This window comes from Streptomyces sp. NPDC025638 (assembly GCF_055558775.1).
The window spans coordinates 1-111068 of record NZ_JBVHLX010000009.1 but is presented as its reverse complement, the minus strand read 5'-3'; the positions used below and the strand labels follow the sequence as shown (position 1 = coordinate 111068).

The 111068-nt window shown below is 70.2% G+C and carries 105 protein-coding genes and 11 pseudogenes (1 of these 116 running past the window's edge); 49 read left to right on the top strand and 67 right to left on the bottom strand.

Annotated features, from left to right (window positions below):
- Window positions 1-172 carry the end of a hypothetical protein gene (locus tag ACZ4EG_RS23670; RefSeq protein ID WP_467791969.1) on the top strand. It extends 857 nt beyond the left edge of the window, so 172 of the gene's 1029 nt are visible here — the last part of the coding sequence; its start codon lies beyond the left edge, outside the window; the stop codon is at window positions 170-172.
- A gap of 10 nt (window positions 173-182) precedes the next feature.
- On the opposite strand, the pseudogene ACZ4EG_RS23665 reads toward ACZ4EG_RS23670, so the two are convergent.
- Window positions 183-608: pseudogene (locus ACZ4EG_RS23665) on the bottom strand (HAD-IA family hydrolase); the annotation flags it as partial.
- Window positions 609-991: 383 nt separating this feature from the next.
- On the opposite strand from ACZ4EG_RS23665, the gene ACZ4EG_RS23660 reads away from it, so the two are divergent.
- From ACZ4EG_RS23660 to ACZ4EG_RS23580, 17 genes and pseudogenes are all read left to right on the top strand, one after another.
- Window positions 992-2404 (top strand): S28 family serine protease, encoded by a 1413-nt coding sequence (locus ACZ4EG_RS23660; RefSeq protein ID WP_467791968.1) that lies wholly within the window; start codon window positions 992-994, stop codon window positions 2402-2404.
- Window positions 2401-2952, top strand: a complete 552-nt coding sequence (locus ACZ4EG_RS23655; protein ID WP_467791967.1) for a DUF6434 domain-containing protein — start codon at window positions 2401-2403, stop codon at window positions 2950-2952. Before ACZ4EG_RS23660 ends, ACZ4EG_RS23655 begins: the two co-directional genes overlap by 4 nt.
- 183 nt (window positions 2953-3135) lie before the next feature.
- Window positions 3136-3588, top strand: a complete 453-nt coding sequence (locus ACZ4EG_RS23650; RefSeq protein ID WP_467791966.1) for a DUF3995 domain-containing protein — start codon at window positions 3136-3138, stop codon at window positions 3586-3588.
- Window positions 3569-4090 (top strand): RNA polymerase sigma factor, encoded by a 522-nt coding sequence (locus ACZ4EG_RS23645; protein ID WP_453549126.1) that lies wholly within the window; start codon window positions 3569-3571, stop codon window positions 4088-4090. Before ACZ4EG_RS23650 ends, ACZ4EG_RS23645 begins: the two co-directional genes overlap by 20 nt.
- Window positions 4087-4539, top strand: a complete 453-nt coding sequence (locus ACZ4EG_RS23640; RefSeq protein ID WP_467791965.1) for a hypothetical protein — start codon at window positions 4087-4089, stop codon at window positions 4537-4539. The genes ACZ4EG_RS23645 and ACZ4EG_RS23640 overlap by 4 nt, the downstream gene beginning before the upstream one ends.
- A 78-nt stretch (window positions 4540-4617) precedes the next feature.
- A complete protein-coding gene (locus ACZ4EG_RS23635) occupies window positions 4618-5142 on the top strand; it encodes an amidohydrolase family protein (protein WP_467791964.1) in 525 nt (174 codons plus the stop codon).
- Window positions 5139-5423, top strand: a pseudogene (locus ACZ4EG_RS23630) (amidohydrolase family protein); the annotation flags it as partial. The gene ACZ4EG_RS23635 and the pseudogene ACZ4EG_RS23630, both read left to right, overlap by 4 nt.
- 265 nt (window positions 5424-5688) lie before the next feature.
- On the top strand, window positions 5689-5970 hold the full coding sequence (locus tag ACZ4EG_RS23625) for an amidohydrolase family protein (protein WP_467791963.1): 282 nt from the start codon (window positions 5689-5691) through the stop codon (window positions 5968-5970).
- Window positions 5971-6152: 182 nt separating this feature from the next.
- Window positions 6153-6260: pseudogene (locus tag ACZ4EG_RS23620) on the top strand (phenazine biosynthesis protein PhzF); the annotation flags it as partial.
- A 17-nt stretch (window positions 6261-6277) separates the two neighbouring features.
- Window positions 6278-7000 (top strand): PhzF family phenazine biosynthesis protein, encoded by a 723-nt coding sequence (locus tag ACZ4EG_RS23615; RefSeq protein ID WP_467791962.1) that lies wholly within the window; start codon window positions 6278-6280, stop codon window positions 6998-7000.
- Window positions 6997-7209 carry a hypothetical protein gene (locus tag ACZ4EG_RS23610; RefSeq protein WP_467791961.1) on the top strand — a complete coding sequence of 71 codons (213 nt, stop codon included), beginning with the start codon at window positions 6997-6999 and terminating at the stop codon, window positions 7207-7209. The genes ACZ4EG_RS23615 and ACZ4EG_RS23610 overlap by 4 nt, the downstream gene beginning before the upstream one ends.
- Window positions 7210-7401: 192 nt before the next feature.
- Window positions 7402-8967, top strand: coding sequence for an alpha/beta fold hydrolase (locus tag ACZ4EG_RS23605; RefSeq protein WP_453549417.1), 1566 nt, complete (start codon window positions 7402-7404; stop codon window positions 8965-8967).
- Window positions 8968-9112: 145 nt separating this feature from the next.
- Window positions 9113-9958, top strand: a complete 846-nt coding sequence (locus ACZ4EG_RS23600) for an alpha/beta fold hydrolase (RefSeq protein WP_467791960.1) — start codon at window positions 9113-9115, stop codon at window positions 9956-9958.
- Between the two features lie 157 nt (window positions 9959-10115).
- On the top strand, window positions 10116-11228 hold the full coding sequence (locus ACZ4EG_RS23595; RefSeq protein WP_453549140.1) for a S8 family peptidase: 1113 nt from the start codon (window positions 10116-10118) through the stop codon (window positions 11226-11228).
- 257 nt (window positions 11229-11485) lie between these two features.
- Entirely contained in the window at window positions 11486-12466 is a 981-nt protein-coding gene (locus ACZ4EG_RS23590; RefSeq protein ID WP_467791959.1) for a LysR family transcriptional regulator, read from the top strand.
- Between the two features lie 145 nt (window positions 12467-12611).
- Window positions 12612-14213: a M4 family metallopeptidase gene (locus ACZ4EG_RS23585; protein ID WP_467791958.1), complete on the top strand. Its 1602-nt coding sequence runs from the start codon at window positions 12612-12614 to the stop codon at window positions 14211-14213.
- 268 nt (window positions 14214-14481) lie between these two features.
- A pseudogene (locus tag ACZ4EG_RS23580) lies at window positions 14482-14724 on the top strand (SRPBCC family protein); the annotation flags it as partial.
- Window positions 14725-14749: 25 nt separating this feature from the next.
- Here the strand turns inward: ACZ4EG_RS23580 and ACZ4EG_RS23575 are convergent.
- From ACZ4EG_RS23575 to ACZ4EG_RS23555, 5 genes are all read right to left on the bottom strand, one after another.
- Window positions 14750-17062, bottom strand: a complete 2313-nt coding sequence (locus ACZ4EG_RS23575) for a GH92 family glycosyl hydrolase (protein ID WP_467791957.1) — start codon at window positions 17060-17062, stop codon at window positions 14750-14752.
- Window positions 17063-17181: 119 nt separating this feature from the next.
- Entirely contained in the window at window positions 17182-17973 is a 792-nt protein-coding gene (locus tag ACZ4EG_RS23570) for a rhomboid-like protein (protein ID WP_467791956.1), read from the bottom strand.
- Window positions 17974-18081: 108 nt separating this feature from the next.
- Window positions 18082-18552: an SRPBCC family protein gene (locus ACZ4EG_RS23565; RefSeq protein ID WP_467791955.1), complete on the bottom strand. Its 471-nt coding sequence runs from the start codon at window positions 18550-18552 to the stop codon at window positions 18082-18084.
- An 89-nt stretch (window positions 18553-18641) separates the two neighbouring features.
- Window positions 18642-19985: a carotenoid oxygenase family protein gene (locus tag ACZ4EG_RS23560; RefSeq protein WP_467791954.1), complete on the bottom strand. Its 1344-nt coding sequence runs from the start codon at window positions 19983-19985 to the stop codon at window positions 18642-18644.
- Window positions 19982-21262, bottom strand: coding sequence for an MFS transporter (locus tag ACZ4EG_RS23555; protein ID WP_467791953.1), 1281 nt, complete (start codon window positions 21260-21262; stop codon window positions 19982-19984). Before ACZ4EG_RS23555 ends, ACZ4EG_RS23560 begins: the two co-directional genes overlap by 4 nt.
- 151 nt (window positions 21263-21413) lie before the next feature.
- On the opposite strand from ACZ4EG_RS23555, the gene ACZ4EG_RS23550 reads away from it, so the two are divergent.
- Window positions 21414-24077 (top strand): ATP-binding protein, encoded by a 2664-nt coding sequence (locus ACZ4EG_RS23550; protein WP_467791952.1) that lies wholly within the window; start codon window positions 21414-21416, stop codon window positions 24075-24077.
- A gap of 94 nt (window positions 24078-24171) precedes the next feature.
- Here the strand turns inward: ACZ4EG_RS23550 and ACZ4EG_RS23545 are convergent, their stop codons facing one another.
- Together ACZ4EG_RS23545 and ACZ4EG_RS23540 are read right to left on the bottom strand one after the other, a co-directional pair.
- Window positions 24172-25416, bottom strand: a complete 1245-nt coding sequence (locus ACZ4EG_RS23545; protein ID WP_467791951.1) for an LmeA family phospholipid-binding protein — start codon at window positions 25414-25416, stop codon at window positions 24172-24174.
- Window positions 25417-25602: 186 nt separating this feature from the next.
- Entirely contained in the window at window positions 25603-25788 is a 186-nt protein-coding gene (locus ACZ4EG_RS23540) for a hypothetical protein (protein WP_467791950.1), read from the bottom strand.
- Window positions 25789-26056: 268 nt separating this feature from the next.
- On the opposite strand from ACZ4EG_RS23540, the gene ACZ4EG_RS23535 reads away from it, so the two are divergent.
- A complete protein-coding gene (locus tag ACZ4EG_RS23535; RefSeq protein ID WP_467791949.1) occupies window positions 26057-27613 on the top strand; it encodes a M4 family metallopeptidase in 1557 nt (518 codons plus the stop codon).
- Between the two features lie 218 nt (window positions 27614-27831).
- On the opposite strand, the gene ACZ4EG_RS23530 is transcribed toward ACZ4EG_RS23535, so the two are convergent.
- The 8 genes and pseudogenes from ACZ4EG_RS23530 to ACZ4EG_RS23495 all read right to left on the bottom strand — a co-directional run.
- On the bottom strand, window positions 27832-29037 hold the full coding sequence (locus ACZ4EG_RS23530) for a hypothetical protein (RefSeq protein WP_467791948.1): 1206 nt from the start codon (window positions 29035-29037) through the stop codon (window positions 27832-27834).
- 244 nt (window positions 29038-29281) lie between these two features.
- Window positions 29282-30301, bottom strand: a complete 1020-nt coding sequence (locus tag ACZ4EG_RS23525) for a histidinol-phosphate transaminase (protein WP_467791947.1) — start codon at window positions 30299-30301, stop codon at window positions 29282-29284.
- 3 nt (window positions 30302-30304) lie between these two features.
- Window positions 30305-31324: a 3-oxoacyl-ACP synthase III family protein gene (locus tag ACZ4EG_RS23520; protein ID WP_453549173.1), complete on the bottom strand. Its 1020-nt coding sequence runs from the start codon at window positions 31322-31324 to the stop codon at window positions 30305-30307.
- Window positions 31321-31974 (bottom strand): SRPBCC family protein, encoded by a 654-nt coding sequence (locus ACZ4EG_RS23515; protein ID WP_467791946.1) that lies wholly within the window; start codon window positions 31972-31974, stop codon window positions 31321-31323. The genes ACZ4EG_RS23520 and ACZ4EG_RS23515 overlap by 4 nt, the downstream gene beginning before the upstream one ends.
- Entirely contained in the window at window positions 31946-33724 is a 1779-nt protein-coding gene (locus tag ACZ4EG_RS23510; RefSeq protein WP_467791945.1) for a thiamine pyrophosphate-binding protein, read from the bottom strand. The genes ACZ4EG_RS23515 and ACZ4EG_RS23510 overlap by 29 nt, the downstream gene beginning before the upstream one ends.
- A complete protein-coding gene (locus tag ACZ4EG_RS23505; RefSeq protein WP_453549180.1) occupies window positions 33721-34737 on the bottom strand; it encodes a GlxA family transcriptional regulator in 1017 nt (338 codons plus the stop codon). The genes ACZ4EG_RS23510 and ACZ4EG_RS23505 overlap by 4 nt, the downstream gene beginning before the upstream one ends.
- 200 nt (window positions 34738-34937) lie before the next feature.
- A pseudogene (locus ACZ4EG_RS23500) lies at window positions 34938-35400 on the bottom strand (LuxR C-terminal-related transcriptional regulator); the annotation flags it as partial.
- Window positions 35401-35446: 46 nt separating this feature from the next.
- Window positions 35447-35710, bottom strand: a pseudogene (locus tag ACZ4EG_RS23495) (sensor histidine kinase); the annotation flags it as partial.
- Window positions 35711-35973: 263 nt separating this feature from the next.
- Here ACZ4EG_RS23495 and ACZ4EG_RS23490 point away from each other — a divergent pair.
- Window positions 35974-36459: a hypothetical protein gene (locus tag ACZ4EG_RS23490; RefSeq protein WP_467791944.1), complete on the top strand. Its 486-nt coding sequence runs from the start codon at window positions 35974-35976 to the stop codon at window positions 36457-36459.
- Window positions 36460-36704: 245 nt separating this feature from the next.
- Here ACZ4EG_RS23490 and ACZ4EG_RS23485 read toward each other — a convergent pair whose 3' ends face one another.
- Window positions 36705-37163: an RICIN domain-containing protein gene (locus tag ACZ4EG_RS23485; RefSeq protein ID WP_467791943.1), complete on the bottom strand. Its 459-nt coding sequence runs from the start codon at window positions 37161-37163 to the stop codon at window positions 36705-36707.
- 162 nt (window positions 37164-37325) lie between these two features.
- Window positions 37326-38366: a vWA domain-containing protein gene (locus tag ACZ4EG_RS23480; protein ID WP_467792141.1), complete on the bottom strand. Its 1041-nt coding sequence runs from the start codon at window positions 38364-38366 to the stop codon at window positions 37326-37328.
- 473 nt (window positions 38367-38839) lie between these two features.
- Here ACZ4EG_RS23480 and ACZ4EG_RS23475 point away from each other — a divergent pair, with 473 nt between their 5' ends.
- Entirely contained in the window at window positions 38840-39568 is a 729-nt protein-coding gene (locus tag ACZ4EG_RS23475) for a hypothetical protein (RefSeq protein WP_467791942.1), read from the top strand.
- A 165-nt stretch (window positions 39569-39733) separates the two neighbouring features.
- On the opposite strand, the gene ACZ4EG_RS23470 is transcribed toward ACZ4EG_RS23475, so the two are convergent.
- Together ACZ4EG_RS23470 and ACZ4EG_RS23465 are read right to left on the bottom strand one after the other, a co-directional pair.
- Window positions 39734-40624, bottom strand: a complete 891-nt coding sequence (locus ACZ4EG_RS23470; RefSeq protein ID WP_467791941.1) for a glycoside hydrolase family 19 protein — start codon at window positions 40622-40624, stop codon at window positions 39734-39736.
- A 500-nt stretch (window positions 40625-41124) separates the two neighbouring features.
- Window positions 41125-41580, bottom strand: a complete 456-nt coding sequence (locus tag ACZ4EG_RS23465) for a MarR family winged helix-turn-helix transcriptional regulator (RefSeq protein WP_467791940.1) — start codon at window positions 41578-41580, stop codon at window positions 41125-41127.
- Window positions 41581-41653: 73 nt separating this feature from the next.
- Between ACZ4EG_RS23465 and ACZ4EG_RS23460 the strand changes: the two genes are divergently transcribed.
- Window positions 41654-42229, top strand: coding sequence for a TIGR03086 family metal-binding protein (locus tag ACZ4EG_RS23460; protein WP_467791939.1), 576 nt, complete (start codon window positions 41654-41656; stop codon window positions 42227-42229).
- 64 nt (window positions 42230-42293) lie between these two features.
- Here ACZ4EG_RS23460 and ACZ4EG_RS23455 read toward each other — a convergent pair whose 3' ends face one another.
- From ACZ4EG_RS23455 to ACZ4EG_RS23440, 4 genes are all read right to left on the bottom strand, one after another.
- Entirely contained in the window at window positions 42294-43094 is an 801-nt protein-coding gene (locus ACZ4EG_RS23455; RefSeq protein ID WP_467792140.1) for a hypothetical protein, read from the bottom strand.
- 404 nt (window positions 43095-43498) lie between these two features.
- The gene (locus ACZ4EG_RS23450) at window positions 43499-44050 is read right to left on the bottom strand and encodes a hypothetical protein (RefSeq protein WP_467791938.1); all 552 of its coding nucleotides are present in this window, start codon (window positions 44048-44050) and stop codon (window positions 43499-43501) included.
- A 117-nt stretch (window positions 44051-44167) separates the two neighbouring features.
- The gene (locus ACZ4EG_RS23445; RefSeq protein ID WP_467791937.1) at window positions 44168-45088 is read right to left on the bottom strand and encodes a hypothetical protein; all 921 of its coding nucleotides are present in this window, start codon (window positions 45086-45088) and stop codon (window positions 44168-44170) included.
- Between the two features lie 143 nt (window positions 45089-45231).
- Window positions 45232-46824 carry an oleate hydratase gene (locus ACZ4EG_RS23440; RefSeq protein WP_453549203.1) on the bottom strand — a complete coding sequence of 531 codons (1593 nt, stop codon included), beginning with the start codon at window positions 46822-46824 and terminating at the stop codon, window positions 45232-45234.
- A 437-nt stretch (window positions 46825-47261) separates the two neighbouring features.
- Here ACZ4EG_RS23440 and ACZ4EG_RS23435 point away from each other — a divergent pair, with 437 nt between their 5' ends.
- The 3 genes from ACZ4EG_RS23435 (at window position 47262) to ACZ4EG_RS23425 (ending at window position 49499) form a co-directional block, all read left to right on the top strand.
- Window positions 47262-47726, top strand: a complete 465-nt coding sequence (locus tag ACZ4EG_RS23435) for a hypothetical protein (protein ID WP_467791936.1) — start codon at window positions 47262-47264, stop codon at window positions 47724-47726.
- Window positions 47727-47879: 153 nt separating this feature from the next.
- Complete coding sequence (locus tag ACZ4EG_RS23430) at window positions 47880-48560, top strand: CBS domain-containing protein (protein ID WP_467791935.1); 681 nt, start codon at window positions 47880-47882, stop codon at window positions 48558-48560.
- A 264-nt stretch (window positions 48561-48824) separates the two neighbouring features.
- Window positions 48825-49499 carry a CBS domain-containing protein gene (locus tag ACZ4EG_RS23425; RefSeq protein ID WP_467791934.1) on the top strand — a complete coding sequence of 225 codons (675 nt, stop codon included), beginning with the start codon at window positions 48825-48827 and terminating at the stop codon, window positions 49497-49499.
- A 12-nt stretch (window positions 49500-49511) separates the two neighbouring features.
- Here ACZ4EG_RS23425 and ACZ4EG_RS23420 read toward each other — a convergent pair whose 3' ends face one another.
- Together ACZ4EG_RS23420 and ACZ4EG_RS23415 are read right to left on the bottom strand one after the other, a co-directional pair.
- On the bottom strand, window positions 49512-49799 hold the full coding sequence (locus tag ACZ4EG_RS23420) for a DUF1876 domain-containing protein (protein ID WP_453549213.1): 288 nt from the start codon (window positions 49797-49799) through the stop codon (window positions 49512-49514).
- A gap of 28 nt (window positions 49800-49827) precedes the next feature.
- A complete protein-coding gene (locus ACZ4EG_RS23415; RefSeq protein ID WP_467791933.1) occupies window positions 49828-50433 on the bottom strand; it encodes an Rv1733c family protein in 606 nt (201 codons plus the stop codon).
- A gap of 316 nt (window positions 50434-50749) precedes the next feature.
- On the opposite strand from ACZ4EG_RS23415, the gene ACZ4EG_RS23410 reads away from it, so the two are divergent.
- Window positions 50750-51619: a universal stress protein gene (locus ACZ4EG_RS23410; protein WP_467791932.1), complete on the top strand. Its 870-nt coding sequence runs from the start codon at window positions 50750-50752 to the stop codon at window positions 51617-51619.
- 88 nt (window positions 51620-51707) lie between these two features.
- Window positions 51708-53198 carry a bifunctional aminoglycoside phosphotransferase/ATP-binding protein gene (locus ACZ4EG_RS23405; RefSeq protein ID WP_467791931.1) on the top strand — a complete coding sequence of 497 codons (1491 nt, stop codon included), beginning with the start codon at window positions 51708-51710 and terminating at the stop codon, window positions 53196-53198.
- A 21-nt stretch (window positions 53199-53219) separates the two neighbouring features.
- Here ACZ4EG_RS23405 and ACZ4EG_RS23400 read toward each other — a convergent pair whose 3' ends face one another.
- Genes ACZ4EG_RS23400 through acsA form a run of 5 tightly spaced genes read right to left on the bottom strand, consistent with a single transcriptional unit; the run spans window position 53220 to window position 58806 of the window.
- Window positions 53220-53495 carry an acyl carrier protein gene (locus tag ACZ4EG_RS23400; protein WP_390707838.1) on the bottom strand — a complete coding sequence of 92 codons (276 nt, stop codon included), beginning with the start codon at window positions 53493-53495 and terminating at the stop codon, window positions 53220-53222.
- A 5-nt stretch (window positions 53496-53500) separates the two neighbouring features.
- Window positions 53501-54892: a 2-oxo acid dehydrogenase subunit E2 gene (locus ACZ4EG_RS23395; protein ID WP_467791930.1), complete on the bottom strand. Its 1392-nt coding sequence runs from the start codon at window positions 54890-54892 to the stop codon at window positions 53501-53503.
- 1 nt (window position 54893) lies between these two features.
- Window positions 54894-55964, bottom strand: coding sequence for an alpha-ketoacid dehydrogenase subunit beta (locus tag ACZ4EG_RS23390; RefSeq protein ID WP_467791929.1), 1071 nt, complete (start codon window positions 55962-55964; stop codon window positions 54894-54896).
- Window positions 55961-56986, bottom strand: coding sequence for a pyruvate dehydrogenase (acetyl-transferring) E1 component subunit alpha (gene pdhA / locus ACZ4EG_RS23385; protein WP_453549227.1), 1026 nt, complete (start codon window positions 56984-56986; stop codon window positions 55961-55963). The genes ACZ4EG_RS23390 and pdhA overlap by 4 nt, the downstream gene beginning before the upstream one ends.
- Window positions 56983-58806 carry an acetate--CoA ligase gene (gene acsA / locus ACZ4EG_RS23380; protein ID WP_467791928.1) on the bottom strand — a complete coding sequence of 608 codons (1824 nt, stop codon included), beginning with the start codon at window positions 58804-58806 and terminating at the stop codon, window positions 56983-56985. The genes pdhA and acsA overlap by 4 nt, the downstream gene beginning before the upstream one ends.
- A gap of 281 nt (window positions 58807-59087) precedes the next feature.
- Here acsA and ACZ4EG_RS23375 point away from each other — a divergent pair, with 281 nt between their 5' ends.
- Genes ACZ4EG_RS23375 through ACZ4EG_RS23350 form a run of 6 tightly spaced genes read left to right on the top strand, consistent with a single transcriptional unit; the run spans window position 59088 to window position 64298 of the window.
- Entirely contained in the window at window positions 59088-60263 is a 1176-nt protein-coding gene (locus ACZ4EG_RS23375; protein ID WP_467791927.1) for a 4Fe-4S dicluster domain-containing protein, read from the top strand.
- Window positions 60260-60718: a Crp/Fnr family transcriptional regulator gene (locus tag ACZ4EG_RS23370; RefSeq protein ID WP_453549234.1), complete on the top strand. Its 459-nt coding sequence runs from the start codon at window positions 60260-60262 to the stop codon at window positions 60716-60718. The genes ACZ4EG_RS23375 and ACZ4EG_RS23370 overlap by 4 nt, the downstream gene beginning before the upstream one ends.
- Entirely contained in the window at window positions 60715-61533 is an 819-nt protein-coding gene (locus tag ACZ4EG_RS23365; RefSeq protein ID WP_453549236.1) for an FAD/NAD(P)-binding protein, read from the top strand. Before ACZ4EG_RS23370 ends, ACZ4EG_RS23365 begins: the two co-directional genes overlap by 4 nt.
- A gap of 1 nt (window position 61534) precedes the next feature.
- Window positions 61535-62452: an NADH-quinone oxidoreductase subunit B family protein gene (locus ACZ4EG_RS23360; RefSeq protein WP_467791926.1), complete on the top strand. Its 918-nt coding sequence runs from the start codon at window positions 61535-61537 to the stop codon at window positions 62450-62452.
- Entirely contained in the window at window positions 62449-63795 is a 1347-nt protein-coding gene (locus ACZ4EG_RS23355; RefSeq protein ID WP_467791925.1) for a Ni/Fe hydrogenase subunit alpha, read from the top strand. The genes ACZ4EG_RS23360 and ACZ4EG_RS23355 overlap by 4 nt, the downstream gene beginning before the upstream one ends.
- Window positions 63792-64298, top strand: a complete 507-nt coding sequence (locus ACZ4EG_RS23350; protein WP_467791924.1) for a hydrogenase maturation protease — start codon at window positions 63792-63794, stop codon at window positions 64296-64298. Before ACZ4EG_RS23355 ends, ACZ4EG_RS23350 begins: the two co-directional genes overlap by 4 nt.
- A 15-nt stretch (window positions 64299-64313) precedes the next feature.
- Here the strand turns inward: ACZ4EG_RS23350 and ACZ4EG_RS23345 are convergent, their stop codons facing one another.
- Entirely contained in the window at window positions 64314-66770 is a 2457-nt protein-coding gene (locus ACZ4EG_RS23345; RefSeq protein WP_467791923.1) for a SpoIIE family protein phosphatase, read from the bottom strand.
- A gap of 236 nt (window positions 66771-67006) precedes the next feature.
- Between ACZ4EG_RS23345 and ACZ4EG_RS23340 the strand changes: the two genes are divergently transcribed.
- Window positions 67007-67450 carry a universal stress protein gene (locus ACZ4EG_RS23340; RefSeq protein ID WP_453549246.1) on the top strand — a complete coding sequence of 148 codons (444 nt, stop codon included), beginning with the start codon at window positions 67007-67009 and terminating at the stop codon, window positions 67448-67450.
- A 32-nt stretch (window positions 67451-67482) separates the two neighbouring features.
- Here the strand turns inward: ACZ4EG_RS23340 and ACZ4EG_RS23335 are convergent, their stop codons facing one another.
- From ACZ4EG_RS23335 to ACZ4EG_RS23310, 6 genes are read right to left on the bottom strand one after another with little or no spacing between them, the layout of a single operon-like run.
- Window positions 67483-68139 (bottom strand): potassium channel family protein, encoded by a 657-nt coding sequence (locus ACZ4EG_RS23335; RefSeq protein ID WP_467791922.1) that lies wholly within the window; start codon window positions 68137-68139, stop codon window positions 67483-67485.
- A complete protein-coding gene (locus ACZ4EG_RS23330) occupies window positions 68136-68795 on the bottom strand; it encodes a potassium channel family protein (RefSeq protein ID WP_467791921.1) in 660 nt (219 codons plus the stop codon). Before ACZ4EG_RS23330 ends, ACZ4EG_RS23335 begins: the two co-directional genes overlap by 4 nt.
- Entirely contained in the window at window positions 68792-71707 is a 2916-nt protein-coding gene (locus ACZ4EG_RS23325) for a cation-translocating P-type ATPase (protein WP_467791920.1), read from the bottom strand. The genes ACZ4EG_RS23330 and ACZ4EG_RS23325 overlap by 4 nt, the downstream gene beginning before the upstream one ends.
- Entirely contained in the window at window positions 71697-72155 is a 459-nt protein-coding gene (locus tag ACZ4EG_RS23320) for a CBS domain-containing protein (RefSeq protein WP_467791919.1), read from the bottom strand. Before ACZ4EG_RS23320 ends, ACZ4EG_RS23325 begins: the two co-directional genes overlap by 11 nt.
- A gap of 35 nt (window positions 72156-72190) precedes the next feature.
- Window positions 72191-73069 carry a universal stress protein gene (locus ACZ4EG_RS23315; protein ID WP_467791918.1) on the bottom strand — a complete coding sequence of 293 codons (879 nt, stop codon included), beginning with the start codon at window positions 73067-73069 and terminating at the stop codon, window positions 72191-72193.
- Window positions 73053-73400, bottom strand: a complete 348-nt coding sequence (locus ACZ4EG_RS23310) for a DUF1918 domain-containing protein (protein ID WP_467791917.1) — start codon at window positions 73398-73400, stop codon at window positions 73053-73055. Before ACZ4EG_RS23310 ends, ACZ4EG_RS23315 begins: the two co-directional genes overlap by 17 nt.
- A gap of 228 nt (window positions 73401-73628) precedes the next feature.
- Between ACZ4EG_RS23310 and ACZ4EG_RS23305 the strand changes: the two genes are divergently transcribed.
- Window positions 73629-74051 carry an Hsp20/alpha crystallin family protein gene (locus ACZ4EG_RS23305; protein ID WP_263204720.1) on the top strand — a complete coding sequence of 141 codons (423 nt, stop codon included), beginning with the start codon at window positions 73629-73631 and terminating at the stop codon, window positions 74049-74051.
- 69 nt (window positions 74052-74120) lie between these two features.
- Here ACZ4EG_RS23305 and ACZ4EG_RS23300 read toward each other — a convergent pair whose 3' ends face one another.
- The 9 genes from ACZ4EG_RS23300 to ACZ4EG_RS23260 are packed head-to-tail and all read right to left on the bottom strand — an operon-like array spanning window position 74121 to window position 81848.
- The gene (locus ACZ4EG_RS23300) at window positions 74121-74741 is read right to left on the bottom strand and encodes a V-type ATP synthase subunit D (RefSeq protein ID WP_467791916.1); all 621 of its coding nucleotides are present in this window, start codon (window positions 74739-74741) and stop codon (window positions 74121-74123) included.
- A complete protein-coding gene (locus ACZ4EG_RS23295; protein ID WP_467791915.1) occupies window positions 74738-76132 on the bottom strand; it encodes a V-type ATP synthase subunit B in 1395 nt (464 codons plus the stop codon). Before ACZ4EG_RS23295 ends, ACZ4EG_RS23300 begins: the two co-directional genes overlap by 4 nt.
- Window positions 76129-77916, bottom strand: coding sequence for a V-type ATP synthase subunit A (locus ACZ4EG_RS23290; protein ID WP_467791914.1), 1788 nt, complete (start codon window positions 77914-77916; stop codon window positions 76129-76131). Before ACZ4EG_RS23290 ends, ACZ4EG_RS23295 begins: the two co-directional genes overlap by 4 nt.
- Complete coding sequence (locus ACZ4EG_RS23285; RefSeq protein ID WP_467791913.1) at window positions 77913-78422, bottom strand: hypothetical protein; 510 nt, start codon at window positions 78420-78422, stop codon at window positions 77913-77915. The genes ACZ4EG_RS23290 and ACZ4EG_RS23285 overlap by 4 nt, the downstream gene beginning before the upstream one ends.
- Entirely contained in the window at window positions 78419-78652 is a 234-nt protein-coding gene (locus tag ACZ4EG_RS23280) for a V-type ATP synthase subunit F (protein ID WP_453549273.1), read from the bottom strand. The genes ACZ4EG_RS23285 and ACZ4EG_RS23280 overlap by 4 nt, the downstream gene beginning before the upstream one ends.
- Complete coding sequence (locus ACZ4EG_RS23275; protein ID WP_467791912.1) at window positions 78649-79062, bottom strand: ATP synthase subunit C; 414 nt, start codon at window positions 79060-79062, stop codon at window positions 78649-78651. Before ACZ4EG_RS23275 ends, ACZ4EG_RS23280 begins: the two co-directional genes overlap by 4 nt.
- Window positions 79047-80498, bottom strand: a complete 1452-nt coding sequence (locus tag ACZ4EG_RS23270; protein WP_467791911.1) for a V-type ATPase 116kDa subunit family protein — start codon at window positions 80496-80498, stop codon at window positions 79047-79049. The genes ACZ4EG_RS23275 and ACZ4EG_RS23270 overlap by 16 nt, the downstream gene beginning before the upstream one ends.
- The gene (locus ACZ4EG_RS23265; RefSeq protein WP_467791910.1) at window positions 80485-81414 is read right to left on the bottom strand and encodes a hypothetical protein; all 930 of its coding nucleotides are present in this window, start codon (window positions 81412-81414) and stop codon (window positions 80485-80487) included. Before ACZ4EG_RS23265 ends, ACZ4EG_RS23270 begins: the two co-directional genes overlap by 14 nt.
- A complete protein-coding gene (locus ACZ4EG_RS23260; RefSeq protein ID WP_467791909.1) occupies window positions 81411-81848 on the bottom strand; it encodes a hypothetical protein in 438 nt (145 codons plus the stop codon). Before ACZ4EG_RS23260 ends, ACZ4EG_RS23265 begins: the two co-directional genes overlap by 4 nt.
- A 167-nt stretch (window positions 81849-82015) precedes the next feature.
- On the opposite strand from ACZ4EG_RS23260, the gene ACZ4EG_RS23255 reads away from it, so the two are divergent.
- Entirely contained in the window at window positions 82016-82888 is an 873-nt protein-coding gene (locus tag ACZ4EG_RS23255; protein ID WP_467791908.1) for a CBS domain-containing protein, read from the top strand.
- A gap of 105 nt (window positions 82889-82993) precedes the next feature.
- Here ACZ4EG_RS23255 and ACZ4EG_RS23250 read toward each other — a convergent pair whose 3' ends face one another.
- From ACZ4EG_RS23250 to ACZ4EG_RS23215, 8 genes are all read right to left on the bottom strand, one after another.
- Window positions 82994-83650: a CBS domain-containing protein gene (locus ACZ4EG_RS23250; RefSeq protein ID WP_467791907.1), complete on the bottom strand. Its 657-nt coding sequence runs from the start codon at window positions 83648-83650 to the stop codon at window positions 82994-82996.
- A 40-nt stretch (window positions 83651-83690) separates the two neighbouring features.
- Complete coding sequence (locus ACZ4EG_RS23245) at window positions 83691-83939, bottom strand: ferredoxin (RefSeq protein WP_453549287.1); 249 nt, start codon at window positions 83937-83939, stop codon at window positions 83691-83693.
- Window positions 83936-85282 (bottom strand): NADH-ubiquinone oxidoreductase-F iron-sulfur binding region domain-containing protein, encoded by a 1347-nt coding sequence (locus ACZ4EG_RS23240; protein WP_467791906.1) that lies wholly within the window; start codon window positions 85280-85282, stop codon window positions 83936-83938. Before ACZ4EG_RS23240 ends, ACZ4EG_RS23245 begins: the two co-directional genes overlap by 4 nt.
- The gene (locus ACZ4EG_RS23235) at window positions 85279-85965 is read right to left on the bottom strand and encodes a ferric reductase-like transmembrane domain-containing protein (RefSeq protein WP_467791905.1); all 687 of its coding nucleotides are present in this window, start codon (window positions 85963-85965) and stop codon (window positions 85279-85281) included. Before ACZ4EG_RS23235 ends, ACZ4EG_RS23240 begins: the two co-directional genes overlap by 4 nt.
- Complete coding sequence (locus tag ACZ4EG_RS23230; protein ID WP_467791904.1) at window positions 85962-86951, bottom strand: FAD:protein FMN transferase; 990 nt, start codon at window positions 86949-86951, stop codon at window positions 85962-85964. The genes ACZ4EG_RS23235 and ACZ4EG_RS23230 overlap by 4 nt, the downstream gene beginning before the upstream one ends.
- The gene (locus ACZ4EG_RS23225; protein WP_467791903.1) at window positions 86948-87346 is read right to left on the bottom strand and encodes a hypothetical protein; all 399 of its coding nucleotides are present in this window, start codon (window positions 87344-87346) and stop codon (window positions 86948-86950) included. The genes ACZ4EG_RS23230 and ACZ4EG_RS23225 overlap by 4 nt, the downstream gene beginning before the upstream one ends.
- A gap of 81 nt (window positions 87347-87427) precedes the next feature.
- Window positions 87428-88828 (bottom strand): sensor histidine kinase, encoded by a 1401-nt coding sequence (locus ACZ4EG_RS23220; protein WP_467791902.1) that lies wholly within the window; start codon window positions 88826-88828, stop codon window positions 87428-87430.
- Window positions 88825-89529 (bottom strand): response regulator transcription factor, encoded by a 705-nt coding sequence (locus ACZ4EG_RS23215; protein WP_467791901.1) that lies wholly within the window; start codon window positions 89527-89529, stop codon window positions 88825-88827. The genes ACZ4EG_RS23220 and ACZ4EG_RS23215 overlap by 4 nt, the downstream gene beginning before the upstream one ends.
- Before the next feature lie 323 nt (window positions 89530-89852).
- Here ACZ4EG_RS23215 and ctaD point away from each other — a divergent pair, with 323 nt between their 5' ends.
- Both ctaD and ACZ4EG_RS23205 read left to right on the top strand, forming a co-directional pair.
- A complete protein-coding gene (gene ctaD / locus ACZ4EG_RS23210; protein WP_467791900.1) occupies window positions 89853-91586 on the top strand; it encodes an aa3-type cytochrome oxidase subunit I in 1734 nt (577 codons plus the stop codon).
- Window positions 91583-91933: a hypothetical protein gene (locus ACZ4EG_RS23205; protein WP_363297652.1), complete on the top strand. Its 351-nt coding sequence runs from the start codon at window positions 91583-91585 to the stop codon at window positions 91931-91933. The genes ctaD and ACZ4EG_RS23205 overlap by 4 nt, the downstream gene beginning before the upstream one ends.
- A 75-nt stretch (window positions 91934-92008) precedes the next feature.
- Here the strand turns inward: ACZ4EG_RS23205 and ACZ4EG_RS23200 are convergent, their stop codons facing one another.
- Together ACZ4EG_RS23200 and ACZ4EG_RS23195 are read right to left on the bottom strand one after the other, a co-directional pair.
- On the bottom strand, window positions 92009-92302 hold the full coding sequence (locus ACZ4EG_RS23200) for a hypothetical protein (protein WP_390707800.1): 294 nt from the start codon (window positions 92300-92302) through the stop codon (window positions 92009-92011).
- 425 nt (window positions 92303-92727) lie between these two features.
- Window positions 92728-93659, bottom strand: a pseudogene (locus ACZ4EG_RS23195) (acyl-ACP desaturase).
- Between the two features lie 376 nt (window positions 93660-94035).
- Here ACZ4EG_RS23195 and tal point away from each other — a divergent pair.
- The 3 genes from tal to ACZ4EG_RS23180 are packed head-to-tail and all read left to right on the top strand — an operon-like array spanning window position 94036 to window position 96870.
- On the top strand, window positions 94036-95160 hold the full coding sequence (tal, locus tag ACZ4EG_RS23190; protein WP_467791899.1) for a transaldolase: 1125 nt from the start codon (window positions 94036-94038) through the stop codon (window positions 95158-95160).
- A gap of 9 nt (window positions 95161-95169) precedes the next feature.
- Window positions 95170-96405, top strand: a complete 1236-nt coding sequence (locus ACZ4EG_RS23185; protein WP_467791898.1) for an NAD(P)/FAD-dependent oxidoreductase — start codon at window positions 95170-95172, stop codon at window positions 96403-96405.
- Window positions 96406-96450: 45 nt separating this feature from the next.
- Window positions 96451-96870 (top strand): STAS domain-containing protein, encoded by a 420-nt coding sequence (locus ACZ4EG_RS23180; RefSeq protein WP_467791897.1) that lies wholly within the window; start codon window positions 96451-96453, stop codon window positions 96868-96870.
- 166 nt (window positions 96871-97036) lie between these two features.
- Here ACZ4EG_RS23180 and ACZ4EG_RS23175 read toward each other — a convergent pair whose 3' ends face one another.
- Window positions 97037-97588, bottom strand: a complete 552-nt coding sequence (locus tag ACZ4EG_RS23175; protein WP_467791896.1) for a DUF2249 domain-containing protein — start codon at window positions 97586-97588, stop codon at window positions 97037-97039.
- 290 nt (window positions 97589-97878) lie between these two features.
- Between ACZ4EG_RS23175 and ACZ4EG_RS23170 the strand changes: the two genes are divergently transcribed.
- The gene (locus tag ACZ4EG_RS23170) at window positions 97879-98352 is read left to right on the top strand and encodes a hemerythrin domain-containing protein (RefSeq protein WP_467791895.1); all 474 of its coding nucleotides are present in this window, start codon (window positions 97879-97881) and stop codon (window positions 98350-98352) included.
- 93 nt (window positions 98353-98445) lie between these two features.
- Here ACZ4EG_RS23170 and ACZ4EG_RS23165 read toward each other — a convergent pair.
- Window positions 98446-98580: pseudogene (locus ACZ4EG_RS23165) on the bottom strand (uracil-DNA glycosylase); the annotation flags it as partial.
- A 121-nt stretch (window positions 98581-98701) separates the two neighbouring features.
- On the opposite strand from ACZ4EG_RS23165, the gene ACZ4EG_RS23160 reads away from it, so the two are divergent.
- Together ACZ4EG_RS23160 and ACZ4EG_RS23155 are read left to right on the top strand one after the other, a co-directional pair.
- Window positions 98702-99064, top strand: coding sequence for a DUF488 domain-containing protein (locus tag ACZ4EG_RS23160; RefSeq protein WP_467791894.1), 363 nt, complete (start codon window positions 98702-98704; stop codon window positions 99062-99064).
- 168 nt (window positions 99065-99232) lie between these two features.
- Window positions 99233-99781, top strand: a pseudogene (locus ACZ4EG_RS23155) (DUF488 domain-containing protein).
- 227 nt (window positions 99782-100008) lie between these two features.
- Here ACZ4EG_RS23155 and ACZ4EG_RS23150 read toward each other — a convergent pair.
- Window positions 100009-100623 carry a YitT family protein gene (locus ACZ4EG_RS23150; protein ID WP_467791893.1) on the bottom strand — a complete coding sequence of 205 codons (615 nt, stop codon included), beginning with the start codon at window positions 100621-100623 and terminating at the stop codon, window positions 100009-100011.
- Window positions 100624-100807: 184 nt separating this feature from the next.
- Between ACZ4EG_RS23150 and ACZ4EG_RS23145 the strand changes: the two genes are divergently transcribed.
- Complete coding sequence (locus ACZ4EG_RS23145) at window positions 100808-101293, top strand: Lrp/AsnC family transcriptional regulator (RefSeq protein ID WP_467791892.1); 486 nt, start codon at window positions 100808-100810, stop codon at window positions 101291-101293.
- 302 nt (window positions 101294-101595) lie between these two features.
- Here the strand turns inward: ACZ4EG_RS23145 and ACZ4EG_RS23140 are convergent, their stop codons facing one another.
- Both ACZ4EG_RS23140 and ACZ4EG_RS23135 read right to left on the bottom strand, forming a co-directional pair.
- Window positions 101596-102162: a hypothetical protein gene (locus ACZ4EG_RS23140; RefSeq protein WP_467791891.1), complete on the bottom strand. Its 567-nt coding sequence runs from the start codon at window positions 102160-102162 to the stop codon at window positions 101596-101598.
- A 159-nt stretch (window positions 102163-102321) separates the two neighbouring features.
- Window positions 102322-102921: a hypothetical protein gene (locus ACZ4EG_RS23135; RefSeq protein WP_467791890.1), complete on the bottom strand. Its 600-nt coding sequence runs from the start codon at window positions 102919-102921 to the stop codon at window positions 102322-102324.
- Between the two features lie 69 nt (window positions 102922-102990).
- Here ACZ4EG_RS23135 and ACZ4EG_RS23130 point away from each other — a divergent pair, with 69 nt between their 5' ends.
- Complete coding sequence (locus ACZ4EG_RS23130) at window positions 102991-105876, top strand: tetratricopeptide repeat protein (RefSeq protein ID WP_467791889.1); 2886 nt, start codon at window positions 102991-102993, stop codon at window positions 105874-105876.
- Between the two features lie 94 nt (window positions 105877-105970).
- Here ACZ4EG_RS23130 and ACZ4EG_RS23125 read toward each other — a convergent pair whose 3' ends face one another.
- The 3 genes and pseudogenes from ACZ4EG_RS23125 to ACZ4EG_RS23115 form a co-directional block, all read right to left on the bottom strand.
- On the bottom strand, window positions 105971-106435 hold the full coding sequence (locus tag ACZ4EG_RS23125) for a hypothetical protein (RefSeq protein WP_453549338.1): 465 nt from the start codon (window positions 106433-106435) through the stop codon (window positions 105971-105973).
- Window positions 106436-106623: 188 nt separating this feature from the next.
- The gene (gene map, locus ACZ4EG_RS23120; RefSeq protein WP_453549341.1) at window positions 106624-107391 is read right to left on the bottom strand and encodes a type I methionyl aminopeptidase; all 768 of its coding nucleotides are present in this window, start codon (window positions 107389-107391) and stop codon (window positions 106624-106626) included.
- 206 nt (window positions 107392-107597) lie between these two features.
- Window positions 107598-107795: pseudogene (locus ACZ4EG_RS23115) on the bottom strand (allene oxide cyclase barrel-like domain-containing protein); the annotation flags it as partial.
- Window positions 107796-107950: 155 nt separating this feature from the next.
- Here ACZ4EG_RS23115 and ACZ4EG_RS23110 point away from each other — a divergent pair.
- Together ACZ4EG_RS23110 and ACZ4EG_RS23105 are read left to right on the top strand one after the other, a co-directional pair.
- Window positions 107951-108661: a BBE domain-containing protein gene (locus ACZ4EG_RS23110; RefSeq protein WP_467791888.1), complete on the top strand. Its 711-nt coding sequence runs from the start codon at window positions 107951-107953 to the stop codon at window positions 108659-108661.
- 163 nt (window positions 108662-108824) lie between these two features.
- Window positions 108825-109301: a hypothetical protein gene (locus ACZ4EG_RS23105; protein WP_467791887.1), complete on the top strand. Its 477-nt coding sequence runs from the start codon at window positions 108825-108827 to the stop codon at window positions 109299-109301.
- 33 nt (window positions 109302-109334) lie between these two features.
- Here ACZ4EG_RS23105 and ACZ4EG_RS23100 read toward each other — a convergent pair.
- A pseudogene (locus ACZ4EG_RS23100) lies at window positions 109335-110209 on the bottom strand (IS5 family transposase).
- Between the two features lie 44 nt (window positions 110210-110253).
- A partial coding sequence (locus tag ACZ4EG_RS23095) for an IS630 family transposase (RefSeq protein WP_467791886.1) occupies window positions 110254-111068 on the bottom strand: 815 nt, incomplete at its 5' end.

The following is a 111068-nucleotide window of genomic DNA, read 5'->3' as shown; positions in this document are numbered from 1 at the left end:
GCCGCTCGACGAGCGGTACCCGCTCACGGCGCTCGACCACCGCTTCGTCAACGTCGACGCCTCCGACGTGTACGTCCGTGGTCGCCGCCTCAATCCGGCGGGGGCTCACTCCGACCATGTGCGCGCGGAGTCGGCCCACCTACTGCTCACCCTCGCGGACTACTCACGCTGACCGGCGCCGGTCAGGAACGCACGCTCCTCCGCGGCTCCAGAGCCCAGGGACCAGCATCCAGATGAGCTGCGATCCACGTGATGGTGTGGGCGTTTGTCTCGAACAGGTGCCCCTGCATGCCCGCTGCCTGGGCGGCCTCAACGTTGACTGCGGAGTCGTCGATGAAGAGACAGTGCTCCGGCCGCACCTCCAAGCCGGCGCAGACAGCGTCAAAGGCACGTAGATCTGGCTTCTCGATTCCGATCTCGTATGAGTACACGATCTGATCGGCCAGTTCGTCGAAGTGGTACAGGGTCGTCTCTCGCTCCCGGGCACCGACGAAGCTGTTGCTCAGGATGCCCAGCCGACAGCTGCCTTGCAGTCCTCGCACGTAGGCGATGAGTTCCTCGTTCGGCGTCCCCAGATGGTCCGCCCACAGAGCGTACATGAACGCCTCGGGCTCCTTCGGCTCGGCCGGCGACAGCGGCGTCGCTGAGGCTGCCGCACAGCCTGGCTGTGGTGCGGGGGCGTGGCGTTAGCCGCCGATGCCCGTCGGCTGGGCACGAGCACGGCCTCTGGGACTGGATTCCGGAGGTGTCCCATTCCATCAGTTCGGCGATCTTTTCGGGCTCACCGGCGCTTTTCCGGCCAGGCTGCGGGAGCGGACCGGGGAGGTGATCGCGGGGTCTCCCCCGTCCGGGGGAGACCGTCCCCCCGCGCGCGGGATCATGCCGCGGCTCCCGGCGGCTGTACTGGAACGGTCAGCCACTCAGGGAAGAGACCGCTGCGCCGCTCCGGGTCCGGTGCCGTCGCGGTGGTCGTTGCTCAGGAGGAATCACGATGCACATGTGGACGAGACGGCGTCTGCTGACCTCGGCGGCCATGACGGCGGGCCTCGCCGTCACGGCTGCCGCACCCGCAGCGGCCGTAGTGGGGCACCGGACCCACCTCGGCGACGACGACATCCTGGCGGTTCTGCAGGCCCTGCCCGGGCTGCGGGTGATCGAGGAACGGCAGGGCGCCGAGCCCGGGTACCGTTTCTTCGTCCTCGGCCTGCGCCAGCCGGCCGACCACATGAACCCCGCTGCCGGGACCTTCGAGCAGCGCCTGACCCTGCTGCACACCTCCGTCGACCGCCCCACCGTCCTGTTCAGCACGGGCTACGAGGCGGTACTCACGCCCCGGCGGGCCGAACCGACCGTGCTGCTGGGCGGCAACCAACTCCAGGTCGAGCACCGCTTCTTCGGCACCTCGCGCCCGGCGAACGCCGACCACTCCCTGCTGACCATCCGCCAGGCAGCCGACGACCACCACCGCGTCGTCCGCCTCTTCCGCCGGCTCTACCGCGGCGCGTGGATCTCCACCGGCAGCAGCAAGGGCGGCATGACCAGCGTCTACCACCGCCGCTTCCACCCCCACGACGTGGACGGCACCGTGGCCTATTCCGCCCCGAACAACGTCGACGACCGGGACAACACCGCGTACCTGCGGTTCCTGGAGAGCGTGGGTACCGCCGACTGCCGCGAGGCCCTGCGGACCGTGCAGCGACAGGCCCTGCTGCGCCGCACCGAGCTGGTCGCCCGCTATGAGGCCTGGGCCGCCGCCGGCAACACCGCGTTCCGCATCGTCGGCAGCGCCGACAAGGCCCTCGAAATCGCCGTCCTGCGCACCCCGTTCATGTTCTGGCAGCGCAACACCGCCGCGGACCTCGCCTCCATCCCCGGCCTGGACGCCCACACCGACGAGCTGTACGCGTGGCTGGACGACATCACGGGCCTGCCCCTCTATGCCGACGCTGCCCTGCAGCACTACGTCCCGTACTTCTACCAACTCGGCACCCAGCTCGGATACCTCGCCTTCCCCACCCGCCATCTGTTCGACCTCCTGCGGTACCCGAACGCCGTCGAGCCCCGTACATTCGTCCCGCGCGACATCCCGATGCGCTTCGACCGCGACGCCATGCCGGACATCGACCGCTGGGTCCGCCGTCACGGCAGCCGTCTGCTCTTCGTCAACGGCGCCCAGGACCCCTCCGTCGCCGAGCCCTTCCGGCCCGGCACCCGCGACTCCCGCATCCTGTGGGCTCCCGACGCCAACCACAGCACCGCGATCGCCGAGCTGTCCCCCGCCGACCGTGCAGAGGCCGTCGGCATGCTCACCCGCTGGGCAGAGAGCCCGCAACTGGCCCGGTCGATGCCAGGGGCGAGGGTGTCAGGCCGTCCTGGAGGGGGGCGTCGAGACGCGGCAGAATGACGGGCGCGAACGAGAAGGGGAACACCACTGCGGCGGCTGTCGAGTTCAGGCCGCTCCTGACGGCCCACCTCACCGGCGCCGAACTGCTGTGCTGGTACTGGACGTTGGACGAGCTCACCGGTTTCGCCCGCACGATGGGCGTCGCGCGGTACGGCGGCAAGGCAGCGCTCACCGCCCGGCTCGCCGCGGCCCTGGACGACCTGCCGCTGCCGGCCGCCCCGGCCCGCCGTCGCCCGGCGACCGCGCAGTTGGCCGAGCCCGTCAACGGCGACACCGTGCTCCCGCCCGGCCAGCGGTGCGGCCAGGTCCTGCGGAGGTACTTCGTCGAGGTGATCGGCCCCGGCTTTCACTTCGACGCCTTCATGCGCGAGTTCATCGCTCAGAATCCTGGCCGGACCCTGGCGGAGGCGGTTGCCCACTGGCACGCCACCCGCCCGGACGCGGCCCGGCCCCGCGAGATCGAGGAGCAGTTCGAGTTCAACCGCTTCACCAGCGCCTGGCACCGCCGGCACCCGGCCGGCACCCGCGTCCAGGCTCTCGAAGCCTGATACGCCCACCGCGCACTACCCAAACCCCCCAGCGACGGCTGAGTGCACTCAGCCGCAGAGTGGGGCAGGGGCCGAGTGGGTGGGGTCGCGGGCCTCGGAAGAATTCGCGTACACCATGGAACGTTTCGCGTGGCGGGCTCCTCTGGTGGGTGACGGATTCCCAGAGTCACCACAGGAGGACCCATGTCGTACCGGCCCGACACCCCCGCCCCCACCCGCGCCGCCGCGCTCGTCACCTCGGTGCTCACCGTGGACGCCCTGCTGCACCTGTACTGGACTACGGGCGCCACCTGGCCCGCGGCCGACGACGGGAGCCTGTCCCAAGCTGTTCTCGGTACGGACGTGCCATTCACACCGCCGATCCTGCTTCCTCTCGTCGCCCTCCTCCTCACCGCCGCCGCCTTGGTCCGCGCCCACTCCCGCCGCCCCCGCCACCTGATCCTCCGTCTCGGCACCCTGACCGTGGCCGCGGGCCTCTCGCTGCGCGCCCTCGCGGGGATCTACTGGCTCTTCGCCAAGGAGACCGGCACCGTCTTCTACTGGCTCAACCTCGCGCTCTACACCCCGCTGTGCGCGGTCCTGGCCGTGGCCGCACTGCGCGTGGCGCGGTGGAAGGATGAGGCCCGTGCCCGATGAGCGACCCGACGACCGAACCGTCCGGCTCGTGCGAGCCGCCCAGCGCGGCGACACCCTCGCCATGGCCGAACTCCTGGACCTGCTCGCCCCGTTCGTGGTCCGTGTCTGCACGCCCATCGCCCTGGACCAGGGGCCGGACGCGGCACAGGAGGCCCTGGTCGCGGTCTTCAAGTCGCTGCGCACCCTGAAGAAACCGGCCGCCCTGCACGGCTGGGTCCGTGCCATCGCCGTGCGCGAGGCGGTCCGCACCGCGCACCGCGCCGCCCGCACGGTACCGGCCGACCTCAGCGCGCTCCCCAGCCGCGGCGACCCCCAACTCGGCGCCGACATCAGGGACGTACTGGCGCGACTCTCACCCGAGCACCGTGCGGTGCTGATGCTGCGTGACATGGAGGGTCTGGACGAGCGCACCGCCGCCGCCCTGCTCGGTGTGCGCACGGGCACCGTCAAGTCGCGGCTGCACCGGGCCCGCGACACCTTCCGGAAGGCGTGGACGTCATGAACGAAGTCTGGCCCACCACCGACCTCGACCCCGTACGCCGTCTGCACGCCCTCGCCGCCGGCATCCGCGGCGCCCACGTGACCGAGGCGCACGTCGACGCACCCTTCGAGCAGGTCTGGTCCTTGCTGGGAGACCTTGAGGGTGGGTTCGGACAGGTCGTGACCAACATGGAGCGGCTGCGCGTGGTCCGCCGACAGGGCGAACGCGTCGAGGCGCTGGCACGCAGCAGGTACGGAATGCGGGCCCGGCTACGCGGAGTCCAGCGGCCGGGCTGGTGCTGGCTGCAGAGCCGGTTCCTGCTGATCGGCGTGGCGGCCACGCCCGACGGCCCTGGCACACGGGTCGCGTTCACCGGGGGCGTGCGGCTGCCGTCCCGCACCGCCCTGATCCCCCTGGGCGTACGGCGTGAGGGCCGCCGCAGTGTGGAGAAACTGACGACCTTGCTGTGAGCGGGCGTCCCGTGGAGGAACGCTCGGCGCTTGGCTCCGGAGATCCAGCCGCGCTCCGCCAGTCAAGGGGAGAAGACGATGACTGACCACGGAGCCGATGCGCTGATCCGGGCCGGCGCGGTGCACACGCTGGTGCCCTGCCGGATGCCGCAGTCCACCAGGCCCGCACCACACCGACTGGCAGGAGCTCAACCTGGCCGAGCGGCGCCTGCCCACCGCGGTCGAACTGGACCAGGCCACCGACCGGCACCCAAGCGCGGCGGCCACAACGACGTCGTCAACACCCACGCGCTGCGCCTGGCGGGCAACACCGAGGACACCCCCGTACCGCCGGGCGGAGTCATCGGTCGTGACGCCGACGGCCGCCTCGACGGACGACTGGTCGACAACGCCCTGCACCTGGTGGAGCGCCTGCTCCCCGCCCCGGACCGGGCCCGGCGCATCGACGGACTGCGCCTGGCCGGCAGCCAGTACGCCGCCACCGGCATCGGTGCCGTGCGCGACTGCATGGTCACCCCCGACGACTACGCCGTACTGCCGGCCCCGCGCGAGGCGGGGCGCTGCACACCCGGGTACGGGCCCTGGTCCCGGCGCTCGGCATGACCGGCAAGGCGCAGGTGGCGGACTTGCTCGCCGCGATGGAGGACTGGCGCTACGGCTCCGACCCGTGGCTGCGGGTGTGGGAAGTGAAGTTCGGCCTCGACGGCGGCCTGGAGGCCGGGGCCACCGAGGAGCCGTACGCCTGCGACCATGCCTTCTCCGGCACGCTGATCTGGGAACCCGACGCACTGGTCGAGGCGGTCGAGGCCGTGGTCCGGCGCGGCTGGCGGGTCGGCACCCACGCCTACGGCGACCGCGCGCTCCGCGTCCTCCTGGACGTCTACGAACACGTCCTTCGGCGCAACCCCGGCCTGCCCGCCGGCACGCTGGTGATGGAGCACGGCGGCCTGGCAGGCCCCAACAGCGCGCCCGCGCCGTCGCCCTGGGCATCCCCGTCACCATCCAGCAGCCACTGCCGCACGACACCGCCGAAGTGGAGGAAGGTTTCTGGGGCCCGGAACGCGTCGCCCGCCTCTTCCCCGCCCGCGGCTCGACCTGGGCGCCCAGGTCAGCGCCGGATCCGACTTCCCCGTCGGCCGGTTCGGCGCCATGCGCTCCGTCTGGGGCATGACCACCCGCCAGACCGTCATCGGCACCAAGGGCCCCGAACACGCCATCACCTACGACGAACCCCTCACCCTGCACACCATCCAGGCCGCCTGCCTGTGCGGCGAGGAGGACCTGCGCGGCACCCTCATCCCCGGCCGCCTCGCCGACCTCACCGTCTGGGACCAGGACCCCGCCCACTGTGCCGGTGAGGCCCTGCGCGACCTCAACCCGCCCCACACCTTTGTCGACAGCCTCCTGGTCACATCCACCGGCGCGCGGTAAGCGGGACGGTGGCGTTCATGGCTCTGCTCCCGGCCTCTTCCTCAAGCCCGGCCAATCAGTCCACTTTGTCGTGACCGGCCCTGTCCTGGCCGCACGGGCGCCCGTTGGGATGGACCTGCTACCGCCGACGTGTGGGACGCGCAGAATCCTCTGCAGTCGCTGCCGAAGGGGCCTCGACGACCATGCCGCGCACACGCTCGTTCATGCAGGTCGACGTGTTTTCCACGAGCCCTTGCACCGGCAACCCGGTCGCGGTCGTCCTTGATGGGACGGACCTGACCGATGAGGAGATGCAGCGCCTGGCGCGTTGGACGAATCTGTCCGAGACCACGTTCGTGCTGCCCCCCCCACCGCCCCGGAGGCCGACTACCGGCTGCGCATCTTCACACCCCAGGGGGAGCTGCCGTTCGCCGGGCACCCCACCCTCGGCTCCGCGCGCGCCTGGCTGGAGGGCGGCGGCATGCCGCGGCACGCCGACCGCATCGTGCAGGAGTGCGCCGCGGGCCTGGTCAGAGTGCGCCGTGGCGAGGGCGGCACTCTGTCTTCCGCCGCCCCGCCGCTGATCCGCGACGGCGCGCTCGACGACGAGCATCTCAACCAGATCGTCGCCGCATTCGGCATCACGCGTGACTGTGTCCTCGCCCACCAGTGGGTCGACAACGGACCCGGCTGGGCAGTGATCCAGTTGCCCACAGCGGTGGAGGTCCTTGCCCTCGAACCCGACCTCTCCCTCATCCCCACCGCGATGGTCGGCGCGATCGGGGCCTACCCCCACGGCTCCCAGCACGACTTCGAGATGCGCACCTTCGCCCCCGGCGCAGGCGCGCCCGAGGACCCCGTGTGCGGCAGCATGAACGCTTCCGTCGGGCAGTGGCTCACCGCCACCGGCGCCGCACCCTCCACCTACCGGGTGTCCCAGGGCGCACGTCTGGGACGGGCCGGGAGCATCGAGATCACCGCCGGTGAGGACGGCACCGTCTGGGTCAGCGGCGCCGCCATCGTCCACATCCGCGGCACCATCACGCTGTGACCGGCTCGCCGCCCACGCTCCGGCAGCGGTTGCCGGCGCGCGGACAGCTTCGCGGCGGTCACATCCCGTCGGCGGAGAGCGTCTTCATGATGACGTACGTGGATCTGGCGGCGCCCAGGACCCGACTGCTGGAGTCGCGCAACCGGCTCGCGGCGGCGGCCGGCATTCCGCTGGACGGCACGTGGCGCCCGCAGCGAGAGTCGGAGTAACCGCACGCGGCATCGGACGGTGCGGATGGCAATCAGTCCGTCTGGGTTCTCATCCGCACGTCTGTTTCTGAGTACGCCGGGAGTCGGAGCAAGACCGCCCTGCAGATGGATTCGCCCGCCACCGCCGACACGAAATCGTCGTACCGTCACGGAAGTTGATAGAAAGGTACGGCCATCGTGCGGATAGGACGCATGGCGCCCTTGCTCGCTGTGGGGGTCACGGCGACGCTCATCCCCGCCCTTGCCCCGGCGCAGGCATCCGCGGCGGAACCGCTGCAGAGATTCGAGAACCAGAAGCCCGCCTGGCACCGATGCGACGCATCAATGCCCGCTGCATTCCAGTGCGCGACGATCAAGGTCCCGCTCGACTACAGCCGCCCCGACTCCAAGACGATCGAACTGGCCATCTCCCGTATGAAGACCAGTGTCCCCGGCAAGCGGCACGGCGCGATCTTCTTCAACCCCGGCGGTCCGGGCGGCGAAGGCCTGGACATGCCGGCCATGATGAAGGACACGATGCCCAAGAAGGTCCGCGAGCAGTACGACCTGATCGGGTTCGACCCGCGCGGCGTCGGCCGCAGCAGCCCGCTCACGTGCGGTCTCACAGCCACGCAGCAGAACATCGAACACCCCTACAGGTCGGCAACGTTCAGCCGCGACGTCAAGTGGGCCCGGACCGTGGCCGACAAGTGCCGTGCCAAGAACGGCGACAGGCTGCCGTACTTCACCACCCGTAACACCGTCCGCGACATGGACGTCATTCGCGCCGTTCTGGGCGAGAAGAAGATCTCTTACCTCGGCTACTCCTACGGCACGTACCTGGGCGCCGTCTATGCGCAGATGTTCCCCGAGCGGACCGATCGTTTCGTGCTGGACAGCGCGGTGGACCCCGCACGGGTCTGGCGCGGCATGATCCAGGTCTGGGCGGAGGGCTCCGAGCCTGCCTTCACCCGCTGGACGAAGTGGACCGCACAGCGCCACCGCACCTACAAACTCGGCAACACCGCGGCCAAGGTGAAGAAGACGTTCTGGGACCTGATCGCCCGAGCCGACCGCACTCCCATCGACGTCGGTGGCGAAAAGCGCACCGGGGACGACATCCGTGCCGGCCTGCGCGCCGAGTTCTTCACCCCCAAGTCTGCCGCCGAAGCGGTCGTCGACCTCAAGAGGGCCGCCGACGGCCATGCCCCCTCCCACCGTTCCTCCGTGCCGGACGACCGGCAGGGACCGCGCCGGTCCCCGGCTCGCGCCGCCCAGCCGCCGGCCGACAACGGCTCCGCCGTCTTCTGGACCGTCGTCTGCGGCGACACCGCAGCCTGGCCGCGTGACCCCGAGCAGTACCGGCGCGACGCGATCCGGGGCAAGGCCAAGTACCCGCTCTACGGCGACTTCGGCTCCAACATCACGCCCTGCGCGTTCTGGGACAGGCCCGCCGAGCCGGTCACCGCGGTGGACAACAACGTCGGCCTGCTCACCGTCCAGAACCAGTGGGACTCCCAGACCCCCCTGACCAGCGGCCTCGGCATGCACCACGCCCTGAAGGGCTCGCGCATGGTGTACGTCAAGGGCGGCGAGGGCCACGGCGTCTACTCCGAAGACCCGCGCTCCTGCGCCAACCGCACCATCAACGCCTATCTGAGCAACGGAAAGCTCCCGGCACAGGACGTCACCTGCACGACGTCCGGACGCCAGAGCCCCGGCGTGAACCAGCGCATCGTCCCGACGCCACAGCACACACCGGAAGCCCCCCGCTTCTGAGACACGGATCTACTGCGTGGAACGCTCCAGTCAGACGAATCAGCGACGGCACGGACTCATCTGCTGGGGCTTCCGCCTGACCGCTGCCTCGGCACATGGGCACTATGGGACAGGGAGGGGAGGGGGAAAGAGAGGAGAAGAAGCGATGGCCGAGCGCGTCATCGAGGCGGATGGCATCGAGCTGTGCACCGAGTCCTTCGGTGACCCGTCGGATCCACCCATTCTGCTGATCATGGGCATCGGGGCTTCGATGCTCTGGTGGGAGGAGGGCTTTTGCCGGATGCTCGCCGAGGGCGGGCGCTTCGTGATCCGTTACGACCACCGCGACACCGGCCGATCGGTCACGTACGAGCCGGGCCGTCCCGGATACACCGGCGCCGACCTGGTCGGTGACGCCGCACGCGTGCTCGACGCCTATGAGATCCCGGCAGCGCACGTCGTGGGTGTCTCGGCCGGAGGGGCACTCGCGCAGCGGCTCGCGCTCGACTACACCGATTACGTCCTCTCACTCGTCCTGATCAGTACATCCTCCGCCGTGCCCGGCGACCCCGAGCTTCCTCCGCCGACCGAGGAGTTCACGCGGTTCGTCTCGGACGCGCACGTCGATTGGTCGGATACCGACTCGGTGATCGATTACCGGGTGGCCTACGCGCGCCTGCTCGCGGGCGGTCGGCGCACGTTCGATGAGACCGCCGCGCGCAGCCTTGTCCGTCGCGACGTCGAGCGCGCGCACGACTTCACCGCGGCCCGCAACCACGACTCGCTTGCGGACGGCGAGCTCTCGCAAGTGCCCTTGTCCTCGATCGCCGTGCCCACGCTGGTGATTCACGGGACCGCCGATCCGATGTTCCCGCTCCGGCACGGTGAGGCACTCGCGGAACAGATCCCCGAGGCAAGGCCATTGACTCTCAAGGACGCCGGTCACGGGGTCGAGCGAGTCGACTGGACGACGATCGTCTCCGCGATCCTGGAACACACGGCCGCAGAGTAGATGCAGGCTGCAGTCCGCCGAGGGCGTGAACCGACGGACCGACCGACCCTTCCGCCCACCCACTTGCACGCCTGGCTGGAACCGCCCGCCTCCTGCGGTCGTCTTGTGCGCTGACTGTGCACAAAACAGGAACGCGGGGGGCGTTGTGACACGGAAAGTGACGAAGGCCGGTCTCATGGTGGTGGCCATGGCGACGGTGCTCGGGGCCTCGGCCTGCGGCGGGGAAGCCGGCGCGGCGGCCGGAGGGAGCGGCAAGAAGCTCCCCGCGCACGGGAAGGGGGAGTCCGTGGCGCCCTCCGGGGACGGGGCGTCGTCCGGCTCGTCGCCGACATCTCCCGGCGCTGTGGGGAAGCTGTCCGGGATCGCGCAGGCCGGGGCGTCGTCCATCACCCGGCACGTACCCTGGAACCTGGACATCCTGGACCAGCGGTCGCGGCCGCTGAACGGGAAGTTCACCACCACCGCCACGGGCAAGGGCGTTCATGTCTACGTGATCGACACCGGGATGGACATCGCCCACAAGGAGTTCGGCGGACGCGCCCACCTCGGCGCCGACTTCGTGGGCCCGAAGGACTCCGGTGACTGCTTCAGCGAGGCGGGAACCGGCCACGGAACGTTCGTCGCGGGCATCATCGGCGGGGCGAAGTACGGGGTGGCGCCCAAGGCGGAACTCGTACGGGTCCAGGGCATCCTGTGCGAGAGCGAGGGCGGTGGCTCCCCGGCGGCGGCCGAGGCGGCCCTGGTGAAGTCGGTCAAGTGGGTCACCGCGCACGCGCAGAGGCCTGCGGTGGTGAACATGTCGCTCAACCTCGACCACCGGTCGGCGGCTCTGGAGTCCGCCGTGAAGAAGATGGTCGACGCGGGGATCCCGACGGTGGTGTCGGCCGGTAACTTCCATGACGACGCCTGCAAACACTCCCCGGCCGGCGTCCCCGGCACGATCGTCGTGGCGGCCTCCACCTCGAACGACCGCGTGTGGAGCGACGGCGGCTCCTACGGATCGGGGTACGGACGGTGCGTGGACCTGTACGCCCCCGGCCAGAAGGTGACCGCCGCACTCGCCGGCGGCGGTACGACCACGGAGAACGACGGCGCGACGTCATGGGCCGCGCCACATGCGACCGGCGTGATCGCGCTGTACCTGTCGGCACACCCGCACGCCACGGCCAACCAGGTCCACGTCTGGCTCGACCACACGGCCACCCGCGGTGTCGTGCGCGGCGTCCGCTCCGACACTCCCAACCGGCTGCTCAACACCGGCGGCCTCTGACCTGCGCCGGCCGTTCCGGACGAGGGCGACTGCGTTTACGCCGCTGCCGCTGACTGCTTGGGCCCCCATGTACCCCTGACGCCCGTACATCGCCTGTTGGTCAGCCACGCCACCGCCGCGTTCGCATGTAGGTTTTACCGTCCCGTGGTTGCCGCCCCCACGGGTCCGTCGGATTCTTGGTCACCATGCCGTCGGGCAACTGGTTCTGCTGGTCACGGGGGGTGGACGGGTCCCTCCGCGTTGAGCGGGGAATGTTCATGCACCTCGAGTTCCGGCACCTCCGTGTCCTGCTGACTGTCGCCGAGGCCGGCAGCATCCGCAAGGCCGCCGCACGACTGCAGCTCTCTCAGCCGGCCATGAGTGCTCAGCTGAAGCGGATCGAACACGAGTTGGGCGGCCCGCTCTTCATCCGCAGTGCCGATGGGGTGAAGCCGAACGAGAACGGACAGTACGTTCTGCGCTGCGCCCGTGACCTCGTCGTCGGCTTCGACCGGCTTCGCGAGCACGCGCGCTCGGCGGCCGAGGCGGACAGACAGGCCACCGCCCCGCTGAGGGCGGGCGGAACCGCCGGCGCTCTGGTGTCCCTGCTGGTCTCCGCCCTCTTCGAACTCGTCCCGGAACGAAGGCTCACCATCGATGCCCGCCGCTCCGTGCATACCCTGGTGAAATCGCTGAGCCTGTCGAAATGCGACATCGCGGTGTTCGGCGAGTTCCCGGGCTTCCCCCTTTCGGTCGGCGAGTCGGTGGCGACGCGCACACTGCTCCGTGAGCCGGTCTTCGTCCTGCTCGCCGAGGACCACCCGCTGGCGCGCCGCGAGTTGGTCGGTCTCCATGAGCTGGCAGGTGAGGACTGGGTCATGCCGGAGGCCGACGAGAGCGGTGTGTACGCGTATCTTCATCTCACCTGCCAGTCGGCGGGATTCACTCCGCGCATCGCCCATGTGACGTCGGACCTGTCCGTGGCGCAGATCCTGGTCGCCGGCCGGCGTGCCGTCTGCGGGGTGTGGCCGACCGCCGATGTGTCCGCGCGGGGTACCGTGCAGCGGCCGCTCGTGGACGTCCCGTTCCACCGGCGGCTGCTGCTGGCCTGGAATACGGAATCGGTTCCGCCCGAGCTCGCCGACGCGGCCTGCGAGCGTCTGCTGACCGCCTATCTGTCGCTGGTGCAGCAGCGGCCGCAGTATCTGGCCTGGTGGGAGGACGGGGGAGGGGAGTTCGCCCTCGGCGAGGGCAGGTGACCGGCTGGGTCACGGTCCCCAAGCCCTATAGCTCGGCAGCTATATCCCAGATGAAGTCACGTCAGGGACATGTCACCTGTTGAACACTTCGCGTCAACGTCCAAGGACGTCGTCACCCCACGACGAGCGAAGGAATCACCCCGTCATGTCCCGTCCTTATCTTGCCCTTTCCGCGATGGTCGCCGCCGGCGTCATCACCACGGGTGCGATGGCCATACCTGCGCACTCGCAGACCAACGCAGTGCAGCGCGGCTCCTCCGTCCGCGACGCGGCGATATCCCAGGCCAAGGCGAACGTGACCCGGCACGCCGACACCTTCGGGTTCGGCGCGGGCCAGTCGCTCCAGGTCAAGGACGTCGTGATCGACGCCGACGGCACCCAGCACGTCCGCTTCGCGCGGACCTACCGTGGCCTTCCCGTCGTCGGCGGCGACTTCGTCGTCCACCAGAACGCCGACGGCTCGTTCAAGGGATCTGCCCGCGCCAAGGCCCACAAAGTGGCGCTCAAGTCCGTCGCGCCCGCCGTCGACGCCAAGGGCACCGCGGCCGGCGCCCTGAAGCGCTCGCACGGGTTGGTGCGCAACGCCAAGTCCACCCCCGAGCTGATCGTATGGGCTGCTGACGGTTCCCCGCGCCTGGCCTGGCGCACCACCGTGCAGGGCGTGGGTGACAAGGGCCAGCCGCACGGCGAGGTCTTCGTCACCGACGCCACCACCGGCGCGGCGATCGAGAACTACGACGTCGAGCGCGAGGCGACCGGCACCGGCCACTCCGAGTACACCGGTGACGTCAGCATCGACACCACCCAGCAGGCCGACGGCACCTTCGCCCTGGTCGACCCCGTACGCGGCCACATCACCAAGGACGCGCACAATCTCTCGTCCTCGTCCCTGAAAAGCACCTCCGGCACCCTGTTCACCGACGCGGACAACATCTGGGGCGACGGCAGGAAGTTCTCCACCGACCGCGCCACCGCCGCCGTCGACGCACACGCCAACACCGCGGAGACGTTCGACTACTACAAGACGACCTTCGGTCGCAACGGCATCAAGAACGACGGCCGCGGCGCCACCGTCTTCGTCCACGTCGGCACCAACTGGGACAACGCCCAGTGGTCGGACTCCTGCTTCTGCATGATGACCGGCGACGGCAACGGCAGCACCGATCCGGAGCAGGTCGACCTCGACACCATGGGCCACGAGATGACACACGGTGTCACCTCGGCCACCGCCAACCTGCGCTACAGCGGTGAGTCCGGCGGCCTGAACGAGGCCACCAGCGACATCCTCGGCACCATGGTCGAGTGGTACGCCAACAACCCGGTCGACACACCCGACTACCTTTTCGGTGACCAGTCCACCCCGCCGTGGCTGCGCCGCTTCGACAAGCCGTCCCTGGACGGCCGCTCCGCCGACTGCTGGTCGAAGTCGGTCGGCCGCCTCGACGTGCACTACTCCTCGGGCGTCGGCAACCACTGGTTCTACCTTGCGAGCGAGGGCAGCGGCGCCAAGACCATCAACGGCGTCTCCTACAACAGCCCCACCTGCAACAGCTCCACCGTCACCGGCATCGGCAACCAGAAGGCCTCCGCCATCTGGTATCGGGCGCTGACCGTCTACATGACCTCCACCACGGACTACAAGGGCGCCCGCACCGCCACTCTGAACGCGGCGAAGGACCTCTACGGCGCCACCAGCCCCGAGTACGCCACCGTGGCCGCGGCCTGGAGCGCGGTCAAGGTTTCCTGACGCACCGACGCACCGCCTGATCCATGGGAGCCGGCCCGGATGACGACCCCACAGCCGTCGCCCGGGCCCCGGCGCCCCCAAGGTGATGCGGAGCTACCTCTGTCGGATCGGTCGGCGACCGGCTTGCGTTAACGGACGTACTCGTTCTGGCGCCGGAGACCTACGCTTTCGTAGCCCGGACGCTCAGTTCTTCGACTTCGCCCACAGTGGGGTCGTGGCGACGGAGTCCGAGTCCGAGTCCGGGCAAGGATCGGACCGGGACCGGCGCGCCGACGCGCCGCGGCGCATCGTCGAACGCAACGTCAGCGCGGCCGGCCGACGCCTGGCCCACGGCACTTACACCATCGAACCGCTGCGAACCGGAGGGAGTCACGTTGCGTTCACGTACGGCTGGGTGCGCGCTCCTCTCGCCGACCGGCTGCTCGCCCCGGTCGTACGGACCACGATGCGGCGCGCCAACCGCACGGTCATGCAACGCATGGCCACGGAGTTGGCTCGCCGAGGACAATGACACACGAACCGGATCACGCCTGGTTTCAGTGCAGCGGGGGCGGGCCGTCCTCGGCCCCCGTTCCCCAGCCGGACGGGTCGGTGCCCACCGTGAATGCCAGGGATCGCACGTGCCGCAGCGCGTCTGTCGTCAGATACGTTCGGCCGTACGGCGCGTTGTCGACCCACGCCGACTGGATGTAGCGGCGGGCGTCCGAGGTGCCGGGTGCCGTCACCGTGAGCGCCCCGCGGGGGTAGTAGTGGCGGTCCAGCCGGAGGTCGACTCGTTCGAAGGCGGGCGTGGACAGGCCCCAGGTGTCATGGCCGGGCTGCACCGGGAAGATGCCGATCGAGGACAGCACGTTCCAGGCGGACATGGTGCCGAGGTCGTCGTTGCCCGTCATGCCGGTCGGGGAGTCCGTGAAGAGGGTCAGTGCGGCGTGCACGACGTCGGTGGTCTTCCACGGCTGGCCGGTCGAGAGGTAGGTGTACGGGGCGATGAGGTCGGGCTCGTTCTGCGGGTTGTACTTGTCCGCGTTGTAGTAGTCGTACGGGCCGTTCACCCACACCTCGCGAGCAGTCTTCGCGGGGTCCTGCACCAGCCGGTCGTAGGCGAAGAAGGAGTCCAGCCGGTCGTTGGCCGCCTGCTTGCCGCCGATCAGACCGACCATCCCGGGCAGGTCCTGCGGTACGAGCCACTGGTACTGCCAGGCAGTGCCCTCATGGAATCCCTCGCTCCGCGCCGGGTCCGCCGGGCCGGTGAACGCGCCGGAGGTGTCGCGCGCGCGGAAGAAGCCGGTCGAGGTGTCAAAGATCTTCCGGTAGTTCTGGGACCGGGCGGCGTAGCGTGCCGCGTCGTCGGCGTGGCCGAGATCGCTCGCCATCTGGGCGAGCATGGCGTCCGACAGCGCATACTCCAGCGTCGCGGACGCCCCGTGGTCGTAGTCGGAGTCACCGGGCTTCACGTGCAGGCGCCCCTTGATGTAGGGCGCGAAGCCGTCCGCGATGTACTCCTTGTTGGCCTCGCGGCCCACGGCCGGCGAGTCGGCGGGCGGCACTCCGTCGGCGTTCTTCTTCAGCGCGCGGTAGGCCCGTTCCTCGTAGCCCTTGAGGAGGCCCTGCTGGTAGGCGTTGGTGAGGAACGGGGTGACCGGATCACCCGTCATGATGTTCGTCTCGACCGTGCCGTAGCCCCACTTCGGCAGCCAGCCGCTCTCCTCGTCGATCCTGATGACGGAGATCGCCATGTCCCGGGCCTCGTGCGGCGCGAGCAGGGACAGGAGTTGGGTCTGGGTGCGGTACGTGTCCCACAGCGACCAGTTCTGGTAGTACGTGAAGCCCCGGGCGCGGTGGATCCTTTGATCCCACCCAGTGTAACGGCCGTCGGCGTCGCCGCCGATGTTGGGCGCCAGGAAGGACCGGTACAGGGACGAGTAAAAGGTGCGACGCAGGGTGTCGCTGCCACCCTGTGCGCGTACGGTGTCGAGCCGGCTCTCCCAGGTGCGCCGCGCGGCGTCGCGGACCTGGTCGAAGGAACGGCCGCCCTCGGCGCGGAGGTTGACGGTCGCGCCGTGCGCGTCGACGTACGAGAGAGCCGTCGTCGCCTCGACGGTGCGGTCCTTGGTCGTGTCGAAGCGGACGTAGGCGCCGTCCCGGCCGGTCCTCGAACCGTCGGTGACCGTGGAGCCGTTCCACGTGCCGTGGGCGATGAACGGACGGTCGAAGCGGGTGATGGTGTAGACGGTGTACGGCTTGGTTTCCTGGCAGAAGCCGCTTCCGGTGATCGTGGTGCGCACGGTCCGGTTGTCGAGCACCTCGACCTTGCTGGAGACGCTTCGATGCAGTGACTGCCTGGCGTTCAGCAGGACGTTGGCCTTGTCGCCGGCGGGGAAGGTGTAGCGCTGGACGCCGGTGCGCGCGGTGGCGGTCAGTTCCGCGGCGATGCCGGTCTTCAACCCGACCTTGTAGTAGCCGGGGCTTGCCTTTTCCGTGTCGTGACTGAACTCGGCCCGGTACTTGGCGTAATCCGTCTCCGTGACGTCGCCGGTCGTCGGCAGCACCGGCAGGTCGCCGCCCAGGCCGCAGCCGACACCGGAGAGATGTACGAGGGAGAAGCCCCGGATGTGGTTCTGGGAGTAGTCGTAGCCGGTGTTGTGTCCGGTGTCCGGCGAGAACTGCACCATCCCGAAAGGCACCGCCGCGCCGGGGTAGGTGTTTCCCTCGTTCTCGGTACCGATGAACGGGTTGACGAGATCGGTGAGTTCGCCGTCCTCGGCCGCGGTTGCCGCAGGCCCGATGAAGGCAGCTCCGAGGACTGCGAATGCCGCGACCGCACTGCGTATGCGCTGAGTCCATCTCATGGGCGTCAGCTTCCTTGCTTGGACAACGTTGTCATGGCGGTCGCTCATCTTTCAGGCCGCATGAGTGGTCGTCAAGAGTGAGATTCCAGAGGAAAGTTGGAATTCCGGGTCACTGGGGCTCAGTCCGCTGAGGACGTCTCCGCTTCGACTGCCGGTGAAGTCGATGTCGGGGCGCGGTCTGGAACCGGCCCGCAGCCACGCGCAGGGGAGGGCACCGCGGCAGCCTGGCCCCGTCGCCGCCCGAATGCCGGGGCGGCCACCAGCCCGAAACCAAGGAGCGCCGCGAGCAGGTGGCCGACGGTGGTGAAGTCCGGCAGCGGCCCGGGCCACTCGGCACCGCCGAGGGGCCAGGCGAGCACGAAGACCGCCCAGGGGAGGCGGCCACGCCGGGGCAGGGCGAGTGTGCCGACCGCCATCACGGTCTGGGCACCGTAACTGACCCCGTAGTCCGAAGCCTGCCGGACGGCCGCCGGATACCAGGCGTGCCGAAGTGCGACAGTGACGACGACAGCGGTGAGCAGGGTGGCTGCGACATGCCCGCCGAGGAACACGGCCACGGCGGGCGGCTTCCCCCACCGGCGCTCCACCCAGGCCAGGAAGCAGCAGACACCGAGGCCCAGGGTGATGAAGGTCCCCACGAATTCAATTGAGGTGACATTCGTGAGCGAACCGTCGAAGAACAGCACGCTGCCAAGCAGGGCGGTCACCGGATGATCATGCAGATTGTTCAGGTTGGTGCTGAGGTGGCCCAACAGGGCGGTCGCCCGCTCGGCGGACAGCCCGTAGCCGACCCAGGCGTGGCTGACGAGGAGTAGGCAGACGTAGGTGACGGTCAGCGGCGCACGGCGCGGGTATGTCCCGACGGTGCGGAGCAGTCCGCCCAAGTGGCTCGACGGGGACTGAGAGTTCATGCTGGGAGATTGTCCCGGTTGATCGAGGCTGAGGCGCGTAGGAGCCGACAGACATTGTGGCCCGGCGCCCCGGCAGACTGCCGTTGATCGTCGGCCCGAAGGCCAGTGTCAGGTGGACGAGGAAGAGCCGCTCGGCCACTGCTCCGCCGCCTTCTTCAGGGCGTCGAGCCAGGTGCTGAGCGAGTCGTCCAGCGCGGCGGCGAGGCCGTCCCGGTCGGCGTTGACCGGCGCGCCCGCCCAGGATTCCCGGGTGCGGACCACGACGCCGTCGCCGTCCTCCGTGAAGGTCCACTTGTGCACGCCGGTGATGCCGTGCGCGGGACCGCCCCACAGGATGCGGTGCGGGGCGTCGACGGCGTAGTTGGTGGAGTCGATGGACAGGCCGGCGGTCACCCAGTGGAAGGTGGTGCCGGGGGCAATGGGGCCGTCGAGCCGGGCCTCGGTGATGGCGGGCTGCCAGCCGGGCCAGGAGCCGATCCCGGTGTGCAACTGCCACACCCGCTCGACAGGAGTGGCGATCCGGATGGTGTGGTCGGCGACGCCGGGGGCGTTTTCGTCGATGTTCGTGGGGTGGGTCATGGCGGTTCCTCGGTGCCGGGGGCGCGGGCCGCCGTGGGGGAGAGACGGCGGCCCAGGCACGCTGGGGTGGTTGGGGTGGCTGGGGCCGGTCAGGCGGGCAGTTCGGAGTCGGGGATCCAGTGGCCGTGGATGCCCGCGGGCACCCTGCGGGGGAGTTCGACGGCGGCCACGGTGCTCAGGTCGCTCGCGTCCAGGACGAGCAGCTCCGAGGCGTCGGCCTTGAGGTCGCTGATGATGGTGAGCAGATAGCCGTCGTCCTCGGCGGTTCCGCCCTTGGCGGGCGCGAAGACGGCCTCGCCGGGCATACGGCCCTCGCCGTGCGCGAGCAGCTTCTCCTGGCCGGTACAGGTGTCGAACTTGACGGTGTGGTAGCCGGACAGGCCCGCGCCGGGGAAGGCGATGGCGTAGCTGTAGCGGTGGGCCGAACCGGTGTGGGCGTCGTTGATCGACGGGAACTCGGTGACCAGGTCGTTGAGGGACTCGGTGGTGACCTTGCCCGTGGCCGGGTCGATGATCCACCGGTGGAGGGTCGATCCGGCGTCGGGGCTGGTGCCGTAACCGGGAGCGCCGACCCACCACTTCCACGAGTTCTCCCAGGCGGAACGGTCGAAGCGCGGTGCTTCGAGGACGACCCGGCCCTGTGCGTCGGTGTAGGCGTTGGCGACGTGCAACAGCGCCGCCTGGTCGGCCACCTCGAACCAGGTGGCCTTGCCCCCGGCGCGCGGCATCACGCCGATGCGCAACGGGACGTCGTCGTGCCAGCGGTAGGGGATGCCGGAGTGCTCGGCATGGTCGAAGACCACCGGCGAGTTGATGAAGACGACATGCTCGCCGGTGATGGCGAAGTCGTGCATGAGCGACGGGCCGGAGCCGTCGACGACCTCCGACGTGACGATGTCGCCGGAGGCGTCGGCCACGTAGTAGGTCAGGTACGGCGGGAAGGGGCTGTAGCTGAAGAAGTGCAGCTCGCCCGTCTCGGGGTCCTCCTTGGGGTGGGCGGTCATCGCGCTGGTGAGCTTGCCGCCGAAGTCGTGGACGCCGAGCGTGTCGAGGTCGGCGCTGACCTCCCACGGCAGGTTGGCCTCCTGCAGGGCCAGGTAGCGGCCCCCGTGGAAGATGATGTTGGTGGCGGCGGCGCTGACTTCGAGCTCGGTTCCGGTGAACGGCACGCCGTCCAGGAACGGCGTGCGCACCCAGCGGTTGCGGTACCACTCGGCCCGGCCGCCCGTGAGGCGGACGCCATGGATCATGCCCGCGCCGCGGAACCAGTGGCTGGGAGTGATGCCGGGCTTGGGATTGTGACCGTTGCGGAAGTAGCGGCCGTTCAGCTCGGGCGGAAGGGTGCCGCGCACCGTCAGCTCGTGCCCGGTGATCTCGTCGGTGACGGGGGTGAAGTGGCCGCTGATGTACGGCTTGTCCAGGGTCATGGTCATGCCTTTCGCGTCGAGAGAGCCGAGATGAGCAGGGTGAGGGCGGCGCAGGCCAGGAAGGCCGTGCCGGAGGAGGGGAGCAGGGTCAGGAAGGACAGGCCGATGGCTCCGCCGATCTGCCGGGTGGCGTTGACCAGCCCGCCGCCCAGGCCGTTGTCGGCGGCCGGGACGCCGGTGGAGGACATCGCGGTGAGCCGGACGAAGGCAACCCCCAGCCCGATGCCGATGAGGAGCGTCGGGCCGAGCAGGTCCACAAGGAAGGTGCCGTGGGCCGGGGTTCGGGACAGCCAGGCCAGTCCGGCCGCGAGGACCAGCAGGCCCACGGGGAGCACAGGGCGGCCGGAGACTCTGCCGGTGACCCACGACGAGAGGGTGATCATGACGGCGAGAGGAAGCTGGGTCAGCCCGGCTTCCAGGGGCGAGTAGCCGAGGGTGCGCTGCTGGTAGAGGGGCAGGAAGTAGAACAGGCCGAGCCAGACCGCGCCCAGCAGAGCCATCAGCACATTGGGCACCGCCACCACGCTCATGCGCGCAGGCAGCAGCGGGTCGGCCGCGCGGCGCTGGAGCACCACGAACAGGCCGAGCAGCGCCAGACCGATCACCGCGAGCGGCCAGGGCCCCGACAGGCCGAAGGTGAGCGCGACCAGCCCCGCCGTCACCGTCACCGTGCCCGATGCGTCCAGGCTTCCGCCACGTGGCCGGTCGGCCCCCACCAGCAGCCAGGTGGCCATCAGGACGGCCAGGGCGAGGGGCACCATCACGACGAACACCGCGCGCCAGCCATAGAGGCTGGTGAGCACCCCGCTCAGCAGCACGCCCGCCGCGCCGCCGGCACCGGAGACCGCGCCCCACACTCCGAGTGCGGTGCCACGCCGCTCCCTGTCGGGATAGAGCGTCAGCACGAGAGCCAGCGCCGTGGGCGCCAGCAGGGCGGCGCCGATTCCCTGCACCGCCCTGCAGGCGATCAGCACGATCGCCGTGGGCGCCAGTGCCGCGCCCAGCGAGGAGACGGTGAACAGACCGAGGCCCAGCAGAAACACGCGGCGCAGGCCGTATACGTCACCCGCGCGGCCGCCCGGCAGCAACAGCGCGCCGAAGATCAGTACGTAGGCGTTGACCGTCCATGCCTGGCCGGTGTCCGACAGGGCGAGCCCGACCCGGATCCGGGGCAGGGCGACGTTCACGATCGAAGTGCTCAGCACGACCAGGAACTGGGCCGTGGCCAATACCGCCAGCGGTATCCAGCCGGTGGTGGTCTGTTGTGGTGCGGCGCGGGTCATGGCTCGACGCTCGCAGCGGGCGCCCGTCGCTCGCGTCGGTAGTCATCGCCTATACGACTCCCTGGGCGGCCTATACGACGCCCTGTGCGACGGCCCTGGGCGACCGGGGTCCTTGATTCCCCCGCGGCGTATGACGGCATAGGTTCACGACATGCCCGAGACATACACGGATGCGCTGATCGGCCGTCAGGACGAGATAGGGCGGCTCGACGGCCTGCTCCAAGGGGCGCGGGAGAGCCGGGGCGGCGCCCTGGTACTGCGCGGTGAGCCGGGCATCGGCAAGAGCGCGCTGCTGCGGCACTCGGACGAGGCCGCGACCGGTTTCCTCGTCATGCGGGCGTCCGGCGCGGAGTTCGAGACGGAGCTGCCGTTCGCCGCGCTGCACCAACTGCTCGCGCCCGTCACCGACCGGCTCATGGCGTTGCCCGCGCCGCACCGCAAGGCGCTGGAGATTGCTTTCGGTCTCGACACCGGCACACCCGATCCGTTCCTGGTCGGCGTCGCGTCGCTGGGCCTTGTGGTGGAGGCCGTGCGGGAAGGCCCGCTCCTGTGCGTCGTCGACGACGCACAGTGGCTGGACCGGGCGTCGGCCAAGGCACTGGCCTTCCTGGCCCGCCGGATCTCGGCCGAGCCGATCGCCCTCTTGTTCGCGGCGCGCGAGCCGAGCAGCCTGCCCGAGCTGGACGAGCTGCCCGGCCATGCGCTTCGGGGTCTTGGCCAATCGGATGCACGCGCGCTGCTGGCCGCGGCGAACCGCGCCCCGTTGGACGAGCGGGTGCGCGACCGCATCCTGGCCGAGGCGCGGGGCAACCCCCTCGCGCTGGTGGAGCTTCCCAGGACGGCCGGACTCGCCGGGATGGCGGGTGGGTTCGCCCAGCCCGACTCCGTTCCCGGCGTGATCGAACAGAGCTTCCGGTCCCGGCTGGAGCTCCTGCCGCCCGCGGCCCGGCTGCTGGTGACCGTCGCCGCCGCCGACCCGATCGGCGATCCCGGCCTGCTGTGGAGTGCGGCCGAACGCCTGGACATCCACACGACCGCCGCCGCTCAGTGCGCCCCGTTGGTCGAGTTCGGCACCCGGATCCGATTCAGCCACCCCCTCGCCCGCTCGGCCGCCTACCGTGCCGCGGAGCCGGAGGAGCGACGCAGGGCGCACGAGGCGTTGGCCAGTGCGACCGACCCGGTCGCCGACCCCGACCGGCGGGCCTGGCACCGCGCCCACGCCGTCGCCGGCCCGGACGAGCAGGTCGCCGCCGAGCTCGAAGCCTCCGCCACCCGCGCCCGGGAACGCGGCGGTGTCGCGGCGGCCGCGGCCTTCCTCGAACGCTCGGCCGCACTCACGATCAGCCCCGTCCAACGCACCGAGCGGGTCCTCGCCGCGGTCCAGGCCAAGCTCTCGGTGGGCGACTTCGACGCGGCGGCCGAACTGCTCAGCACCGTCCGGACCGACGATCCGAGCCAGGCCGCCAGGGCCGACCTGCTCCGCGGCAAGCTGTCGTTCGCCCGCCGTCGGGGGGACGAAGGCCCAACGGCCTATCTCCTGCGTGCCGCCGCCCGGCCGGCGGCCACCGACCCCGCCTGGTCACGGGAGTGCTATTTGGACGCCATCGAGATGGGCCTTCTTCTCGGCGGCCTCGACCACGTGGTGGAGGCCGTCGGGAAGGCCCCGCCGCCGGACGAGCCGGTATCCGGCGCGGCGGCGGTGCTGACCGGCCTGATCAACCTGGTCGGCGACGGGCATGCGGCGGCGGGGGAGATCCTCGGGCCGGTCGTCGGCGACGCCGACGCCGAGGTGTGGGCCAGGCGGCCGTCACTGGGCTTCATGCTGGCCACCGAGTTGTGGAACTTCGACGCCATGCACGGCATCGCCACCCGTGCCGTCACGGCCGGCCGAGAGTCGGGTTCCTTCCACGCGCTGCCCATCGGCCTCGCCATGCAGGCCACCGCGACCGTGCACACCGGCGACTTCGGTACCGCGATGGAGCTCATCTCCGAGGAGGAGGCGATCGCCGACGCCACCGGCGCGGCACCGTTGGCCTATCCGCGCCTCCACCTGGCCGCGATGCGCGGGCGGCGCAACGCTGCCGTCGAACTGTTCGCCTCGGTGGATCACCGGATGAGCCTGAGCGTGCAGTGGGCGACGGCCGTACTCGGCAATGGCCTGGCCGACTACCGCGCCGCGCTCAAGGCGGCGAAGCAAGCGGTCGAATACGGCGCCGTCGGCACGGCGGGCCTTGCCCTGCCCGAACTGGTCGAGGCGGCCATGCGGTGCGGCGAGACGGAGGTCGCCGCCGCGGCCCTCGCGTCTCTCCAAGAGCGCACGCAGGCGGGCCGGCAGGCGTGGGGTCTCGGCGTCGAGGCATATGCGCGGGCCCTGGTGACCGAGGACGAGTCCGCCTACCAGGAGGCGATCGGCCTGCTCGGCGGCAGCGCACTGGTCGTCTACCGCGCCCGGGCACAGCTGCTGTACGGAGAGTGGCTGCGCCGCCAGGGCCGACGGCGTGACGCCCGGTCCGCGCTGCGCCTGGCGCACGAGCCGCTGTCCGACCTCGGCGTGGAGGCGTTCGCCGAGCGAGCCGCCGCCGAGTTGCGCGCCACGGGCGAGCAGGCCCGCAGCCGCACGTCGAAGGAATCGGACCGGCTGACGATGCAGGAGGTGCACATCGCACGCCTGGTCGCCGACGGCGCCACCTCCAAGGAGGTGGCGGCGAAGCTGTTCCTCAGCCCACGGACGGTCGACGCGCACCTGCGCAACATCTTCCGCAAGCTCGGCCTCACCTCACGCAGGCAACTGCGAGACCTGCCCGACATCCGTTAGCCGCCGGCCGCATGGTGCACCTCCGTGGATGTGTCCACCACCGGCACCCCGAGGCGCTCGACAACGACGGGGTGCCGCCTGCGCGGAGGCGCGGTCAGCGGCTCAGGAGCAGGCCCGTTCCCGACACATCGGCGCGGATGCCGTCCTTGGCCACTGTCACGCGCTGCAGGTGCAGGGAGCCCGCAGGCGGCTTCGGTAGCTGGAAGGCGAAGGAGAAACGGTCGGCGATCTGAGGGCGGGTGAGCTTGGTCAGTGCGCTGAACAGGGACAGGTCGAGACCGAGCCGTTCGAGCAGCCTTGGGTGGGCGAGTGCCGCGTCCACGAGGTTGACGCCGGTCAGTTTCCGCAGGAAGCGCGGCGCGCCGGTGAGCCGATGGAGCTCGTCCTCGTCGTGGAGCGCGGCACGCACCGCACTGTCGGGAACGCCCAGGCGGTGCACGATCTCCGGAACCGCCAACAGGGCTCGGATCTTCTCGGCCTCCCGGGTGAGACGGCGCGCTGAGGCGCGGGTCAGGTGGAGGCCATCGGCGGGCCCGGTTCCGGGCTGGTATGTGGCAAGACCGTCGATGTCCAGCCGTATGCCGTCGACAGAAGTCGCGACGCCGCGGTCCCCGTCACGCCGGACGTGCGCTTCGGCCCTGACGTGCAGCTCGCGGCCCGCGATGCGCAGGGCGCCGTCGGCTCGGACGCGGCCGGGCCCGTGGGCCGTGAAACCCACCTGCGAGGCGCCGAGTTCACGGTTCATGTCAGCGAAGGACAGCAGTACCCGGCCATGCATCTGCCGAATGAGTGCGCCGCGGATCGTGGTGGGACCGTCGCCGTCGATGCGTATGTCGTCCGCCGCTGCGGTGACCTGGGTGAGGGTGACCCGGTCGGCCGGGATGTCGGGAAGGGTGACCTGGACCGAGTCCAGGTGCCGTGCGGCCAGTTGTGTGAGGAAGGGAAAGCCGCCGATCCGTACCTCGGGGGCGGCGGCGAGACCCAGTTCGTCCTTGAGCCGTTCGGAGGCCTTGTGCTCGGCGTAGAGCACCGCCCAGCGGTCGGCCAGTGTGATGAGGCAGGCCAGGGTGAGCACCCAGGCCAGGACTCGCGCCACGGTGGGCAGGCCGGTGGCGCGGTTACGGCGCCGGCTGCCGCGCCTGTGGTTGGGCGGTGCCCAGGGTTCGTCGGCGTCCTCGTCCTGTTGGGGCGCCGTGCTGCCTTCGGCGAGCGAGTCGTCCCATGGATGATCCGCCAGCGAAGCCAGTTCGTCGTACGGATTGCGGCCGCGCGGAACCATCTCGGGAGGAGGTCCGTCCGAGCGGTCGGGATGATGCGTCTTTATGTGGGGGGTACGCATCAGTTCATTTGATCACATAGTGGCACCTGGTTCGCAAGTCGCCTCTGAAAACGAGTCAAAAGAGCAGGGTGGAGGATGCGGAGTTCGGTGTCCTGCCGGCCGAGGTCGGGAACCAGGTGCCGGAAGTCGTCCCGGTTCGAGGCGGCAGTTGACGCCGCTTGACATCCATAGGGACATCAAGCGTGACTACGACTTCTTCCCGCCGGCGAGCCGGCCCACCGTCATGACGATGAGGCCGGCCAGGAGAGTCGCGCCGCCGATCAGCGTTCCCGACGGCCGAGCATCCGCATCGCTGATCAACAACCCGAAGCCTGTCTGCCGGCACGGTGCGAAGGCCACGTCCAGCTGACCCCAGCCGTATCGCACGTCCATGGCTCCACACGTCCCGTGAGCGGCCGGACCCATATCCAAGGGTGTATGTGGAGCTGGAAAGACCCGGCTGAGTTCATGCCCGCAGATCTGAACTCCCCTGGGCTCGTCTGATGCCCAGTCTGGCTCGGCCGACTATCGAACACTCCATCGCCATAAGCGGACAGAAAACGTCGAGGAGTTGTGAGGTGTGTGTCCGTGTCCTGTCAACTTCTCCCACCGGGTGTCACGCTCTTCGCATCCCCCCACAGGAACGATCGATGGAGACCGCATGACCCTCCATGCAAACCCCCGGCCTACCGCCGCCCTTGTGGCCCTGGCTGCCGCAGCCGTGATCGCGGCACAGACCGGTGCGGCACAGGCCACCCCCGAACGAGCCGAGGCCACCACCCAGGGCCACGGGACGTTCGACCGCGTCGCGGCCGTCAACGCCGCACAGAACGAAGCGGCGTCGGCCGCGCGAACTCTCGGACTGGGCGCCGAGGAAAAGCTGATCGTGCGTGACGTCATCAAGGACGCCGACGGCACGGTGCACACCCGGTACGACCGCACCTACGCCGGACTGCCCGTGCTCGGCGGCGACCTCGTCACCCACACCGCCAAGGACGGCAGGCTCAAGGGCGTCACCAAGGCCAGCAACGCCCGCATATCGGTGGCGACCACCACCGCCACCCTCAAGGCGGCGGCCGGCGCCCGAAAGGTGATCTGGGCCGGAGGCAAGGGCAATCCCGTGCTCGCCTTCGAGACCGTCAAGACAGGGGTCCAGAAGGACGGCACCCCCAGCCGGCTGCACGTCGTCACCGACGCCACCACAGGCAAGAAGCTGTACCGCTACCAGGCCATCGAGACCGGCACCGGCACCAGTCAGTACAGCGGCGAGGTCCCGCTCTCCAGCACCAGGGCGGGTTCGGGCTTCGAGCTCACCGACGCCGACCGCGGCGGTCACAAGACCTACGACCTGCACCAGGGTGAGAGCGGTACCGGCGACATCGTCAAGGACGACGACGACAAGTGGGGCAACGGCAAGAGCGACGACCCGCAGACCGCTGCCGTGGACGCCGCCTACGGCGCCGCGATGACCTGGGACTTCTACAAGAAGGAGCTCGGCCGCGACGGCATCGGCGGCGACGGCAAGGCCGCGTACTCCCGGGTCCACTACAGCAATTCGTACGTCAACGCGTTCTGGGACGACGGCTGCTTCTGCATGACGTACGGCGACGGTGAGGGGAACAAGAAGCCCCTGACCTCTCTCGACGTGGCCGGTCACGAGATGAGCCACGGTCTGACCTCGCGCACCGCCAAGCTGGAGTACAGCGGTGAGTCGGGCGGGCTCAACGAGGCGACCAGCGACATCTTCGGTACCTCGGTCGAGTTCTTCGCCAACAACAAGGAGGACGTCGGCGACTACCTCATCGGCGAGAAGCTCGACATCAACGGCAACGGCACGCCGCTGCGCTACATGGACAAGCCCAGCAAGGACGGCAACTCGCTGGACGCCTGGAAGCAGGGCGCCGGTGACCTCGACGTCCACTACTCCTCCGGCATCGCGAACCACTTCTTCTACCTGCTGTCCGAGGGCAGCGGCAAGAAGACGATCAACGGTGTCGAGTACGACTCTCCGACGTCGAACGGCTCGACGGTCGCCGGGATCGGCCGGGACAAGGCGTACAAGATCTGGTACAAGGCACTCACCACCTACATGACCTCGACGACCGACTACAAGGCCGCCCGCGAGGCGACCCTGAAGGCGGCCGGCGACCTGTACGGCGCGGACGGCACCGAGGCGAAGGCCGTGGCGGCCGCCTGGAGCGCGGTCAACGTGGCCTAGCCGATCCGAGGGCTCTGCCTTCACTCAGGGGTTCCGAATCACTCCCGGTGATTCGGAACCCCATCGCCGACGCACGGAGCGCACTCCGGGTGGCGGCATCGGCGCACATGGGGAAGGCCATCGCCCAGGCAATAGCGCGCAGCAACAACGCTCCCGGGGAGACGCGACCGGCCACGAGTCCCATGGGACACCGTGGCCGGTCGTGTGCGCTCAGCGGGTCACAGCTGCGGCTGCGGCATCCGTTTCCAGCTGAACGGGCCGAAGGTTGTGTCGGTGACGGCGTAGTCGGCGTTGGGGTCTGCTGTCAGTTTCAGCCATTCCAGCGGGGTGGTGCTGCCGTGCACGACGATCCGGTGGAAGTTCGAGACGTTGTAGTACGGGTGCTCGTTCCACGCGTTGTCACCCGGGTCATGGGCGCAGACGCCGGCGCCCGTGGCCGGGTCTGTCTCGCCGGTGCAAGTCGCCGTCGGCGACAGCGGGTTGTCCGAGCGGTACAGGTGTGAGTCGCCGTTGAGCATCAGCACCGGGCGGCCGAACTCGGTCGTCTTCGCCGCGATCTCGCTGATGATCGGCTCGTAGTTCGTCAGGTGCTTGTTGGTCTTGCCGTCGAGGTCCCACATGTCGGCCTGTGCCGTGATCACCACCGCCTTGGCGTGCTTGGCGCGCGCGTCGGCGAAGGCGGCATCGAGCCAGCGGACGTCGGCCGCGGTCCGGCTGGTCCGCTCTTCGGTCTGTGCCTGAGTCGCGGTCGGCACCTTGTACCAGGGGTCGGTGTCGTTGTTCGAGCCACCCGGCACGTTGATGGTCACGAAGACGATGTCGTTCTGCGCCCACCTCACGTTCTCGACGTACTCCGCGTCGTCCGGGTGGCTCCGGTCGTAGGCGGTGGCCTGGGAGACCACGTTCAGCGTCCCGCTGCCGAGGGTGTGGCCCGGCTGGGCGAAGAAGTCCCGCCGGATGGTGGCGAGGTTGTCGAGCGGATTGCCACAGTGGTAGCTGACGCAGTCCGCCGTACTGGTCGACAGGCCGCTCGTGCCGACGTAGTTGATCGCGCCGGAGGCCGAGTCGTAGAAGCCTCCGCCTTGACCGGGTGAGGTGAGGCTCGACGCCTTGTGGCAGTCGGCCCACTCGTTGTCGCCCGGCGTGTAGACGAGCGGCTTGGTGAAGGAGCGCCAGGCTGACGCGATCGAGGCGTCGTAGCCCTCGGTGCAGAACTCCTTGCCCGAGTGGATGTCGCCCACGTGGATGACGTCGCTGATCGTCGGGTCACTGTTGACGGTGCCGATGAACGCCGGGGTCTTCTGGAACTGCGACGTGTCGGCACTCTGGCCCGCGGGCGCGTACGCCGACATGCCGTACGGCGAGTCGCCGTACACGGCCAGCGTCAGTGGGCTGCCGGCCGTCGAGGCCGTGGCGGTCGACATTACGGAAGAAGCAAGGCCGACGGCGACGAGCGTGACAAGCCCGCGCTTTGGCATGCGTCTCGACATGCGTCCCTCTTTCAGGTCCGGTTGAGGGGGGCGCTCCAGTGAACTGGACCCTCAGGAAGCGCGACATGGCATCAATGGCGGCCTGGAGATGACGAGCAAGCGAACTTTCAGCGCGTTCTACCGCCGTATCGCAGCCCGTTGTGGCGGCAAGCGTGCTGGGGCGCCGTCATGCACAAGCTCACGCCCGCGACGCACTCTGGAGTGCGCGCAGTCCCGCCAGCGCCGTCAGCACAGTGTTGTTGGCATTCAGGTTGCCGATGGTGAGCCGGAGTCCCTCGCCGGGGTAGTGGCGCGCCTGGACACCGGCGTCGGTGAGTGCTGCGGCGCCGTCATCGATCGGGTCGGGCGCGGCGAGCCAGAGGGAGTTGGCATGGCTCGGGTGTACCCGCCAGCCGAGGCCGAGGAGTTCGTGCCGGAGCCGTTCGCGTTCGGCGACGATCGTGTCCACGCGCAGGCGCAACTCGCTTTCGGCCCCTAGTGAGGCCTTCACCGCCGCTGTTGCCACCGCGTTGATCCCGAAGGGCAGTTGTTGTCGGCGGATCCGCTCCACCAGGTCGGGGGAGCCGAGTCCGTAGCCGACCCGCAGGGCGGCCAGGCCGTAGGCCTTGGAGAAGGTGCGCAGGACGAGCAGGTTGGGGTGTGCGGCCAAGAGCGCGGGCGTGTCCGGCAGGTCGGCGTGGCGGGCGAACTCCACGTACGCCTCGTCGAGGAGCACGGTGACGTGCCGGGGCACCTGCCGCAGGAACGCCGACAGCGCACCTGCGGTGACGAGACTTCCGGTGGGGTTGTGCGGACTGCACAGCACCACGACGCGGGTGCGGTGGTCGAACGCCGCGAGCATGGCATCCAGATCCTGGTGTCCGTCCGGCGACAGGGGTACGGCGACGGGGTGCGCGCCGGCCATCGTGGCCAGGAGGGGGTAGGCGTCGAATGTGCGCCAGCCGTAGACCACTGTGTCGCCGGGCTGGACGACCGCCTGGAGCAACTGCTGGGCCACGCCGACCGATCCGCTGCCGACCGCGACGCGGTCGGGGGTCACCCGGCACCATGCGGCGATCTGCTCGGTGAGCTCGTCGGGGTGGAACTGCGGGTAGCGGTGGGCCTGCGCGACGGCCCGTTGCATCGCCTCGCGTACCGAGGGCAACGGGGGATACGGGCTCTCGTTCAGGGCAAGCCGGTGCAGTACGGGGATGTCCATCGCTCAGTTCCGTCCCCCGTGCCAGCGGACGGCGACGGCACCGGCGAAGTCGCCCGCGTGGGCGAATCCTCCGAGCACCACCAGGTCGCCGTCCTCGACCTGCCGGGAGCGGATCGCGCGGTCCAGGGTGATCGGGATCGCCGCCCCGAACAGATTCCCGTACTGGTCGAAGGTGTTCAGGTGCCGTTCGGCCGGCAGTTGCAGCGCCTCTCGCCAGTTCCGCAGGAAAGTACGGTTGGGCTGGTTGGTGATGAGGACGTCGATGTCGGTGCTCGCCACGCCGAGCCGCCGGCACAGGTCCATGACCACCTCGGGGACGAGGCGGTTCCCGCGTGCCAGGACCTTGGCGACGCTTGCGTCGGTGAACCCGATCCGCAGCTGGGACTCTCCCGGCTCCCAGTACTTGCGGCCGTCCTCGACCGCCACGGTCATGTCACCGGCGTACTCGCCGATGTGCCGGGTCTCCACGTCGAGGACGGGCGAGTCTGCCGACGTCGTCACATACGCCACACCGCAGCCGTCGCCCGGGATCGCCGCCTGGGCGAGTTTGCGCACCTCGGACTGGGTGAACCATTGTCCCGCGGCGCTTTGCGCGTTGCAGATCAGCGCGGTCTTCGCGTCGGTGGCGGTGAGGATCTGCCGGGCCATCTTCAGCATGTACACGAAGGAGGCGCAGCCCGCGTTGGCCACGTCGACGAGCCACTCCGGGTTCAGGCCGAGCCGGCGTGCCACCTCGGTGCCGGCGCCCACGAACGGCAGGTCCGGCAGTTGGCTGTGCACCAGCAGCACGTCGACGCCTTGGATCTCTTCCCTGCCGTGCCGTTCGATCAGAGACTGTACGGCGCGTTCGATCATGTCCGCGTTGGTCTCGTCCGCGGCCACGTGGTGCCGTAACGGCGGGACCTTGAACATGGGGTGGTTGCGGAGCTTGTCCTCGGCTCCGGGGTACTCGGTGTAGAACTCCGCGGGGACCGGCTCGCCGGGGAGGTAGCAGGCCACGTCGGTGAGGCTGACCGTCGTCACTGCGCCACCGCCTTCGCCGGAGCCACGTTGACCGGCAGGCCGTTGCGGTGGCGGTGTTCCAGGATGGCCTTGAGGTTGTTCATCTCCACGGTGTGCCCTGCGTAGAAGAGGTCCCAGTAGTCGCCCACCCAGGGCCGGTCCGGGCGCGGCGCCTTCTCGGGGTGGGGGTTGGTGTCGTAGTGGGGGTGCCGGCAGTTGGTCCAGGTGATCACCGAACCCGGCTTGTCGAGTACCAGTCGGGCCGGGACGACACGCATCAGGTAGATCATCCACAGCTGCTCGCCCTGGTCCCACGAGCAGTGGTAGTCCACGGTCATGGCCTCGGGGTTGGCGACCACCTTGCAGTAGATGCTGGTGTCGTCCTCCAGCCGGTCGTGACCGACCCACAGCCCCGGTGTACCGGTGGGCGCGAAGCCCCGCAGGCTGAAGGTCCACTCCTCCAAGTGGTGTCCCTGGCGCAGGTAGTCGTAGGCCGCCTCCGGGGGGCAGTCGACGTACTCGTGGATGGTGCAGTACTGCCCGTAGACCTGCTGGTGGGGGTAGACCGCATGGGTGAGCTCCATGCAGTGGGCGGTCAGTTCCTCCTTGCCGGCGTTCTCGATCCGGACCAGGCCGGGGATGTCAGCCAACGTGGACGAAGCCTCGCTCATCCGAACTCTCCTTGCTCTCGGTGCCGTTGGTGCTCTCGGTGTTTTCGTTGATTTCGGTGAAGGACTGGAACGGAAGGAACGGAGGGATCTCCCGCGGGTCGCAGTCCACCGCGACGAACGCCGGGCCGCCGCTCGCATTGCTGCGCAGCAGCGCGGTGCGCAGTTGTGCCGCGTCGCCGGCTCCCGTGGCCTCCAGCGACGGGAAGGCGGCGGCCACTCCGGCGGCGAGGTCGGTCCGGGCGAACAGGTCGTCGCTGCGGACGCCGCCCTGGAGGAACTCCTCGCGCAGCGCGCACATGGCGTGGGCGTTGTTGTTGAAGATCACGAACGTCACGGGTGCGTCGTACTCCACGGCGGTGTGCACTTCCATCCCGTGCATGAAGAAGGCTCCGTCGCCGGCGAGGACGTAGGTGCGTCGGCCGGTGGCGAGCGCGGCGCCGATCCCGGCACCGAAGGTGTAGCCCATGCCGCCCATGCCGACCGCCACCACGAAGCGGCCGTGGCGCGGTGCGGGGAGGAGATGGATCGCGCTGGCCCCCGCGTTGCCGGCGTCCACGAAGACGTGTGCGTCCTGGGGGAGCGCCGCCTCCACCGCGGCGACCGCCTGGCTGTAGGGGACGGCTCGTCCACGGGTCTCAGAAGGCGGGCCGGGCATGGGTGTGGGACGGGGGCCGGCGTGCGGCGGACAGGGACGTGGGCGGGGCGGCAGGCGGGCGGTCACCGCGCGCAGCGCGTCGCGGAGATTCCCACCCAGTGCGATGCCTGCCACGAACGGCGGTTCGGGGCCGAGGCAGACTATGTCGGTGCCGGCCAGGGCCCGGTCGAGGCCACCGCGTGCCAGGAGCGGCAGTCGGGTACCGGCCAGCAGGCACAGGTCGGCCCGCCGCAGACAGTCTTCGACGTTGGCGTGACCCATCACCCCGGCCACGCCGGCGAATCGGGGATCACGGTTGTCGAAGACGTCCTTGGCGTCCGGGGTGACCGCCACCCATGCCCCGAGGCGCTGGGCCAGCTCGGCCAGATCCCCGCGCGCGTCCGCGGCGGCAACATCCTCACCGGCGATCACGAGGACGCGGCCGGCCCCGCGAAGGGCGTCCGACACGGCGCTGACGGCAGCTGTGTCGAGCCGCGCCGCGGATGCCGTCGCGGGGCCGCCCGGTATCGGTGCCGCGCCGCGGGCGGGCACCTGGATCCGCGCCTGCTGCACGTCCTTGGGCAACAACAGCACAGCCGGCCCGCGTGGATCGGCCTGTGCCGCCGCAACTGCCAGGGGCAGCAACTCCGTGAGCGAGTCCGCGTCATCGACCCGGGCGCAGAACCGGGAGACGGGCGCGAAGACCTCCCGTGCGTCGAAGGAGCCCGCCTTGCCGCTGGAGTCCTGGAACGCCCCGTGGCCTTCCTGGCCGGTCGGCGGCTGACCCACCAGGGCCAGCACGGGCACCCGGGAGGCGTACGCCTCCGCCAGACCCGGTACGAGATTCATCGCCCCACCGCCCGACGTGGCGGCAACGACGCCGAGACGCCCGGTGGTGCGTGCGTATCCGTCGGCCATGGTGACGGCGGAGAACTCGTGCTTGGCGACGATGCCGCGCATGGCGCCGCCGCGGTGCACGGCGTCATACAGGTCCTCGATGTTCGCGCCGCCGACCCCGAACATGTGGGTGACGCCGGCCCTGGCGAGCTCCCCGGCCAGATGGTCGACCAGGCGTACGGTTTCTGCCTCGCGTAATTCCGAGGTCGAGGTGGTCATACGGGGCTGCTCTCCCTCTCGTGGTGCCGGTCGATGAGGCCGGATGGCGAGACGACCTGAAAGCGGTGCCGGTATTCCTTGGGGGTGAGTCCAAGGGTTCGTCCGAAGGAGCGGAAGAACGTCTCGGTGGCGGCGAATCCGCAGCGGCCTGCTATCTGGCTGATCGTCAGGTCGGTGGTTTCCAGCAGTTCGCGTGCGCGGGCGATACGCGTCCGCTCGACGTACTGGCCGGGTGTCGTACCCACCTCGCGCCGGAAGACCCGGGCGAAGTTGCGCTGACTCATGTTGGCCTGCCGCGCGATCTCGGCCACGGGCAGCGGGTTGTCCAGGTTGTCGAGAATCCACTCCTGTGCTGCCCGGATCGGCGGATGGTCGGCCAACTGGGCGTCGAGGACGGCGCTGTACTGGGACTGTCCTCCGTGCCGCTTGAGGAACAGCACCAGAAACCGTGCCGTCTCCAGTGCGAGCGCCGATCCGTGATCCGCCTCCACCAGGGCCAGTGCCATGTCGATGCCCGTCGACACGCCCGCGGAGGTCACGAAGGGCCCGTCCCAGACGAAGATCGGCTCGGCGTCCACCGTCACATCCGGATAGCGGCACGCCATCATCTCGCTGTACGCCCAGTGGGTGGTGGCGCGTCTGCCGTCGAGGAGGCCCGCCTCGGCCAGCAGGAAGGATCCGCCGCATACGGAGGCGACTCTGCGCGACCGGGCCGCTGCCCGGCCGATCCAGGACACGAGCGCCCGGTCCCGGAGCGCGTTGTGGAGACTCCATCCGCCCGGCACGAGGAGCGTGTCGATCGGGCCCTGCCCCGCTTCCAGTGGCGAGGCCTCGATCACCACCCCCGAACTCGTGCGCACCAGTGGTGCGTCGGCGGATACGAAGTCGGTCCGGTAGGGCGTTCCCGAGGGGCCCAGCAGCCGGTTCGCGGTATCGAACACTTCAATCGGTCCGGTGATGTCCAGGGCCATCGCGCCCGCGTACACCACCACAACAACACGTCGCTCCAACACGGTCACAGCCTGTATCGAATACCGTACTGGCTGCAATGACAGATTACTGACGTATCCGGCCAACAAGCGGTGTGGAACGGTCAGGAACTGCGCTGGCGAGGCAGTTCTTGCGTTGAGCAGGCAGCGCTGGGTGAGACAGCTCACAGGACGTCGATCTGCTCAATCAAGGAGCGTGGGGTGAAGTACAGGCCGGGCGGGCGCTATCCGCCCGGAGTCACGAGCCCCGATTCGTACGCCACCACCACCGCCTGTGCCCTGCTGTCCAGGTCCAGCTTGGTCATCGTGCGGTTGAGGTGGGTCTTGACGGTCGCCTCGCTGATGTAGAGGCGTTCAGCGATCTCCAGGTTGGACAGGCCGCGTGCGATCAGTTTCAGGACCTCGAGCTCGCGGGAGGTCAACGCATCAAGCTCCGCGGGCTGTTCGCAGGCGGACTGACGGGCGTACGCCTCGAACAGGCGACGGGTGACGCTGGGAGCGAAGAGCGTATCGCCACCGCTGACCGCGGACCGCGGCGAGCAGCCGTTCCGGCCCGGAGTCCTTGAGCAGAAACCCGGAGGCTCCGGCGCGCAGTGCCCCGTACACGTACTCGTCGAGGTCGAAGGTGGTCAGCACAAGGATCCGGGGTGCGGGGTCGGCGGCCGTGGCGAGAATGGTTTGGGTGGCGGGCGTGACTCAGGGCGCCCGCGTAGATCCACACCCCGCCCATCAGGCCCGCGCACGGCACGGAGACGCGCACAGGCCGCAGGGAGGCGACCGTGTAGACGGCGAGCATGGGGCCGAAGCTGCACACCACGGGCCAGTAGCCGGCAGTGATGTACACCAGCCAGGCGGCGTGCACCAGGCAGCAGACCACCACCGGAGCCAAGGTGCGGAGCACGAGCGGCAGGTGGACCAGGACCACCAGCGCATAAGCGGTCGCATCGAGCGGGTTCTGCCCCTGGTGCGCGGCCTCCGGCCCCAGCAGGAGGGCCACACTGGTCAGTGCCGCCGCGATCAGCGTGTCGACGGCGAGGGGGCGGATCCGCACTGTGGCAGCGTAACGCCGGCCCGACGGGTGGGCGTCAACCTTCCGCGGTACCACGGAAGTCGTAGGAAGTGGGCGGCTACCGCGTTCGATTTCCTGTATCGGTCCTGGGGTTTACCGAGGTGTCAACCCTCCGCGGGATGTGCATCGACAGAGCCGCGCCTAGCTTCTTGTGCTGACCGCACCACACAACTCTCTCCAGGGGGAATGAGATGTCAGGCATACAAAAGGCGGGGCTCGTCGCCGCGACGGCTTTGGCCGGCCTCGCTGTGAGCATCGCACCGGCGGGCGCGGCCCAAGCTCCCGCAGCCGACCGTGCGGACGTTCAGAAGTTCGTCCTCAACGCCTCAGCACCTGCAACCGACAGTGACGCTGCCGCGCCCTGCCGCACGGCCATCACTCGGTTCAACTACACCGGATACCGAGCCTGCGGCAGTGGTCGAGTCCTGGACATCGACTGGGACCGGAACGGTTCACTCGACGAATCATTCGTCATCGCGCCCAACCGCGAGATCTGGCATATCTGGGCCCGGTCCGGCGGCTGGAAGGAGCTGCCGGGCGACGGTCGCGGGGACACCTTCTGGGGCTGGTCCCGGTACGGCAACGTCCGCTGCGTAGCGGTCTGGGCGGGTAGCACCGTGTGGGCCAACCCCTTCGACGGCACACGCTGGCTCGGCTGGGGGCGCGGTACTTGCTGACGGTCGGCTGCCTCCCATGTGAGGAGAGCGCTCCGGCACGACAAGAGCGCCCCCACCAGCCGGTTCCCCCGGCCCATCCGGTCCTCGGGCAGTAGCCCGATGGAGCGGTTGAGGGGGAACCGGCTTCTCGCGCGTCGAGGTACCTGTGCGAGGGGGAACGCATCCACGTCGCGACCGGCTGCGGGAGAAGGCGTTCCGGAACAGAGGTGACCAAGCGCCCCGGCGCGTTCGGCAACGCAGCGCCCTCAGACGTAGCGGACGATCCAGCGTTGCGAGGTGCCCCCGGTGCATGCCGCGGTGGAGACCCGGTCGTTCGCCGTCCGAGCGAGGCACTTGTGGCTGACGCTGTTCTGAATCGTCCTACCGGCCGGTGTCGAGCTGCTGATCTGCCACAGTGCTGCCTTGTCGGCAGCGGCACAGGGTTTCATGGTCAGTTGATCGTTGCGCAGCGTGAGGCACAGCTTCGTTGCCACCTGCCGGAGTGCCGTGTACTCGTAGTCGTCGTCCCAGTGCCACTTCTGGTAGGCGCCCAGATTGCATGAGAAGACGTACGGGCCGTAGTCGGCCCGGAAGTCCAGGCACGCCTTGCTTCCGGCTGAGTTCTGGAAGGCGGTCGTTACCGGTGCCGCGCTCGCCGGTGTACTGCTCAGACCCACCGCGAGCCCGACGACCGCCCCCACGGCGGCCAGCCTTTTCAGAACCACGAGTTCCTCCTCCGCTGGATGCATTCCGCCGGGATGGTACCGACAACTGTTTGCTGTGGGGCCCGGAGTGGAAGTGCCTTCCCATCTCCTCCGCACGACCCCGGTTTCCTCCCTTACCGGAATCACCCGCGCCTCCCGGAGCCGGCGAAGGGTTTCCAGGCGTCAGAGTATGAGCAGGAGCCGTGTGTTCGAGACGAGCTTGCGGTTCACACTGGTGCTCTGCACAAAGATCGTGAAGTCGTCGTTGTGGTCCGGCTTGACGCGAACTTCCACGTCCGGCAGGCCGAGCAGAGCCCGGGCCTCGGGCCCCGTGTACACCCGGTCGGTCTTCTTCTCGAGCACCGCGATCTGCTTCCGTGCTTGGACCTTCTCCGACTTGCTCAGCTGGTAGTACGCACCACCGGTACGGTAGGTGTGCCCGCATTCGATGACCCAGTCCCGGATCGCCGCGTCACGCGACACCGGGATCAGCTCGTACTGCGACGGATCCACCGGGGTGAGGCCGGCTGCCTTGATGGTGTCCTTGTTGACCGCCTCAGCACTCGTGGAGAACACCGCCCGCGAGCCCCGGATGCCCTTGGTGCGGCCCACCATGAACTTTTCGGTGGCCTGACGGATAACCTGCCCGGCCTCCTCCAGACCCTGTGTGCTCGTGGCGTCCCAGATGGCGATGTTGTCCTTCGGGAAACCGCACTGCATGGCCTCGCGCTTGCCCATCTGGTCCGGCACAAGGACGGCCAGCGTCCAGTTGTCCTCCTGGGTCTTGCTCATCTCGGCCACAGCCTCGACCAGTTCACGCGGATCCCTGGCAGGTGCATCCGGGCAGCGGTGGCTTGCGTTCTCCTGCCCGTCGGTGAGTACGAACGTCAGGAAGCTGTGGTCGCCGTACAGTTGAGCCGTCTGTGCGAGCTCCCGCTGTGACTTCAGCGCGGCCGCCAGCAGAGCCGTCATGCCGCCGACCCGGTACAGCTGCTTGAGCGACGGCATGCGCAGCACGTCCTTGTCGTAAATGACGCACTCCACCTTGTCCGCGAAGACGTACACGGTGACGCGGGTTTCCTGGTCCAGTTCCCTCGACCGGCGGGCAAGATAGGCAATCTGCTGGTCTGCGACCTCGACGACCTTGCGGCTCAGATGCGACATGGACGAACTGGCATCCAGCACGAGAGCAACGTGATTGATGTAGTTCTGGCTTCCGGACATGGCAGCTCCCCCTCTTTTCTCTTTCCGAGTCGATGCTCCTACCGTCTCACGCACCACTGACAATCGATCTTGACTCCCAGCCTGGATGAGGAGCCCAGCCGAAGCCCCGGGAGCGGCTACACTGCCGCGAAGTCGCGAGGCGACACAGCAACTGGCCGGAAAAGAACGGTGGGAGAGGCCATGGCGTCGGGGGGATGGGGTCAGGGACCCGGCGCGGGGCAACCGGGCGGCAACGGACCGGGTGGTCAGGGCTGGGGCGCTCCGTACGGGCCGACGCCCAACGGCCCCAACAGCCCCTACGGGCCCGACAACAGCGGCCACCCCTACGGTCCGCCCGCCCCGGGCCCGTACCCGAACCAGACCCGTATCCGAATGCGAACCCGTATCCGTACCCCTACGGCTCGCAGCCCGGCGCACCCGTTCCGGTCGCACGCCGCCGCAGCTGCCTGTGGTACGTCTCGCCCGTCTTCCTCGTGGTCGCCATCCTCCGCTCCGCACACCGTGTGGCCACCAAGCTCTTCGTACACGAGAGCGGGGACCGGATCGTGGACCGGACCGTGGACCGTGTCCAGGTGGTCCGCACGGTGCTCGGTGTGCTGGCCACCCTCGCGCTGATCCTGGTCTACGGCGTGGAGAAGGACCGCTGGGGGAACGCGGCGGAAGACGGCCTCGCCAACGCGTTGGCCACGCCGCTCGTGCTGATCGTCACCGGGCCGCTGGTCATCCTGGGATTCATCCTCTACGCGCCCCCGCATCTGCGACCGCACCTGCGTTCCCGGCTGAGCGCCCCGCTCAAGGCGGTCGGCTGGTACGTGCTGACCCTGGTCGTCCTCGCCACGACCATCTACCTCGCGGGCGGCACCGGTCTCAAGGACCACCTGCACGGCTGGCAGGTGCTGCCGTTCGCCCTGATCGTGATGGTCGCCATCTTCTGGGGGCTGCCCTTCCTCTTCCTGGCGTCGCTGTACTCCGCGCGCAGCGCCTTCAACACCGCCCATGTCCACCCGATGCTGCCGCCCGTGGTCACCGGCGTCCTGGTATGGGTGCTCGCCATTTTCAACCTGATCGGCAACGGCGTGTCGGCGGGCCCGCCGGTGGCCCAGTTCTGCTCACTGCTCGGTGGGCCGCTGTCGGTGACCGCGGTCTCGGCGTGGGAGATGCGGCGCCTGCGCACCCGCTTCGGAGTCACCGTCCGGGGCTGAGCCGGAGCGGCAGCACCGCCGCGCTGCCGACGTGGAAGCGGCGCTGCCCGTCCACCGCATCGCGTCGAAGCCGATGCGGTGGACGGGCGGGTCGCCGAGTTCCAGGTGCTCGCGGCACATGCCTGGTGAGCCGCCGTACTCACTTCTCGAACTCGTCTACGGCGGTCAGCAGTAGAGATTGCCGCCGGGTGACGTCCCGAGGATCTGCGTGAACCGCTGGTAGGCGTCCACGCGGCTCTGCACCTGCGCCGGGTTCTTGCCGTCGCACTCGAGGGAGCCGTTGATGCTGCGGATCGTCTGGCCGAAGCCGGCGCTGTTGACCATGGCGCTGTGGGGCGTCATGCTGCCGGGCCCGGTCTGGGTGTTCCAGTACCAAAGGGCCGTCTTCCAGGCCACGGCGGCGTCGTTCTGCACCAGCCACGGGTTGTTGAGGAGGTCGATGCCGAGCGCGTCGCCCGCGGCCTTGTAGTTGAAGTTCCAGCTGAGCTGGATGGGGCCGCGCCCGTAGTAGGCCGCCTGCCCGGCCGGGCAGCCGTACGGCTGGCTCCAGTCGCAGTAGTGCGGGTAGTTGGCGGTGTTCTGCTCGACCACGTACACCAGGCCGCCGGTCTCATGGCTGACGTTGGCGAGGAAGGCCGCGGCCTCCTGCTTCCTGACCGTGTCGCTGCCGGTGTTCGCAAAGGCAGGATAGGCGCTGAGAGCGGCGGTGAGGCCGCTGTACGTGTAGAAGGAATTCCGGTTCGGGAACATCTGGTTGAACTGTGCCTCGCTGACCACGAAGGTGCCGACGGGGGTTCCGGAGCCGCCGTCGCAGGCATAAGGGTCCCAGTACCAGGTGCTGATGGTGGGGTCGTAGCCCGGGTTGTCGTGTTCGGCGATGTAGGCCTTGCCGTCGGTGTAACGCACGATGTCGCCGGCGGCGTACGACCTTCCGGCGACCCAGCTCGGGTAGCTCGAACACGCGGCGGCGGATGCGTCCTCGGCCGGCAGCAGGACCGGCACGGTGCTTCCGAGGACGAGTGCGGTGACCACGGCGGAGATGCGGCGCCTCGACACAGAATCAACTCCTTTGCGGAGCACGGCCGCACCCGGACAAGGACAGCGCGAATCCGGGCCTTGTGCGCAGGTGCCGGTCGGACCGGCCATGGCGTGGGTGCGACCGTGGTGGGGGGTGTGGAAACACTCAACCGCTTTGGTCTGTACCAGTCAAGGGTGTAGACCAGTCAACTCGCTCCACCGGGGGGAGGCTCGTTCCCCGCTGCCTCCTGTGCATGCCCCGGGCGCCGGCTCTATGTGCCGCTCGCGGACTGTCCGTGCCGTGATCCGTTGGCCGGCCGGGACAACGTGGAAGCGGTCCTGAACGCCTTGCCGTTACGTGCCCGCCGTGAGCTTCGGCAGATCGTGGCGCGACCCGACGAGGAATTCGCCTGGTGGCACCGGCGTCTGACGGGACGGTAGCCGATGGTGGCGGGCGCCCACGCACTGAACCGGGGAGAGATGCACGCTGCCGCATATGTCGCACGGCCGAAGAGATCAGTCTGCGCCTTCGTCAGTTCTCAGTCCCCGCTGATCTCGGAGGGAGACAGCGCGGCGAGGGCCTGTAGCGCGTTGAGAAAGCCGCGTCGATCCTCCTCCGGCAGGCGCGCCAGCAGTTGCTCCTCGCGCTGTTGGATTGCCGCCTGGACCGCGTCGCGCAGTTGGCGCCCCGCCGGGGTGAGTGAGAGCAGGCGCGCCCGCCGGTCCGCCGGATCGGGCTGTCGGCGGATCAGTCCACGTTGCTCCAGGTCGTCGAGGACGCCGATGATCCGCGTCTTGTCCGCACCGATGTCTCGCGCCAACGCGGCCTGCGTCCGTACCGGTGGGTCGTCGAGCCTGAGCAGCACCGCGTACGCCCACATGGCCAACCCGTGCCGGCGCAGCACCGGCAACTCGGCGGCCACCAGCGCGCGGCCCAGCGGGACGATCATCGCCGCCAGGTCAGGACGCCCTTTGGATGCGGTGTTCCCAGCCATGGGGAAGAAGATACTCGTTGACCCATAGTAGGTACCTGCTTATCGTAAGCGCATGCGTATGAACTTAAGTGTCATGAAGGCTTTCAACGACCGTGCGGTGCGAGAGAGCATCGCCGTGGTCCGCCGGGTGAGTGTGAAGGACCTCGGTCGTCCGACTCCCTGCTCGGCCTGGAATCTGGGCGAGTTGCTCGCGCACATGGCGGCCCAGCATCGGGGGTTCGCGGCGGCGGCGCGAGCCGACGGCGGTGACCTGGCCCACTGGAAGGCCGAGGCGCCGGGGCCGGAAGCCGTCGCGCGGTACCTTGCCGCCGCAGAAACAGTCTTGACCGCATTCGCCGAAGTCGGCGTGGAGGAACAGGAGTTCGCCCTCCCCGAATTCGGTGCAGGCGCGACCTTCCCGGCTATCCGGGCCATCGGCTTCCACTTCATCGACTACGTGGTCCACGCGTGGGACGTCGCCCGCGCCCTCGATCTGCCCTTCACCCCGGACCCGGACATCTTGGATGCCGCGCTCCCCATCGCGCTGGCCGTCCCCAACGATGCCTACCGCATGCGGCCGGACGCCGCCTTCGCCCCGAGCCTCCCCGAACCCGCCGACTCCGACGCTCTGACCCGGATCCTCTTGCACCTGGGCCGCTCACCGTCCTAGGCACGGCGGGCACGCAGCGAAGGTCGAGACGGGCCGGCGGAGGGTCTCTCAACTCCGGCCTGGGTCATTCCGGTTGGTGTTCCGGGCCTCCGAAGTCCGGGCTCGTGTAGTCCGGGCTCGACCACCTTGGGTGCGGTGCCGGAGTTGGTGTCCGGCGCAGGCCGGACGCGGTTTTGGGGTTGGCGAGGGCTTGCTCCAGGAAGGGGAGGATGCCGCGTTCCAGGAGGGCTTCTCGCCAGGCTTCCCTGGCCCGGGCCACTTCTCCGTTCGCCTCGCCGTAGGCTCCGGCGTCCAGCGAGGGACTGTTGCGCAGGGCGGTGAGCAGCAGCCCGACCGCGGCGACGAGAACCGACGCGGCGGTCACGGCGCCGAGCACCCATCCCGCGGTCAGCATGGTCTGAGCGAATGTCGGTTCGGGGTTCAGTTTCTTCAGGATGTAGCCGATGATCAGGAATATCGCCGCGGCGGTTCCGGCGAGGACGGGGGTGAGGACCGCGACGACGGCGACGGCGCCCGCGCCGGTGGTCTCGGCGGCCTCGCCGAGGGTGGTGGCGAGCCCCATCGCGCCCGCGACGCCCGGCTCACCGGAGCCGGATTCACCGCTGGACGACGGGGTGGACGGCGCCGGCTGGCGCAGTTCCTCGCGGACCTTCACATAGTGCTGGTACTCGGTCGCCGCGGCCGCCGTGATGAGTGTGGTGGCGTTCAGCGCCATGGTGCGCAGCTGTTCGGTGTTCAGCCGCTGTCCCACAGCGGCCGGTTCCGGGCGGTGTGGTGCGGAGCGCAGCGCCTCATCGAGGATCCGCTCGTAGTCCTGGCGGTCCTCGTTCAGCAAGTGCTGATCAGCCGCCCGCTCCCGCCGCATGCCGTCTGCCTGGCGGTTCTCGCCCGGCAGACGTTGCGGCGCGGTGGAGCTGCTCGTGGCATCGGGGTGCCGTGCCGTCGCCTTTTCTCCCGCCTCATTCCGCGGGGATGCCTTGCGCGTCATCGCCAGGTGCATCCAGGCGCGCAGGGCTGAAGTGGGCAGACGGTGCCCCGGAAAGGACCGGCTCGGGTCGGGAACGTCACTTGTCCTTGCCTCAGCGGGCTCCGATCCGCTCGGCGGCTCCTGGGGTGGTTCGGGAGCATCAGAGGGTGAGGGTGCTGGCGGACTGACGGTTTGCACGCCAGTGACGGCAGGCCTGGACGGTGCAGCGGGCGGCCGGAAGCCTGGAGACCGGCGAGAGAGCACGGCCAGGACGCGGCCGGCGAAGGATTCAGCAGCCGGCGTCATGCCTGCCCCCCTGGGTCCGACGGTCCCTGCTGTGCGGTGATGCCCGTGTCTGGCTGCGGAATGTGCGGGGGACTACCGCCTGATCGTGTCATGTCGGGAATGCCATTGCTCTGGCCGAGACCGTTCGGCTGGTGCACCCGCCACTCAACCGCCTGTTGCTGCGCCTCCTCAGCCACACCGCCCATCGCGGCACGACCCGCGCTCCTGACCGCCAGCGGCACCAGCGTGGCGAGTTGTTGAACCACTGACAGTGCCCCCAGGCCGACCATGTAGGCCACGAGCGGGTTCACACTGTGCGGGTACGTCGCGGCGAGGACGCCTGTCGGGGCTCCGCTCACGAACAACCGCAGCACTGTGGCCACGCAATAACCCCGCCAGCCGGGTGCGGGCAACTGTTCCTCGCCCGGCCGTACATCAGGCTGGCGACGAGGCGGTTCGATCGTGTCCGGCTGCACGTTCCACGGCATCTTGCGGTGCCACTTGACGGACTTGATGACGTCGACGGCCTCCATGGTGGCGCCACCGGCCACCCCCACCCACGCGGCCATTAACCAGTCCATGCACCGAGATTAGAAGGCAGTACCGTGACAGGGAACGACATCGCCGGATTCGCACCAACCGCACGAGACTGTGAATTGGTTGAGGAGCCGGGCCGTCATCGGTTCTCACACCTCCTTGTACAGTGCCCCCGATGCGGCCGGCCGCACAGCGGTGAGCAGGGTGAGACCGAGCGCGGCGAAGAGCAGACCGAGCGCAGTCATCGTGGCGGCCTGCCCGGCGGACGCGCCGGGGACGTCCCGCAGCCATGCACTGATCGCCATGGCTGCGACGGCCGGGCCGATCAGGGCCAGCCAGCCCGACAGCGCCAGGGCGACTTTGCGGGCCCATGGGCTGCCGTGGCGCATCCCGGCGATGGCGGCGACGGCGGCGGGCAGACCCACGCCGAGGTCGAGCAGGGCGATGGTCCAGAAGTAGCCGGGGCCCTCCTGGTAGTCGGCGGCCGCCGGGTGTGTGCCGGCGGCGTCGAGGATGGCCGGTACGTACCGCGTGAAGGTCACGATCGCCAGGAGCGGGATCAGCATGCCGCCGGTGAGGCGTTCCCGTCGGCCGGGCGGCGTCCAGGCGGCCGGGTCGATCTGCTGCCAGGCGAGAAGGGCCGTGGTCCAGCCGAGGACGAACAGCGCCAGCTGCAGCGGGAAGAACGCCTCGCTGTTGCCGTCGTAGTGCAGGTACTGCGGTCCCAGCACGTACTGCGGAACCATGTACGCCGTATAGACGCTGGGTGCGAGGGCGAGCACGCCGCCCAGCGGGTGCCGGCGCAGTACGAGGACGGCGGCGCACACGGCCACGGGAGCGACGACCGCGACCGAGAAGACGTCCAGGGCCAAGAGCTGGCTCATGAGCGCCCCATCGCCGGGGATCGGGTAGTGGATCGCCGCGAAGCCGACGGGACCGAGCAGCGTGCCGGTCACGAGCAACGCCGCGAGGACGAGGAGCCCACCGCCGAGCAGCCGGGCGAGCGTGTGCGCCCTGGTCGGCGTGTACGGCGTTTCGTACGTCCTGTGCCGGATGGGTAGGTCGCCCATCGCACACACCGTGTCCTCTCACGTCAGGCAGCCGGCCGGGCTGCCGGGCAGGGTTGGACGGCCCCGAGTCCCTTCCGCCCGCCGACCGGGCGGAAGGGACTGACCCACGTGGGAACCACGCAGGTCAAGGCGGCCCTGCGTGCTCAGGCCAGGGCGGCTGCGAGCACATCGAAGGCGGTCCGCGGATCCGCCAGGGCGTGGTAGATGCCGGGTATCTCATGGTCGTCGAGGCCGAGCAGGCCGTAGACGGCGTGCATGGCGCCGCGCACCGAGTACTCGACGGTGAAGACCACGTCCTCCGGGATCTCCGTGAACTGGCCCAGGAAGGCGAAGTTCGCCGCGCCGCGCGGGATGACCAGCGGCCGGTCGTGTGTGGTGCGTGGGGCGAACTGGCTGGTGATGTAGGGCATCATCACCGGGATCACCGTGGTGGTCGCCGCGACCTGCTCCTCGATGTCCGACAGGCCCAGGTGGCCCAGCAGTTCGGTGAGGATCTCCCGGCCGGTGGCCTCGGCCATCGGCTTGCCGACGAAGTCGCCCTCGCGGTCGACGAACAGGCCGTAGCCCCACACGGTGTACACGTCCTCCGGCTGGCCCTCGAAGTGCGGGGCATGCGGCACGACGATCGACATCAGCCAGTTGGAGTCCTTGAACGTCATCAGCGCGCCCGTGCCGGGCAGGTTGCCGGACAGCTCCTCGATGCGGTGCAGGAGCAGCGGGCTGCGCATGGTGAGTGTGAAGGACTCCCACTTGGCCTCGTCCACGTTGCCGTTGAACGCCGTGGGCCGGCCGAAGTCGTCGGCCTTGCCGGCGATGGCCTCCCACAGCCGCCAGTCCCCGTCGCGCTTGTCGCGCACCAGTTCGGGCGCGGTCGTGTCGCTGCCGTAGGCCGCGTCGGCGGTCATCGAGCCGAGGGTGAGGAACGCGTAGTCGTCAGCGCCGATTTCGTAGGAGTCGCCCTGCCCGGCCCGGTCGAGGTGCAGGCGGGTGGCCCGGCGGGTGCCGTCGTCCTCGGTGGTGAAGTCGACGTCGGTGACGCGCACTCCGTGCTCGAAGCGCACGCCGCGCTCCTCCAGCCAGACCCGTATCGGGCGGATGATCGAGTCGTACTGGTTGAGGCGGGTGCGGCGCACCCCCGCCAGGGTGTGCATGCGGGGGAACTCCTGCATGAACCGGAGCAGATAGCGCTTGAGCTCGATGGCGCTGTGCCAGTTCTGGAAGGCGAAGGTGGTGCGCCACATCGTCCAGAAGTTGGTGGCGAAGAAGTGCGGGGAGAAGAAGTCCTCGATCCGGCGGGCCCCGATCACCGACTCGGGCAGCACCAGCAGACGCGTGAGCTCCAGCTGGTCACGCGCGTCGAGACCGTAGTCGGCGGCGTCGAGAATCACGGCGCCCTTGCCGATCAGGCGGGCCTTGGCGTCGGTGGGCCACTTGGCGTTGAACTCGGTGATCTCCTTGCGCACCGATATCGACTCGTCGGTCAGGGTGGGGATCGTCTCCAGGAGGTTCCACAGGCACGTGTACGCCTCCTCCTCCAGCATCCGGCCGCCCCGGGTGACGTATCCGCCGGGCTCCTCGCGACCGTCCATCGAGCCGCCGGCGACCGGGAGCTCCTCCAGGATGTGGATGTTCTCGCCCGGCAGGCCGCCGTCGCGGATCAGGAAGGCCGCCGCCGCGAGGGAGGCGATGCCGCCGCCGACCAGGTAGGCGTGGGATGGGCGCGGATCGTCGGTCATGACGTCCCTCCGTTTCTGCCGACCCGGGATACGGGCGGCCGACTGTGTTCACAATCCCGCGCACCGCACCGTCCGTCGTGCTGCGGGCAGTGCGGTGCACAGCGCGTCTCCGCTGTGCTCAGGCCGATCGCGGCGAGGCGCTGGTAGTACTCAGTCAACTCGTGGGGTGATCACGTCGGCAGGGGCCGGTCGTCCCTGCCCGCGTGCCGAGGGGCCCGGGCCGGGCGGTCGCTTTCCCACGCCGACCGTGACGTCCTCGCCGGCGTGTGGCGCCATGGCGCAGGGCGTAAGCGGACGAGAAGTCACGCAGGGGTCCGGCTTCCGCTGTTTTATGTTCAGGCGCCGACCATATACCGGCTACCGATATATTCTGCAGGCGTCGGCTGATCACGTGTCCCGGCTCCGAACGGCGGTCAGGACGAGGCATGGAGTGAACCATGGAATCGAACATCACAGCTCGCCCGGCGTCCTGGGCTGGACGGCGGGCGGACGTTCTGGCCCTTCTGCTGGGCGGCGCGGCCGTCGGTTGGACCGCGGCCCTGTTGAGCGTGCGCACCGCTGATCCGGCCCCGCTCGACTCTGGGGTGACGGATGCCGATCTGGCGCGGCTGGGTGCTGCCGTGATGGCCGCCGTTGCGGCGGTGTCAGCCGGACTGTGGTGGCGCCACCGGGCGTCCGCTCTTCATCCGGCAGTCGGCGGAGGCTGGGCACGAGCGGCGTTCGCCGTGTCTTCTGTCCATGCCCTGTTCCTTGTACCGGTGATCACATTCGCCCCATGGGGCTGGAAGTTCCCGTTGATCGCGTTCACGGCAGCGGTGCTCGCCGGCGGCGTGAGGGAGGCCGCCGCGGCGACGGCGTCAGCCGATGGCCGTATACCCGCGCCTGACCCGACGTCCGGCTGAAGTCCCAGGCACAGCGCCCTGCAGCCTACCCATCCCCACGTGGATGCCCCGGACGGGGCGGCCTTCGGCCGGATTGCGGCATGCCAGGTCGCGGTGATGCTGGAGGCATACGGCCGAATCAGTACCTCCCGCACGCCCATGAAGGACCAGGACATGACTGACGCTCCGCATGTCGTGAGCGATGTGATGACCCTGCCCGTGGTGGCCGTCGGGCGTGACGCGCGGTTCAAGGAGATCGTGCGGGTCATGGAGCAGCGGCAGGTCAGTGCCGTGCCGGTCGTGGAGGGCGAGGGACGGGTGGTCGGTGTCGTCTCCGAGGCTGACTTGCTGCCCAAGGAGGAGCTCCGGGACTACGGGGTCACCCGGCACTTCCGGATCCGTCACCGGTCCACCTTGGCCAAGGCTCAAGCGCTGACGGCCGAGGAGCTCATGAGCACGCCCGCTGTCACGGTCCGCCCCGACGTCACCTTGGCCCAGGCAGCCCGGATCATGGCCACGGAGCACGTCAAGCGACTGCCCGTGGTCGATGACGAGGACCGGCTTTCGGGCATCGTCAGCCGAGGCGACCTGTTGAAGGTCTTCCTGCGGTCGGACGAGGACATCGAGGAGGAAGTCCGCCGCACCGTGGTGTCCTACCTGTTCCCCACGGTCGGTCACGCCATTCATGTGTCCGTGCGGGACGGGGTCGTCACGCTCCGCGGCCGCGTCCACGACACCTCGCTCATCTGGGTCGCCGAGCGCCTCGTCCGCGCTCTGGAGGGCGTGGTGGGTGTCGAGGCACGGCTCAGCGGCCAGGATGCCGCCCTGGCCGGGGCGGAACCCTGCAGTGATTAGCGACCGCGGTGCCGCTGGTGGATCGCCGGACACAGCGCGTCGAGCTGCCCGCCAAACGTTGCGCGTACGGCGTTCGTCGCGCTCGGGACGGCGGATGTGCGCGTCGGACCCTTCGATGACGCGTCGGTCGCCGAGGTGAGCTCGCATGATCGCGGCCCTCTCCTCAGAATGGTGCTGTATCCACCCTGCCCCGCGGGTCACACGGCCGTAGGGGGACGAGAGGTCCGTGTCCGCGAGGCGGGCGGCCCGTATCCGGGAGGCGACATGCACCACCGAACGGTCGAGGAGCTCATGACCCGGGACGTCGTCCGGGCACGGCGTGACATGCCGTTCAAGGAGCTCGTCAGGCTGCTGGCGGACAACGACGTCACCGCCGTGCCCGTGGTGGACGATCTGGAGCGCCCCATGGGCGTGGTGTCCGAGGCCGACCTGCTGCGCAAGAGCGCCGACCAGGTCGATCCGTCGGGCAGGGTTCCGGTCCCGAACCTGGAGGCCTGGGAGCGGGCCAAGGCCGAGGGTTCCCGCGCCGAGGAACTGATGTCGGCTCCCGCGGTGTGCGCACGTCCGGAGTGGAACGTGGTGGAGGCCGCGCGCCTCATGGAGGCCCAGCACGTCAAGCGGCTGCCCGTGGTGGACGAGGCGGACCGGCTCCTGGGCATCGTCAGCCGTGGCGATCTGCTGCGGATCTTCCTGCGCCGTGACGACGCCATCCGTGACGAGATCACCGCGGACGTGCTGCGGCGCACGATGGGGCTCGATCCCTCGGAGGTGACGGTCGAGGTGCGCGAGGGGCGGGTCGACCTGGGCGGCTCCGTGGAGTTCCGGAGCCTGATCCCCGTCATCGAGCACCTGTGCCGTGGTGTCGACGGCGTGGTGTCGGTCGCCTGCCATATCGACTACAGGACGGACGACGCCGGCCGTTCCCCCGCCACTCCTTGAGTCCGCCGGGTTTCACAGGGGCCATCCAGCGGGCTCACGGGTGCTCGGCCGCGACGCACCCATGGTCTGGATGTCGTGTCCGGCGACGTTCAGCAGCTGGTGGGCGAGGTCGTGCATGGCCCGGCCTGCCGCCAGTTCGTCACCGATCTCCGGCACGTTCGTGTCCGCCGGATGACAGTGCGCGGTTCCGTGGCCGGTGAGCGCCGTGGCACCGGTGTCGAGCACCACGTGTGCCTTGGTCGTTCCGTCGTCGTCTTCGAAAAGGTGGAGACGGACTTTCCATTCAGCCGTGTGCGACATGGTCTTCCTCCTCACTGCGGCCCATCGGTCACCGGCGGAAGCGCGCGGACCACAGCGGCTCCACCAGGTCCCATTCGGTGTCCCACTGCGCGTACCTTCTCCGGTTCAGCGCCAGGCGCAGGGCTGCCCGTACGGCGTAGACCCCGGCGACCACTCCGAGCGCCGCCAGGACACCCACGAACCAGCCGTTGGCCTTCGCGGTGACCGCGTTCATCGGTGCACCGGTCATGTCTCCGTCCCGGTTCACCCACACCCGCACCGTGGCACCCTTGGGCGTTCCCGGTTCAACGAAAGTGGCTCCCGTCCGCGCGATGCCGTTCGGCTCGGTCCAGCGGATCCGCGCCGGTTGCCTCGACACAGAGTCATCGCCCGGCACGTCGGACATCACTCGGGCGGCAACCTCGTGTCGTTCCGCAACCTGGGCGTGCACGGTGCGCAGGGATGACTCGTACGCCGTCAGCCCCGCACCGAGCGCGGCCGCCGGCACTCCGAGGACCAGGACGAGCATCAGTACCCGGCCGAACCAGGATTCGAACCTGTCGGACGTACGCCTCAGCGGGTTCGTCCCATGGGGTGCGTCCCCCTTGGGGGGCCGGGGCGGACCGGATGCGGACGGCGAACCGTGTGCGCTCATGATGCGGCCTCCAGCACGTTGCTGGTCCGTTCCCCCTCGTCCACAGTCGAACAGCAGTGGGCTCCGGTCACCGGGCCGAAGGTCCCTGTGGACCGGCGTCCGGCCCCGAGGGGGGTCCGTCGTCACGGTCCGCCTCTGACACCGCTTCCAGCAGCGCCCGGCGTGCCGCCGGGTCCACATGCGCCGCGGAGGGGATCGGGGTGATGCTCGAATGAGAGAACGCACCGCGTTCGGCACAGGGCGATGTCCGGGCCGGCCACTCGAACGGAGTCGTCCACCGTCATTTCCAGCGTCTTACGAGACGGAGGCCGCCGCCATGCAACCAGCCGTCACCGTGGGCCTCGACGGCTCGCCCGAGAGCCTTGCCGCTGCCCGCTGGGCCGCGGACGAGGCCGAGAAGCGCAAGCTCACCCTGCGCCTGCTGCACGCGTGGCCGCTGCTGGCGCCGGAACCGGCCCGCGTCCCCGCGGAAGTCGATCAGAACTACTGGGCGAAGCGTCTGGTCCACACCGCGCGAGCCGAGCTCCAGGCGCGCCACCCAGGCCTGTCCATCGTCGGGAATCTGGTGGCCGACGACGCTCAGAACGCCCTGCTCCAAGCGGCGTCGGAGTCGGAGATGACGGTGCTGGGTTCGCGTGGTCTGGAGCCCGTGGAGAGCTACTTCCTGGGTGATGTCAGCATGCCTGTCGCGGCACGGGCGGAGCGGCCGGTGGTGCTGGTCCGCGCCGCACCCCGGGAACAGGGGCCGTCCCCGGTACCCGCGAGCCGTGTCGTCGTGGCCCTGAAACTGCACGGTTCCTCCGACGCCCTGCTCGACTTCGCCCTCCACACCGCTGCGGCCAGAGGCCTTCCCCTCCTGGCCGTCCACGGCCGAAGCGTGCCGCTCCACGCACGGGTGCCCTGGGGCGTGGACCACGAAGTCACCGAAGAGATGACGCGGGATGCGCAGAGGCAGCTGGGCGAGGCGCTCCACCTGTGGCGGGAGAAGTACCCGCGGGTGGACATCGCCGACAGCGTTCGCCTCGCAAACCCCGCCAAGGTCGTCGTACAGGCTGCCGACGGAGCCGCGCTGCTGGTCGTGGGCCGACGCCGGCATCGTCATGGTCTGGCGCCCCACCTGGGTCCCGTGGCGCAGGCCGCCGTTCATCACGGGCGCTGCCCCGTCGCCGTCGTCCCTCATGACTGAGCCCGGCCCGCGCGGGCAGTCGGCGCGGCCGGTACCTCGGACCGATGCGTCCGCGCTCCGGTCCGGTGCCTGCCACGAGGGTCAGCCGATGTCGCGCGCAACGGTGGTCGAGACCCACACCGCGATCGTGCTCTTCGCCGGTGACCGCGCCTACAAGGTCAAGAAACCGGTCGATCTGGAGTTCTTGGACTACACCACGGCTGCGGCTCGCCGGGCCGCATGCGAGCGCGAGGTCACTCTCAACCGCCGCTTCGCGCCCGACATCTACTTGGGCCTGGGCGAGTTCCGCAGCCCTGACGCGAAGGCGCCCGAACCAGTTGTGGTGATGCGCCGCATGCCTGCCGACCGCCGCCTCTCCCACCTGATACGAGAAGGAGCCGCCGTCGACGAAGCCCTTCGGGCCGTCGCCCGGCAACTCGCCGCCTGGCACGCGGACGCGCCCCGCGGCCGCGACGTGGACGAACAAGGCACGCGAGACGCGCTGTTGTCGCGCTGGGAGGCGAGCTTCGCACAGGTCCGCACGCTGGCCGTCGACGGCTTCGGGACCGACGTCGTGGGGGAGACCGAGCGACTGGTCCGGCGCTATCTCGACGGCCGCAAACCGCTGTTCGACTCCCGCATCGAGCAGGGGCGGGTGGTCGACGGCCACGGCGACCTCCTCGCCGAAGACATCTTCTGCCTCGACGACGGCCCTCGCGTCCTGGACTGTCTGGAGTTCGACGACCGTCTCCGCTACGTCGACGGCCTGGACGACGCCGCCTTCCTCGCCATGGATCTGGAACAGCTCGGCGCCCCGGAGGCCGCGGCGTACTTCCTCGCCCAGTACGGCGAGTACTCCGGCGATCCCGCGCCCCCATCCCTGTGGCACCACTACGTCGCCTACCGCGCCTTCGTCCGTGCCAAGGTCTCCCTGATCCAGGCCCGGCAGGGCGCGCCCGGCACCGAGGCGGCGTCGCGGCGGCTGGCCTCGGTGGCTCAGCGCCACCTGCGCGCGTCTGCCGTCTCGCTCATCCTCGTCGGCGGGCTGCCCGGCAGCGGAAAGTCCACCCTTTCCGGAGCGTTGGCCGACCGGCTGGGGGTCACCCTGCTCAGCAGCGACCGCCTTCGCAAGGAGCTTGCCGGTATCCCCGAGGACCAGTCCGCGGCGGCCGGCTACGGCGAGGGCCTGTACACACCCGAGTGGACGGCCAGGACCTATGCCACCCTGCTCGATCGCGCAGCCGCGCTGATGTCCTCCGGCGAGTCCGTCGTCCTGGACGCCACCTGGTCGGATACAGGACAGCGTGAGGCGGCGCTGCGCGTGGCCGAACGCACCAGCGCCGACCTGGTGGCCCTGCACTGCCATGTGCCGGATGAGGTGTCGGTGGCCCGCCTGAACACGCGCGCCGCCGGCCCCTCCGATGCCGGCCCCGACATCGCCGCGGCCATGGCGGCCAGGGAACCGCCGTGGCCCGAGGCCGTGGCAGTCGATACCAGCGGGCCATTGGAGTCCGCGGTCGCCCGCGCGCTGGCAACCGTACGCCCATGGGGTATCAGCCAGGCCCCGGTCTTCCGCCGCCCCTACATGGAGCCGGACTGAGGCGCACATGTGGCCGTGAACTCACGGCGTGGGGCCGGTCCGATCCTTCGACCTGCCTACCAGGAACCGTACCGTGTCGGACAGCGTGGTCAGTTCGGGGTAGTCCTCCTCGTCGATACGGATTCCGGTGCGTTCGGAGAGCAGTTCCACCAGGCTGAGGAAGTCGAGGGAATCGAGTTCGAGCACATCACGGAACTTGTCGTCCGGTTCCACCCGTGTGAAGTCCGCGTCGGGGACGATCAGGGTGATGGACTCCTTGACCACCGACATGGCTTCCGCCTCGTCCAGGGGTTTCATCCGACTCACAACTCCTCCGGTTTCTGCAGCAGTCGGCCGACCGCCGTCAGGTAGCGCGCCCCCACGGCACCGTCCGTGGCCCGGTGGTCGGCGGCCAGGGTCGCGGTCACCACCGGACGGACACCGAGCATGCCGCCCACGGCCCAGGGCCGCTCGACGACCGCGCCGAAGCCGACCAGGGCGACCTGCGGCGGATGGATGACACCGAACACGGTCTCCACGCCCTGATCGCCGAGATTCGTGACGGTCAGGGTGGCGCCGGACATTTCACTGCCCCGCAGCCGGCCCCGGCGGGCGCGCTGGACCAGGTCCTTGAGGGTGGCCATGAGGACGTCGGGTGACAGTGTGTCGGCGTCGCGGATGACCGGCGCGAGCAGTCCGCCCTGCCGGAGCGACACCGCGACACCCAGGTTGACAGCGGAGCCGGGGACGAACTGGTCGTTCTGCCAGTACCCGTTGAGGCTCGGCACCTCACGTGCCGCCGTAGCGGCGGCCTTCAACAACAGGGCCGCGGGCACGAGGCGCTCGCTGAGCGGACGGCCCCGGTTGAACCGCCGCAGCCACTCCCCGGCCGCCGAGAAGTCGATCGTGGTGGACAGGTAGTAGTGCGGGACCTCTCGCTTGGAGCGGCTCATGAGGTCGGCGATGGCACGGCGCATGGCGTCCGTACGGTGTTCCCCGGCGCTGTCGGTCGGCACGGCGACGCGGCCTTGCTGCTCGCCTTCCCGCCCGCGCGCACCGGCCCGCTCCGGTTCCGGCCGTTCGACACGTGCACGCGTGGCCGTGTGCACATCCGCCGCGCGCACGGCTCCGCCGTCCCCGGTGCCCCGGACCGTCGCCAGGTCGATGCCGAGGTCCCGGGCGAGCCGCCGGGCGTACGGGGTGGCCCGCACCCTCGGCCCAGAGGCGGGCGCAGCGCGCTCCACGTCGGCACGGGTGATCCGTCCGCCGGGTCCGGTGCCGTGCACGGCGGTCAGATCGACGCCCCGTTCCAGCGCGAGGTGCCGTACCAGCGGTCCGGCACCGATCGCTGAGGTGGCCTCTGCAGCCGGCTTCTGCGGGAGTGGTGTGGGGGAGCCCGAGGTGCGCACGGCGTGCCTTGTGTGCTTGTCCCTGGATTCCGTGGCTACGGGCTTCTGGGCGGACCTCGGCTCACGAGGCGTTGCCCCCTCGATCACCGCGAGTGGTGTCCCCACCGGCACCCGAGTCCCCGCCTGGACGAGCAGCCGTCCCACGGTGCCGGACTCGAAGCACTCCACCTCGATGGCCGCCTTGTCGGTTTCCACGACGGCGACGACGTCGCCCTTGTGCACCCGGTCCCCGGGACCCACGAGCCATTCCTGCAGCAGGCCCTCGTCCATGTCCGCGCCGAGCGAGGGCATGGTGAACTCGGCCATCTCAGCTCGACCTCCCGGCGTCCGCCCCCTCGTCCGCACTGGTCGCTAAGGGTTCGCCGACCGCCCGGCGCGCGGCCGTGACGATTCCGGCGGGCTGCGGCAGCGCGGCCTCCTCCAGCCTGCGCGCGTAGGGCATGGGGACTTCGACGCTGCACACCCGTTCGATGGGGGCATCGAGGTCGTAGAAGTGCTGTTCGGTGAGGCGCGCGGAGATCTCCGCGGCGAGACTGCCGCTGCGCCACCCTTCGTCGACGACGACGGCGCGGTGCGTGCGCGCGACCGAGTCGCCGATGGTGGCGTCGTCCAGGGGGCGCAGGGTGCGCAGATCCACGACCTCCGCGCTGATGCCGAGGCTCGCCAGGTCCTCGGCGGCGGCCAGCGCCTTGGGCAGCGAGCCGCCGTAGGTGATCACCGAGACGTCCGTACCGGGTCGGCGAATGGCGGCACGGTCGATGTCGACCGGGCCCGAGTGGGCGGACAACTCGCCCGAGGCGTTGTACAGGCTGCCGTGCTCGAAGATCAGCACGGGGTCGGGGTCGGCCAGCGCCGGGGCGAGCATGTGGCGGGCGTCGGTGATGGTCGCCGGGGCAAGCACGCGCAGGCCCGGGATGTGCGCGTACCAGCCCTCAAGACTGTGCGAGTGCTGCGCGGCGAGCTGCCGTCCGGCGCCCGTGGTCATCCGGATGACGATCGGGACCGGCAGTTGCCCGCCCGACATGTGCAGCAAGGTCGCCGCGTTGTTGAGAATCTGGTCCAGGGCCAGCAGGCTGAAGTTGACCGTCATGATCTCGACGATGGGCCGCATGCCCGCCAGAGCCGCGCCGATGCCGGCGCCGACGAAGGCGGACTCCGACAAGGGGGCGTCGCGGATCCGTTCGGGCCCGAACTCCTCCAGCAGGCCGAGGCTGACGCCGAAGCAGCCGCCGTATCGGCCCACGTCCTCACCCATCAGGAACACCCGCTCGTCGGTCCGCAGGGCCTCGCGCAGGGCCTCCCGCATTGCCTCCCGGTAGGTCGTCTTCTCGCCGGAGGGCGCGGCGGGCCCGGCGGTGGGGGTGTGGGTCGCGGTCATGGCCGGATCGCCTCCACCGGGCTGGTGACGTACTTCAGCAGATCCTCGACGGGCTCTTCGGGAGCCCGCTCGGCGGCCTCCACGGCGCCGTCGATCTCGGCGGCCAGACGGTCCTCCAGGGCGGTGCGGGCTTTGTCGGTCAGCTCCTTGGCTTCCCGCAGCCGCCGTGCGAGCCCTTCGACCGGGTCGCGCTCCTTCCAGCGTTCGATCTCGGCCTTGTCGCGGTATCGGTCGGAGTCGTACATCGAGTGGGCGCGAAAGCGGTAGGTGCGCATCTCCAGGAAGTGCGGTCCGCCACCGGCACGCATACCTTCGGCCGCCCGCCGGGCAGCGTCCTCCACGGCGAAGACGTCCATGCCGTCGACGGCCCAGGAGACCATGCCGTACGCGGCGGCACGCAGCGCGAGGTCGGTCTGGGCCTGGTGACGGGCCAGGGCCGTGCCCATCGCGTACAGGTTGTTCTCGCAGATCAGCAACAGGGGCAGTCCCCAGAGAGCGGCCAGATTGGCCGTCTCGTGGAACTCGCCCTCCGCGAAGGCACCGTCGCCGAAGAAGCAGCAGGTGACCCGGTTGCGGCCGGTCATGCGGTCGGCGAGGGCAAGGCCGGCCGCGAGTGGCAGCCCGCCGCCGACGATCGCGTTGCCGCCGTAGAAGCGCCGGCCGGCGTCGAAGAGGTGCATGGAGCCGCCACGGCCACGGCTGCACCCGGTGGCCTTGCCGAACATCTCCGCCATGATCGCGTCGGCCGGCACCCCGCGGGCGAGCGCATGGCCGTGTTCGCGGTACGTCGACACGACCGCATCGTCGTCCGTGAGGGCCTCGTTGACACCGACGGCCACGGCCTCCTCACCGATGTAGAGGTGCATGAAACCGCGGATGCGGGCCGCGCTGTACAGCTCCACGCAGCGTTCCTCGAACCGACGGACGCGCAGCATCGACTCCAGCAGGGCCAGGCGGTGCGCGGCCTGCGGGTCCGACCGGGCCGAGGGCCGGGGTTTGCGTGGGGTGCGGGTGGTGCTCATGCGGAGGCCTCCGTGGTGTCCCGGGAGGTGACATCCCTCTCCAGGGTGGAGGTGTCGCCCTCGGGCAGGCCCAGCTCGCGCGCTCGCAACAGGCGGCGCATGACCTTTCCACTACGAGTGTGGGGCAGGTGCTCGTCGAAGGCGATCTCTCGTGGTGCCACGGCCGGGCCGAGCCGGCGCCTGGCGAAGCCCAGCAGCTCCTGCCGCGTCCGAATGGTTGCGTCGAAGCCCGGCCGCAGGGTGACGAACGCCTTGACGATGTTCCCGGCGACGGGATCGGGCCGGCCGATCACCCCGGCCTCGGCGACCGCCGGGTGCTCCATCAGGGCGCTCTCGACCTCGAACGGCCCGATGAGGTGCCCCGCCGACTTGATCACGTCGTCGGCGCGCCCGACGAACCAGTACCAGCCGTCCGCGTCGCGTCGTACCAGGTCGCCGGTGAGGTACCAGCTGCCCGCGAAGGCGTCCGCGGTGCGCGGTTCGTCGTGCAGATAGCCGCGGAACATGGACGGCCAGCCGATCCGGAGCGCCAGCTCGCCCTCCACACCGGGCTCCTCCAGCACCGTGACGCCGCCTTCGGTCCGCTCCGCCCGGCCGTCCTCGCCGCGCCGCAACACCGCTGCCTCCACGCCCGGGAGCGGACGCCCCATCGACCCGGGGCGGATCTCGCAGGCGGCAAAGTTCGCGATCATGATGGCGCCGGTCTCGGTCTGCCACCAGTTGTCGTGCACCGGCAGCCCGAGGACGTCCTGCCCCCAGACCACGGCCTCCGGATTGAGCGGCTCACCGACGGAGGCGATGAACCGCAGTGCGCCGAGGTCGAACGAGCGGGGCAGATCGTACGGCCCCGAGCGCGGCGTCGTCCGCATCAGCATCCGCAGTGCCGTCGGCGCCGTGTACCAGACACTGACCCGCTGGTCGGCGAGGATCCGGTACCAGCGGCGGGCGTCGTAGTCACCCTCGTCCACCACGACCGTGACCCCGTGCATGAGCGGTGCGACGATCCCGTAGGACATCCCCGTGACCCAGCCCGGATCGGCCGTACACCAGAACACGTCGTCCTCGTGGAGATCCAGGGCGTACAGCGCGGTCACGTAGTGGGCAACGGCCGCCTCGTGCACGTGCACGGCGCCCTTGGGGGTGCCCGTGGTACCGCTCGTGAAGTGCAGCAGGGCCATGTCGTGGGGCGAGGTCGGCGGAATGGTGAAGGTGTCGGACGCCTCGCTCATCAGCGCGGCGAGCGAAACGGTACCGGGCAGTTCGTCCGCGCCCTCGCCGACGATCAGCACATGGCGCAGGGCGGCAAGTCTCTCGCGTTGCCCGGCGATCTTCCTGCGGTACAGCTCCGCCGTGGTGACCAGTACCTGCGCGTCGCTCAGCGTCAGTCGCTGAGCGATGGGGTCCGGTCCGAAGGCGGAGAACAGGGGACACAGGACGCTGGTGTTCTTGAGCGTGCCGAGGACCACGGTGTACAGCTCGGGACAACGGCCCAGCAGCGTCACCACCCGGTCGCCGTGGCCGATGCCGAGGGTGCGGAGCACGTTGGCGAACCGTGCCGTGGAACGGGCCAGCTCCCCGTACGTCACACAGGTCACGGAGTCGTCCCGCCCGACACAGCGCAGTGCGACGGCCGTGGCGTGGTCCGAAGCCGCGTGCCGGTCCACGGCCTCGTGTGCGATGTTCAGTCCCCGTCCACCGGGCAGTCCCTGCAGGGCGGTGCGCGCCTCCGGCCAGCTGAAGCCGGCACGTACCTTCTCGTAGTCGCCCAGATTCGGCTCGACGCGCGGCGGTGAGGCCTTCCGGATCGTCTCCCATCGCATGGCAGCCACCTTCCTGCGGCCCCTCTTCGACCATCTGCCCGGGGTCGCCCCGCTCGCACTGGGCCGAACGGCCCCCGCGTGTGGCCGGCAAGCCCTATGCGGCTCCGTACGGCCGAGGCGGGGCATCGGCCCTTCCGGGTGGCCGGAGATGAAACGACCCTGGACCTTTGGCCCGCATGGCCCTACCCGTGTGGTGCCGGACGGGAAATCCTGCGTTCGTGGACTGCGTGAGGCAGCGGCGATGCCCGACCTGCCCGGCGCGGTGCTGAAGGAGAACGGCCATGAACGCACGCCCCGACCCGAACGACGCCTCGCCACCCGCGTCCGGCGGGTCGGTGATGGACAAGGACGGCATGGTCGCGCTGGTCGAGGCGTTGGCCGGGCGCGGTTTCACCGTGGTCGGCCCCACCGTGCGCGACGGTGCCATCGTGCTCGCGGAGCTGGAGTCGGCCGACGAACTGCCGTACGGCTGGGGCGTGGAACTCGAAGCCGGGCGGTACCGGCTGCGGGAGCGGGCCGACGGCGCCGCCTTCGCGAACGCGGCGGGCCCCCAGTCGTGGAAGCAGTTCCTGCACCCGGCGAAAGTGCGGCAGTGGCGCGCCGACCGGGTGGGCGAGGAGACGGTGTTCACTGCCGAGGAGACCTCACCTCCGCGGTACGCCTTCCTCGGGGTGCGTCCCTGCGACGCACGGGCCATCGCCATCCAGGACCGGGTGCTCACCGGTGGCGCCCACCGCGACCCCGTGTACGAAGGGCGACGCACCGGAGCGCTGCTCATCGCGGTCGAGTGCACGGAGCCCGGCGACACCTGCTTCTGTGTCTCGATGGGCACGGGACCCGCCGCCCCTCCCGGCTGTGACCTGGTGATCACCGAGGTGGTCGATGACGACGGTCACCGCTTCTGGATCCGCGCCGGCAGCCAGGAAGGCGATGAGATCCTGGCCGAACTGCCCGTCCGGCCGGCCGACCCCGCCACCTGTGCGACGGCTCGCGCCGGTGTCGCCGCCGCCGCGGACCGGATGGGAAGGACCATGCCCGAGGCCGACCTGCGCGAGCTGATGGCCGGCACGCTCGACGCCCCCCGCTGGGACGACGTTGCCGGGCGCTGTCTGACGTGCGGCAATTGCACCATGGTGTGTCCCACCTGCTTCTGCACCACGACCGAGGACGTCACCGACCTCACCGGTGACCACGCGGAGCGGTGGCGCCTGTGGGACTCCTGCTTCGACCTGGACTTCTCCCAGCTGCACGGTGGCCCCGTTCGTACATCCCCGCGCAGTCGCTACCGGCAGTGGATGACCCACAAACTCGGCACCTGGTACGACCAGTTCGGCTCGTCCGGCTGTGTCGGCTGCGGCCGCTGCATCGTGTGGTGCCCCGTGGGCATCGACATCACCGAGGAGGCCGCCGCCCTGCACGACTGGACGCGGTCCGGAGCATCGGGGGAGGCGGCGTGACCGAGCCACCGTCGCCCTTGGACTTCCTCCCGCTCGTACAGCGCGAGCGGTTGCGGGCCGTCGGCTTCGACGTGTCGTTCCCGGCCGGCGCGCGCCTGTTCGACGAGGGCGGGGAGGCCGACCGCTTCTGGCTGCTGCGCCGGGGCGAGGTCGCCCTCGACATCTGCGTTCCCGGCGGACAGCCGGAGGCGGTCATGGAAACGCTGGGCGCGGGCCAGCTGCTGGGCTGGTCGTGGATCTGTCCGCCGCACCGCTGGCACCTCGGTGCCAGGGCGGTGACCGCGGTTCAGGCCACGGAGTTTCCCGCCACCGACGTCCTCGCCCTCTGCGCGGCCGACCCGGAACTCGGATATGCCCTCATGCGCCGCTTCACCGGGGTGGTCGCCGAGCGCCTGCAGGCCACGCGCATCAGGCTGCTGGACCTCTACGCACCCCACGCCGGTGGCCCGCCATGAGCACCGTGACGCCGCCGCTGCCGTACCGGGTCGCCGAGACCCGCGCGGAGACCGCCGACACCCGTTCGCTGGAACTGGTTCCTGCCGGCAGGGAACTCCCGCCCTTCTCGCCGGGCCAGTTCGCGATGCTCTACGCCTTCGGAATCGGTGAGGTCCCGATCTCGGTCAGTGCTCTGCGCGGCCCGCACGGCGGCCTCGTGCACACCGTGCGCGCGGTGGGTGCGGTCTCCGCCGCCCTGTACGACCTGCGGCCGGGCGAGACCGTTGGGCTGCGCGGGCCGTTCGGCACCGGCTGGGACCTGGACGCGGCAGCCGGCCAGGACGTGCTGGTGATCGCCGGCGGTATCGGGCTGGCGCCACTGCGGCCGGTGGTGCACGCGGTCCTTGACCGGCCCGACCTCTACGGTCGGCCGGGGATCCTGGTGGGCACCCGTACCCCTGGCGACCTGATCTACCAAGAGGACATCGAGCGCTGGCGCGACAGAGCCGAGGTGGGGGTGACCGTCGACCGCCCCGGCCCGGGCTGGCACGGCTCGGTGGGGGTCGTCACCACCCTGCTCGACGCCTTCGCGCTCCGGCCGGACCGGACCCACGCGCTGGTGTGCGGGCCCGAGGTGATGATGCGCCACACCGCCCGCACACTGATGGGCCGAGGCCTCGCCGCGCACCGCGTCCAGGTGTCGCTGGAACGCAACATGCGCTGCGCCACCGGCCACTGCGGCCACTGCCAGTTCGGCCCCCTGCTGCTGTGCCGTGACGGACCGGTCGTCGCCTACGACCGCGTGGAACGCCTGCTGGCCGTACGGGAGCTGTGAGATGGAGACCGACCGAGGAACGGCGGACGGCTTGAAACGGCCCACCGACCGAGGAGCGGCGAACACCCGCCCCCTGCCCACGCTCGCCGTATGGAAGTTCGCCTCCTGCGACGGCTGCCAGCTGACCCTGCTCGACTGCGAGGACGAACTGCTCGGCCTCACCGAGCAAGTGCGCGTCGAGCACTTCCTGGAGATGTCCGGTGCCGAGGGCCCCGGCGGGGAGCGCGCGGAGCTGGCCGGCCGCGGACCGTACGACCTCTCCCTGGTCGAGGGCTCGATCACCACGGCCCAGGACGCCGAGCGAATCCAGCACATCCGGCGCATCTCCCGGCGCCTGGTGACCATCGGCGCCTGCGCCACCGCGGGCGGCATCCAGGCGCTGCGCAACTTCGGGGACGTAGACGAGTTCCGCGCCGCGGTCTACGCCCGCCCGGACTACATCGCCACCCTGGAGACCTCGACCCCGATCTCGGCACACGTACCGGTCGACTTCGAACTCCGGGGCTGTCCCATCGACCGCCGCCAGCTCCTCGAAGTCATCACCGCCCACCTGGCCGGACGCAAACCCCAGATCCCCGGCCACAGCGTCTGCTTCGAGTGCAAGAGGCGTGGTACCACCTGCATCACGGTGGCCCACGGCACCCCTTGCCTGGGCCCCGTCACCCACGCCGGGTGCGGTGCCATCTGCCCCGCCTACGGACGCGGCTGCTACGGCTGCTTCGGACCGACCGCCCGCCCCAACCTGCGGTCCATGATCGCGCAGCTGCACCGCGACGGCATGAGCGAGGCGGACATCGTGCGTGTCTTCCGCACCTTCAACGCCGCGTCGCCGGAGTATGCCCCCGTAGCCGATCTCGCGGCCGAGGAGCAGGACACCCCTCGGGCAGGAACGGAAACCGACCCGGAAAGGCCCGCATGAGCCATCGCGAAACCCGCGTCCTGCGGCTGGACGCACTGGCCCGGGTGGAAGGCGAAGCCGCCCTGCACCTGCGCGTCCAGGAGGAGACGGTCACCGAGGCGCGGCTGCGCATCTACGAACCGCCCCGCTTCTTCGAAGCCTTCCTGATCGGCCGCGCCCACACCGAGCCGCCCGACATCACCGCCCGTATCTGCGGCATCTGCCCGGTCGCCTACCAGATGAGCGCCTGCCAGGCGATCGAGAACGCCTGCGGCGTCACCGTGGACGGACCTCTCGCCGAGCTGCGCCGCCTCCTGTACTGCGGCGAATGGATCGAGAGCCACGCCCTGCACATCCACCTCCTGCACGCCCCGGACTTCCTGGGCCGGGCCGATGCCGTCGAACTCGCCCGCGACCAGCGGGCGGCCGTCGAGCGCGGCCTGCGGATCAAACAGACCGGCAACGCGATCCTCGAACAACTGGGTGGACGCCCCATCCACCCGGTCAACGTCCGCGTCGGCGGCTTCTACCGCACACCGGCGCCCGATGAACTCCGCCCGCTTGCCGAACGGCTGCGGCAGGCCCGCGACGACGCACTGGAGACGGTCCGCTGGGTGGCGGCGTTCGACTTCCCGGACGCGGCGAGCGACCATGACCTGCTCGCGCTGTGCGACCCGGGCCGCTACGCCATCGACTCCGGCACACCGACGGCCATCGCCCCCCATGACCGAACGCCGACGCCGCGCGAGTTTCCCGTGCCCGACCTCGAACAGCACGTACACGAAGAGCAGGTGGCGCACAGCACCGCTCTGACCGCCGCGCTCGACGGCCGCCGCTACCTGACCGGCCCACTGGCCCGCTACGCGATCAACGGCCGGTGGCTCCACCCGGTGGCGGCCGAGGCAGCCCGGGAGGCCGGGCTGGGCGATCCCGTGGCCGGCGACGTCTGTGACAACCCCTTCCGAAGCATCGTCGTACGCGCCGTGGAGGTGGTGCAGGCCGTCGAGGAAGCCCTGAGGATCATCCAGGAGTATGAACAACCGCCGCGGCCGGCCCTCGACGTCCGCCCCCGGAAGGCAGTGGGCGCCGGAGCGACCGAGGCGCCCCGCGGACTGCTGTACCACCGCTACGCCCTCGCCGAGGACGGCACGCTCACCGCGGCCCGCATCATTCCGCCCACGGCCCAGAACCAGACGGCCATCGAGGCAGACATCCGCCGGGCCGTCCAGGCGTGCTTGGACCGGCTCGGACCCGCAGTCGACGACGAGGAACTCACCCGGCTGTGCGAGCGGGCCATCCGCAACCACGATCCCTGCATCTCCTGCGCCGCCCACTTCCTCGACCTGACCGTGGAACGCGCATGACCGGACGGGTCGTGGTGATCGGCGTGGGCAACCCCCTCCGCGGCGACGACGGGGCGGGTCCGGCGGTGGTGGAGGCCCTGCGCGGCCGTGTTCCCGACGACATCGTGCTGGCGGTCAGTGACGGCGAACCCGGGCGGATGCTCGAACTGTGGCGCGGCGCCGACACCGCGGTCGTGGTGGAAGCCCTTCGTCTGCATCCGGCCAGGCCGGGGGAACTGCACACCCTGACGGCCGCGGAGGCGGCCGGGCGCGCGAGTGGCACGGCAAGTACGCACGCCTTGGGGCTGGGGGAGTGTCTCGCCCTGGCGGAAGCCCTCGACCTGCTCCCGCCGAAGGTCGTCGTGCACGCCGTGGAGGTGGCCGACGTCGAACTCGGCACGGGGTTGAGCGACCCGGTGAGGTCGGCCCTCCCCGAATTGATCGAGCGCGTGGGTGCCTCCGTACGACGGGCCAGCGAAGGCAAGCACCAACGGCCGGCATCCGGCGGTGCACCCCTGCCGTGAGGATCCCTGCGTTGATCAGATGTCCGGGGCGACAGCCACGGCGTCGTCCGAAGGCGCGGGCAGGTGCTGTTCGGCCCAGATGGTCTTGCCGCGGCCGGTGTGGCGAGTGCCCCATCGGTCGGTGAGCTGGGCGACGAGCAGGAGTCCGCGGCCGCCCTCGTCGGTGGTCCGCGGGTGGCGCAGATGGGGGGCGGCGCTGCTGCCGTCGGTGACCTCGCAGATCAGTGTGCGGTCCCGGATGAGCCGTACCTGGATGGTGCCCGGGGCGTACCGGATGGCGTTGGTGACCAGCTCGCTGACTATCAGCTCCGTGGTGAACGCGAGCTCGGACAGCCCCCAGCTGGTGAGCTGACGGTCGGCCAGGGTGCGGGCGGTGGCAACGATCGCGGGGTCGCTGGGGAAGGTCCACGAGGCGACCTGGTCGTCCCGCAGGACGCAGGTCCGGGCGAGCAGGAGCACGACGTCCTCCGCGGCTCGGCCGGACAGCTGCGAGTAGATCACCGCGTCGCACGCCTCCCGCATACACGCATGCTGCTGGGCCAGGATGCGCCGCAGCCGTGCGACACCTGCGTCCTCGTCCGGCGACCGGCGCACGAGTCCTTCGGTGTAGAGGGCGATCAGAGTCCCCTCCGACAGGCCTGTCTCCCAGGTCTCGAAAGGCAGCCCGTCGCCGCCCAGCGGCGGTCCGGCGGGCGCGTCGGCCGACGCCACGTGCCCGTCGGGGTGGGCAAGGAGCGGGGCGGGATGCCCGGCTCGGGCCACGACGAGATGCCGGCTCACGGGGTCGTAGACCGCGTAGGCACAGGTGGCGGTGGTGGGCTGAACGTCCAGCGGGTCGTTGGCGGCGGCCAAACGGCCCTCCTCGGCGAGCCGGACCATCAGGTCGTCCAGGTGCGCCAGCACCTCGTCGGGGGACAGGTCCAGGGCGGCCAGGGTGTGAGTTGCGGCGCGCAGCCGGCCCATGGTCGCCACGGCACGCATGCCGTGCCCCGACACGTCCCCCACCACCAGTGCGATGCGTGCGCCGGACAGCGGGATGACGTCGTACCAGGGGACGTCGTACCACGGCCCTCCGGCGTGACCCGGCAGATAGCTGAAAGCCGCCTCGACGGCATTCTGGTCGGGCAGCCGGCCCGGCAGCAGACTGTTCTGCAAGACGAGGGCGGCAGTGTGCTCGCGTGTGTAGCGGCGGGCGTTGTCCAGGCCCAGGGCAGTGTGCGCGGCGAGTTCGGCGACGATGGTCAGGTCGTCCTCGTCGAAGGGCTCGGACGTCACGGAGCGGTAGAAGCTGGCGACCCCGAGCACCACGCCGCGGGCGACCAGCGGCACGACCATCATCGAGTGCACTTGCGCGGCGCGCATGCGGTCCGCCCGGAGCGGATCGTGCGCCAGCCATGTGTCGTCGTCCCTGACCTTCCGGATCAGGCGGGGCCGCATATCGGCCAGGCATTGGGTGAGCGGTGTCGGGAAGCCGTAGGAGGCCTTCTCGCCGGTGGCGTAAGCGGGCTGAAGGCCGGAGGCCTCGATCGCGCGGAATGCGGTGCGCCGGAACGTGACCTCGTAGGGCACCGGTCCGGGCTCGGGTGCCTCGCCCCGGTAGACGGAGTCGAGCACGTCCACGCTGACGGCGTCGGCCACGCGGCCCACCACGGTCTCGGCCAGCTCCTCCGCGGTACGGGCGAGGTCCAGGGTCGTGCCGATGCGCATGCTGGCGTCGTTGAGGAGTTCGAGCCGCGCTCGGTACCGGTAGCGTTCGGTGACGTCTATGGCCAGGCTCGCCACACCCATGGGTTCTCCGGCGCGATTGCTCAGCCGGAACGCCGACAGGGAGAACAGGTGTTCTCTGTGTGGATCGGCGGGCGGATACCCCGGCTGGACGAAGTCGATGACCGGCTCTCCCGTGCTCAGGACGTGCCGCAGCAAATGCTCGACGGTGTCGGTCACTACGGTGGGCGCGACCTCGCGTGCCGGTCTTCCGATGACGTCCTCGGCGCGTACGTCGCGCATTCCGGGCGAGGCGGTGTTGAACCGCACCAGACGCAGTTCGGTGTCGAGGACGTGCAGTCCGATCGGTGACTCGGTCACCAGTGCGTCCATCACCGCCCGGTCGAAGTCGCCGGGATCCGTACCGCGCGTGGCGGCGAGGAACACCGCCCAGGTCACCGGGCCCTCGGGCCCGATGTGCGGCGACATCCACCACTCGATGTCGACCGGCAGACCGGACTGGTCCCGCAGGCGCACCCGGCAGCCGCCGCTGACCGGCGGCGTCGGCGGAACGTCTCCCTCGCCGTCCTTGTCCGGCCGGACGAAGAGCGACGTCAGCGGTCGGCCCACCATCTCCTCGCGCCGGTGACCGAGCAACGTCTCGGCTTCCCCGGTCCACTCGGTGATCACCCCGTCGGCGTCCAGGAGGACCCTGGCCGGCGATGCGGCCGTTGCGTCACCGCCGGGCCTCTTGCCTGAAGTGGTCATGACAGCCCTCCCGTCGCCGGGGGTCCGCGGCGACGCCTGGGTAGGCACCGCCCCACCGGGACCACGCCGGGCCGGTGTCACTCCTTCAGGGTGGCAGGCGACCGGTCCGCTCGGCATCTCGAGTCCCCGTCATGCGCCCGGAGGCGCATCTCTCGCGGTTTGGCGAGGCCTCGCACAGCGTGGAGACGAAGGGCGACCGGTCGGGCGGCGTGAGGGCCGTGGGAGAGGTGGGACAGATGGACAACGATGCCACCGAGACGAGGGTCGTGGTCGGTGTCGACGGATCGGGGTCCTCGTACGCGGCCCTGCGCTGGGCCGTTCGCTACGCGGGGCTCGTGGGCGGCACCGTGCACGCGGTCTCCGTATGGGAGCTGCCGGGCCTGTACGGCTGGTCGGCACCCGCCGTCGACCTGGACGCGGACGTGGACGATGCCCGGCAGCGGATGCAACAAGAACTCAGCGAAGTGCTGGGCGCGGACGCGGCCGGGCAGGTCAAGAATCACCTGGTGCACGGCAACGCCGCCGACGTCCTGCTGCGGGCCGCGGAGGGAGCGGAGGTCCTGGTGGTGGGCAGCCGGGGGAGAGGCGGGTTCACCCGCGCCCTGCTCGGTTCCGTCAGCCAGCACGTGTCGCACCACGCCCCCTGCCCGGTCGTGATCGTGCGCGGCGAGACGTCGTGACCTCGGCCGGGGCGCGGGACGGCCCGGACCGGTCACTGGAAGACCGCATGGATCTCCTGCTCGGTGGCCTCGTGCGAGACGAGCAGGACTTCGTCCCCCGGCAGGAGTCGCTCATCGGGGCGCGGCACCGTGGGACGTCCCTCGCGGACGACGGTGGCGACCACGGTTCCGGCGGGCAGCGTGATCTCACCCAGCAGGCGCCCCGCGGCTCGGGAGTCCTCGGTGATCGCTGTCTCGATGACTTCGACGCCCGCCTTGCTCAGCCGCAGCAGTGCCACCGTGTCGGTGGCACCGGTGGCCTCCTCGACGAGTGAGATCAGCGGGGTGGCGGCGGGCACGGGTACGTCCACGCCCCACTGCGGGCCGAAGAGCCAGGCGTTCTCCGCATCGTTGACGCGCGCCGCCACTCGTCCCACACCGAACTGGCGCTTGGCGAGCAGGCTGATGACGAGGTTGTCCTCGTCCCGCCCGGTGGCGGCCACGACGAGGTCGCAGGTCAGCGCACCCGCATGCGCCAGGAGCGCGGGCTCGCAGGCGTCCCCGGCCACGAGGTTGACCGATGGCATGCCTGCCAGTTCCGCGAAGCGGCCCTCGTCGTGCTCGATGAGGGTGACGTCGTTGCGTGCGGCGGAGAGAACCTGGGCGAACTGGGTTCCGAGGCGGCCCGCGCCCGCGATCAGGACCTTCACGTTCCCAGCTCCTTGTCGAGGAAGCCGCGCAGACGGCTGAGCGCGGTCGCGGCGACGGCGAAGGTGACCAGGTCGCCGGGCTCGACGAGGACACCATGGGCGGGCAGCAGCGAGCGTCCGCCGCGGGTGATCTCCACGACGCGGATCTCCCCGTCGACGTCGAACTCGGTCGGCCGGCGTCCGGTGAGATAGGCCGGCAGCTGGGAGCGAACCAGAAGGGTCTCGCCGTTCCCGAAGGAGAGTTCCGGCGTGAGGTGCCGGTGCAGCAGCATCTGGTGAATACGGCCGACGGCCCAGCGGACGCTGGAGATTGTTGGGATGCCCAGGTCACGGTAGATGTCGGCGCGGCTCGGGTCGTGGACGCGGGCGAGGACGACCGGAACCCGGTACGTCTCCTTGGCGGTGCGGGCGCTGACGATGTTGCTGTTGTCTCCCGAGGTGACCGCGACGCACGCGTCCGCGTGGACGATTCCGGCCGCTTCCAGCACGGAGCGGCTGAAGCCGTTGCCCACGTGGAAGGTGCCGGGGAAGCTCGGTGGCAGCAGCCTGCCCGCCTTGGGCAGCCGGTCGACGACATGCACGTCATGGCCCTCGGTCACAAGCTGCGCTGCGAGGGTGGAACCGACCCGGCCGCAGCCCACGATGACCACTCTCATCGTGTCCCTCCCTTCGGGGACGTCCTTCGGTGCCGGAGCACCCACTTACGGGCTTCCTCGGCGGCCAGCAACAGTGCCCCGAGCCCGGCGAGAACCGCCCAGTCGGCGGGTGCCAGCGGCGCGGTATTGAAGATCGCCTGCAGCGGCGGCGCGTAACTGATGGCGGCCATCAGCGCGATACCCACGCAACCGGCGCCGATCAGCCAGGGGTTGGACAGCAGACCTGCCCGGAACACGCTCTGCCGGTCGGTGCGTACCGCGAGGGCGTTGAAGAACTGACTGACGACGATGCCGGCCTGGACCATGGTGATCGCTTCCCGGTAGACGGGATCGTCCCTGGTGAAGTCCGCGTACGGGATGCCGGAGGCGTGGATGTGCCAGAAGAACACGGCACACACGCCGAGGGCCTGGATACCGCCGAGGAAGAGGATCCGGCCCATGACGGCGGTCGAGAAGAGCCGTTCCCGGCGCGGTCGCGGCGGGCTGTCCATGACGTCGGCTTCCATCGGCTCGGCGCCCAGCGCGAGCGCGGGCAGTACATCGGAACCCAGGTCGATGGCGAGAATCTGCACGGCCGTGATCGGCACCAGCGGGAAGCCGGCGAAGGTCGCCGCCAGGATCGGCACCAGTTCGGCGATGTTGTGGCTGAACAGGTAGATCAGGAACTTGCGGATGTTGCGGTAGACGGAACGGCCCAGCCCCACCGCGGTGGTGATGGAGGCGAAGGAGTCGTCGAGCAGCACCATCACAGCCGCCTCACGGGCGACGTCCGTGCCCGAGGCGCCCATGGCGACGCCGATGTCCGCGTGTTTCAGGGCGGGCGCGTCGTTGGCGCCGTCCCCGGTGACGGCGACGACCTCACCGCGCCGCTGCAGCGCGGTGACCACGCGCATCTTGTGCTCGGGACTGACCCGGCACAGGAGCAGTTCGGTGGAGCCCGCCAGTAGCGCGTCCAGACCGCCGTCGTCCAGTGCGTCCACCTGCGCGCCCGTCACCACGGTCGGCGCCGGTCCCCGGACGATGCCGACGCGGCGGGCGACGGCCTCCGCGGTCAGAGGATGGTCGCCGGTGACCATGACGATGCGGATCCCGGCCCGTCGGCACGCGTCCACCGCGTCCCGCACCTCCGGGCGTGGCGGGTCGTACATTCCGGCGAGCCCCAGCAGGGTGAGCTCCGATTCGACGTCTCCGAGCGCGGGGCGAGGACTCGTCACCCTCCGCCGGGCGACCGCCAGCACGCGCAGGCCCTGCCCGGCCATGTCGTCCGCGGCCGCGACCACCTCGGCGCGGGCGGCTTCCGTGAGCGGCGTCCGTATGCCGTCCCGGTCGATGGCGTCGCAACGGGCGAGCAGTTCCAGGGGCGCGCCCTTGACACACGCGTCGTACCTGCCGCCCTCGTCGCGATGCACGGTGCTCATCAGCTTGCGGACGGAGTCGAAGGGATACTCAGCCACGCGCGGTGTCCGGGCCTCCTCCACCGCCGGATCCAGGCCTGCCTTCATGGCGGCCACCAGAAGTGCGCCCTCAGTGGTGTCGCCGAGCACCCGCCAGCCGTCATGTCCGGTGGGCGGCACCAGCCGGGCGTTGCTGCACAGAGCCGCCGTCCGCAGCAGCTCCCGCACGGACCGTGCCCCGGCGACCTCACCGACCGGCGCATACCCCACCCCCGCCACAGCGTGCGACACACCGTTCGCCCACACGCGTACGACGGTCATCTCGGCCTGCGTGAGGGTTCCCGTCTTGTCGGTGCACACCACGCTCGTCGAGCCGAGCGCCTCCACCGCCAGCAGCTGCTTGACCAGCGCGTGCCGACGGGCCATACGGCGCACACCGATCGCCAGCGACACCGAGAGCGTCGCCGGCAGACCCTCCGGAACGAGGGCGACCATGACCCCGAGCGAGAACACGAACGTGTCGACGAACGGCTGCCCGCTGGGCACCCGCACCGCGAACAGGGCGGCCCCGGTCGCCAGCGCGACGCCGGCCACGCGGCGGGCCATGGCCGCGACCTGGCGCTGCAGTGGGGTCTTCTGTCGCGGTGCCGCGGCGGTGAGGCGGAAGATCCTCCCGAACTCGGTGGCCGTCCCGGTGGCGGCCACGACCGCCTTGCCTGTGCCCGCGACCACGTCGGTACCCATGAACACGCAGTTGCGCGCCTCCAGCGGCGGCCCCACGGGCACCGGCCCGGCGACCCGTGCGACGGCATCGCTCTCGCCGGTCAGTGCCGCGTTGTTGACAGCGACGTCGTGCGCCTCGACCAGCCGGCAGTCGGCCGAAACCGCGTCTCCGGCCTCCAGAAGCACGACATCCCCGGGAACCAGATCCCGAGCGGGTCGTTCCCGTGGCTCCCCGTCCCGCAGCACCCGGCAGATGTGCGGCACCATCGCCTGCAACGACTCGGCCGTGCGCTCGGCGGAGTACTCCTGCGCGAAACCGATGCCCGCGTTCAGGAGAACCACGCCGAGGATGGCCAGGGCCAGCTGAAGCGTTGCCGGATCCCGGGGCCGCTCCAGTGCGTAGGCGAGGAAGGTGATCGCCGAGGAGACGAGCAGCACCACCGCGAAGAGGTCGGTGAACTGTGCGAGCAGTTGCCTCCACACATGCCGACGGCCCACGCCGGGCAGCTCGTTGGGGCCGTAGCGGGCCAGCCGCGCGGCGGCCTCGGCCGCCGTGAGCCCGCGCGGGGAACCGTCCAGAGCGGTGAAGACGTCCGAGACGGGCAGAGACGGGATGGACGGGATGGACGGGATGGACGGGATGGACGGGATGGACGGACCGGGGGCGCCGCCCCGGTCCCGGGATGGGCCGGCGGCCGAGGCCGGGGTGCCCGCGGGCGGGCCACCGGAGTGCAGCGCCGTCGTCCCGGGCACGCGACGCGGGATCGCTCCCCGCTCGGCCGGTTCAGGGCTCATGGCGGGCGCCCGCCGCCGAGGGCGGCCCCGGTGGCTCCTGGAGCACGCTCCAGGCGATCGGTCCGAGCAGGTCGGCCAGCCGCCGGAACACGTCCAGGAACAGGTCGTCGATCGTCAATACCCCCACCACCCTGCCGCCGTCGAGGACCGGCAGGCGGCGTACGCCGGTGCGGCGGAACATCCTGTAGGCCACCTGAAGGTCGTCGTCCGCGTCGACCGTGGCCACCTCGGCCGTCATCACCGCATCCACCGGCGCCTCCCGGCCCAGGCCACCACCCAGGCCGCGTACGGCGAGGTCGCGGTCGGTGATGATGCCGCGCAGCGTTCCGCCCTCGACGACGAGAACGGAGCCGACGGCGGACTCGGTCATCCGCCGGGTCACCTCAAGCAGGGAGACGTGAGGCGTGACGGACACCGCAGGGGCGGTCATGACCTCGGAGACCTTCATGCGTCCCTTCCCTCCAGGGCGTGCAGGCCTCGTCCTCACGTCGGCTTCGACGGAACGGCGATGACGGGGCAGCGGGCGTGGTGCAGCACTCCCTGGCTGACCGAGCCCAGCAGCATGCCGGTGAAGCCTCCGTGGCCGCGGGTCCCCACCACCAGGCCCAGCGCGTGGGCGGAGGCGTCGGTGAGCACCTGCACGGGATGCCCGACGACCAGTTCGTGGTGGAGGTTCACCTCCGGGTAGCGGGCGTGGCGGCCGGCCACGGTCTCGTGGAGCAGTCGGCGTGCTTCCTGCTGCGGGGCGTATTCGTCGAAGATCCTCAGGGGGCCCGCCCCCCAGACGTACAGGGCGCGCAGCTCGGCGCCACGCAGGGCCGCCTCCTCGAATGCCACGTCGACCGCGGCGGCCGAGTGTTCGCTGCCGTCGACGCCGACGACGTAGTACGCGGGCTGCTGGGTGATGTGCTCCGGCTCGGGTACGACGACCACGGGGCACTGCGCGTGGGCCATGACCGGCAGGGCGACCGAGGCGGAGCCGAACACTTCTTGGACCCGGCTCAGATGTCGCGAGCCCAGCACGACAGCCGTTGCGTCGCGGCTCTGCTCACACAGCGCGCGCACGGCGTCGCCCTCGGCGAGCACAGCGTTCACCTCGACCAGCGGGTGCCGCGCACTGACGAAGTCCACGGCTTCATCGAGCACCTGCCTTCCGGCCTTGTGCAGCGCCTCTTCCCATTCCTCCCAGGTCGGCATTTCGCGCAACCGATAGCCCCTGGTCGGCACGCCTCCGACGTGGAGCGGACGCAACGGCAGCCGACGGCGGGCGGCCTCGTCCGCCGCCCAGGCCAGCGCCATCTGTCGGCCGGGGTCGGGATCGACGCCCACCACGATAGGCCGGCGATCACCGGGCCGCGACATGGCGGCCTCCCGCCAGGGGCTCGTCGGGAGCCGGCGACGCGTGCGCGGACGTGCTTGCCGGGTGCGGCTCGGGCGTCAGATGCCTGATGTAGGCGTCGGGTCCTGGGAAGTACAGGGTCACCCGCCCGTCCTCGGCCCAGCGGACGTCGTACGGCGGGCTGCCGTCCGGATGGTGGAGCCCCACGATCTCGCCGTCCCGTGCGACGACCCCGGCCGTGGTGCCGCGCACGACGATCTCGTCGCCCACGCGGGCGCGCATCGAGGCGCCGGTCTCGGCTGCGGTCCTCGGCGCGGCCCGGTCGTTCCTTCTTTTCGGTGCGGGAGCGGACATATCGCTCGCCTCCTCCCTGCGGTGGCGCGAAGCAGTGCCGCTGATCTCATGCAAGACCTGGCGTGGTCAGGGTTTCCAGGGGCCATTGGTCCTCGTCTCGTCCCTGTCGGCCCATCATGGGGGGACTTCAGGGACCGTGCCATGGGCTGTTCGGACTTAGCGGTACGGGCCTGTACGTGCTGGACTGGAGGTGTTGGCAGGCTGGACAACCGCCGAGGAGGTACGGCGATGGCCACACTGGCACGCAGGCAGAAGTTCGCGTTCCCGGAGTTGCCGGACTGGTTCGAGAACCTTCCGGCCCGGTTCGCGATGCCCACGATGGGTGACCTGTACACGATTCGCATCGAGGACTTCATCGAGGACGACCGCTACGTGATGCGAGCGGAGCTTCCGGGCATGGCCCCCGGGGACCTCGACGTCTTCATCAGTGACGGCGTCCTGACCGTTCAGGCCGAACGCACCGAGAAGGAAGTCACGAAAACCCACAACGAGATCCGGTACGGCACGATGAGCCGCAGCGTGACGCTGCCGCCGGGCGCCGACGAGGACGACGTCAAGGCCGACTACACCGACGGCATGCTCACTGTCAGCGTCGGCCTGGGCGCCGAGAAGGCGGAGGCCAAGCACATCGAGATCCAGCAGGGCAACTGACGACAGTTGCCCGCAAGGTGGCGGGCTCGGGCAGGGGCCCGCCATCGTCCTGCGCTTCTCGCGCCGCTCTCACCGGGCCCCGTGGGAAGCGGCCCAGCGGCGTCGTACCGCTTCCTCGTGTTCGGTCTCCTCCAACGCCAGCTCCAGGGAGGCCAGTTCGCGCTGCAGCCGGGGGATCCAGTGCCGGCGCAGGGCGCGAACCCGCTGCCGGGTCCGTCCGGCTTCGGCGGCGAGCAACTCGGCGGCCGCCTGGTGAGCGGCGTACTCCGCGACGGCGCGGACCGCGGCACGGTAGGCCGTCTCGGCGTGCGCGAGCGCGGTGTTGGACGGTGTGGGCTCCGTCGGGGAGCGGACGGGCGCTGTCCAGGTCACGCCTGCGGGATGGGGTACGCCCATCAGCGCGGCCCACTCGACGCCGACGCGGGCCCGGTCCGCGGGCACCGCCTGGGCCAGCGCCTGTTCGCCACCGAGCAGCACCCCGCGCACCAGCCAGGCATCGGCGTCGGCCAGTTCGTCCCGCCATGCCGAGCCCGCGTCCTCGGCCGCCCGCCGTTGCGCGCGCTCCCGGTCCAGCAACAGCCGGAGTTTGCGTTCCAGCAGGTCGGCTCCGCGCAGCGCGGTGGTGAGGTTGCGCCGAAGCCGCAGCCGCCCGGCCCGTCCCGGTGGTACTCGACGCCCGTGCGTGCTCACGCCGGCTCCCTGTCCTGCGGCGGGGCGTGGGCGTCGAGCAGGTTGGCCGGGATCATGCCGAGCTGGCCGCGCGGCAGGGTGAGCAGCACTTCCCAGGCCCGGTCCAGGGACTGTTCCAACGACCGGTTCTCGTCCGTTCCCTGGGCGAGGAACCGGTTCCGGAAGGCGTCCTCCAGGTCGAGGTGGCGCAGGTCGGTCGGGCTGAGTGCCGACCGTCCGATCAGGTCGGCGAGTTCCCGCACCTGCCGGGACCGGGCCAGCGCGGCGATCAACTGTGCGGCGACGGCCGGATGGTCCGCGCGGGTACGGCCCGGTCCGGCTCCCTTGCGCATGAGGCGCGACAGCGAGGCCAGCGGGTCGACGGGCGGATATGTGCCGGCCGCGTGCACCTCGGCGGACAGCACGATCTGGCCCTCCGTGATGTACCCGGTGAGGTCCGGAACGGGGTGGGTGATGTCGCCCGCAGGCATGGTGAGCACCGGCAGCACGGTCACCGACCCCGGACGGCCCTTGATCTTCCCGCAGCGTTCGTAAAGGGACGCGAGGTCGCTGTAGAGGTAGCCCGGGTACGCCCGGCGGGCCGGGATCTCGCCCCGTGCGGCGGACACCTCGCGCAGCGCCTCGGCATAGGCCGTCATGTCCGTCATCACCACCAGGACGTGACGGCCCTCGGCGAACGCCAGGTGTTCGGCGACGGTCAGCGCGAGACGGGGGGTGAGCAACCGTTCGATCACCGGGTCGTCGGCCGTGTTGACGAGGAGGGCCAGTTCCCGTGCGGCGGAGCGGGCGGCCAGCCCGTCACGGACGAACGCCGCGTCGGCGTGCGTGAGTCCCATGCCGGCGAACACGACGGCGAACGCCTCGCCGCCGCACGTCGCCTGAGCCGCGATCTGCACCGCCAGCTCCAGATGCGGCAGCCCGGCCGCCGAGAACACCGGCAATTTCTGGCCCCGCACCAGCGTGGTGAGGACGTCCACGGCGCCGACGCCGGTCAGGACCGGCTCGTCCGGCGTTTCCCGCCGAGCCGGGTTGATCGGCGCGCCGCCCACCGCCGCGTACGACCCGCCCAGCACCGGCGGCCCGCCGTCTGCGGGTTCGCCCCGCCCGTTGCACACCCGCCCCAGCCATCCGTTGCCGACCGGGATCCGCAGCGGCGTACCCGAGAACGCGACGCGGGTGCCGGTCCGGTTCATGCCCGCCGTGTCCTCCAGGACCTGCACCACCGCAAGATCCCGGTCCACCTCCAGGACCAGCCCGTGCCGTCGTTCACCGGAGCCGAGGACGATCGTGGCGAACTCGTCCCAGCCGACGTCGCTCACGCCTTCGACGACCACGAGCGGGCCACGCAGTTCCCGTATGCCCGTGTACTCGACGTCGGCGAGGCCGCTCATGCCGCCTCCTTGAGCCGGGCCAGCACGGCGTCCCGGGCCGCCGCCACGGGAGCGGTCTCCCCTGGGCTTGCCTCTTCGCGCGCTCGGAGCAGCGGGGTGAAGTCGACCGCCTCGACGGCGTCCGCCTGGGCGCCGCTGTCCACCAGTTCCAGACAGCGGTCGATCACTGTCAGCACGGCCTCCACGAGGGCCGCGGTCTTCTCGGGGGCGCTGTAGGCATCGGCCGGGGACAGGGCGTTCTGCTGGATCAGGGCCTCGCGCAGCAACCGTCCCGCGAGCACGCTGACCCGCTCCCGGGACGGCAGGGCCGTGATACCGACCAGCTCGACGAGGTCGGCCAGCCTGTCTGCCTCGGCGAGCAGCAGTGCCACCCGTCTCCGCCGCCCGGCCCACTCGGGGTCACCGGCCCGGGCGTGCGCGGTGGCCAGCGCGGCGGCGTCCCGCGAAAAGGACTCCGCCCAGGAAACGGCCGGATAGTGCCGTGCGTAGGCGAGATCGCGGTCCAGGCTCCACAGGCACCGTACGAAGCGTTCGGTGTGCGCGGTCACCGGCTCCGTGCGGTCGCCGCCCGGCGGGGACACGGCGCCGATCACCGTGACGGAGCCGGTCGCGCCGCCGAGGGTGCGCACCGCGGCGGCCCGCTCGTAGAAGGCGGCCAGCTGCGAGGCGAGACCCGCCGGATAGCCCTCCTCGGCGGGGAGTTCACCCATGCGGGAGGCGAACTCGCGCAGCGCCTCGGCCCAGCGGGAGGTCGAGTCGGCGATCAATACGACGTCCAGGCCCATGTCGCGGAAGTACTCCGCGACCGTCGCCCCCGTGTGCACGCTCGCCTCGCGGGCCATCATCGGCATGTTGGAGGTGTTCGCGATCGTCACGGTCCGATCCGCCAGGCTCCCACCGGTACGCGGATCGGTCAGCTCGGTCAGCTCTTCGATGACGTCCGCCATCTCGTTGCCGCGCTCGCCGCAGCCGACGTAGACGATCACGTCGGCATCGCACCACTTGGCGATCTGCTGCAACAGCATGGTCTTGCCGGTGCCGAAACCGCCCGGCACCGCGACCGTGCTGCCGCGGGCCACCGGGAAGAGCAGATCGACGGCCCGCTGCCCGGTGTTCAGCGGGAGGTCCGCCGGCAACCGCTCCGCGACCGGCCGCGCCCTTCGCACCGGCCAGGACTGCGCCATCCGCACCTCGTGACCGTCCACCACGGCGAGCACGGCGTCCGCGGAGTGCTCGCCCGCCGCCGCGATCCGGGTCACCTCGCCCGATTGGCCCGGAGGCACCAGCAGCCGCAGCGGCACGCTCGCCCCGATCTCCCCGAGGACGTCCCCGGCGGTGACCCGCGCTCCGTCGGCCACGTGCGGTGCGAACGCCCAATTGCGCAGTTCCGGTGGTGCCGTCGGCTCGCTTGCCATGAGAAGGTCACCGGCACCGACCAGGGGGCGCAGGAGGCCGTCGTACACGCCGCCGAGCAGATCCGGGGCCAGGCGCACCGACAGCGGGTGGCCCTGGGGCTCCGCGGGATGCCCGGGGGCCAGTCCACCCGTGTACTCGTACGCCTGGACGGTGGCCGTCTCGCCGTGAATGGCGACCACCTCGCCCGGCAGCCGGGCGGCACCGAGCACGACCAGGTCGTGCATGGCGACCGAAGCGGGGCAGACGATCTCCACCAAGGGGCCGGCGACCCGGAGGATCCGCGGACGGGAGGTGTCGTTCCCCCGGAGCGGTGCCGGACCGGCGTGCGCGGCCCGCGAGCCTTCCCCCGGGCCGCTGGGCGGGGTCACGGCGGCCTCCACAGCAATTCGGCCTGCGCGCCCAGCCGTTCCAGGGCACGCTCGGCGAGAGCGTCCGCCGACAGATCGACCCGCCGGCCCACCACCTCGGCCGTCACTCCACCCCCTGCGGCAGCGGTGACCCGCGCCTGCGATCCGAGCAGCGCCCGCGCCGCAGCGGCGAGTCGAGCCCGCGGTACGGCACCCTCCGCCAGTGCTCCGCGCACGCCCTCGCGGATCGCGGCCCCGAGTTCGCCGTAGACCTCGGAACGAGCCGCGAGTTCCGTCGCCCAGGCGTCCTGCACCGCTCGCACACGTTCCCGGGCCGCTCCGGCGGCGCCGTCGGCCTCGCCCTGGTACTGGGCCCGCGCGAGCACCTCGTCAGCAGTGCTGTGTGCTGCGCGCAGGGTTTCCTCCGCGTCGGCCCGCGCTCGTTCCCGTACCGCGTCGGCCGAGGCCCGTGCCGCCCGCAGCAACTCGGTGCGCACAGGAGCCAGCGCGTCAACGGACGTGGTCATCGGGGCATCACCACGGTCAGCGGCCGTGAGGGGGCGGGCGCCATCGCCTCAGCCCCCAGCGCTTCGGCGGCCTCGGACGTGAGGATCACTAGGCCGACTGTGCCCGGGAGCGTCTGCCAGGTGCGGCGGACGGCGTCCGGATCCTCCGCGACCAGCACGTCCACTCCGGCCAGGGCCAGACCGCAGATGCTGGTGCGTGCGCCGATGGCGGCCACGGTGCCCATCGTCATGCCTTTCCGATCAGCAGGATCGCGACCACCAGTCCGTAGACGGCGATGCCCTCCGCAAGACCGACGATCACCATTGCCCGGCCGAAGATTTCCGGTCGCTCGCTCAGCGCGGCCAGAGCCGCCGCTCCTGTGTAGGCGACCGCGATCGCGGCCCCGATCGACGCCCCGGCCACCGCGACGGCCGCGGCGATCAGCGCCGTCCCGTTGACTGCGCCGGAGTCCGCGGCCTGGGCCGACGCCTGTGCAGGGTGCACGAGCGCGGTGGCCAGAACGACACCGGCGCTGCCCAACAGGGCGAGGTTCGTGACCAGCAGCCAGCGGAAGGCGTGTCCGGCCCGGCGCCGCCGCAGCAGCCCTACGACGCCGAATACCGCGGCCAGGACCGGCAGGACGATCAGCCAGGTGAGCATGGGATCACCTTCGTAGAACTGTCGGCAGGTTCCGCCGGGGGAACGTGCCATGGACGGAACGGGCGGCCCTCCGCCTCGAAGAGCCGGGAGAAGAGTTCGTAGAACTCCAGCCGCAGGGCCTGCACACCGGCCACCAGTGCCTCCAGACCGAACGAGAGGGCCGTGCCCGCGGCGAACAGCAGCGCCGCCCCCGCGATTCCGGCCGCACCGTGCCCGGCCAGGCTCGTGGTGCCGCGCCACACCAGGTCGGCGAGCGCGGCGTGCGTGAGGCCGAAGGCCGCGAGCCGGGCGAAGGACAGGGTGTTGGTGCCCGTACGCACGACAACGTCGAACAGCCGTACAACCGTTTCGGCGCATCCGGCGCCGCCGCCCGCTGTGGCCCGGAACAGCCCGAGGGCCACCAGTGCCAGCCCGATGACAGCGAGCGTGGCCCCGGTGACGGCTGCGACCGGCCGGTGCAGGAGCAGACCTGTCGCGGCCAGTGCCAGCCCCAGGTAGAACAGCAGGCCGGCGCAGCCGGACGTCGCGTACAACGCCGTGGCCCAGCCGCTCTCGCGCACGCGGTTGACCGCGCCGGCGGCATGCGCGACGGCAAGCAGTCCCGCGCCGAAGACCACGGCGGCTGCCAGCAAGCGGGCAGGACTGTCCAAGGGACTCAGCCACAGCACCGGCAGCAGCCCGGTCGGACCGAAGAACTCCCCGTAAGCGGTGCCTGCGAGCATGGCGGCGACTCCGGCACCCGCGAGGAACGGCCAAAGACGGCTGAACCGGGCGAGCCGACGGGGCCGCCCGAGGCGCAGCGCGAGCGCGCCGAACAGCAGCAGCGCTCCATGCCCCACGTCACCGAACATGATCCCGAACATCGCGAAATAGGCCAGGCCTGCCGGCCACGAGGGGTCGAGATCCGCGTAGGCCGGCGTCCCGTACGTCGTCACCAGCGGCGTGAACGACACGGGCCTGCCCGGTCGAAGCAGCGTCGGCGGATCGGTGCCGCGAGGGGACGGCAGCGGTACCAGTGCGCCGCCCGCGGCAGCCAGCCGGCCCGCCACCCGGGGCACCTGGCCGGCCGGGCACCATCCGGCCAGCGCGGCCACCTCCCCACGTCGTACCGCGCCTTCGGCGCGCTCCTCCAACTGGGCTTCGCCGGCCAGCAATTCGACGCTGCGCCGCGCTTCGAGGAGGTCGAGGTCGGGCATGTCGGCGGCCAGGACGGCCGAGACGGCCGAGACGGCTCCCTCGGGCCCGGTCGTCGTGGCACGCCCCCGCAGCCGCTGAAGCCGGGCCGCCGCCGCTCCCGGAGCCGCTTCCTCGGCGCGGTCCAGTTCGACGCATCCCGCCTCGGCGATCCGCACCAACGCGTCCCGCAGGGCCGCCTGCGGCACGATCACCGCCACACGGCGCATCCGGACCGGCGTCAGCGCGTCAGGCCAGGGCATCGAACACCTCCCCGGGCCGTCCGCCACGCGCCGCCGATTCCAGCGCCGCCCGCACCCGCCACGCGTCCACGGACAGCACCGCGACCGCGCCCACGACCACGCCCGGCCCGTGCCGGGCGTCGCGCAGCAGCACCGCGCCGTCGTTGTGCACTCTCCGCCACCAGCCTGCCTCGGCCCGCCACAGCCCGCCCGGCTCCGCCACGTCCGCCACGACCCAGCGGGTCGCCGCGGGGAGGCCCTCGCGGAACTCCTGGTAGGTGGCTGCGGACGGCGCCCGTGCCCCGAGCAGCCGCGCCGCGTCACGCCGCACGGTCGTCGACAGAGTGCGCCGGTGCACGAACAGTTCGCGGGCGATCAGCAGGGCGGCGCGCCCCTCGGCCCACGTGCGCGCCTGCGGTACGACGACGGCGGTGCGCCGAGCGGCGGCCATCCGCATTCCGGTGACCAGCGCCCAGGGCGTGTCGCCGCCCGGATCGCCCCACGGCGAGGTGGCGAGCGTGGCCCGCAGCTCCGCGGGTGTCCCGGCACGCTCCAGACTCCGCCAGGCCGTCTCGAGCGCCCCGAGCCGGTACGGCCCCGCAGTCTCCGTACGGCGACCGTCCTGGGCGAGCAGCCGGGAGGCCACGTTGGCGATCTCAAACCCCGCGGCGAGCGGAACGAGGAGGCGAGCACCGCCCCGGGGCAGCCAGCCGGCCAGTACTCGCAGATGCCACAGCAAGGTGGCGGTCACCGCCCGCTGGGCCTCGGGCAGACCGACCGCTGTCCGCACATACCTCGAATACGGTGTCGCCGCCAAGCACCGCAGGGCGTCGTCGAGCGTGGCACAGGCCGCGATCTCCCGTGCCCCGTCGGCGCCCGGGTACCGGTTGGCGAGGGCCTTGGCCCGCACCGCCCCGGCCACCCAGCCGGCGCTCATGACGCTTCGCCCGGCCCGACTGCCAGGCGCACTGCGTCGGCCACCGCACGCTCCACCAGATCCGGCATGCGCTCTCCGGCCCGCTCCCGGACCGCCGAGGCGGCGGCGTCTCCGGCGGCGCGAAGGGCGTCTGCCTCCCGCCGAGCCTCCCGGAGGACGGGTTCCGCGGCTTGCCGGCGCAGCTCGGGGGCACGCTCACGGGCGGCCGCCACGAGGCGCTCCGCCTCCCGCGCGGCGTCGTGTCGGATGACATCGGCCGCCTCGTCCGCGGCGGCCCGGATGGCTGCCGCCTCCTGCTGTACGTCCGTCAGCTGTGCGAGGGCGGGTTCCAGTTCCGCCGTCCGCTCCGCCGTACGGTCGGCGGGCACGCCGGTGGCGGACGCTCCCGGCGTCCCCACCGGACGGAACCGTTCCAGGAAGTCCCGCAGGGTCATCGGCGGCCTCCTGCCGGTCGGCTGCTCTTTCAGTCTCACCGTTCCGCTCCCGCTCCGCACCGGATAGGACCGCCGCGATGCTCCACCAGGGCCGTTCGGCCCTTGGCGACGACGGCCAGAGCGGAAGACTGGGACGGTAGGCGACTCGACGGACTCCGGAGGCCACCGTGAACCACCACGAGAACTTCTCCGCGGGGACCGAGGCCCGGCAGGGCCTGCCCTCCCGACCCTGGAGCCCCCGCGAGCCGGATCGGCAGGACATACTGATCCGCTACCTGGGAGCCGTGGCCACGGCTGCGGCCGAACACGCACGCGCCGAAGAGCAGGCCCCGGCACGCGGCACTGCCCAGGCGGCGTCGGCGGCCGCCGCACCCGCGCAAGAACCCTCGCCACCCGAACCCCGCGTCCCCCTGGTGCGGGACCTGATGGACGTGCCCGCCGCCTCCCTGCGCGACGACCTGCCGTACCGGGACATCGCCCGCCTGCTGGCGCGCGAGCAGGTCGGCGCCCTCCCGGTCGTGGACGCCGAGGACCACGTCGTCGGTGTCGTCTCGGAGTCCGATCTGCTGGCGAAAGTGGCCTTCGAGGCTTCCGGCCACCGGCCCGGACGCGTCGGAAGGCTGCGTGAACGACGCATGCACAGCAAGGCTCGCGGTGAGACGGCCGCCGACCTGATGACAAGCCCCGCGATCACGGTGCTCCCGGGCGCGAGCGTCGCCGAGGCCGCCTGGCTGGCCGCACTGTCCCGGCTCAAGCGGCTACCCGTCACCGATGGCGCGGGCCGCCTGGTCGGGGTCGTGCGCCGCAACGCGCTGCTCCAAGCCCTCATCAGGGATGACGCAGCGATACAGGCGGAGGTCGAGGCCAGAATCGAGGCCTGTTGCGCGCCGGGAGACCGCGCCGCGCTGGAGGTGGCCGTGCATGACGGCATCGTGGAACTGACGGGACGGATGCCGTCGGCCACCACGGCTCGGCTGGTGGCGGAGGTGGAGAACATCGCCGACGTCGTGGAGGTGAAGAACCTACTCACCACCACCTGACCCCGGACATGCCGGAAGGCTCCGGCAGACCGGGACGGCGTCGCCGGCCGAGGCGCGTACGTCGAGCGCGGTGGCGTGCGGCCCAGGCCCACCGGCCCGCACCGTCTACCGGACATCGGCTCCCCGGGTGAGGTCGAACTCCACGTCCACCACTCCCTCGACCGCCCGCACGAGACGCGCGGCCACGGGGACCAGGGCGGTGTCGCGGACCGTGCCCGCCAGTGTGACGACTCCGTCGTCCACGTCCACCCGCAGGGCCGATGACGTCAGCGGGAAGAGGTGCGACACGATGTCACGCCGGATCTCCTCGGCGATGTCCTGGTCGTCGCGCAGGAAGACCTGGAGCAGGTCGACACGGCTGACCACACCCACCAGCAGACCGGATTCATCGACCACGGGCAGCCGCTTGACCTTCTCGCGGGCCATGATCCGCGCGGCCTCGGCCAAGGTGGCGCTCGCCCGGACGGTGATCGCGGGCGAGGACATGAGGTCGCCTGCGGTGAGCGCACCTGCCTTCGCCACGTCGGCGGGGCGGCGCAGCAGTGCGTAGCCCTCCTCGGGGCTGTCGCGGAGTTCCTCCGTGGGCAGCAGGTCGGCCTCGGACACCACGCCGACGACCCGTCCCTCGCCTTCGAGCACGGGCAGCGCGCTGACCCCCCAGTCCTGCATCATCTCCACGATCACCTTGAACGAGGCCGACCGGCCGACGGAGGCGACCGTTTGGGTCATGACATCGCTGACGATGCGCGGAGTGCCGAACATGCTGACCCCCTGGGGTTCTCGGCGGGCGGTCCTGCTGCTTTCAGCGTGTGCCGGTTCGGGAGGGGCGGCAAAAGGGGCCGCTCGCACCGGCGTCGAGGTGGAGGGCCAGCAGGGGGCAGGCCGCGGCGGCCCGGCGGGCGTGGCTGCGCAGGTCGTCGGGGACGGACCGGTCCTTGATGATGGGGTAGCCCCATTCGTCGAGATCGATCAGCTCGGGGAGCAGTTCGCCGCACATGCCCTGCCCGGTGCAGGCGATGCGGTCGACGCGCAGGGTCTTGGCCGGGGTCATCGCCAGGTCTCCGGAGCTATGGCGGGCGGTACGGGGATGAGGGGCGACCGGTGGCCGGCGGCGGGGCAGGTGCCATGGGTGAGGTGTCGGTCGACGTCGTCGGCGAAGGCGCGCAAGGCGGAGGCGGCGAGGCGGGCGGCGCCGTCGGGGTGGCGACAGGCGCCACGGTCCGGCAGCAGACCGGTCCTCCGGTACAGCCGGGACAGCAGGTCGGGGTCGGCCCGTCCGGCGGCCAGCGCCGCGAAGTCCTCGGCGACGGCGGGCAGACCTAGGCGGCAGGGGCCGCACTGGCGGGCACCGTGGGCGGCCAGGTAGGCGAGGATCCGAGCCGTCTCGGTCAGCCCGCAGGCCGAGTGGGGAAGGACGGCGAGCACGCCCGCCCCGGGTGCGGCGCCCAGCGGTGCCAGGTCGCGCCGGGTGAGGGGGGTGTGCGTGTGTTCCGCCGGGAGCCAGGTGCCGGCGAAGCCCCCGAGCAGGACCGCCCGCAGGGATTCCGTGGGACCGCCGGCGCGGTCAAGGATCGCGGCGAGGGGGGTGCCGAGCGCGACCTCCAGGACGCCCCCGTCGGCGACGGCACCGGAGACGGTGACGAGTGTGGTGCCTGGTTCGTCCGGGGTTCCCGCCTGCCGGAACCAGCCGGGGCCGTGGCGGGCTATGAGGGCGAGGTGGGCGAGGGTCTCGACGTTGTGGACGAGGGTGGGACGGCGGGCGACGCCGCGTTCGTGGGTGCGTGGCGGACTGCCCTGCGGGCGGGCAGGGCCCCCGTTGAGCCAGCGCACCAGCGAGGTCGACTCACTGGAGACGTAGGCGTGCGGAAGGCCGTGCACGTGAAGCTGCACCGGGTCGAGACGGGCGCGCCGTCGTTCGTCCAGGGCCGCGCTCAGCTGCCGGTACTGGGCGGTGCGGGTGCGCGGCAGGCAGACGTGAACGGTGTCGGCGCCGACCGCGATCGCGGCCAGGACGGCGCCGTCGAGGACGAGGTGGGGCCCGACGGCCAGCAGGAACTGGTCCTTGCGGCTGGCGGGTTCGCTCTCCATGGCATTGACGACGACCACCGTCCGGCCACCGCGTTCCGCCACGGCCCGCAGCTTGCGCGCGGTGGGGAACCCAGCGCCGCCGCGCCCGCTGAGCCCGGCCGCCTCGACGGCCTCCACCAGGGACATCGACGTACGGCTGCCGCGAGCCGTGGCGACGGGCGCCGGTCCGTGGCGTCGGAGGTGATCGGCGAGGGTGGCCGGCGCCCCGGTGGCGCACCAGCCTGACAGCAGCCGCGCTGCGGCGGGGTCGTCCGGCTGGGGCGCGCGGTGCTGGGGCGCGAGGTGGGCCGCGGCCGAGGAGTTCATTGTCCGCCTCCGAGCAGGATCGTTGCCGCGGCGGCACGCTGGGCCCAGCCCGGCTGCAGCGGCCCCGCAGCGAGGAACGCGGCCAGCACCACGGGTACGGCCGTCGCGGCCACAGCGGCCACCGAGCGCCCGATGACCCGCCCCGGACCGGCCTTCGCCAGTCGCCACCACACGGCTCCGACCACCGAGGTGAGGCAGGCGGCATAGAGCCACAGCTGGAGGGGGAGCCGGGTGTCGGTGCCGGTCCCGACGCTGTGGAAGAGGGCGAGCGGCCAGGCGGCGTAGGCCAGCCAGTGCACCGCCTTCCAGCGGCGCACCCCCAGCCGCAGCCGCAGCGCGCTGGTGACCAGCACCGCGACCAGCAGGTCGAGCGCAGCCGTGCCCAGCCCGAGCCACAGCGGCCGGTAGGACGCCCCGAACGGCACCACGGACACCGCCCAGCTCAGGTGCACGAACGGGTCGAGGACCGCGGTCGCCACGTGGACGGCGAGGAACACCAGGGTGAGCAGGGACAGGTTGCGGTGCAGCAGCCCGACCTCGAAGCGGCCGATTCGGCGGGGCGCGGTCCGTCCGCCGGAGGTGATGCCGAGCCCCACGGTGGCGGTGAGCAGGATCAGGGTGAGGGTGCCGCCTGCGCGGCTGGCGTACCACAGGGGGCTGCCGGTCAGGGCCAGTGTCGTCATCGCGTGCCCCCGGGAGCCGTGCCCAGGGAGCCCGCGGGGGCGGGAGCGTGGGAGTCGGGCGGCCAGCCGCCAAGGCGTACGACAGTGCCGTCGAGGCCGGTCAGCCGGGCAGGCAGGGCAGTGCCGCGTAGCCAGCCCAGGGCCCGGTCGCCGAGCACGATCGCCGCCGTGCTGACGGCATCGGCGTCCACGCAGGTCGCGGCCGCGACGGTGACCGTGCGCCACACGGGTACGGCGGGCTCTCCCGTGGCCGGGTCGACGATGTGGTGCAGGACCCGTCCGCCGCGCCGCCAGACGCGTACCCGGATGCCCGAGGTCGCCAGCGCCCCGCCGGTCACCGCCACGGCGGCACCGCCTTCCGGGGCGGGCCGGGCGTGGTCGTCGGCGAGGGCGATCCGCCAGCCGCCCTCGGGCCCCGGCCCGGCTGTCGCCAGGTCGCCGCCGAGGCTGACCAGGACCCCGCAGCCGGTCACTGCGGCGGCCTGCCGGGCGGCACGGTCGGCGGCCAGGGCCTTGGCGGTGGCGCCCAGGTCGAGACGGGTGCCCGGGGGCAGGCGCAGCCGACGGGTACGCGGGTCGAAGGCGATCCGCCGCCAGCCGGGCGCCGGTCGGGCCACGGGCACCGGGCGGGCGTCCTCCGGCGAGAGGGAGGCAAAGGTGCGGTCGTAGCCGAGCGCGATCACCGCGCTGCCCACGGTCGGGTCCACGGCGCCGTCGGTGAGACGGGCGGCACGCAGCGCGGCCTGCAGGACCTCGGCGAAGTATTCGCTGACCGTCGTCGGGACACCCGCGCTCACATTCACACGCGTGAGCTCGGAGTCGGGCCGGAAGCGGCTGCAGATGCGGTCGACGACGGCCAGCTCGGCGCGCAGCTCCGCTTCGGCGGCGGGCAGGGCGACCGAGTCGGTGACCAGCAGGGCGGCCGTTGTGCCGAGGGCCGGAAAGACGACCTGACAGGGCGCGGGGGCCGGGGTGTGCGTGGTCATGACGCCCCCGTCGTGGTCTGCGGTTGCTGCTGGGTCGCGGCGGGCGGCTGGGCCGGGGGCTGTGGAGCCGGCTGCGTAACCGGAGCCGCGCCCTCGTCGTCGTCATCCTCGTCGTTCTCGTGACCGCTCGGCTCCTCGCGCCCCTCGTCGTCCTTCCCCGCCGTGGCGGCAGTCGACGCCGCGGGGTTCTGCAGCGGTGCGTTCGCCGGCGCGGGGGCGGCCGAACCGCCCGGCAGCAGATGTGTGTAGAAGCCGCCCAGGGCCGCCGCGCCGGCCGCGGCCGTGACCGCGATCCACAGCGTGGTGCGGCGGCTGCGGCGCAGACCGCGGTCGCGCGCGTGCGAGGCGAAGGCGGGGGCGGGTGTCGGGGGGAAGTCGTCGGGCGAGGGTGCCATGGCAGCGCTCCTGGAGAATCGCGGCGGCCCGGATCGGCTGCGTGCACCTCCAGGCTGTGCTCACGACTCCCAGGAACTCGCTCACGTCTTCTTCAGAACCGGTAAAGATCTCGACGCCCCGCTCGGCTCCTGCGCACCCTCCGGCCACAGGGGCAGTTCCAGTACGACGGTCAGCCCGCCACCGGGTGTGTCCTCCAGCCGTGTCGTACCGCCGTTGACGGTGACCAGCCGGTGCACGATGGCCAGCCCCAGGCCCGTGCCACGGGCCTCGGGGTTGCCGAACCGGCGGAAGGCGACAACCTTCGCCTCGTCCGTCATCCCGGGACCGTCGTCCCGCACGATCACCCGGGCCGTGTCCCCCGTCCTGCGCCGGTCGACAATGATGCCGCCGCCCTCGGGCACGGCATCCACGGCGTTGGCGATCAGGTTGTCCAGGATCTGCTCCAGATGACCGGCGCCCAGTGCGGCGGTCGGTGCCGGCGCCTCGGAAACGGCGGTCAGCCGGACGCCTCGTTCCTCGGCGACGGGTGACCAGGCGGCCACCCGCTCGGCCACCACCTCGCCGACCCGCACCGCGGTCGGACGCGGCGTCGCCTGCTCGGCTCGCGCGACCGCCAGCAGCCCGTCGACCATCCGGGACAGCCGTGCGATCTCCTCCTGCGCGGCGGCCAGCTCCACAGCCGTGTCACCCTCGGCACCGGCGGCCAGCACATCGAGCCGCAGCCGCAGCGCGGCCAGCGGGGTGCGCAGCTGATGGGAAACATCCGCGATCACCGCCCGGTGGCCGTGCACCAGAGCCTCCGTGCGGGCCGCCATGGTGTTGAAGGTGGCAGCCAGCCGGCGCACCTCCGGCGGACCGGGCCCCACGTCGGCCCGCTCGTCGAGGACGCCCTCACCGAGTCTCCGGGCGCTGGCATCCAGCGTCGACAACGGACGGCTGACCCAACGGGCCAGGCGCACGGACAGCAGAGCGGACGCGGCCATCCCGGCGGCACCGATCACGGCGGACCAGCCCCAGATCGCCGCGATCCGGGCGTCCAGCGGGCCGGCGGAGCGGGCCAGAACGACCGCTCCGGCCGGCCTGTGCACCTCACCGGCCGGTTCCGCGGCCAGCAGCCGTCCCTCGTTCTCCGGCGGCTCCGGTTCATGCCCGGCCAGCACCTTCTCGACCAGCTCCTCCGCTTCCTCGCCCTGGGCCGCCCCGCAGGGCGTACTGGCCACCACGCGCCCGGCAGCGTCGTACACCGCGGCGCAGTCGCCCGCCCGGGCCGCGGCATCCAGCTCCTGACGCATGATGGTCGGCGGCTTGTTGTCGGAGAGGTGCTCCTCGGCCGCCGCGGCGATCACGCGCGTGGCCGCCCGCTGGCTGTCGCGGTAGGCGACGCGCTCACGCGCCGTCATCGACACCGCCAGCGGTACGACCGCCAGCACGAGCAGCACGGACGTCAGAACCAGCAGCGTCCAGGTGATCCGACGAGTCACGACAGCTCCCGCGACTCCTCGGCCGCCCCGAGCCGGAACCCCTGCCCGTAGACCGTCTCGATCAGCCCCGGCACGCCGAGCTTGCGGCGCAGCGCCGCCACATGCACGTCCAGCACCTTCGTCGGCCCGTACCAGTGGGCGTCCCACGCCCGCTCCAGGATCTGCTGCCGGGTCACCACCCGTCCCGGGTCCGCGGCCAGACACTCCAGAATGCTGAACTCCTTCGGCGTCAGCGCCACCACGCGTCCGCCGACCGAGACCTGCCGGGTGCGCAGGTCCAGCGCGAGCGGCCCGTGCCGCAGGGTCTCCGGCTCCGCCGGGCGCCGACGGCGCAGCACGGCCCGGATCCGCGCCAGCAGCTCGGCCAGCCCGAACGGCTTGACCAAGTAGTCGTCGGCGCCCTCGTCCAGGGCCACCACCCGATCCGCCTCCTCACCCCGCGCGGTCACCGCGATGATCGCGGCGTCCGACCGGGCCCGCAGACGCCGGCACACCTCGACGCCGTCGATGTCCGGCAGCCCCAGATCCAGCAGGACGACGTCGGGGGTGGGTGCCGACAGCGCTGCCCGCCCGGTCCGGACGCCCTCGGCTCCGTATCCGGCCTGCCGCAGACCGCGCACCAAGGACTCCGCGATGCCGCGGTCGTCCTCCACGACCAGCACCCGCGTCTCCTCGGCATCGCCCCTGGTCTGGGCGTTCATACGCGCCGCCCGCCTCTCGGTTGAGGGTGTCCACTGCGCCGACTCTCCCAGGCTGCGTCAGCGCCCCGCGCCGACGGTATGGGCCAACCGTCCCCCGTCGACGCGAACGGCACCGACGCCTCGTGGTCGGTATCGCCTCATCACCCCGCCGGTACGCGATGCCACGTGCGCCGAAAGGATGAGTTCCAGTGGTGGCTGATGGCGAAGGGCAGCGAGCCTGATTGATACCGGCGCGAGTGTCAGTACCGTCGCGCCGGAACGACGCCGCTCTCTCGGCTGCGTTGTCGGTCACTGCTTTTCGGAAACTCGGAGACGAACAGACTGTGAGTATCTCCAACGGATCTCAGGGCGCCGCCGCTGCAACAGCGGAGGAGGTGTACGAGAACGAATTGCCGCTACGGCGCAGCCAGCCGGGCAGCGTGGCCGTGAAGTGGTTGACCACCACGGACCACAAGACGATCGGAACGCTGTATCTGATCACGTCGTTCGCGTTCTTCTGCGTCGGCGGCGTCCTGGCGTTGTTCATGCGTGCCGAGCTGGCTCGTCCGGGCCTGCAGATCCTTTCGAACGAGCAGTTCAACCAGGCTTTCACGATGCACGGCCTGATCATGCTGCTGATGTTCGCGACGCCGCTGTTCGCCGGCTTCACGAACTGGATCATGCCGCTGCAGATCGGTGCACCCGACGTGGCGTTCCCGCGGCTGAACATGTTCGCCTACTGGATGTACCTCCTCGGGTCGCTCATCGCGGCCGCCAGCTTCCTCACCCCGCAGGGTGCCCCCGACTTCGGCTGGTTCATGTACGCACCCCTGTCGGACGCGATCCACTCGCCGGGCATCGGCGCCGACATGGGCATCATGGGACTGGCGTTCTCCGGCTTCGGCACCATCCTCGGCTCCGTCAACTTCATCACCACGATCATCTGCATGCGCGCCCCGGGTCTGACCATGTTCCGCATGCCGATCTTCTGCTGGAATGTGCTGCTGACGGCAGTGCTGGTCCTGCTGGTCTTCCCGGTCCTCGCGGCCGCTCTCTTCGCCCTCGAATGCGACCGGAAGTTCGGATCGCACATCTTCGACCCGGCCAACGGAGGCGCCCTGTTGTGGCAGCACCTCTTCTGGTTCTTCGGCCATCCAGAGGTGTACATCATCGCGCTGCCGTTCTTCGGCATCATTTCTGAGATCATCCCGGTCTTCTCCCGCAAGCCGATGTTCGGCTACATGGGCCTGATCGCCGCGACCATTGCCATCGCCGGTCTGTCCGCGACCGTGTGGGCCCACCACATGTACGTCACCGGCGGTGTGCTGCTCCCGTTCTTCTCCTTCATGACCTTCCTGATCGCGGTACCGACCGGTGTGAAGTTCTTCAACTGGATCGGCACGATGTGGAAGGGAAGCCTGTCCTTCGAAACGCCCATGCTCTGGACGACCGGCTTCCTGGTCACTTTCCTCTTCGGTGGGCTGACCGGTGTCATCCTGGCCTCACCGCCGATGGACTTCCACGTCTCGGACTCGTACTTCGTGGTGGCGCACTTCCACTACGTGATCTTCGGCACGGTGGTCTTCGCGATGTTCGCGGGATTCCACTTCTGGTGGCCGAAGTTCACCGGCAAGATGCTGGACGAGCGGCTCGGCAAGATGACCTTCTGGACGCTGTTCGTCGGCTTCCACGGCACCTTCCTGGTCCAGCACTGGCTGGGTGTCGAGGGCATGCCGCGCCGCTACGCCGACTACCTGGCGTCGGACGGGTTCACCGCCCTGAACACGATCTCGTCGATCAGCTCGTTCCTGCTCGGCCTGTCGCTCCTGCCGTTCTTCTACAACGTCTGGAAGACGTCCAAGTACGGCAAGCCGGTTGGCGTCGACGACCCCTGGGGCTACGGCCGTTCCCTCGAGTGGGCGACGTCCTGCCCGCCGCCGCGGCACAACTTCGTCACCATGCCGCGGATCCGCAGTGAATCCCCGGCGTTCGACCTGCACCACCCCAACATCGCGATGCAGGAGGCGGAGTGGTACAAGGGTCCCGGCGGGACCACAGAGGTGAGGGACCTGCCGTGAGCGCCGAGATGGCGGCGGACGACGATGCGGTCCAGGCCGGCATCGCGAGGGTGGAGGGTTACCTGCTGTGGCAGGGCGAGGTCGAGCGAGCCCGCACGGAAGCAGAATCCTTTGCTGATGAACTGGATTGGCTGACAACCGCGCAGAGGGAAGTCGTGGTCGACCTCTTCACCCGTCGCCAGCTCGACCTTTCCCGGGCAGCCATCACCCGCACGGCTCAACGCGCACTGCAGCTCCGCCAGGAGTACCAGCATCGCTATGACTGCCTCAGACGCCGGGGCTTCGCTACCGCCCTGGCCCTGCAAGCGGCCACTGTTTCCGTCGCTTCGCTGCTGCTGATGCGCTGAACCGGCTCACCGAAGCGGGGTCATGATGGGTCGGTCCGCGCGGTGCCCCGGAGCGGGGGAGGCACCGGCGGACCGTCAGCAGATCCTCTTCACGCAGACACCGCACGCCCCGGCGCCCGTGCACCCCGCAAGTGCCGCATCGGGCACGAGGCCCGGTTCATCGCAAGCCCGCAGTCCGCCCGGACCTGCCGCGCGGAGAATCCTGCCCCTGGCCGGACGCCGGTGCCAGTACCAGGCCATGTTGGAGGTGAGCCCGGTCAGCAGGATCCAGACGATGGCCACTGCCCACGCGCCCCGGGCAAAGGACAGTGCGGCGGCGGTCGCGGACAGTACGGAGACGACGGCGGCGTAGAACGCGAGACGGGGCATCTGGCGGCTCCTCTTCACGGGGCGGGTACGGGCACACCCACCGCTCACCCACCCGTGGCAGCGCGACCACGGCGGTACGGCGGAGGCCGGGAAACACGCAACTATCGCATCACGGTGCAGCCGCCGTCCGGCCCTGGCGTACAGGGCCGAACGGCCCCTGTACGCCCCGCCGTGCTTGGTGGTTGGCTGACTCAGCGGCCGGATGCGTCGGCCTCTGCGGCTCCTCGTTCCCCCGTCCGGGATGGAGACTGACCGACGCATTCGGTACGCACCACGGGCCGCTTCGGCGCCTCGCATGCGGGGGCGGCCGCACCCTCGCCCGCCTTTGCCGAACGTGCGGGTCCGCCGCACTGCGCGCGGTGCCGGCCCGCCCACCTGCTGCCCGACGGAACCGCGACGACCGTGGCCTCGACATCGCGGTCGGTTCAGCCCTTCTTCGCGGCGCGGCGGGCGAGGACGGCCGCCCGCCGTTCGTCGAACCGGGTGGCCTGGGCGTCCAACTCGGCCAGATGGACTCCGAGTTCCTCCTGTGCCTTGAGTCCGTCGGGGCCCAGGCCGCCGCGCTCCATCACCTTCAGGTGGCGCAGCACCGGCAGCAGTACGTCGTCGTGATGGACGCGGAGGTTGTAGACGCCGCCGAGCGCGATCTCGACCGCGGCGCGCTCGAAGCCGGGCATGCCGTGGCCGGGCATGTGGAAGCCGCACACCACCTCGTTGATCGCCTGCATGGCCTGGTCCGGGGCCAGTTCGAGGGCGGCGCCGAGCAGGTTGCGGTAGAAGACCATGTGCAGGTTCTCGTCGTTGGCGACCTGCGCCAGCATCCGGTCGCAGACCGGGTCGCCGGAGGACCGGCCGGTGTTGCGGTGGGAGATCCGGGTGGCCAGTTCCTGGAAGGCGACGTAGGCCACCGTGTGCAGCGGGGAGTGGCGGTTGTCGGAGACGAACCCGCCGCACATGTGGGTCATCCGCGCACGTTCCAGCGCCACCGGGTCCACCGCGCGCGAGGCGAGCAGATAGTCGCGCAGCACCATGGAGTGGCGGGCCTCCTCGGCCGTCCACCGGTGCACCCAGGTGCCCCACGCGCCGTCCCGGCCGAACAGGGTGGCGATCTCGTGGTGGTAGCTGGGCAGGTTGTCCTCCGTCAGCAGGTTGACACGAGCGACACCCGGCCCACCTCGGTCAGCGGCGACTGCTCCGGCGACCACGGCTGCCCGTCCAGTGGCCCGTCGAAGTCCCGGCCCCGGCTCCAGGGAACGTACTCATGCGGCATCCACTCCCGGAAGACCCGCAGATGGCGGTTGAGCTCCCGCTCGACCACCTCCTCCAGGTCCTTCAGCAGCTCGGCATCGGATCGCATCGGGCGGGTGGTGCGCACAGGGCTTCCAACTTTCGGTCACGTCGTCCAAACCTACGGTTCCGTAGGTGACGCCACCGTAGGTTCGCCCGCCCGGGCCACGCCTGGGGCCGAAAGGCCCTTTCCTGGGCCGTACCCCGCGACCGGGCCGAACCCCTTGTCGGTCCTGCTCGACGGGTGGGTGCCTGTCCCTGCCGCGTTGTACTGGGCGGATTCGGCGAGGTTTGACCCGCTCCGCTGGTGGCCACCCGCACCGGTGGATGAGGGACCGGGCCGGAGCCGACGTGCCCCCCCGGCATGCGGTGGGCCGCTTGATCGCTGACCATGGATCTGAGCCGGAACCCCCTGCTCAGGGTCATGCGCTCCCTGGGAGGACATCATGAGCGATGCTCTTGCCCGGCTCTGCGAGGCCGGGGTGTCGATCTGGCTGGACGATCTGAGCCGCCGACGACTGGTGGACGGCAGCCTCTCCCGGCTCGTGCGCGACCGGCATGTCGTCGGGGTGACGACCAACCCGACGATCTTCGCGCACGCCATCGAGGGCAGCGACTCCTACGACGACCAGATCACCGACCTCGCACTGCGCCGTGTCGGCATGGAGGAGGCGCTGCGGGCACTCACCACCTTCGACGTCCGCTGGGCGTGCGACGTGCTGCGGACCGTGCACGAGGCATCCGGTGGTGTGGACGGGCGGGTGTCGATCGAAGTGGACCCACGGCTGGCGCACGACACGGCGCGCACGGTCGCCGAAGCGCGGGCGCTGTGGTGGCTGGTGGACCGGCCGAACCTGTTCGTGAAGATCCCCGCCGCCCGGCAGGGCCTGAAAGCGATCAGCGCCTGCCTGGCCGAGGGCATCAGCATCAACGTCACCCTGCTGTTCTCACTCGACCGCTACGACCAGGTGGTGGAGGCGTTCCTGACCGGAATGGAGGGCGCCCGGGACGCCGGACGCGACCTGGCCGGCATCGCGTCCGTGGCCTCCTTCTTCGTCTCCCGGGTGGACACCGAGATCGACCACAGGCTGGACCAGGTGAGCGGTGAGAAGGCCGCCGCACTGCGCGGCCGGGCCGCGATCGCCAACGCCAGGATCGCCTACGAACACTACGAGCGGTTCTTCACCTCCGAGCGGTGGCTGCGACTGGAGGGGGCAGGTGCCCGGAGGCAGCGACTGCTGTGGGCGTCCACGAGCGTGAAGGACCCGACCTACGACGACACGCGGTACGTGACGGACCTGATCGCCCCGGACGTGGTCAACACCATGCCGGAGGCGACGCTGAACGCCGTCGCCGACCACGGCACCGTCCCGGCACGCAGCATCGGCGACACATACGGCGAGGCACACACCGTGCTCGACGAACTCGCCGGTGTCGGTGTCGACTACGCCGACGTCGTGCGGGTGCTGGAGGAAGAGGGCGTGGCGAAGTTCGACAAGAGCTGGGAAGAGCTGGCCGGGAAACTCACGGCCGCCCTGAACGAGCCGGTCAGCGAGCGCACGGAGAGGTAGGCAGGCGCGATGGCACAACCCACGTATCTCATCGTCGGGGCGAGCCTGGCCGGAGCCAAGGCCGCCGAGGCACTGCGCGCGGGCGGCTTCGACGGCCGGATCGTGCTCCTGGGAGAGGAACAGGAGGCGCCGTACGAGCGGCCGCCTCTGTCCAAGGGTTACCTGATGGGCAAGCAGGACCGCGAGACGATCTTCGTGCACCCATCGCAGTGGTACACCGACAACACGATCGACCTGCGGCTGGGCATCACGGCCACTGCCCTCGACCCCAGCGGCAAGACGGTCACCGTCTCCACCGGGGAGACGGTCGGCTACGACAAGCTGCTGCTGGCCACCGGCGCGAGCCCGCGCCGCCTTCAAGTCCCCGGCGCCGACCTGGACGGCGTGCTCTACCTGCGCAGCATGCAGGACAGCGAACGTATCAAGGACACCTTTCAGCACGCGTCCCGCATCGCGTTCGTGGGCGGGGGCTGGATCGGCCTGGAAGCGGCTGCCGCGGCCCGCGAGGCAGGCGTTGAGTCGACCGTCCTGGAAAGGGGTGAGCTGCCGCTGGGTCGGGTGCTGGGCCCGCAGATCGCGCAGGTCTTCGCCGACCTGCACCGAGAGCACGGTGTGGATGTGCGGGTGTCGGCACACGTCAGCGAGATTCTCGACGGAGGGGGCGGGAAGGCGGCCGGGGTGAGGCTTGCGGACGGCTCGGTCATCGAGGCCGACGCGGTGGTGGTCGGCATCGGGGCCGCCGCAAACACCGCCCTGGCCGCCGACGCCGGGCTCCAGGTGGACATCGGCATCGTCGTGGACGCAGCCCTGTGCACCTCCCAACCGGACATCTACGCGGCCGGCGACGTGGCCAGCGCGTTCCATCCACTGCTGGGCAAGCACATCCGCGTGGAGCACTGGGCCAATGCCCTCCACCAGCCCCAGGTGGCCGCACGCTCGATGCTGGGCGAGCACGCCTCCTACGACCGGGTGCCGTACTTCTTCACCGACCAGTACGACCTCGGCATGGAGTACGCGGGCCATGCCGAACCAGGCAGCTACGACGACGTGGTCATCCGCGGCGACCTGGAGAGCCGGGAGTTCATTGCCTTCTGGCTCGCCAACGGGCGTGTGCTGGCCGGGATGAACGTCAACATCTGGGATGTCAATGACGCCATCCAGCGCATCGTCCGGTCCGGCAGCACGGTCGAGCCCGCCGCGCTCGCCGACCCCGACGTGCCACTCGACCAGCTGATCCCCGCCTGAGGGGGCGGCAGGGGTCAGGTGCCCGGCCCGTGAAGAGAGATGGCCATGCGAACGAACATCATCCGGCACGAGAGCATGATGGTGAGCTATGACGTGGTCAATGGGTGGACCGTTGTCGAGGTCGACGGTGAGGTGGATGCCCACACCGCCCCCATGATCCGCGAAGCGGTGATCAAGCTTGTCGACGAGGGACACGGCCACTTCGTCCTGGACCTGGGCTTCGTCACCTTCATGGACTCGATGGGGCTGGGCGTGATCGTGGCGATCACGAAACGCATCCGTGAACACGAAGGCTCGCTGCGTATCGCGTCCCTCTCCGGCCGGATGCTGAGGATCTTCGACCTCAGCGGCATGCGCAAGAGCTACGAGATCTGCCCGTCATCGCAGGAGGCGACCCAGTCGGTTCCCTTGTCCGGCGGCCTCGCGCACTGGCCCCATCCCACCGAGGGGACCGACACACCGTAAGGACCCCATCCACCTTGGTTTCTACTAATTGGTTCGGTTAAATTGGGGCTGGGCCGAGCGGCACGGTGAGGACCGGCATCAGCCGGGCCGTCCACGCAGGGCGGGCGCCGCCGTGCCCGAGGCGGCCTGAGCCCCCGAGCCGGCGGATGACCCTGCCGACTGTCGGTCAGCCGGCGACTCTTCCGATGCGGACCCTCCACACCTCCGGCCCCTGCTCCAGGTACTCCCAGGTGAACTGGTCGGTGTGCTCGGCGGCGAGCTGGTAGTACAGCGGCTTCGGGTCGTGGTCGTTGACGAGGACGAAGTGCTCGCCGGCGGCGAGCGCGCCGTAGGTGGCGAAGATGAGTTCGTGCCTGCGCGCGGGGATCTCCTGGCGGACGTCCAGTTCGGTGCCGGCTGTGGTCATGGTCCTCTCCTTGCTTGATGAGGTGGGGGTGGAGGGGGTTTCGCCGGCCGGCAGGCGGGCGAGGTAGTGGAGCAGGCCGCTGATCCGGTCGGCGGCCCGTGGATGGTCGGCGTGCAGCACCGCCCGGGCTCGGCCGGCGATCCGGCCGGCCAGTTCGGTATGTCCGGTGCCGCCGAGAGCGCGCAGGGCGCGCACCAGCAGATCGACCACCGCCGCCATCTCCGTGTCCGTGCTCCTGCTCCCCCCTGGGCTTGCGGCGCCGCCGGTCACGGAGTTCGCGTCGCGCTGGACGGGGATGTCGGGTCCAGTCATCGTCGGCTCCTCCTGGGCTGACACAGCTCCAACTTGTTTTTACAATACCACTTGTTTAAAAATAGGGCGGCGGTGGTGCTGGCTGACCACCCGCGAAGGGAGACGTCGATGATTGGCGCAAGGCCCTCGGGGTGGTGGCGCTGCTGGCCGGACTGTGGGCGGGGCTGCTCGCGCCGACATGCGCTGTCGTACGACCAACGCTGCTTTGTGAACAACAGAGTTGGTGTCAATTGAAGTCGAGGCACGGCCGATCGCACCGGAGTGGGACGGCCCATGGACAGGAGAACTTGATGGGCGTCGAGACAGTGGCCGAGGCGCTGGAGCGTGAGCATCGCGAGATCGATGAGGGCATCGAGACCTTCGCCGCCACGCTCACCGGTGGCGAGCCCGACCCGCAGCCGCTCGCCCGCGCGGTGGCGGCCTTGCGCCGGCACATCTACCTGGAGGAGGAGTTCCTCTTCCCGCCATTGCGGGCGGCAGGTCTGGTCATGCCCGTGTTCGTGATGGTGCGTGAGCACGGGCAGATGTGGGAGATCCTGGACGCGCTCGACGGCGAACTACGCGACGGGGCCGTTCCGGCATCCGCCGCGGACCTTCTGCGCGACCTCCAGGAACAACTGGAGGCCCACAACATGAAAGAGGAGCAGATCCTCTACCCGCAGACCGAGCAGGCGCTGACCGTGGAGGCCAAGGCCGAACTGCGAGAGCTGCTCGAAGCGGGGCAGACCCCCGAGGGATGGGTGTGCGAGGCGCTCCGGTCGTGACACTGCCCATGCAGACCGGGCACGCCGTACCTGGGCAACCCGGCCCGGCCTCGCCTGTCGACACCATCGACCGCGGCGGCCAATCGCCTCTTGCGAGATCCGCGCCCCGTACAGTTCCGGTCCGTCGCCGCGGCGGGTGGCGGTGGGCTGGGAAGCCGGCCCGATGTCGTACAGGGTGGCGTACAGTGCGTCGCCGGACGGGGCGCCGGTGAAGATGCGCCCGGTGCTGTCCGATCGGCTCGTGCGGGGGGTCGCCGATAGACTGGTCACAGCAGACACACCCGTATGCAGCGCGAGCCGTCCACCGGTTCCGGGCCGGGGCGGCCGATCCGGTTCGGAGGGTGCCGTCATGGTCAAGCAGATCACCTACCGGCGAGTCTACGAAGAGAGCTCTCCTGCCGACGGCAAGCGTGTCCTGGTCGATCGACTCTGGCCGCGGGGTATGCGCAAGGAGAGAGCTCACCTGGACGAGTGGCTGCGCGAGGTGGCCCCGTCCAGCGATCTGCGCAAGTGGTACGGCCACGAGCCCAGCCGTTTCACCGAGTTCCGCCGCCGCTATCTGGCGGAGCTGCGCGATGCCGGACACCGGCAGGCCGCGGAGCATCTGCGGGACATCGCCGCGCACGACAGGCTCACGCTGCTGACCGCCACCCGGGACGTGGACCACAGCCAAGCCGCCGTCCTGGCCGAATGGCTGGCCAAGAAGCAGTGAGGCTGGGTCTCCCGGGTCCTGCCGATCCCGGGGCCCGCCGAGAACGGGATCGGGCTCATGACCGGCCTGGCTTGCACATCGCGGCTACCATCAGGCCGTCGGACACAGCCATGAGGAGCTCCCCCTCGTCGCCTCGGCGGCCACCAACCGCGCAACCTGAACCGCGCCATGATGCACCGTAAGTCGCCGGACACGGGCCCGGAGGCGTTGCTGACGTTCGGGCACGGCACCGCGGGACACGAACAACTGGCCACGCTGCTGCACGGCACCGCTGTGCAGGCCGTCGTCGATGTACGGACCGCGCCCGGCAGCCGCCACAACCCGGACGCGGGGCGTCTGCGGCGGTGGCTGCCGGGGGAGGGGATCGACTACCGGTGGGAACAGCGGCTGGGCGGCTTTCGGAAAGTGGCCCCAACTCCCCTGTCGTTTTCTGGGAGAACGCCTCCTTCCGGGGATATGCGGGCTACACCCGCCACCCGGAGTTCCTGGCGGCCATGGACGAGTTGCTGCGGCAGGCGGCCGACGTCCGTACCGCCGTGATGTGCGCCGAGACCGTGTGGTGGCGCTGCCACCGGCGCATCATCGCCGACTTCGCCGTCCTCGCGCGCCACACCCGTGTGTTGCACCTGGCCCACGACGGCCGGCTCACCGAGCACCGTCCAACGGCGGGTGCCCGGCTGCGTGACGAACGGGCTGCTCGTCTACGACCGCGTGTAAGCGGTCCTGACAGAAGTCGTTGACGGTGTGACTGCCGGCTCGGATGCTCGATGGACCGTTCGTGGGGAAGAGGAACGCTCGACCGTGGGTCGTTTCGGACGGACTCTGGCTGTTGGTTGAGCCGTTGCTGCCGGTCCCGGCACCGAAGCTGGTGGCGGGGCGACCGCGGGTTCCTGACCGGCAGGCCCTGTGCGGAATCCCCCACCGACCTGCACAAGAGACCGATGTCATGACCCGGTGTAGCGCCCCGGCCGGTGGTTGAGGGCGAGGACGATGTTGAGGACGATGGCGCCGGCGGCGGAGAGGAGGACCTTGAGGGGGGAGACGACCGCGAGGGACGCGGCCACGACGATGACGTCGAGGATCATCTGGACGTATCCGGCGCGCAGACCGAAGCGCTCCTGCATGATCAGGGCGAGGATGTTGAAGCCGCCGAGGCTGGACCGGTGCCGGAACAGGACGAGGAGGCCCACGCCGGCGAGCAGGTTGCCGACGAGCGCGGCATAGACCGGGTCGATGTCGATCTGGGTGATCTCGGCGGGGTGGAGAGAGGCCATCAGGGAGACGAGGCCGACCGACAGTGCGGTGCGGATCGTGAAATCCCACCCCTTCTTCCGGACAGCGAGTGCGAAGAAGGGCAGGTTGACCGCGAGGAAGATCGCCCCGAACGGAACATCGACCGCGTAGCTGAGCAGGAGTGCGAGGCCGGCGGTGCCGCCTGTGACGGTGCCGCTGGTCCGCAGGAGGAAGAGTCCGAGCGATGCGATGAAGGTTCCGGTGAAGATCCCCAGAACGTCCTCGAGCAGACCGTGCTTCGTCCGGCCGATGGCGGTAGTACTCATACCGGTCACTGCTCGTCTCCGGCGTGGGGCGGCAGCACGGACACGGCATCGCGGGGCATGGGCGGCGCCGTGGGCGTGGCTGGATCGGTCATGGCGACCATGCTCGAAGCGAACCGGATGGATTCACAAGCTCTGGGCTTTGGAGTGGGACGGATGCGTAATCAAATGATGAATTCAGGGCAGAATGACAAGCGTGACGACGATTGACCCGCTTGATGCCCGAATCCTGCTGGCCCTCGACGATCACCCGAGCGCGACGATCTTGCAGTTGGCGAAGGTTCTCGGGGTGTCCCGTAACACCGTGTACGCACGTCTTCAGCGGATGGAGCGCGCCGGCCTGCTCCTCGGCTTCAGCCAGCGCGTGTCACCGGCGTCCATGGGCTACACCCTTGTCGCGTTCGTGTCGCTCGCGATCAGCCAGAGCGAGGGGGCCAGCGCGACGAGCCTGCTCGAGAACATTCCGGAGGTGATCGAGGTCCACGCGACCACCGGCGAGGCCGATCTGCTCGCCAAGGTCGTCGCGCGGGACACGGCGGATCTGCACCGCATCAACCAGACCATCCTCCGCATCGACGGGGTGGTCCGCTCAAGCACCGCCGTATCACTCTGGCAGGCGATGCCCAACCGGACCCGCGCCTTGCTCGAGTCGGTCGCGCGCTCCGGCTCCTGACCTCCGGACGCCCTGAGGGGAGTCTCACGGCGGCGACATTAGTGCCGCCGCCGTGCAATCTCGACTGGCTGCATGGCTTTCGACGCCTACGCGTCCGATGGAAGGCCTTCATGGCCTTGGAATGTGCCGGTCCGTCAGGTTGTCGACCGGTGCATGCGAAGGAGCGAGAAAGCGCAATGACGTCACCCAGCTCATGCCCTTGATCGAGGCCGTCAGCTTCGCGCTACTGCTTCCTCCGGCAACCCGCGCTGACCCCCGACGCGACCCGGTGAGCCGACCGTGGCACAGCACCAGGGTCCCTCTCACGCCGGCGCGGTGCTGCCACCCGGAGGCCGGCGGAGCCGGTGCAGACAGATGACCGAGGCGACGACGGTCCGCCGTTCGGAGGCGTCCAGGCGAGGGTCCATTTCGACAACGTACTGCTGCAACCCGATCCACGAGTCGATGGTGCTCACCGTGACCCGGCCGAGAATCTCCGCCGCCGGGCGCCCTTCCGGATCGGTCTCCGTGAGATGCCATTCGGCGTAGAGGAGACCCGGCCGCGTGAGGAGGAGTTGGCGTCCCTGCTCCGTCTGGAGGCCCAGCTGCTGGGTCTTGATGAGTCCACGGGCACCGGCGGTGCCGACCTCCCGGTCAGCGGCGTCGGTGAAGCGGAACTCCACCGGCCCGAACTGCTCGATACGGACGATGAACTCGCCGGACGTCTCCGTGAGGACGGCGTACGTGTCGTCGGTGTACGTGACCCAGGCGAGCGGGGTCCCCTTCACTGTGGACACGGCCATGGCGGGGCCCAGGTATCTGCGCCACCGTGAACGCTTCGGCTGCCCCACCACGACGGCTTCCAGCTCGAACAGACCGGGTTCCGTCATCGGTCTTCCTTCCCCCGCCACGGCTTCCCCTCGACCGAGTACGTCCACTGTGACCGAGAACCTGCCCGATTCCCATCCCTCGGGCGGACATCCACGCCACGCGATGTCGCCCGGGACGATGCCATTCTGTTAGGAGTTCCAGGTCGGAAAGGCGCGCCATTAGGGTGACGCGGTCAGCGCAGTGCGTGCGGCAGTAAGGAAGGCGCTGTGCGCGGCTTGGGCGTCAGGGGCTGCGGAGCCGGCATCAAGGGCGCGATGCAAGGCTTCAGCGGCGACCGTCACCGCGTCGGGGCCTTCGAGGCGAACCACGTTGAGCGCTTCCAGGGTTGCTGCCATCGCTGTGTTGTATTCCCGCCGGCGGGGCGTTGCGTCCGCCGTGCCCAGCGCGCTCTGCCAGGCATTCCGCAGATGGCGTGCAGTGTCGGCGCGGCCCAGAAAGGTGACGTAGGCAGCGCGTCGGACTTCGCGTTGCGCGGCGAGTGCCTGCGCGTTCAGGGTCTGGCCGGCCACGCTGAGCTGGGCGTCGGCCTGGAGTCTGCCCGCCTCCCAGGCGGCAGCTGCCTGCTGTCGGCCTGCCTCCCATGCAGCGTCCGCCTGACGCTGCCCGGCCGCCCAGGCCGCATCCGCCTGGCGGGCCGCGGCGTCCAACGCCCCCCGAACCTGGTGTTTGGCCGCCAGGAAGGTGAACCACCCGGTCACCAAACCGCCGCCGACCGCTGCTCCCGCAGCGATCAGTGCCGTCGCGGTTTCGCTGTCCACGTTGCCCCCCGTCACCGGACCTTCTGTTGTCCCTGTGCAGCGTCCCCAGCATGGGCCACTATGGTCGTCATGGGGGAGCAATCGCCACACTCCGGTGCCGATGGCGGCGTACGACCGGGACGGCCCATCGGACAGTGGGATCCGCACGATCTGGAAGTGCATCCCGCGGGCGTTGCTACGGCAACCAGCGCTGACGGGGCACGCGTTGCGGTTCGTCGTGAGCTCCCCGGCTATGTGCCCCGCGAGCATGATCGTCTCCTGGCTGAAGCCGCGCACGACGCCGCCGAGGGACGCAGTCGGGCGGTGATCCTGGTCGGCGCGTCGTCGACCGGTAAGACGAGAGCTTGTTGGGAGGCTGTGCGACCCCTCGCCGATCACGGTTGGCAGCTGTGGCACCCCTTCGACCCCACGCGAGCCCAAGCCGCGCTTGAAGGTCTGCACCGCGTAGGTGCCAAGACCGTGGTGTGGTTGAACGAAGCCCAGCACTACCTGGGGGATCCCCGGACAGGGGAGCATGTCGCAGCTCAGCTCCACGACCTGCTCACTCGCCCGGAACGGGGACCGGTGCTGGTGCTGGGCACGCTGTGGCCCGAGTACGCCCACCAGTACTTCGAAGTGCCCAACCCCGGCGAACCCGACCCGCACAGCCGGACGAGAGAACTTCTCGCCGGCCGCACCATCACCGTGCCTGACACCTTCAGTACCCAGGCTCTTGAAGCCGCGGCCGCTCTGGCAGAAGGCGGCGACCAGCTCTTGGCCGACGCACTCACCCGCGCCCGCGATCACGGGCGCCTCGCCCAGGACCTGGCCGGCGCGCCTGAACTTCTGACCCGCTATCACACCGCAACCCCGCCCGCCCGGGGCATGCTCGAAGCGGCGATGGACGCTCGGCGCCTCGGTGTCGGACTTGCCCTGCCCCAGGCCTTCCTCACGGATGCCGCCACCGACTACCTGAGCGACCACGACTACGACCTGCTTGCCGAGGACTGGGCCGAGCAGGCCTACGCCGAGCTCGCCCGCCCTGTCCACGGCAAGCAAGCAGCTCTACGCCGCGCCAACCCCCGCCCTCCACGCCGACCGCCCGGCAGCTCCGCCCCCAGCCCGGAATCCTGGCCGGTCACAGGCACCCTGTACCGGCTGGCGGACTACCTCGAACAGCACGGACGCGAAACCCGGCGCCTACTGTGCCCCCCTGCTTCCTTCTGGCAGGCAGCTCATACTCACCTCGCCCGCTCCGACGACATGGCCAACCTGGCGGCCGCGGCTGACGCGCGCTACCGCATGCAATGGGCCCATCATCTGTGGCTCAAAGCCGCCAACACCGGTGACGCACGGGCCCTGCTCGCCCTGGCCAGGAGGCGAGATGCAGCCGGAGACACCGACGGCGCGGAAGCGGCATACCGGCAGGCAGCCGAGGCCGGCAGCTCACAGGCTCTTCTTCACCTGACCCTTCAGCGCGAGGAGACGGGAGAGCCGGGCGCTGCCGAAGCGTTCGCCCGGCAGGCTGCCGACGGCGGCGACACCCGTCCCCTGCTCCACCTGGCCAGGAAACGGTATGCCGCAGGGCACAGCGTCGCAGCCGATGCCGCCTATCGGCAGGCTGCCGAGTTCGGTGACACCCGGGCTCTTCGCGACCTTGCCCGCATACGGGAAGCGGCCGGCGACGGGGATGGCGCCGAATCACTCGCCCGGCAGGCTGCCGAGTTCGGTGACACCCGCTCTCTTCGTGACCTCGCCTGGATACGGGAAGCGGGCGGGGACCGGATGAAGGCAGAAGCACTCGCACAGCTGGCCCTGGACGCCTCCGACTGCCAGGTTCTGCTCTCCCTGGCGCGCAGACGAGAAGAATCCGGAGAACTCAACGGTGCCGAAGCGGCATACCGGCAGGCAGCCGCAGCCGGCGACACCGAGGCGTTGTGTGCCCTCACCCGGATACGCGAGAACGCCGGAGACCGGGGCGAGGCTGATCGGCTGGCCCGCCAGGCGGCCGACGCCGGCAATACTCGGGCGTTGGTCTACCTCACCCGGAAGCGATCGGAGGCCGGCGACGAAGACGGAGCTGAAGAGACCTGCCGCATCGCCGCTGCCGCGGGCGACAGCCACGCTCTGGCCTACCTGGCCCAGGTACGAGCGAAGAAGGGACGCCTGGCGGACGCCGAATTCCTTGCCGAACAGGCGGCAGATCTCGGCGACACCCAGGCGCTGCTCGATCTGGCGCGGCTGCGTGATGCCGCAGGGGATCTCGACGGTGCCGAGACCGCCTATCGGCGGGCCTTTGAGGCAGGAGAGTCTGATGCCTTGGTCTTCCTCGCCCAGATGTGGGGGAAAGCCCGCCGATGGCCTGACGCCGAGGTCGTGGCCCGGCAGGCCGCAGAGAGGGGTGACAACCGCGCGTTCGTCTCAGTCATCCAACTGCGTATGGAGGCTGGAGAAGACCAGGGCGCCGAACTCCTCGCCCAGCAGATCGGCGAGCCCTTCGCGCTACTCAACTTGGCGTGGATGCGGCAGGACGTCGGCGACATGGAAGGCGCTGAAAGGCTGGCCCGGTGCGCGGCGGACACGGGCCATGCGGAGGCGCTGGCAACTCTGGCGTACATCCGGGAACGGCGAGGCGACAGGGAAGGGGCCGAGGCCTTCGCCGTACGCGCGGCCGAGGCCGGAGATCTCCGAGGCCTGCTGGATGTGACCCGGATGCGCGAGGCAGCCGGCGACAAGGAAGGCGCAGAACGCTTTGCTCGGCTGGCCGCTGACGCTGGTGACCCCCGGGCTCTCTTCGCCCTGGCCACTTCACGGATGCAGAGCAGACCCTACGACGACTTTGACATCGCGTACCACAGAGTGCTCGACGAGGCAGGCCGCGAGCCCATCGTCCGACCCGGAGGGAAAGCGTTCATGGGCAAGGGGCCCTGGTGGTACGGACTTGAACCCGACGGGACGCTGTCGCCACCGTGGTGAGCCACGCCTACTGGTCGTCGCATCGCATACACGGCAGCATCGCGGCGGTCACCTACGTCATCGTCCGGTATCCGGACCGGGCGTCCGCACGTGATCAGGTCCAGACCGTGGAAATCCACTTCAGGGGCGCGCAGTCGGTGTGAGTCGTGGTTCCCTTGCAGACGGTCACGTACACGTTGGTTGTCCAACTCCAGCCGTAGCTCGGGAAGCTGTAGTGCACCGGCACCGACCCCGCACCGCACCGAGTGCCGGCCTTCGTGTAGACCGGCGGGCTCATGTCGTACACCACCGCGAACCAGGTGGAGTAGCACTCGCTGTCGGTGTTGGTCAGTTGACCGTCGAAGACTACGTCCCACCTGTCCGGCGACGATCCGTCCACGTATTGGTACCACCACGTGCCCGCCGTGGAGGCTGGGCCGTACGACGCCGACCACGGTTCGGCCGTGGCCGACGCGGTGGCCGTGCCCTGCGCGAGGAAGAGTGCCAGGCAGGCGAGGAGCCCCGCGATGACCGCGCCGTGGGGTGTACGTAAGCGTCGAGGGCGTCGGAAACGCAGCATGGTGATGTCTCCTCCCGGATGCGGCCTCGGCGTACGAAGCCCGATTGCCGTGCCGTGCCGAGGCACAGCAACTCTAGAAGTGCCTTCGCCCGTTTGCACGTTGAGCAGTTGGACGGGTGCGGCGTGTCCACCGCCGCCTTGTCGCGGTTGATGGTCCGGTCCCGGATCCGGCAGCGTCTGGGAGAACGTCAGGGCAGGGTCAGGATGCGGGGGCCCTGGTCGGTGATGGCGACGGTGTGCTCGATGTGGGCGGCCCTGCTGCCGTCGGTCGTGCGCAGGGTCCAGCCGTCGATATCGGTGCGGTAGGTGTTCTGCCCGCCTGCCATGAGCATGGGTTCGATGGCGAGGACCAGGCCGTGGCGGAGGGGGAAGCCACGGCCGGGGCGGCCGCGGTTGGGGACATGGGGGTCTTCGTGCATGCGGCGGCCGATGCCGTGGCCGCCGAAGTCGGCGGGCATGCCGCAGCCCGCCTTGCGGGCGACGGTGTCGATGGCGTGGGAGATGTCACCGAGGCGACTTCCCACCTGGGCGGCGGCAATGCCGGCGTCGAGGGCTTGCCGGGTGGCGTCGATCAGATCGAGGTCGCCGGGACGCGGTGTTCCGACGGTGAAGGTGATGGCCGCGTCGCCGGTCCAGCCGTCGAGCTGGGCGCCGCAGTCGATGCTCACCAGGTCGCCGTCGCGCAGCCGGTAGCCGGTGGGGATGCCGTGCGACACGGCGTCGTTGACGGACGTGCAGATCACGGCCGGGAAGGGGACCGGGGCGAAGGACGGCCGGTATCCGAGGAATGGGGAGCCGGCTCCGGCCTCGTCCAGAACCGAGCGGGCCGCTTCGTCCAGTTCCTGCAGGGACACCCCCACGCCGGCTGCTTCTCGGACTGCGGCCAGGGCGCGGGCCACCACACGTCCGGCTTCCCGCATCGCGTCCAATGCGGCATCGGTCTTGATCTCCACCATGTGTCTGACTCCTGGCAACACGTCGACCCAATACTTATACCGGTATTAGTATCACGGTCGTGGTGAGGATCCCTCCGACGCCATGGGAACGGGAGCGGGAACGTGGCGGCCGCGTGCGGAGGCAGTCGGCGGATGAGGTGGAGGGTGACCTGAGTCTCGGTGGAGCTCGTGTTCACGGCCTGGACGTAGCCCCGTGCGGTGCGGTAGTCACCAGTGCCTCCCGTGATGGCCAGGGTGATGTCGCCGGGGCCGGTACTGGTGATGGGGATGACTCCCTGCGCGGTGAGCTTCCCCTTGGGAAGCGTGAGGGTGGCCACGCACTGCACCGTGCTCAAATCGTTGGTGCCGGTACGGGTCGTCGTGCAGGTCTCGTCGTACGTGCCCACCGTGGTGCTGTTTTGCAGGACGTTTCCCGCGACGATGAGTTCGTCTCCCTGGCTGGGTCCGGGAGGGGGAAATCGAGGGAGGTGGTCTGCGTCGCCACCGCCGTCAGGGGGGCGCAGTAGAGGGGGTGGCCAGGCCGGTGGCCGCGCTCAGGCCCAGACGGTTGATGTGGCGCATGGTGCGCTGGAGCCTGGTCTCCGTGGTGCCGGTGATTGCCACCGCGCAGCGGGTCGCCGTGGACGCCCTGGACGACAAGCGGTTCCACCTTCGCGTCGGCATCGGGACCCACGGGCTTGCCAGGGACGAGATCCGCGCCAACGCCAACGCCAACGCCATCGGCCAGTACTACGGCCCCCTCGAGGAGTTGCGCGCCATTCTGGCTCCGCTGCTCGCGATCGGCACGGCCGAGGAGCGCGCCCGCAACAGCGCGTCCGTCCGCGAGGTCACTCCCGGTCAGGCGAGCGTGCTGCTGAGCGCGACCACGCCGGTGGATCAGTTCGCCACCAAGTCGGCGGTTCTCACTTCCCGGACGCTTCTGACCGACAAGCAGGTCGGTGCCGCCGCCGAGCAACTGCTGGACCAGGTGCCGCCGGACGCGACCGCGTTCGTGCACCGAAACGCCGTGTTCATCTTCGCTGCCGAGACCTCCTGGGCGGACTACGATCCGCCCCACGTCGAGACCGCTGATCTGCGCTGGCTCCGTGAGTTCTACGAGGACATTTTCGGTAACACGCCTCCTGCGCAGGCGTATCAGAATTTCCCGGATCCGACGCTGAAGGACTGGCGGCGGGCTTACTACGGTGCGAACCACGATCGGCTGGTCAGGGTGAAGCGGCAGTACGATCCGAGCGACTTCTTCAGCTATCCACAGGGGATCGGTACCTGACGCTCTCAAACCGACCCCGCATTCCCCACCGGCAGGGGAAACGATCTAGGGCCTGTTCCGGAAGTGCTGGTCAGGCTCACTGGCGAGGTCAAAAAACGGAGATGAGTGCGGGGGTTGGCTGTTGCTAGTCTCTTCGTGACCTTCCTTGAGGAATGGGACAGCTATGGATCGGATCCTGCCTGGCCGCGTCGTTCTGTTCGGCGCCGAATTTGCACATGTGTTCGTCAATGGTCAGCGATTGGACACGCTCCTTGCTACCCGCCTCCACGAGCCGGACCTCGACGGTCTGGTTCCGGCGTGGCTGCACTGGTGGGGTGCCGATGTTGAGAGCCAGGCAGGGTTCGAGTACGTGCGGAGTCGTACCATGCTTCAGAAGCCGGCATGTGAACTGCCACTCCTGCTATGTCCCGATGACTACGACTTCGCATGCACGTGCGTCATCGTTGAGGTCATTGCAGATAATGACGTTGTCCGATGGCGGCGGTTTGGCTTGAACAACACCGAATTCCCGCCGCAGCGGCCCCTTCCCCGGCACATCGGTGAGCCGGTCGACTGGTTCTCGGAACCTCTCAGCTTTGTATTCGATCGCGAAGAGTACATAGCCTGCGTCCGGGCAGTCTCAGGGGGCCGACTGCTGTGACTCTCTGAGCAGGAGGTGTATCGAACATGCTGGTCACAGCCACTCGTTGATGGCGGCAACGAGGACCGTTGCTTCGTAGCGGACGGCGAGTTTCTCGTAGCGGGTGGCCGCCGAGCGGTGCCTCTTGAGGCGGTTGATCCCGCATTCGACGGCGTGCCGCTCGCGGTAGTCGGTCTTGTCGAACTTCGGTGGGCGACCGCCGCGGGAGCCGAGCTTCTTGCGGTTGCGGACCTGGTCGGTCTTCTCTGGAATCGTGCAGCGGATCCCGCGTCTGCGCACGTAGGCGCGGTTCTTGCGGGAGGCGTATGCCTTGTCAGCCCGGACCAGGTCAGGTCGGGTGCGCGGTCTGCCCGGCCCGGTGCGGGGCACGCGGATCTTCTCCAGGACGGACTCGAAGTGTGGGGAGTCTCCGCGCTGTCCGGCCGTGATCACGATCGACATCGGCTTCTGGCCCTGCTCGACGGCCAGGTGCAGCTTGGTGGACAGGCCTCCGCGCGAGCGTCCGAGCCCGTGATCGTCCGGCTCGGTGTCGACTCCGCCGGGCGGCTCGACCTGCAGATCCCCCTTTTCCGTGCCCCGGCCGCGTGCTGGTGCGCCCGGCACACCGTGGAGTCCACGCTGACGTCCCAGGTGATCAGGTGGTTGACATCTGCCCGGGCCTGCAGCGCGGTGAAGATCCGCTTCCAAGTGCCGTCGCGCTGCCAGCGGCGGAACAAGTCGTACACCCGACCCCACGGTCCGTACCGCTCTGGGACGTCCCGCTATGGCGTCCCCGTTCGGGTCCGCCAGCGTATGCCGTCGATCAGCTGCCGCTTGGCCCAAACCGGTGGCCGCCCCTGCTTCTTGCCCTTCGGCAGCAACGGCTTCAGGCGGGCCCACTGTGCATCCGTCAGGTCTCCACGCGCCACGGACCGTGATCATTTCATGCCAAGATCGACTTTCGAAACAGGCCCTAGTCTTCTGAGTCAGGAATTCTGTTCAGATTGCTGGCGAGGCGTTCGAGGATCTCGTCTGCGGTCTTCGTCCAGACGTAGGGCTTGGGGTCGGTGTTCCATGCGGCGATCCAGGTGCGGATGTCTTTCTCCAGGGCTTGCACGGATCGGTGGACGCCTCGTCGTATCTGCTTGTTGGTCAGCTCGGCGAACCAGCGTTCCACCAGGTTCAGCCATGACGATCCGGTGGGTGTGAAGTGCAGGTGAAAGCGGGGGTGGGCCAGCAGCCAGGTCTTGACGGCCGGTGTTTTGTGGGTGGCGTAGTTGTCGAGCACCAGGTGGACGTCCAGTCCCTGCGGGACCTCCTGGTCGAGCTTGATGAGGAACTTCTTGAACTCCTCGGCCCGGTGCAGGCGGTGCAGAGAGCCGATCACCTTGCCGGTGGCCACCTCCAGTGCGGCGAACAGTGTGGTGGTGCCCGCCCGCACGTAGTCGTGGGTGACCCGCTGCGGGACACCCGGCATCATCGGCAGCACTGGCTGGGAGCGGTCCAGTGCCTGGATCTGCGACTTCTCGTCGACGCAGAACACCAAAGCCCGCTCGGGCGGGTCCAGATACAGGCCGACGACGTCGTGGACCTTGTCGACGAAGTACGGGTCCGTCGACAGCTTGAAGGTCTCCGAGCGGTGCGGCTGCAGGCCGAACGCCCGCCAGATCCGCGACACGCTCGACTGCGACAGGCCCATCTCCTTGGCCATCGCCCTCGTCGACCAGTGCGTGGCGTTCTTGGGCCTGCTCTCCAGCGTCCGCTTCACCACCGCGGCGACCTGCTCGT

Coding starts and splice junctions, on each gene's coding strand:
- ACZ4EG_RS23660 (WP_467791968.1), top strand. CDS start 992: ATGCACATGTGGACGAGACGGCGTCTGCTGACCTCGGCGGCCATGACG.
- ACZ4EG_RS23655 (WP_467791967.1), top strand. CDS start 2,401: ATGACGGGCGCGAACGAGAAGGGGAACACCACTGCGGCGGCTGTCGAG.
- ACZ4EG_RS23650 (WP_467791966.1), top strand. CDS start 3,136: ATGTCGTACCGGCCCGACACCCCCGCCCCCACCCGCGCCGCCGCGCTC.
- ACZ4EG_RS23645 (WP_453549126.1), top strand. CDS start 3,569: ATGAGGCCCGTGCCCGATGAGCGACCCGACGACCGAACCGTCCGGCTC.
- ACZ4EG_RS23640 (WP_467791965.1), top strand. CDS start 4,087: ATGAACGAAGTCTGGCCCACCACCGACCTCGACCCCGTACGCCGTCTG.
- ACZ4EG_RS23635 (WP_467791964.1), top strand. CDS start 4,618: ATGACTGACCACGGAGCCGATGCGCTGATCCGGGCCGGCGCGGTGCAC.
- ACZ4EG_RS23625 (WP_467791963.1), top strand. CDS start 5,689: ATGCGCTCCGTCTGGGGCATGACCACCCGCCAGACCGTCATCGGCACC.
- ACZ4EG_RS23605 (WP_453549417.1), top strand. CDS start 7,402: ATGGCGCCCTTGCTCGCTGTGGGGGTCACGGCGACGCTCATCCCCGCC.
- ACZ4EG_RS23600 (WP_467791960.1), top strand. CDS start 9,113: ATGGCCGAGCGCGTCATCGAGGCGGATGGCATCGAGCTGTGCACCGAG.
- ACZ4EG_RS23590 (WP_467791959.1), top strand. CDS start 11,486: ATGCACCTCGAGTTCCGGCACCTCCGTGTCCTGCTGACTGTCGCCGAG.
- ACZ4EG_RS23585 (WP_467791958.1), top strand. CDS start 12,612: ATGTCCCGTCCTTATCTTGCCCTTTCCGCGATGGTCGCCGCCGGCGTC.
- ACZ4EG_RS23575 (WP_467791957.1), bottom strand. CDS start 17,062: ATGAGATGGACTCAGCGCATACGCAGTGCGGTCGCGGCATTCGCAGTC.
- ACZ4EG_RS23570 (WP_467791956.1), bottom strand. CDS start 17,973: ATGAACTCTCAGTCCCCGTCGAGCCACTTGGGCGGACTGCTCCGCACC.
- ACZ4EG_RS23565 (WP_467791955.1), bottom strand. CDS start 18,552: ATGACCCACCCCACGAACATCGACGAAAACGCCCCCGGCGTCGCCGAC.
- ACZ4EG_RS23560 (WP_467791954.1), bottom strand. CDS start 19,985: ATGACCATGACCCTGGACAAGCCGTACATCAGCGGCCACTTCACCCCC.
- ACZ4EG_RS23555 (WP_467791953.1), bottom strand. CDS start 21,262: ATGACCCGCGCCGCACCACAACAGACCACCACCGGCTGGATACCGCTG.
- ACZ4EG_RS23550 (WP_467791952.1), top strand. CDS start 21,414: ATGCCCGAGACATACACGGATGCGCTGATCGGCCGTCAGGACGAGATA.
- ACZ4EG_RS23545 (WP_467791951.1), bottom strand. CDS start 25,416: ATGCGTACCCCCCACATAAAGACGCATCATCCCGACCGCTCGGACGGA.
- ACZ4EG_RS23540 (WP_467791950.1), bottom strand. CDS start 25,788: ATGGACGTGCGATACGGCTGGGGTCAGCTGGACGTGGCCTTCGCACCG.
- ACZ4EG_RS23535 (WP_467791949.1), top strand. CDS start 26,057: ATGACCCTCCATGCAAACCCCCGGCCTACCGCCGCCCTTGTGGCCCTG.
- ACZ4EG_RS23530 (WP_467791948.1), bottom strand. CDS start 29,037: ATGTCGACCGCCACGGCCTCGACGGCCGGCAGCCCACTGACGCTGGCC.
- ACZ4EG_RS23525 (WP_467791947.1), bottom strand. CDS start 30,301: ATGGACATCCCCGTACTGCACCGGCTTGCCCTGAACGAGAGCCCGTAT.
- ACZ4EG_RS23515 (WP_467791946.1), bottom strand. CDS start 31,974: ATGAGCGAGGCTTCGTCCACGTTGGCTGACATCCCCGGCCTGGTCCGG.
- ACZ4EG_RS23510 (WP_467791945.1), bottom strand. CDS start 33,724: ATGACCACCTCGACCTCGGAATTACGCGAGGCAGAAACCGTACGCCTG.
- ACZ4EG_RS23490 (WP_467791944.1), top strand. CDS start 35,974: ATGTCAGGCATACAAAAGGCGGGGCTCGTCGCCGCGACGGCTTTGGCC.
- ACZ4EG_RS23480 (WP_467792141.1), bottom strand. CDS start 38,366: ATGTCCGGAAGCCAGAACTACATCAATCACGTTGCTCTCGTGCTGGAT.
- ACZ4EG_RS23465 (WP_467791940.1), bottom strand. CDS start 41,580: ATGGCTGGGAACACCGCATCCAAAGGGCGTCCTGACCTGGCGGCGATG.
- ACZ4EG_RS23460 (WP_467791939.1), top strand. CDS start 41,654: ATGAAGGCTTTCAACGACCGTGCGGTGCGAGAGAGCATCGCCGTGGTC.
- ACZ4EG_RS23455 (WP_467792140.1), bottom strand. CDS start 43,094: ATGCGGCGGGAGCGGGCGGCTGATCAGCACTTGCTGAACGAGGACCGC.
- ACZ4EG_RS23450 (WP_467791938.1), bottom strand. CDS start 44,050: ATGGCCGCGTGGGTGGGGGTGGCCGGTGGCGCCACCATGGAGGCCGTC.
- ACZ4EG_RS23445 (WP_467791937.1), bottom strand. CDS start 45,088: ATGGGCGACCTACCCATCCGGCACAGGACGTACGAAACGCCGTACACG.
- ACZ4EG_RS23440 (WP_453549203.1), bottom strand. CDS start 46,824: ATGACCGACGATCCGCGCCCATCCCACGCCTACCTGGTCGGCGGCGGC.
- ACZ4EG_RS23435 (WP_467791936.1), top strand. CDS start 47,262: ATGGAATCGAACATCACAGCTCGCCCGGCGTCCTGGGCTGGACGGCGG.
- ACZ4EG_RS23430 (WP_467791935.1), top strand. CDS start 47,880: ATGACTGACGCTCCGCATGTCGTGAGCGATGTGATGACCCTGCCCGTG.
- ACZ4EG_RS23425 (WP_467791934.1), top strand. CDS start 48,825: ATGCACCACCGAACGGTCGAGGAGCTCATGACCCGGGACGTCGTCCGG.
- ACZ4EG_RS23420 (WP_453549213.1), bottom strand. CDS start 49,799: ATGTCGCACACGGCTGAATGGAAAGTCCGTCTCCACCTTTTCGAAGAC.
- ACZ4EG_RS23415 (WP_467791933.1), bottom strand. CDS start 50,433: ATGAGCGCACACGGTTCGCCGTCCGCATCCGGTCCGCCCCGGCCCCCC.
- ACZ4EG_RS23410 (WP_467791932.1), top strand. CDS start 50,750: ATGCAACCAGCCGTCACCGTGGGCCTCGACGGCTCGCCCGAGAGCCTT.
- ACZ4EG_RS23405 (WP_467791931.1), top strand. CDS start 51,708: ATGTCGCGCGCAACGGTGGTCGAGACCCACACCGCGATCGTGCTCTTC.
- ACZ4EG_RS23400 (WP_390707838.1), bottom strand. CDS start 53,495: ATGAAACCCCTGGACGAGGCGGAAGCCATGTCGGTGGTCAAGGAGTCC.
- ACZ4EG_RS23395 (WP_467791930.1), bottom strand. CDS start 54,892: ATGGCCGAGTTCACCATGCCCTCGCTCGGCGCGGACATGGACGAGGGC.
- ACZ4EG_RS23390 (WP_467791929.1), bottom strand. CDS start 55,964: ATGACCGCGACCCACACCCCCACCGCCGGGCCCGCCGCGCCCTCCGGC.
- pdhA (WP_453549227.1), bottom strand. CDS start 56,986: ATGAGCACCACCCGCACCCCACGCAAACCCCGGCCCTCGGCCCGGTCG.
- acsA (WP_467791928.1), bottom strand. CDS start 58,806: ATGCGATGGGAGACGATCCGGAAGGCCTCACCGCCGCGCGTCGAGCCG.
- ACZ4EG_RS23375 (WP_467791927.1), top strand. CDS start 59,088: ATGAACGCACGCCCCGACCCGAACGACGCCTCGCCACCCGCGTCCGGC.
- ACZ4EG_RS23365 (WP_453549236.1), top strand. CDS start 60,715: ATGAGCACCGTGACGCCGCCGCTGCCGTACCGGGTCGCCGAGACCCGC.
- ACZ4EG_RS23360 (WP_467791926.1), top strand. CDS start 61,535: ATGGAGACCGACCGAGGAACGGCGGACGGCTTGAAACGGCCCACCGAC.
- ACZ4EG_RS23355 (WP_467791925.1), top strand. CDS start 62,449: ATGAGCCATCGCGAAACCCGCGTCCTGCGGCTGGACGCACTGGCCCGG.
- ACZ4EG_RS23350 (WP_467791924.1), top strand. CDS start 63,792: ATGACCGGACGGGTCGTGGTGATCGGCGTGGGCAACCCCCTCCGCGGC.
- ACZ4EG_RS23345 (WP_467791923.1), bottom strand. CDS start 66,770: ATGACCACTTCAGGCAAGAGGCCCGGCGGTGACGCAACGGCCGCATCG.
- ACZ4EG_RS23340 (WP_453549246.1), top strand. CDS start 67,007: ATGGACAACGATGCCACCGAGACGAGGGTCGTGGTCGGTGTCGACGGA.
- ACZ4EG_RS23330 (WP_467791921.1), bottom strand. CDS start 68,795: ATGAGAGTGGTCATCGTGGGCTGCGGCCGGGTCGGTTCCACCCTCGCA.
- ACZ4EG_RS23325 (WP_467791920.1), bottom strand. CDS start 71,707: ATGAGCCCTGAACCGGCCGAGCGGGGAGCGATCCCGCGTCGCGTGCCC.
- ACZ4EG_RS23320 (WP_467791919.1), bottom strand. CDS start 72,155: ATGAAGGTCTCCGAGGTCATGACCGCCCCTGCGGTGTCCGTCACGCCT.
- ACZ4EG_RS23315 (WP_467791918.1), bottom strand. CDS start 73,069: ATGTCGCGGCCCGGTGATCGCCGGCCTATCGTGGTGGGCGTCGATCCC.
- ACZ4EG_RS23310 (WP_467791917.1), bottom strand. CDS start 73,400: ATGTCCGCTCCCGCACCGAAAAGAAGGAACGACCGGGCCGCGCCGAGG.
- ACZ4EG_RS23305 (WP_263204720.1), top strand. CDS start 73,629: ATGGCCACACTGGCACGCAGGCAGAAGTTCGCGTTCCCGGAGTTGCCG.
- ACZ4EG_RS23295 (WP_467791915.1), bottom strand. CDS start 76,132: ATGAGCGGCCTCGCCGACGTCGAGTACACGGGCATACGGGAACTGCGT.
- ACZ4EG_RS23285 (WP_467791913.1), bottom strand. CDS start 78,422: ATGACCACGTCCGTTGACGCGCTGGCTCCTGTGCGCACCGAGTTGCTG.
- ACZ4EG_RS23280 (WP_453549273.1), bottom strand. CDS start 78,652: ATGACGATGGGCACCGTGGCCGCCATCGGCGCACGCACCAGCATCTGC.
- ACZ4EG_RS23275 (WP_467791912.1), bottom strand. CDS start 79,062: ATGCTCACCTGGCTGATCGTCCTGCCGGTCCTGGCCGCGGTATTCGGC.
- ACZ4EG_RS23270 (WP_467791911.1), bottom strand. CDS start 80,498: ATGCCCTGGCCTGACGCGCTGACGCCGGTCCGGATGCGCCGTGTGGCG.
- ACZ4EG_RS23265 (WP_467791910.1), bottom strand. CDS start 81,414: ATGAGCGCCGGCTGGGTGGCCGGGGCGGTGCGGGCCAAGGCCCTCGCC.
- ACZ4EG_RS23260 (WP_467791909.1), bottom strand. CDS start 81,848: ATGACCCTGCGGGACTTCCTGGAACGGTTCCGTCCGGTGGGGACGCCG.
- ACZ4EG_RS23250 (WP_467791907.1), bottom strand. CDS start 83,650: ATGTTCGGCACTCCGCGCATCGTCAGCGATGTCATGACCCAAACGGTC.
- ACZ4EG_RS23245 (WP_453549287.1), bottom strand. CDS start 83,939: ATGACCCCGGCCAAGACCCTGCGCGTCGACCGCATCGCCTGCACCGGG.
- ACZ4EG_RS23240 (WP_467791906.1), bottom strand. CDS start 85,282: ATGAACTCCTCGGCCGCGGCCCACCTCGCGCCCCAGCACCGCGCGCCC.
- ACZ4EG_RS23235 (WP_467791905.1), bottom strand. CDS start 85,965: ATGACGACACTGGCCCTGACCGGCAGCCCCCTGTGGTACGCCAGCCGC.
- ACZ4EG_RS23230 (WP_467791904.1), bottom strand. CDS start 86,951: ATGACCACGCACACCCCGGCCCCCGCGCCCTGTCAGGTCGTCTTTCCG.
- ACZ4EG_RS23225 (WP_467791903.1), bottom strand. CDS start 87,346: ATGGCACCCTCGCCCGACGACTTCCCCCCGACACCCGCCCCCGCCTTC.
- ACZ4EG_RS23215 (WP_467791901.1), bottom strand. CDS start 89,529: ATGAACGCCCAGACCAGGGGCGATGCCGAGGAGACGCGGGTGCTGGTC.
- ACZ4EG_RS23200 (WP_390707800.1), bottom strand. CDS start 92,302: ATGCCCCGTCTCGCGTTCTACGCCGCCGTCGTCTCCGTACTGTCCGCG.
- tal (WP_467791899.1), top strand. CDS start 94,036: ATGAGCGATGCTCTTGCCCGGCTCTGCGAGGCCGGGGTGTCGATCTGG.
- ACZ4EG_RS23185 (WP_467791898.1), top strand. CDS start 95,170: ATGGCACAACCCACGTATCTCATCGTCGGGGCGAGCCTGGCCGGAGCC.
- ACZ4EG_RS23180 (WP_467791897.1), top strand. CDS start 96,451: ATGCGAACGAACATCATCCGGCACGAGAGCATGATGGTGAGCTATGAC.
- ACZ4EG_RS23175 (WP_467791896.1), bottom strand. CDS start 97,588: ATGACTGGACCCGACATCCCCGTCCAGCGCGACGCGAACTCCGTGACC.
- ACZ4EG_RS23170 (WP_467791895.1), top strand. CDS start 97,879: ATGGGCGTCGAGACAGTGGCCGAGGCGCTGGAGCGTGAGCATCGCGAG.
- ACZ4EG_RS23160 (WP_467791894.1), top strand. CDS start 98,702: ATGGTCAAGCAGATCACCTACCGGCGAGTCTACGAAGAGAGCTCTCCT.
- ACZ4EG_RS23150 (WP_467791893.1), bottom strand. CDS start 100,623: ATGAGTACTACCGCCATCGGCCGGACGAAGCACGGTCTGCTCGAGGAC.
- ACZ4EG_RS23145 (WP_467791892.1), top strand. CDS start 100,808: ATGACAAGCGTGACGACGATTGACCCGCTTGATGCCCGAATCCTGCTG.
- ACZ4EG_RS23140 (WP_467791891.1), bottom strand. CDS start 102,162: ATGACGGAACCCGGTCTGTTCGAGCTGGAAGCCGTCGTGGTGGGGCAG.
- ACZ4EG_RS23130 (WP_467791889.1), top strand. CDS start 102,991: ATGGGGGAGCAATCGCCACACTCCGGTGCCGATGGCGGCGTACGACCG.
- ACZ4EG_RS23125 (WP_453549338.1), bottom strand. CDS start 106,435: ATGCTGCGTTTCCGACGCCCTCGACGCTTACGTACACCCCACGGCGCG.
- map (WP_453549341.1), bottom strand. CDS start 107,391: ATGGTGGAGATCAAGACCGATGCCGCATTGGACGCGATGCGGGAAGCC.
- ACZ4EG_RS23110 (WP_467791888.1), top strand. CDS start 107,951: ATGGTGCGCTGGAGCCTGGTCTCCGTGGTGCCGGTGATTGCCACCGCG.
- ACZ4EG_RS23105 (WP_467791887.1), top strand. CDS start 108,825: ATGGATCGGATCCTGCCTGGCCGCGTCGTTCTGTTCGGCGCCGAATTT.